Below are 115,343 nucleotides of genomic sequence, written 5' to 3' on the forward strand. Positions count from 1 at the left end.
TTTCTGATTTTGACATAATTTCTACTGTATTAGAAATATTTAGTAATCCTTTTTTTGTTAATTTTTGTACAGACATTTTTTTTTGGAAATCATATACTCCTAAACAAGAATAAGTTAATGCATGTCCATAAGTCGGTAAAACATGATTTGTTCCTGATGCATAATCTCCAGCAGATTCAGGAGACCAATTACCTAAAAAAATTGATCCAGCATTGATAATCTTAGGTAAAATTTGACGATAATTTTTACATTGAATTATAAGATGTTCAGGAGCATATTTATTTATTATTTTAATACATTCTTTTATATTTTTAACTATTATAATATAACTTTTACTAAGAGATTTTATTGCTATTTTTTTTTTAGGTAACTTTTCTAATTTTTTATAAAGTTTGTTTTGAACTAATTTTGCTATTTTTTCTTCAGTAGTAAGTAAAAATACTTGTGAATCAATTCCGTGTTCTGCTTGTGATAATAAATCAGCTATAATAAAATTATAATTTGCTGATTTATCTGCTAAAATCATTAATTCTGATGGACCGGCAGGCATATCTATAGAAACATTTTTATAAAAAATTTCATTTTGATTAGTAATTTGTCTTTTGGCCTCCGTAACAAAAAAATTTCCTGGACCAAAAATTTTGTTTACTTTATTAATAGATTCAGTACCAAAAGCCATTGCAGCTATAGCATGAGCTCCCCCTATTTGAAAAATATTTTTTATATTGCATAAATATGCAGAAAATAGAATTTCATTAGATATAGGAGGAGGAGAACATAATATAATATTTGGACATAATGCTAATTTTGCAGGAATTCCTAACATTAATACAGTAGAAAAAAGTGATGATGTACCTCCAGGGATATATAATCCTACTTTAGATATAGGACGATAAATTTGATGACAAAATACACCAGGTATAATTTTAATTATTTTTTTTTTTAGTAATTGAGATTTATGAAATTTATGTATATTATTATATGCTTGTTGTATAGCATTTTTAATATTTTTTTTTAAAAAAAGTTTTGAATTATTTATTTTTTCTTTATTTATTTTTAATTCATTAGTTTGAATTTTATCAAATAATAAATTATATTTTTTTAAAGCATTATCACCTTTTTTTTTAACTTGATTTAAAATTTCTGTTACATTATGTTTAATTTTTTTATTAATTGAAAATATTGGTCTAGATAATATTTGTTTTTTTTGAATTTTATCAGAATTATTCCAGTATATAATATTATTTATAATAGTCATTTTTATTCCATAATTTTTTCAATAGGTAAAACTAAGATCGAACTTACTCCTAATAATTTTAATTTTTCCATTGTTTCCCAGAATAATGTTTCACTACTTACCATATGCATTGCTACTTTTTGATTATTATCAATTAATGGTAAAATAGTAGGATTTTCAGCACCTGGTAGTAATGAAATTACCTCTTTTAATTTTTTATTAGGAACATGTAACATTATATATTTTGATTCTCTAGCTTTTATAACTCCTTTAATTCTAGTTAATAATTTATTTATTAATTTTTGTTTAATTTCCTTAATTTTACCACAACGTTGTATTAAACATGCTTGAGAATTATAAATAACTTTTACTTCTTTTATACCATTTGCTTCTAAAGTAGCTCCAGTAGATACTAAATCACAAATAGCATCTGATAAACCAACTCTTGGTGCTAATTCAACAGATCCATTTAACATACAAGATTTAAATAAGATATTATGTTTATCAAGATATTTTTTTAAAATATTAGGATAAGATGTTGCAATACAAGAATTTTGTAGAGATTGTAACCCTGTATAATTTTTATTAATAGGTATTGCTATTGATAATCTACATATCCCAAAATCTAATTTACGTAAAATTAAATAATTAGCATTTTCACCTTTTGATAAACGAGTTAAAACTTCTTCTTCTAAAACATTTTTTCCAATAATTCCCAAATCAACAACTTTTTCCATAATTAATCCTGGAATATCATCATCACGTACTCTTAAAATATCAATTGGCATATTTTCTGTAAAAGCTATTAAACTTTGTTGCTGAAAATTAATTTTAAGACCACATTTTTTTAATAATTTACTAGATTCTTTACTTAAACGACCAGATTTTTGCATAGCTATTCGTAAACGATTATTATTTAGCATGCTTTATATCCTTTTTTTTTAGAAAAATTTGAAATTTTTATAAAAAATTTTACTTAAAATTAATTTTAATGATTTTAAATAAAATTTTAATATTATTTCAACTAAAATAAATTATTATTAAAATAATAAATATTTTTTATTTCAAAATTATTTAAGTATAAAATAATTTTGATATTTTTTATATATTAAAATAATTATTTTTTTTTATTTTCGTATATCCTAAATCATTACTTATAGGATTTTTTGCTGAAATACGAGCTAATTTATCACATTCATTATTCATTTTATGATATGAATGTCCTTTTATCCAATTCCAATTTACATTATGTTTTAATAACACTAAATCTAATCTTTTCCATAAATCAATATTTTTTACTATCTTTTTTTTATTACGTATCCAATTAAATTTTTTCCAATTATATATCCATTTTGTAATACCTTCTTTTAAATATCTACTATCAGTAGATATACAAATATTACAGCTTTCTTTTAAAGATTCAAATGCTATAATAGAAGCCATTAACTCCATTCTATTATTAGTAGTTAAAAAAAAACCTTGAGTTAAAATTTTTTCATATTTATTATATTGTAAAATAGCTGCACAACCTCCTGGGCCAGGATTATATATACAAGAACCATCTGTAAAAATATTTATATTTTTATACATATAACTTTCTTTTTAAGAATTTATTTTATTTATATAACAAATATGAAAAAAATTAATATACGTCAAGTAGTTTTAGATACAGAAACTACAGGAATGAATTTTTCTCCTCCATATTATATAGGTCATCGTATAATAGAAATAGGAATGGTTGAAATTGTTAATCGTAATATTACTAACAATAATTTTCATACATATTTAAATCCTAAACAAAATATAAGTCAAGATGCATTTAATATTCATGGAATTTCTAATGAATTTTTATCTAATAAGCCTATTTTTTTTGATATTGTAGATAATTTTTTAAATTATATAAAAGGAACAGAATTAATTATTCATAATGCACAATTTGATATTAATTTTTTAAATTATGAATTATCATTATTAAAAAGTAATTTACCTAAAATTGAAAATATTTGTAAGATAAAAGATACACTTAAAATAGCCAGAAATTTATTTCCAGGGAAAAGAAACTCACTTAATTCTTTATGTTCTAGATTTCATATAGACAATAGTAAACGTCATTTACATGGAGCATTATTAGATGCAAAACTTTTAGCAAAAATTTTTTTGTTCATGACTGCTAAACAAAATACATTCAAATTAGAACTTTCAAAAAAAATAAATAATAATATTGATATTAAATTACCTTTTTTTTATAAAAAATCAATTGAAAAAAAAAATTTAATTATATATGCTTCTGATGAAGAATTAAAATTACATAAATTACAATTAAAATTAATTAAAAAAAAATGTGGATTTTGTTTATGGTCAAAAAAATAATTTAAAAATAAATAAAAAAATATTGATTATTAATAATATATAAAATATAATATAAAAATATTATGGTGCGATAGTTCAGTTTGGTTAGAATATCGGCTTGTCACGCCGGGGGTCACGGGTTCAAGTCCCGTTCGCACCGTATTTCAATAAAATACTAGTTTAATCATTAATAATCCATAATACACAAGATTTTTTATATAATTCTAAATTATTTTTTAAAATATTAATTAAATCTGAGCAAATTTCTTTTTTATTTCTAAAATCATTAATCCAAAAAAAAACAGTAAAATTAATAGAATTATTAGTAATTTCATCAACAATAACATCTATAATAGAATTTTCTATTATTTTACTATTTACCGACATAGTATCTAATATTATTTTTTTTATTATATTAATATCTTCTTGTACTAAATTACGTGAAACACCTAAAGTAATTTTATTACGATATTCATTTGCTTTAGAAAAATTTATTATGTTTTCTGTAAGAATTTTACCATTTGGTACAGATATAATACTTCCATCAAATGTTTTAAAGAGAGTACAAAAAATTTCAACATTAGTTATTTTACCAGTAACATTACCTATGTTTATATAATCTCCTACTTTAAAAATACGAAAAGTAATAATTAATAATCCTGATGCCAAATTTGCTAATGCACTTTGCCATGCTAAACCCACGACTAGACCTATAGTTCCAAATGCTGCAAAAATAGATGATGTTTTTAATCCAATACTACTTAATGCGCTAACTATTACGAATATTGTTAAACTATATTTTAAAACGTTAGAAAGAAAACCAATTGTTATTGGATCTATATTTCTAATAGTGAAAACATTTTTTATAGTTCTAGTAGTAATTTTTACTCCCCATAATCCAAAAAATAAAATCATACCAGCTAAAAAAAAATGTTCACCTTGATAAAAAATAAAAACTTTATTATGTATAATCCATGATTTTATGAAATCTAATACACTAGTAAATTTATTCATATTTTAATCATCCGTTTTATAAGATAATTTATATTCTTTTTTATAATTAAATTTTTTTATAAAGTATTAATCGCATTTAATTTCTTAAAAATTTTTTCTAATTTATTTTTTATTGAAATTTGAGATGCTCTAATCCAGGATCTTGGATCATAATATTTTTTATTAGGTTTATTAAAACCATCAGGATTACCTAACTGACTAGATAAATATTGTTTATTTTTTTTAAAATATTTTAATATACCTTCCCATGTTGACCATTGAATATCTGTATCAATATTCATTTTTATAACACCATATTTTATAGATTCTTTAATTTCTATTGATGAAGATCCAGAACCACCATGAAATACAAAATTTATAGGATTTTTTGTAAGATTATGTTTTTTACAAATAAAATTTTGTGAATTTCTTAAAATTTTTGGTAATAATTTAACATTACCTTTTTGATATACTCCATGTACATTTCCAAAAGATGCTGCAATAGTAAATTGAGGACTGATTAATTTTAATTTTTCATAAGCATAGTTAACATCATAAGGATCCGTGTATAATAATTTTTTAGTTAATTTACTATTATCAATACCATCTTCTTCTCCACCTGTACATCCTAATTCAATTTCTAATATAATATTCATTTTTGACATTTTTTTTAAATATCTACTACAAATTTTAATATTATCTACAACAGATTCAGTAGATAAATCTATCATATGAGAAGAAAATAAAGGTTTTTTATATTCTAAAAAATATTTTTTATTTTCATTTAATAAATTATCAATCCATGATAATTTATTTTTAGGACAATGATCAGTATGTAAAATTACTGGTATACCATAGTATTTAGCAATTTGATGTACATGTTTTGCACCAGATATGGCTCCAATTAAAGAAGCTAATTCAGGATTAATATTTTGTAATCCTTTTCCTGCAATAAAAGCAGCACCTGCATTAGAAAATTGAATAATAACTGGAGATTTTACTTTAGATGCAGTCTCTAAAACTATATTAATAGAATCAGTACCAATGCAATTAATTGCAGGTAAAGCAAAATTATGTTTTTTTGCTATTTTAAAAATAGTTTGTATATCATTACCAAAAATAACACCAGGTTTTACATAATTTAAAATTTTAGACATATATCTACCTTATTATAAATTTTTATGTATAATTATTATTTTAATTTTTAATTATAATTTTTTAGTAAAATATTTTTTAATTTTGATATAACAGGTAATTTATTACCTTCAATATATTTTAAAAAAGCACCTCCACCAGTAGAAATATAAGAAATTTTATTGAAAACATTAAATAATTCTATGGCAGATATAGTATCTCCTCCACCTACAATTGAAAAAATATTATTATTAGTAATAGCATTAATTATTTCTTCAGTTCCTTTACTAAAATTTTGGAATTCAAAAACTCCAACAGGTCCATTCCATAATACAGTTTTTGCTTTTTTTAATTCATGTTTTATTATATTAATTGTTTTATCTCCTATATCGAGAATTTGTTCATTTCTTAATATTTTGTTTATTTTTTTTATTTTTACTGAAGTATTATTTGAAAATGAAGTACCTACTCTACAATCAACTGGAATAATAATATTTTTATATTTTTTTATTATTTTTTGTGCTAATAAAACACTATTTGGCTCATATAATGAATTACCAATATCATTATTTAATGATAATATAGTATTTGCTATGCCTCCTCCAACTATAACTTTATTTGATAATTTTGCTAATTTTTTTAAAATATTAAATTTTGTAGAAATTTTAGAACCACCAATAATAGAAATTATTGGTTTTTTAGGATTTTTTAAAAATTTTTTTAAATTTTTTATTTCATTAATTAATAACATTCCTGCACAAGATTGTTTAGCAAAATTCATAATTCCATAAGTAGAAGAATGCATACGATGTGATGTAGCAAATGCATCCATAACAAATATATCACATAAAGAAGCATATTTTTGAGATAGTTCTTGATTATTATTTTTTTCACCAATATTAAAACGTACATTTTCTAAAAGAATTATTGTATTTTTTTTAAAATTAATTCCATTTAAATAATTTTTTTCTAAAATTACTTTATAATGTAAAATTTTTTCTAAATAAATAGCGATATTTTTTAAAGAATATAAAGGATTATATTGACCTTCAATTGGTCTACCTAAATGAGAAGCTAAAATAATTTTAGCTCCTTTTTTTAAAGCATATTGAATAGTAGGTAATGATAATTTAATTCTAATATTAGAAATAATATTACCTTTTAAATCAATTGGAACATTAAAATCAGATCTAATTAATAAAGTTTTATTTTTAAGATTGATATCTGAAATATTTAACATAAGTAAATTAAATCCTATATTTTATAAGTAAAAATAATTTATTAAAATTAACTCAAAATTTTTTTTATTTTTGAAATAATATTTTTTGTAGTAAAACCAAATTTATTAAACAATGTGTTAGCAGACGCTGAATATCCAAAACTATCTACTCCAATAATATCACCGTCTAAACCTACATATTTATACCAATAATTTTTTGATCCAGCTTCAATAGCTATTTTACATTTAATATTACTAGGTAATACATGATTTTTATATTTTTTTGTCTGTTTATCAAAAATATCAGTAGATGGCATAGAAACAATTCTAATTTTATACTTTAAAATAGATAATTTTTTATATACTTCTATTGCTAAAGGAACTTCGGAACCAGTAGCTATTAATATAATTTGAGGGTTACTATCTAAACAATCTTTTAATATATATCCACCATATGATATACAGGATATTTTATCTCTATTTCTTTCTTGCGTAGGTAAATTTTGTCTAGATAAAACTAAAATAGTAGGATTATTGATATTTTCTATAGCTTGTTTCCATGCTATAGCTGTTTCAATTTTATCACATGGACGCCAGATACTTATGTTGGGAATTAATCTTAAACTAGATAATTGTTCTATAGGTTGATGTGTAGGACCATCTTCACCAATTCCAATAGAATCATGTGTATAAATCATGATATTTCTAATCTTCATTAAAGCAGCCATTCTTATGGCATTACGACAATAATCTGAAAAAACTAAAAAAGTAGCAGTATAAGTAATAAAACCATTATATAATGCAATTCCATTAGCAATTGCAGTCATACCAAATTCTCTTACTCCATAATAAATATAATTTCCATTTTCAATTTTATTAATTGGTTTGGAATTTTTTAAGATAGTTAAATTACTACTAGATAAATCAGCAGAACCTCCTAATAATTCTGGTAATAACTTAGAATATTGATTTAAAATATATTGAGATGATTCTCTTGTAGAATAATTTGTACATTTTTCATTAATTTTATTAATAAATTTATATGTTTCATTATTCCAGTTATTAGGAAGTAAATTTTTTAATCTTCTTTTTAATTCTATAGTTAAATTAGGAAATATATTAGAATATTCTTTAAAGTTATTTTTCCATTTTAATTCTTTTATACTACCTATATTTTTTGCATTCCATTTATTATAAATTGATATAGGAATTTCAAAAGGTTGATAATTCCAATTTAATTGTTTTCTTGTTAAAATAATTTCTTTTGTTCCTAAAGGAGATCCATGTGCAATATTTTTCCCAGATTTATTAGGTGATCCAAAAGCAATTATTGTATTGCAAATTAATAAAGTTGGTTTATTTTCTTTTAAAGATTTAGTTTTTTTTATAGCTGTATCTATACTCTCAAAATTATGTCCATCTATATTAGAGATAACATTCCATTGATAAGATTCAAATCTTTTTTTAGTGTCATCACTACACCATTCTTTTGTATTACCATCAATAGATATTCCATTATTATCATAAAAAACTATTAATTTTTTAAGTTTTAATGTACCTGCTAAAGAACATACTTCATGAGAAATTCCTTCCATTAAACATCCATCGCCTACAAAAACATAAATATAATGATCAATTATATTATAATTTGGTCTATTAAATTGAGCAGCTAAAGTTTTTTCTGCAATAGCCATACCAACAGCGTTAGCTAATCCTTGACCTAAAGGTCCTGTACTAGTTTCAATACTAGGAGTACATCCAAATTCTGGATGTCCAGGAGTTTTAGAATATAATTTTCTAAAATTTTTTAAATCTGATATTGTTATATCATAACCAGTTAAATGTAATAAACTATAAATTAACATAGAACAATGTCCATTTGATAATATAAATCTATCACGATTTATCCATTTAGGATTATTAGGATTATGATTTAAATGATTACGCCAAAGTACTTCTGCTATATCTGCCATACCCATAGGCGCACCAGGATGTCCAGAATTAGAGTTTTGTATAGCATCTATACTTAAAAATCTAATTGCATTAGCAAGATCTCTTCTAGAAGGCATTATTACTCCTGAATTTTTATTTAAAAATTATTTTATGAAAATATTATTTATATAAAGGAATATATACTTAAAATGTTTTAAAATCTATTTATTATAAATTTATAATTTTTATATATATTTTTATTAAAAAAATATATACTAATAATATATAAATGTTTATTTTTATAATAATTATATAATGAGAGTTTTAATGACAGAATATTTATTTACTTCAGAATCAGTATCAGAAGGACATCCAGATAAAATAGCAGACCAAATTTCTGATGCTATATTAGATAATATAATAAAACAAGATATAACTTCACGTGTAGCATGTGAAACATATATTAAAAATAATATGGTATTAATTGGTGGTGAAATTACAACTAAAGCTAAAATAAATATAGAAATTATTACTAGAAATACTATAAAAGAAATAGGATACACTAATCCTAAAAAAGGTTTTGATGCAAATACATGTACAATATTAAATATTATAAGTAAACAATCAAAAGATATAAAAAAAGGAATAATTTCTAATTCAGATAAATATAATCAAGGAGCAGGAGATCAAGGTTTTGTATTTGGTTATGCAACAAATGAAACAGATGTTTTGATGCCAGCTCCTATTACATATGCACATAAATTAGTACATCAACAAGCGAAAATTAGAAAAAAAAAAATTATATCATGGTTAGAGCCAGATGCAAAAAGTCAAGTTACTTTTAAATATAAAAATCATAAAATTATTTATATAGATTCTGTAGTATTATCTACACAACTTTCTAAAGAAATACCATACAAAAAATTACAAGAAGCTATCATGGAAGAAATTATTAAACCAGTATTACCTAAAATATGGATTAATAAAAAAACTAAATTTTTTGTTAATCCATCTGGACGTTTTATTATAGGAGGTCCAGTTAGTGATTGTGGTTTAACAGGAAGGAAAATTATTGTAGATACTTATGGTGGTATGGCTAGACATGGTGGTGGAGCTTTTTCAGGTAAAGATCCTTCTAAAGTAGATAGATCTGCTGCTTATGCAGCTCGTTATATAGCAAAAAATATAGTTGCTTCATCTTTAGCATCACGTTGTGAAATACAAATTGCATATATTATTGGAATTTCTAATCCAATTTCAATAATGGTAAATACATTTGGTACTGGTAAAGTATCTAATAATAAATTAGTATCTTTTATAAAAGAAATATTTGATTTAAGACCATTTAATTTAATAAAAATGTTAGATCTTTTAAAACCAATATATAAAAAAACTGCTTCTTATGGACATTTTGGAAGAAATATTTTTTCATGGGAACAACTTAATAAAGTAGATGATTTTAAAAATATTTCTGGTATTTAATTAATAAAAATAAAGTAATCAAAATATTTTTATAACTTTTAAAAAATATATTTTTATTTTATATAATTTATTTTATTACATTATTTTTAAATTTTTTGTAATCCAACAACTTTTTCATTAGATTTTGTATTTATTACAATTACACCTTTAGTATTACGTCCAATGATACAAATTTCAGATATATTAATACGAATTAATGTCCCCATATTTGTTATTAAAATAATTTGATCTTTATTTATTACTTGTAATGATCCTATCATTTTCCCATTTTTTGAATTAATTTTCATTGAAATAATTCCTTTTGTTGCTCTTGATTTTACTGGAAATTTTTTATTATTAGTACATTTACCGTATCCATTTTCTGTGATAGTAAAAATATTATTTTCAAATTTACTTTGAATAACTATTAATGAAACTACACTATCTTTTTTTTTATTAGATATTTTAATTCCTTTTACACCCATTGTATTTCTTCCCATAGTTCTAACTTGAGATTCATCAAATTTAACTACTTTACCTAAATTAGTAAATAACATGATTTTATTATGTTTACTAATTAAAGATACTCCTACTAAACTATCATTTTTTCTTAACTTAATTGCAATAATTCCATTACGTCTTGGATTACTAAATTTAGTTAAATTAGTTTTTTTTACATTTCCTTGTAAAGTAACCATAAATAAATTCATATTTTCTGTATAGTTATTAACTATAAGAAAATTAGTAATAATTTCATTGTTTTTTAAAGGTATAATATTTATAATGGGTCTTCCTTTAGAATATCTACTTGCTTCTGGAATATTATATACTTTTAACCAATATAAACGTCCTTTATTAGAAAAACATAAAATGTTATCACGAGTATATGCTACTAATATTTTAGAAATAACGTCATTTTCTTTTAATTTAATTGCTAATTTACCTTTTCCTCCTCTATGTTGTATATTATATTCAGTAATTTTTTGATATTTTATATATCCTTGATAAGATAATGTAATAATTACTTTTTCATCGTTAATTAAATCTTTTGTTTTAATTATAGAATTATTATCTAAAATAATTTTTGTCTTTCTTTTATCTCCAAATTCTTTTTTTATTAAAATTAATTCATTATATATTACTTCCATTAAATTTTTATAATTTTCAATTATTTTAATTAATTTTGAAATTTTATTTATCAAATATTGGTATTCTATACATAGTTTTTTATGTTCTAAATTAGTTAATTTATTTAATTTTAATTCTAAAATAGATTTAATCTGTGTATAACTAAAACGATAATTATTATTAAATTTTATTAAGTTAGAATTTGTTAGATAAATATTTAAAATTTCTTTTTTTTCTAAATTAAATATCTTTAATTTATTTGGAATTTTCCAAGATTGTAAATATATTTCATTTTTTACATTTTCTAAAATTTTAGAAGAACGTATAATTTTAATAATTTTTTCTATATTTAATAATGCAACTATTAAACCTTCTAATATATGTGCTTTATTTCGAGCTTTTTTTATTTCATAAAAAGTTCTTTTTGTAACAATTTCACGACGATGTGAAATAAATGCTTTAATAATATTTTTTAAAGACATTACTGTAGGTTCTCCTTTATATAAGGAGACCATTTTTATACTAAAAGAAATTTGTAAAGATGTTAATGAATATAAATTATTCAAAATTACATTTGTTGATACATCTTTTTTTATTTTAATTATAATTCTTATTCCATCCTTATCTGATTCATCTCTTAAAGTTTTAATTCCTTTAATTTTTTTTTCTTTTATTAAATTAGCTATTTTTGCTATTAATTTTGCTTTATTTACTTGATAAGGAAGTTCATAAATAATAATTGTTTTATAATTACTTTTTTTATTTTTAATAATTTTATTTCTTCCACGAATAAAAATTTTTCCTTTACCTGTTTCATAAGCATTTTCAATACCACTAATACCACATATAATACCAGCTGTAGGAAAATCTGGACCAGGAATATAATTCATTAATTCTTTAATAGTAATAGTATTATTTTTAATATATGCTAAACAAGCATTAATAACCTCAGTAATATTATGAGGAGGAATATTAGTTGTCATACCGACAGCTATACCTGAAGAACCATTAATTAGTAAATTAGGTATTTTTGTAGGCATTATTTCAGGAATCTTTTCTGTACCATCATAATTAGGTAAAAAATTAACCGTATTTTTTTCCAAATCATTTATAATTTCTTGAGCTATTTTCGTCATTTTAATTTCAGTATAACGCATAGCAGCAGCAGAATCTCCATCAATAGATCCAAAATTTCCTTGTCCTTTTATTAAAGTATATCTTAATGAAAATGATTGAGCTAATCTAACAATTGTATCATAAACAGCATTATCTCCATGAGGATGATATTTTCCTATAACATCACCTACTATTCTTGCTGATTTTTTATAAGGTTTGTCCCATGTATTTCTTAAAATATACATAGCGTATAATATACGTCTATGTACTGGTTTTAATCCATCTCTTACATCTGGTAAAGCTCTTCCTACAATAACAGACATTGCATAATCTAAGTAAGAATTTTTTAATTCTTCTTCAATATTAATTGATTTTATTTCTTTAACAAAAGAATTCATGTAAATAAATATCCTTTAAAACTTAATTACATAAGTTATATATTCATTATTTTATTTATAAATAATTATATTATTTTATATATTGCATATATTAACATGTAATACATTTATTTATTTTTAAATATTTTTTAAAATTTAAAAAATATTATAATTTTCTAATTGTTTAATTTTTTTTTTCGCTTGACTAATAACTTCTTCGGGAATTCCAGCTAAGGATGCTACAAATAAACCATAATTTTTATTAATTGATCCATTTTTTACTTTATATAAAAAAACAATAGAATTATTTAATTCTATTGCATCAAAATATACATTTTTTATATATTTTATTTTAGTTGCTAAATTAGTTAGTTCAATATAATTAGTTGCAAATAATGTAAGTGATTTAATTTTTTTTGCTATATTTTCAGCACAAGCCCATGCAATTGATAATCCATCACATGTAGAAGTTCCACGACCTATTTCATCCATCAATACTAAACTTTTATTAGTTGCATTTCTTAAAATATTTGCTGTTTCTATCATTTCTACCATAAAAGTAGATAAACCAGAAGAAATATCATCTGTTGAGCCTATTCTAGTAAATATTCTATCTATTGGTCCTATAATAGCTTTATCAGCAGGTACATAACTACCTATATATGTCATAATAATAATTAATGCAATTTGACGCATATAAGTACTTTTACCTCCCATATTAGGACCCGTTATTATTAACATATTATTATTAATTGTTAATAATACATCATTTGATATAAAAGATGATTTTACAATATTTTCTACAACAGGATGTCTGGAATTAGTTAAAGATATTCCTATTTTATCATTAATAATAGGACAAGTATAATTTAAAGTTAACGATCTTTCAGCTAAATTACATAATACGTCTAACTCTGATAAAAATAATGCTATTTTTTGTAATTTTTTTAAATAAGGATTAATATAATCAAATAATTCATAATATAAGAATTTTTCTAAATTAAATAATTTTTCTTTAGAATATATAATATTTTTTTGATATTTTTTTAATTCAGGAATAATATATCTATTAAAATTTTTTAAAGTTTGAATTTGAATATATTTATTTGGTAAATTTATATTACAATTTTTACTAATTTGTATATAGTATCCATGAATTGTATTAAATCCTATTTTTAATTTATCTATTTTTAATAAAATACGTTCTTTTTGCTCTAAAAGAAATAAATATTTTATTGCATCTTTTGAAAATATTCTTAATTTATCTAAAGATAAATTATATCCTGTAGCAATAACATTTCCCTCTCTTAATAATAAAGAAGGTTTTTTCTTTATTGATTTTTCTAATAAATTTCTTAATTTAATAAATAATCCTAAATTTAAAATTTTATATTTTATTTCACAATTTTTGATTTTTTTTAAAATTCTATGAAAATAAGGTAAATAATTTAATGTTTGTCTTAAAGACACTAAATCATTTGGTTTAGCTGTACGTAATGCTAATCTAGCAATAATTCTTTCTATATCGCCTATTTTTAATAATATTTTTTTAAAATTTAAAAAATATTTTTGTAATATAGAAATATTTTTTTGTCTATCTAAAATAATATTTACATTACGTATAGGATTATTTAACCATCTTTTTAATAATCTACTACCCATTGTTGTAGTAGTATAATCTAATATTTTAATTAAAGTATTATTTTTATTTCCTGAAATACTATGAATAATTTCTAAATTCTTCCGAGTATTTTCATCCATAATAATTTCATCATTATGATTTTCTAATAAAATATTATTAATATGAGGTAAACATACTTTTTGTGTATCTTTTACATATTGTATTAAACAACCTGCAGCTCTAATAGCTATAAATGATTTTTCAATACCAAAACTTTTTAAATTTTTTGTACCAAATTGCATATTTAATTGTTGCAAAGCTGTATCAATATCAAATTCCCATAATGGTCTACGTCTAATACAATTTCTTTTTTCTATTAATTGTATATCCTGAAAATTTTCAGGATATAATAATTCAGTAGGATTAGTTCTTTGTAATTCTCCAGCAATTATATTATAATCTTTATTTTCCATAATTTTGAAATCACCAGAACTAATATTTAATGTAGCATAACCAAAACCAAATTTTTTATCTTGATAAATAGCTGCTAATAAATTATCAACATAATTATTTAGTAAAATATCATCACTAATTGTTCCTGGAGTAATAATACGTACTATTTTTCTTTTTAAAATTTTTTTTTTATATAATGTATTTTTCTCTTTTATTTGTTCACAAATAGCAACTGATTCTCCTAATTTTACTAATTTCAATAAATAATTTTCTACACTATTAACAGGAATTCCTGCCATAGGAATAGATTTACCATTTAATTTACCCCTTTTTGTTAAAACAATATTTAATAATTTTGATGCTTTTTTCGCATCATCATAAAACATTTCATAAAAATCTCCCAACCTATAAAATAACAAGATATTTGGATATTGTTTTTTTAATTTAAAATATTGTTCCATCATAGATATAGACATATTTGTATATAATTTTTTTAAGATTTTAATCTATATAATTTTTTTATTAAAACATTATTCTTCATCATTATTATTATTGTTATTACCAATAATACGTAATATTACAAAAAATAAATTAATAAAATCTAAATATAACATAAGTGCTCCAATAATAGCATATCTTCTTAAATTATCTTTATCATTTATATTTATACTAATTTTTTTTGCAATATTTTTTAATTTTTGAGTATCATAAGCTACAAGTAATGTGAATAAAATTACACTAATATAATTTATTACAGATGAAAAAAAATTGTTTTGTAACCATAAATTTATAAATGATGCTATAATTATACCGAAAATACCCATTATAACAATATTACCTAAATTATTTAAATTTTTTTTGGTAAAATATCCCCAAATACACATAGATAAAAAAGTAAATGATGTAGTAATAAATGCTGTAAAAATAGTATTTTGATTATATATAGAAAAAATTCCTGCAGTTGTTAAACCAGTTAGTGAAGAATAAAACATAAATAATGTAGTTAATATTCTTCCAGATAATCTATTTAAAAGATTAGAAATTGTAAAAACTAATATAAATTGTAAAAAACATAAACTTAATAAAATAAATTTATTATTTAATAAATAATTTACAACTTGAATTGTATTAGCTACATACCAAGAAACGAATGCAGTTAATAATAAACCACAAGACATCCATCCATATACTTGTCTAATATATTTTTGTATATAATATTTTTCTTTTTTTAATGTAGTACTTTTAAAATTTGGATATTCTATCATAAAATTATACCTTTTTAAAAAATTTAACCAAATTTTTAAATATCTTATATTTTAATATTACTACGAATTATTTTAAATTAAAATAAATAAAATAGTATTTTATTATATTATAATATATAAAATATATAATAATTAAAATATACATTCATATAATGAATCATATACCAGTTTTATTAAAAGAATCTATTAATAGTTTAAATATTAAAAGTAATGGAATATACATAGATGCAACCTATGGTTGTGGAGGACATACTAAATTAATTTTATCTAAATTAGGTATTAATGGGCGTATATACGCTGTAGATTGTGATATAACAACAATATTAAAATATAAAATTTTAGATAAAAGAATTATTTATATTCATAATAATTTTTCTAATTTAAAATTTATTCTAAATAATAAAATAGGTAAAATAGATGGAATCTTATTTGATTTAGGAATATCTTCATTTCAATTAAATAATCCTAAAAGAGGATTTTCTTATATGTTTAATGGTCCATTAGATATGCGTATAAATCAAAATCAAAATATTAATGCTTATAATTTATTGCAAAAAATTAGTGAAAGAAAATTATCTGAAATACTTAAATTATATGGTGAAGAAAAATTTCATAAAAAAATAGCATTTAATATAAAAAAATATTTGTTAAATAATAAATTAAATAATACAAAAGATTTATCACATTCAATATGTTCTGTTTTTAAGAAAAAAAATAAATTTAAACATCCAGCTAGAAGATCTTTTCAAGCTATAAGAATTTTTTTAAATAAAGAAATAGAAGAACTTCAAAAAGCTTTAAATATTTCATTAGATTTATTAAAAAAAAATGGAATAATATCTGTTATTAGTTTTCATTCATTAGAAGATAGAATTGTTAAAAATTTTATGAAAAAAAATAGTTTACACAATAAAAATATTTTTAAAAAAATTCCATTAACTGAAATAGAAATAAATAATTTATATTATAAAAATAATAATTTAAAATTAAAAATTATTGATAGAATATTTCCTAATAAAATAGAAATTTTAAAAAATTTAAGATCAAGAAGTGCAATATTACGTGTTGCAAAAAAAATATAAAAAATAATAACTTTTATTTTTTATAAATATTTTAAAAGTTAATTTTATATATAATATAATAAGGATATTAGAATTGATTAATTATAAAGTAAGTTTACAAAAATTATTAAATAATTATATAAGTCATGATATAATAAAAAATATTTTAATAAATAAAATTATTTTAGATAGTAGAAAAATTAAAGGAAAAAATTGTCTTTTTATAGCCATAAAAGGACATAAAGAAGATGGTAGAAATTTTATAGAACATGCTATTAAAAAAGGTGCTGCTGCAGTATTATCATATTCAGATGATATTACATATTATTATAAAATTTTTTTTAAAAAAAAAATTCCTATAATTTATTTACCTAATTTACATAAATATATTTCATATTTTGCAGGTATTTTATATAAAAATCCAAGTAAAAAAATACCAGTTATAGGAATAACAGGAACTAATGGAAAAACAAGTGTAACAAATTTTTTAATGCAGTGGTTACATTTTTTAAAAAAAAAACCAGCTATATTAAGCACTATAGGAAATGGTTTTTATAAAAAATTAATAAAAACAAATAATACCACTGATTCTGCTGTAGAAATACAATCTACATTAAAAAATTTTATAGATAAAAAAGCTGATATTGTTATCATGGAAGTTTCTTCACATGGTATAAATCAATTTAGAGTAGCAGATATAGTATTTAATATTGGAATTTTTACAAATTTAAGTAGAGATCATTTAGATTATCATTATAACATGAAAAATTATGAATTATCTAAATGGAATTTTTTTTCAAAACATAAAGTTAAAAAACAAATTATAAATATTGACGATAATATAGGATATAAATGGTTTAAAAAAATACCTAATGCTATAGCTGTTACTACAAAACAAGAAATTATATATAAATCAAATTTATTTTTTCAAGTAAAAAAAATAATTTTTTTGAAAAACAAAACAATTATTTTATTTAAATCTAGCTGGGGTAATGGAAAAATAAAAATAAATCTTATAGGTTATTTTAATGTTTTAAATATTATCTTAAGTATGACAACATTATTAAGTTTAAAATATCCTTTAAAAAAATTAATAAAAACAGTATCAAAAATATATCCAGTTAAAGGACGTATGCAAAAAATAATTTTTCAAAAAAAATCTATTCCTAACATTATTATTGACTATGCTCATACTCCTGATTCATTAAAAAATATACTATTAACTATAAAATTATTTTGTAAAGGGAAAATATGGTGTATTTTTGGATGCGGAGGAGAAAGAGATATTGGAAAACGTCCTATAATGGGAAATATAGCAGAAAAATATGCAAATTATGTAATTTTAACAAATGATAATTCTAGAACAGAAAATGTAGTAAAAATTATTAACGATATTAAAAAAGGATGTAAAATATTAAAAAATGTTTATGTTATTTTAGATAGAACTCAAGCAATTAGTTATGCAATATTTAATTCTCATAAAAAAGATACTATTTTAGTTGCAGGTAAGGGTCATGAAAATTACCAAATTATTGGTAATAAAATTTTAAATTATTCAGATTATAATGCTATTAAAAAAATACTAAAAAAATATTAAAAACGTAAAATGACTAAATTCATTAATTTAAAATTATTATCTAAAATAGTAAATGGAGTATTAATAGGTAATAATATTAAAATATTAAATTTTTCAATAAATAGTAAAATAATTAAAAAAAATTGTATGTTTATTGCAATTTGTGGAAAAAAATTTGATGGACATAATTTTATTAAAAATGCCATTAATAATGGAGCATTAGCTTTATTGGTAAATAAATATATAAATATTAATATTCCTCAAATAATTGTATCAGATACTATTTTAGGATTAGGAAAAATAGGTTTATGGAAAAGAATGCAGTTTAAACATAAAATAATAGGAATTACTGGTTCTTCGGGGAAAACATCAGTTAAAGAAATGACAGTATCTATTTTAAAAATAAAAAATAAAATTATTTATACACAAGGAAATATGAATAATAATATAGGAGTTCCTTTAACACTATTAAAGTTAACAAATAAATATAAATATGCTGTAATTGAAATAGGTGGTAGTCATACTAATGATATTTCATATAATAGTAATTTAGTTAAACCTAATATAGCATTAATTAATAATATCTCAGCTTCTCATTTAGAAGGATTTCATTCATTAAATAATATTATTAAAAGTAAAAGCAAAATTTTTCATTTTTTGTCAATAAAAGGAACTATAATTATTAATTATGATGATTATAATCAAAAAAAATTTTTAAAAAAAATACTTAATAATCATAAAAATATTTATACTTTTTCTATAAAGAATAACAAAACTGATTTTTATGCTGAAAATATAAAAATACTACAAAATAAAATTAATTTTGAATTGAATACACCTATTGGTAAAATATTAATTACCCTATTACTTATAGGGGGAGGAATTCATAATATTAGTAATGCACTAGCATCTGCTGCATTATCTTTTTCACTAGGTGTTTCATTAAATGAAATAGCTAAGGGTTTAAAAAATTTTAGACCTATTATAGGAAGAATGTATCCAATTATTCTTAGTAAGAATCAATTAATTATTGATGATACATATAATGCTAATCCTAATTCTGTTTTTACAGCTATTAATATACTTAAAAATATGCCTAATAAAAAAATTTTAGTTATTGGAGATATGTTAGAATTAGGATCATATACTTTATTTTATCATTATAAAATTAGAGATTTAATTTTAAAATCTAATATAGATTATATATTTAGTATTGGTAGATATAGTAAATATATTACTGAAAAAAATATGAGAGCAATACATTTTGAAAAAAAAAAAATGTTAATGGATAAATTAATTTTAATAATAAAAAATTTTAAAAATTATACTATTTTATTCAAAGGGTCACGTAATAATAAAATGGAAATTTTAATTAATAATTTACTGAAAAAATTAAAATGTTAATAATAATATTTAAATATTTAAAATATTTAAATTATTTTTTTATAAGTTTAAAATTTCGTTCTATAATGACACTATTGACATCATTTTTTATAACTTTTTATTTAATTCCATTTTTTATTTGTTTTTTTAATAAAAATAAAATTTCTCAAACTATTAGAATTAATGGCCCTATAACTCATTTTAAAAAAAATAATACTCCTACAATGGGAGGAGTAATTTTATTATTATCTATTTTTTTATCTGTAATTTTTTGGTCTAATTTATCAAACAAATATATTTTTTATATAATTATTAGTACAATATTTTATTCTTTTATAGGATTTATAGATGATTATTACAAAATAATTTTTAATAATACAAAAGGTTTAACTCCATATAAAAAAATTTTTCTTCAATCAATTATTATAATTATAATTATATTTATTTATTATAATAATTCTGAAAAGTTATACTTTAAACAATTAATTATACCATTTTTTAATAAGATAATTAAATTTCATTTAAATAATATCATATATTTTATAATTATATATTTAATTATTATAGGAATTAGTAATTCTGTAAATTTAACTGATGGATTAGATGGATTAGTAATTATGCCTATAATATTTATTTCTTTAGGATTAGCTATATTAAGTTATTTTTCAGGGGATATATATTATTCTAAATGTTTTAATATTCTTTATATAAAAAATACAAAAGAACTAATTATTATATGTTTCTCAATCATTGGATCAGGATTAGGTTTTTTATGGTTTAACACATATCCAGCTAAAATTTTTATGGGAGATGTAGGATCTTTATCTTTAGGATTTATTATATCTATAATTTCTATTATTATAAAACAAGAATTTTTATTTCTTATAATGTGTGGTATATTTATACTAGAATCTGTTTCTGTAATAATTCAAGTTATAAAATTTAAATATAATAAAAAAAGATTTTTTTTAATGGCTCCTTTACATCATCATTATGAATTAAAAGGATTAAAAGAACCTTGTATTATTGTTAGATTTTGGATTATATCATTAATATTAGTCTTATTTACTTTAATTATAATTTAATTAATAAATACTGTAAAATGAATAAAAAAATAGTTATTATTGGATTAGGTATAACGGGTATTTCATGTGTAAATTTTTTTTTAAAAAAAGGATTAATACCATCTATTATAGATGAAAATTTTAATTTAAATTTTATAAAAAAAATACCATCATATGTACCAATACATTTAGGTTCTTTAAACAAAGAATGGATATTAAATGCTAATTTAATTATTTTAAGTCCTGGTATTTCGATATTTCATCCCTTATTATTAAAAGCAAAAAAAAAAGGTATTGAAATAATAGGAGATATAGAATTATTTTCTCGCTATAATAAAATACCTGTAATAGCTATTACAGGTACTAATGGTAAAAGTACTGTCGTTAATATGCTTAGTCAAATTATGAAAAAAAATAATTTTAATATTAGTATTGGAGGAAATATAGGTTATCCTGTTTTAGATTTATTATCTATTAAAAGAGATTTTTATATTTTAGAAATATCTAGTTTTCAATTAGAAACAATAAAAAAATTTAATGTATATATAGCTTTAATTTTAAATATTTCACAAGATCATATGGACAGATATCCTTTAGGAATTAAACAATATCGTGATTTTAAATTAAAAATTTATAATAATGCTTCTTTTTGTATATATAATATAGAAAATAAATTATGTTATCCTAAATTTTTTCATAAAGAAAAAAAATATATAACTTTTGGTAAAGTTAATGGTCAATATAAATTATTTTTTGATAAAAATATGATATATTTAAAAATAAATAATAAAAAAATTTTAAATTTTAGTAAAACAAAATTAATAGGAATTCATAATTATTTAAATTTTTTAGCTGTTTTAGCTATTACAGATATATTAAAAATTCCTAGAAAAATATCTTTAAAAAAAATAAATAATTATAAAAATATGGATCATATTCTACAAATTATACATAAAGAAAATGGAATTACTTGGATTAATGATTCTAAATCTACTAATATTAATAGTACTATAGTCGCTTTAAAATATTTATATAAAAAAAAAAAAATTTGGTTATTATTAGGAGGATATGACAAAAATTGCGAATTACATTTATTAAAACAATATTTAAAAAATAAAAATAATATTATTATTTATTGCTTTGGAATATCTAGTAAAAAAATATTATCTTTATTTACTAAATCAATAAGAGTAAAAACAATGTGTGAAGCTATAAAAAAAATAATAAAATTAGTAAAATATGGAGATACAGTATTATTATCTCCTGCTTGTTCTAGCATTGATCAATTTAAAAATTTTAAACATCGTGGTAAAGAATTTATTCAATTAGTTAAAAAAATATATCAAAAATAACATTTCTTAATATATTATATTATTTGTATATTTTAGTATATATTAAACAAATATTTTAAAATATAAAAATGAAAAAAAAAATTATTATAGTAGCCGGAGGAACAAGAGGACATATTAATCCTGCTCTAAATATAGCATATAAATTAATTAGAAAAGGATGGAAAGTTCGTTGGTTAGGATCGTTATCAAGAATGGAATCTAAAATTATTCCTAAAAAAAAAATAAATATTTGTTTAATTGAATTTTTTAAATTTGAAAATAAAAACATTTTTTCAATAATTAAAACTATAATTAAATTAATTATATCTACTTATAAATCAATTATAATTTATAAAAAATATAAACCTAATTTAATATTAACTATGGGTAATTATATTTCTGGACCTAGTGGTTTAGCCGCATGGTTATGTCAAATTCCTTTAGCAATACATGAACAAAATAATGTACTAGGAATAACTAATAAAATTTTATCTAAAATAGCAACTATAAAAATGCAAGCATATCCTAATACATTTAAAAATGGAATATTAGTAGGTAATCCTATTAGTAAAAAAATTATTAAATTATCTTTATATAAAAGATCTATTATAAAAATTCATAAACCAATTCATTTATTAATTACTGGTGGTAGTCAAGGATCAAATATAATAAATAAAATAGGTGTAAAATTATCGAAAATTTTAAAAAATAAAGTATTAATTTTTCACCAAGTAGGTAACGGAAATTTTAAAAAAATTTATAATAAATATAAAAAAAATAAAATGAATAATTTTATATTAAGAGAATATATAAAAAATATACATAAAGCATATAAATGGGCAGATATAATTATATGTAGATCAGGAGCTATGACTGTTAGTGAAATTACTGCAGTAGGATTACCAGCTATTTTTATTCCTTTTCAACATAAAGATAAACAACAGTATTATAATGCTATAAATTTAAAAAAGATAGGAGCTGCTAAAATTTATGAACAAAATAATTTAAATATAAATAGTATTATAAATACTATATTATCTTTAAATAAAAAAAAAATAATAAATATGTCTAAAAAATCTTATAAATTATCAATTATTAATTCTACAGAATTAATTTATAAAGAATTAAATAATATAAAAATTAATTAATTTAATATTTATAAAAATATGAAATATAATATATATAAAAAAAAAAATATATATCAAATACCAAAAATGACAAATATTCGCCATATATATTTTATTGGTATTGGTGGTTCTGGTATGAGTGGTATTGCTAAAATATTAGCAAAACAAGGATATAAAGTTAGTGGTTCAGATTTATTAAATAATTTCAATATACAAAATTTAATTTCATTAAATATAAAAATATATTTTAATCATAATGAAAAAAATATTATAAATAAAAATATAGATTTAATTGTAGTGTCTAATGCTATTAAAAATAATAATCTAGAATTAATTGTTGCAAAAAAATTAAATATTATTGTAATTAATAGAATACAAATGTTAGCAGAATTAATGAGATTTTCTTATGGTATTACAGTAACAGGAACACATGGTAAAACAACTACTACTGCAATAATATATAAAATATATAAATTAGCTGGTTTAAATCCAACATTTATAAATGGTGGAATTTTAAAAAATTCTAAAGAATATTCTTATTTAGGTTCAAGTAAATATTTTATTACTGAAGTAGATGAAAGTAATAAATTTTTTTCAAATTTAAGACCAATTATTAATGTAATTACTAATATTGAAAATGAACATTTAGAATATTACAATAATAATATTAAAATTTTAAAAAAAACATTTTTAAAATTTTTAAAAAAAATTCCATTTTATGGATGTATAGTTATTTGTATAGATAATAAAAATAATTATAATTTAATAAAAGAAAATAGAAATTTTTTAAAATCAAAAATTATTACTTATGGTTTTCATAAGAGTGCTGATATTAGATTAATAAATTTCACTCAAAATATTTATGGAAGTAAGTTTTATATATTAGACAAAAAAAAATTATTAAATTTAAAAATAAATTTGAAAATTTTTGGTTATCATAACGCATTAAATGCAACAGCTGCTTTTATAGTATCATCTTATATTGGATTAAAATATTCAATTATTTTAAAAACATTAAAAGAATTTGAAGGTATAAAAAGAAGATTTGATATTTTGGGCATTTTACCCTATTATAATAAAATAAATACAAAAAAAAATACAATAATTATTGATGATTATGGACATCATCCAACTGAAATAAATGTTACTATTAAAACTATACGTAATATTTGGCCAAATAGAAAATTAATAATGGTTTTTCAACCTCATCGTTTTTCAAGAACTTTAAATCTTTTAGATAAATTTGTTAAAATTTTATCTAAAGTTGATATATTATTTTTATTAGAAATTTATTCTGCAGGAGAAAATCTTATTAAAAATATTAATAGTAAAAATTTATGTAAAAAAATTAAAAAATTAAGATTAATTTCTCCTATTTTAATTAGATCAAATAATTATAATAATATTATAAATATTATATTTAAAAAATTAAAAGGAAATGAAATATTAATTTTTCAAGGTGCTGGAGATATTAATAATATTTCATCTTTTTTCATTAAAAAAAATTTAAAAAATAAAAATTAAATAATAAAATCATGTCTGAAAAAATAGCTGTTTTATTTGGAGGAAATTCACAGGAAAGGGAAATTTCATTAAAATCAGGTAAAAATATTTTAAATGCTTTACTAAAAGTAGGTATAAACGCAATTGGAATAGATCCAATAAAATTTCCATTATTATATTTAAAAAAATATGGATTTACTAAAGTTTTTATATCTTTACATGGTAAAGGTGGAGAAGATGGTACTTTACAAGGAATATTAGAATATTTAAATATTCCTTATACTGGCAGTGGGATATTATCTTCTGCAATAACTATGAATAAATTTATTACAAAAACTATATGGAAAGCACATGGATTACCAGTATATCCTCATTTTTTATTAACAAAAAAAAATTTTATTAAATCAAATTATTTAAAAATAAAAAATAAAATTTTAAAATTAACTTTACCCATTTTTATAAAACCTAATTGTAATGGATCTAGTTTAGGTATTTTTAAAGTTAATCATATAGATGATATTTTTAATACAATAGAAAAATCATTTATATATAGTAATAATCTTTTAATTGAAAAATATATAAGAGGAACAGAATATACAGTAGGAATTTTAAATAAAAAAATTTTACCACCTATAAAAATAGAATATGTAAATTCTTTTTACAATTATCAAGCAAAATATTATGCAAATAATACAAAATATTTTTGTCCAAGTGGATTAAGTAAAAAAAAAGAAAAAGAATTATCTAATATAGTATTATATGCATGGAATGTTGTCAAATGTACTGGATGGGGTAGAATTGACGTTATTTTAGATAATAATAATAATTTTCAATTATTAGAAATAAATACCATTCCTGGAATGACATCACAAAGTCTATATCCGATAGCTGCTAAAACAGCAGGATTATCTTTTTATGATTTAGTTATTAAAATTTTAAATTTAACTTAATAAAAAAATTTTTATATTAAATACTATATTTTTGTTAATTGAATAAATTTTTTTATTATAATACGTAATTTTATAGAACTCTTTTTAGATAAATTTAATAGTAGTTTAGCACTATATTTACTTAAAATTTTTTTTTTAAAGTTAAATTTATGATTATAATTATTAATTAATGTTGTTTTAAAAAAAACAGGATTAATTTTAAAATCAATTTTTTTCAGAGAAGGAATAATATTTTTTTTTAAAAAAAATATAAGATTATCCCTTTCAGATAAAAATTTAATAATATAATTAGAATTATATAATTCTAAAATTAAAATATTATTTTTAATATTTTTAATATTATAATAATTATGTAATTCAATAGGTAAATATTTTTTGATAAATCTATTAATTTTTATTAAAATAATTGTATGTATGTATATTTTGTATAAAATTTTTGTATGAGGTGAAGAATATTTTTTTTGAAAAATTTTATTAATCAATAATAATTTATTATTACGCATGAAATTTATCCTTTAAAAAATTTTAAAATGAATATTTATTATACCTTTAATTTAAATAATTATTTAATAATGTTTTTTATATTAAAATTATATTTTATTAAGAAAAGAGTATTTATATGTTAAAAAAAATTTTTACTAAAATTTTTGGTAGTAATAATGACCGTATTTTAAAACGTATTCAAAAAACAGTTAATATTATAAATGATATGGAAAAAAAATTTGAAAAATTAACTAATTCTGAGTTACAAAATAAAACTTTATATTTAAAAAAAAAATTACAAAATAATCATTCCTTAGAAAATATTTTACCAGAATCTTTTGCAACAGTTAGAGAAGCCAGCAAAAGAGTATTTAATATGCGTCATTTTGACGTTCAATTAATTGGTGGGATTGTATTAAATAATAATTGTGTAGCGGAAATGAGAACTGGAGAAGGTAAAACATTAACATCTACATTACCAGCATATCTTAATGCTCTTAGTGGTAAAGGTGTTCATATAGTTACTGTTAATGATTATTTAGCTCAAAGAGATGCTATAAATAATAAAATATTATTTGAATTTTTAGGTTTAACTGTCGGGATTAATATATCTAATATGTCATTAGATGAAAAAAAAATTGCTTATAAAGCAGATATTACCTACGGAACTAATAATGAATATGGATTTGATTTTTTAAGAGATAATATGGTTTTAAATTATAATGAAAAAGTACAACGTACTTTAAATTATGCTATTATAGATGAAGTTGATTCAATACTTATTGATGAGGCTCGTACTCCTTTAATTATTTCAGGTACAACAGAAGATAATTCAGAATTATATATTCAAATTAATAATATTATACCTAAATTAATATATCAATCAGAAGAAGATTCTGAATTTTTTAAAGGTCAAGGACATTTTTTTATAGATGAAAAATCACGTCAAGCATATTTAACAGAAAGAGGTTTAATTTATTTAGAAAAAATATTAATAAAAAAAAATATTATAAATAAGGGAGAATCTTTATATTCTAATTCTAATATTATTGTTTTACATCATGTTATTTCTGCATTAAGAGCACATAAACTGTTTAAAAAAAATATAGATTATATATTAAAAAATAATAAAATTATAATAGTAGATGAACATACTGGAAGATTAATGAAGGGAAGAAGATGGTCTGAAGGATTACATCAAGCAATAGAAGCAAAAGAAAATGTAAAAATTAATAACGAAAATCAAACTTTAGCATCTATTACATTTCAAAATTATTTTAGATTGTATAAAAAATTATCAGGTATGACTGGTACTGCTAGTACTGAATCTTTTGAATTTAAAGAAATTTATGAATTAGATACAGTAGTTATTCCTACTAATAAACCTATGATTAGAAAAGACTTATCAGATTTAGTTTATTTAACTAAAGAAGAAAAAATAAAAGCAATAATTGAAGATATAAAAAATAAAAATTTTAGAGGACAACCAGTATTAGTTGGTACTATTTCTATAAAAAAATCTGAAATAATTTCTCAAAAATTAAAAGATATAGGTATAAAACATAATGTTTTAAATGCAAAATTTCATGCTAGAGAAGCAGAAATTATATCAAAAGCAGGGAAAAAAAATGCAGTAACAATTGCAACTAATATGGCAGGTAGAGGAACAGATATTGTTTTAGGAGGTAATCTATTATTACATAATACTCAGTATAAATTAGAAACAATCAAAAATTTAAAATTACAGTGGCAAAAAAAACATAATGAAATAATTAAATTAGGAGGATTATATGTTATAGGAACAGAAAGACATGAATCAAGGAGAATTGATAATCAGTTAAGAGGACGTGCTGGTAGACAAGGAGACATAGGATCTTCAAGATTTTATTTATCAATGGAAGATTCTTTAATGCGTATTTTTGCATCTAAAAATATATCTAATTTAATGAGTAAATTAGGTATGAAAAAAAATGATTTTATTGAACATCCTTGGATAACTAAATCAATTTCAACTGCACAAAAAAAAGTAGAACATTACAATTTTGAAATAAGAAAACAATTATTAGAATATGATAACATAATAAATGATCAACGTTTAGCTATATATTTACAAAGAAATATATTATTAAAATCATCAAATATTAATCAAATAATTAATAATTTTAGAATTGATTTTTTATCAAAAATTATAAATAATTATATAAAGTCTAATAATTTTATAAAAGAAAAATGGGATTTAAAAAAATTAAAAAAATATTTTATAAATGTCTTTAATTATAAATTACCAATTAAGAATTGGTTACATGAAAAAAAAAAAAACAGTAAAAAAATATTAGATAAAAATTTTATTTTAAAAAAAATAATTAATTTTATAGAAATAAAATATTTAAAAAAAATAAACATAATAGAAAAAAAATATATAAATAATTTTGAAAAAAATATTACATTGCAAATTTTAGATAATTTATGGAAAGAACATCTTTCAGCTATAGAATATTTAAAACAAGGTATTCATTTAAGAGGATATGCACAAAAAGATCCTAAACAAGAATTTAAGCATGAATCTTTTCATATGTTTAATGTAATGTTAGATTCTTTAAAAGAAGAAGTTATTATTACCTTAAGTAAGGTTGAAATTAATACAATTAAAAATTCTGATGAAATTACTTTATTAAGTAAAAATAATAAAGAGAAAAATATTTATAATTTTAAAATTATAAAAAAAATACCTGATTCTTCTGTAAATAAAACAAATAAATACTTAAATAATATTAACCTTTTTAAAAAAAAAATAGGTAGAAATGAAAAATGTCCTTGTTTTTCAGGGAAAAAATATAAATTTTGTCATGGATTAATTTTAAAATAAAAATAATAGAGGGTATAAAAAATAAATTTATTTTTTATACCCTCTATTATTTTTAAAATTGTATTTTATGAAAAAAATTTTTAATATTATCTAAAAATTTTTTTAATTTAGGATAATTTCGATAATCAGAAAATTCATTAAAACTTTTTTCTAATTTATATAAAATTTTTTTTTGTGTATTATTTAAATTAATTGGAATTTCTATTTTTATTTTACAAAATAAATCACCAAAATTATTGTTTTTAATGGATTTAATTCCTTTGTTTCGTATTCTAAATATTTTACCTGTTTGAGTACTTTGAGGAATTTTTAATTTTACATAACCATTTAAGGTAGGAATATCTATATTTCCACCTAAAATAGCTGTAATGAAATTAATAGGTAGTTCACAATATAAATTATTTTCTTTACGAGTAAAAAGGTGATGTTTTTTAATCTTAATTTCTATATATAAATCTCCAGATGAAAATTTATTGTAACCTATTTCTCCTTCTCCACTTAATCTAATTTGATCTCCTGAATTAATTCCACTAGGAATTTTTACTGATAAAGTTTTATAAACTTCAATTTTTTTTTTACCTTTACAATAAAAACAAGGATTTTTTATAAAATTTCCTTGACCATGACATTTAGGACAAGTTTGTTGAACAGTAAAAAATCCTTGACTCATATGAATTTGTCCTAAACCATTACATGTATAACATTTTTGTAACGTACCTTGAGATCCTGTTCCATTACAATAATTACAATTTTTTAAAATAGGAATTTTAATTTCTTTAGTTATTCCTTTTACCGCATCTTCTAAAGAAAGTTCAATTAAATATTTTAAATCAGATCCTCTTTTAGAACTTTGTTTATTTTTTGTATTCCCACCAAAAATATCACCAAAAACATCTCCAAAAATATCACTAAAATCAGTTGTTGTATTATTTATATTTTCATGATCAAAAGCAGAATGACCATATGCATCATATGCAGCTCGTTTTTTAGCATTACTTAAAATTTCATAAGCTTGTTTAATTTCTTTAAACTTATCTTCAGCATTTTTATTTCCGGGATTACGATCTGGATGAAACTTCATAGCCAAACGTTTATATGCTTTCTTAATCTCACGATCTTCAGCATTTTTAGTAACACCTAAAATATCATAATAATCTTTTTTTGCCATAATAAATAACTATCCTAATCTAACCCCACAATTACTTAATACCGATTATTATCTTCTATAAACGGTATTAACATATTTTTATAATTCTATAAAAAAAATAATTATATATAATAAAAATTATTTTTTTTTATCTTTAATTTCTTCAAATTCAGCATCTACAACTTCATTATCTTGATTATTATTTTTCATATTATTATTTTTTTTTTGTATATCATTATTATTATTATCTTTATTATCATTTTGATTAAAAGTCATAATACGACTAGATAATTCTATTAATTTTTGTATTTTTTCTTTTATATCGTTTTTATTTTCTGTTTTAAGAGATTTATTTAAATCATTAATTGCATTATTAATTAATATTTTATCTTCTGATTTAATTTGATCACCAACTTCTTTAATCCTTTTTTCTGTATTATGTATAAGTTGATCTCCTTCATTACGTATTTTAACTAATTCTTCAAAAAGACGATCAGATTCACTATTTGCTTCTGCATCTTTTATCATATTTTCAACTTCTTGTTTATTTAAACCTGATGATGCTTGTATAGTAATTTTTTGTTCTTTTCCGCTTTTTTTATCTTTTGCAGAAACATGTAAAATTCCATCAGCATCTATATCAAATGTGACTTCTATTTGAGGAATACCTCTTGGAGCAGGATTAATACCATCTAAATTAAATTGACCTAAAGATTTATTGTCATTTGCTCTTTTACGTTCTCCTTGTAAAATATGTATAGTAACAGAAGATTGATTATCTTCAGCTGTTGAAAACACTTGACTATGTTTAGTAGGAATAGTAGTATTTTTATCAATCAATGATGTCATTATTCCACCAATTGTTTCAATTCCTAAAGATAATGGAGTTACATCTAGCAATAACACATCTTTTACATCTCCAGCTAATACTCCTCCTTGTACTGCAGCTCCTATTGCTACAGCTTCATCAGGATTAACATCTTTTCTTGGTTCCTTATTAAAAAAAGATGCTACTTTATTTTGAACCATAGGCATACGAGTTTGTCCACCTACTAAAATTACATCATTAATATTATTAACAGTCAAGTTTGCATCTTTTAAAGCCATTTTTAATGGTTTAATTGATTGATCTATTAAATCTTCTACTAAAGATTCTAATTTTGCTCTTGTTAACTTAATATTTAAATGTTTTGGACCCGTAGAATCTGCTGTAATATAAGGCAAATTAACATCAGTTTGTTGTGCTGAAGATAATTCAATTTTTGCTTTTTCCGCAGATTCTTTTAATCTTTGCATTGCTAATGGATCATTTTTTAAATCTATTCCTTGATCTTTTTTAAATTCTGTTACTAAATAATTAATTATACGACTATCAAAATCTTCTCCTCCTAAATGAGTATCTCCATTAGTTGATAATACTTCAAATGTTTTTTCTCCATCAACATTATCTATTTCAATAATAGAAATATCAAATGTTCCTCCTCCTAAATCATAAACAGCTATAGTACGATTATTACCTTGTTCTTTATCTAATCCATATGCTAACGCAGCAGCTGTAGGTTCATTTATAATTCTTTTTACTTCTAAACCTGCAATACGACCTGCATCTTTTGTTGCTTGACGTTGTGCATCATTAAAATATGCAGGTACTGTAATAACAGCTTCATTTACTTTAAATCCTAAAAAATCTTCAGCTGTTTTTTTCATTTTTTTTAAAACTTCAGCTGAAATTTGTGGTGGAGCCATTTTTTTCCCGTTAATATCTATCCATGCATCACCATTATTTGCTCTTACAATTTTATAAGGCATAATTTTTATATCACGTTGTACCTCTTCATCATTAAAACGTCTTCCTATTAATCTTTTAATTGCAAAAAGAGTATTTTTAGGATTAGTAATAGCTTGTCTTTTTGCTGGTTGTCCTACCAAAATTTCACCATCTTGAGTATATGCAATAACAGAAGGTGTAGTTCTATCTCCTTCTGAATTTTCTAAAACACGTGCTTTAGATCCATCTATAATTGCTACACAAGAATTAGTTGTTCCTAAATCAATACCAATTATCTTACTCATTTAAATAACTCCTATAAATTTATAATTATTTTTATAATAAAAAATTTTGGTATACAAATAATTATAATATATGTAATTTATATATTCTAAAACATAATCCTTGATGAAGAGGAAATGGGGACACATCTGTACTCATCAAGGGGGTAAATACAAATTTTTTTAAAAATTTGTAATTTTCTTACTAATTATGAACTAATTTAGTTATTAATATTAATTTTTTTTAAAATAAAGTATTTATATAATATTATTTTTTAAAATAATATTATATATTATTCTATCTAATATTTTATTATAATATTTTTAATACATAAAATAATTTTTATTTATAATATAAATTATTTTTATTTCCATATATTATTTTGGAGAAAATAAATGAAATATATAGCAGAAAAAACAATTTTTTTTAAAAAAAAATTATTAGATTGCATAGTAATACCTATATTTGAAAAATATAAATTTTCTAAAATTACAAAAGAAATTAATATTATATCTAATAACTATATATTAGATACATTAAAAAAAAACAATATAAAAGGAAAAATTAATCAAAATATTATTTTATATCAAATTCCTAATTTTCCATTTAAAAAAATAGTTCTTATTGGGTATGGTATTAAAAATAATATTAATAGAACACAAAATAAATTAATTATTAATAATGTAATTAATTTATTAAAAAAATATAAAATTAAAGAGATTATTTGGTGTCTTACAGACGTAAAAATAAATAACTGTAATTTGTATTGGAACATAAGAGATACAATTAATATTATAGAAAATAATATTTATATATTTAATAAATTTAAAAATAATTTATTGTATTTTTCATCAAAAATAATATTTAATATTAATAATAATTCTAGTAGCTGTTATTATACTGCTATAGAACACTCAAAAGCAATTAATTTAGGTATAAAAAAAGCTAAAAATATAGCTAATCTTCCTCCAAATATATGTACTCCTGAATATTTATCTATTAAATCATTAAAATTAGCAAAAAAATATAAAAACATTTTTGTAAAGATTATTGATAAAAATATTATGAAAAAAATAGGTATGAATACCTATCTTACTGTAAGTAAAGGTTCAAAAAATAAACCTTTTATTTCTATTTTAGAGTATCAAAATAATGATAAATCAAAACCCATAATACTTTTAGGTAAAGGAGTTACTTTTGATTCTGGAGGTATATCTTTAAAACCTAGTAAAAATATGGAGGAAATGAAATATGATATGTGTGGTGCAGCAGCTGTCTATGGAACTATATATGCAATAGCTGAACTTAAATTACCTTTAAACATTATTGCTATTATAGCTGGATGTGAAAATATGCCTGATGGTAATGCATATAGACCTGGTGATATTATAAAAACAATGTCTGGAATTACTGTAGAAATTACAAATACAGATGCGGAAGGACGTTTAATTTTATGTGATATATTAACTTATATAAAAAAATATAATCCTAAATATGTTATTGATATTGCTACTTTAACAGGAGCTTGTGTTATAGCATTAGGTAATAATATAAGTGGTTTAATGACTAATAATAAAAAATTATCTGAAAATATTATGAAATCTTCATTAGAAACAGATGATCGTGTTTGGGAATTACCTATAGATGATAAAAGTTATTATGATCAATTAAAATCTAATTTTGCTGATTTAGTTAATAGTAGTAATAATATAGCTGGAGGAGCGATTACTGCAGCTTGTTTTTTATCTAAATTTACTAAAGAATATAAATGGGCTCACATAGATATTGCAGGAACAGCATGGTATTATTTAAATCAAAAAGCAATTTCTTCAGGTAGACCTATTAATATGTTATGTCAATTTCTAATTAATGAAACATTAAATAACAAATAATCAATTTAATATACATTATATTTATATAGGATATTTTTTATCATGGATAAAATATATAATCCAAATTTTTTTGAAAAAAAAATTTACAATTATTGGGAAAATAATAAATATTTAAAAAAAAGATTAATAAAAAATTCTAAAAAATATTTTTCTATTATGGTTCCACCTCCAAATATTACTGGATATTTACATATGGGTCATGCATTACAATGTACAATTATTGATATTTTAATACGTTATAATCGTATGTTAGGAAAAAATATATTATGTCAAGTAGGAATAGATCATGCAGGTATTGCAACCCAAAATTTAATAGAAAAAAAAATTTTCAAAGAAACAGGAAAAATAAAAAATGATTATAGTAAAAATTTTTTTTTAGAAAATATTTGGAAGTGGAAAAAAAAATACAGTAATATTATTTATAATCAAATGAAACGATTAGGTTTGTCTGCAGATTGGGAAAAAACAAGATTTACAATGGATAGTAAATTTATTAAATCTGTAAGAGATATTTTTATTTTACTTTATGATGATGGATTAATATATAAAAAAAAAAAATTAATACATTGGGATTTTAAATTAAAAACTGTAATTTCTGATTTAGAAGTAGAGCATAAAAAAATAAAAACAAATATTTGGTATATAAAATATTTATTATCAAATAATATAAAAACTATAAATAATAAAAATTATTTAACTGTAGCTACAACACGTCCTGAAACATTATTAGCTGATACTGCAATTGCAATTAATCCATTAGACAAGAGATATAATAATTTAATTGGAAAATTTGTAATCATTCCAATAATTAAACGTAAAATTCCTATTATAGCAGATGATTATGCTAAAATAGAAAAAGGAACAGGATGTGTAAAAATTAGTCCAGCTCATGATTTTAATGATTATAAAATTGCAATAAAACATAATTTACCTTTAATTAATATTTTTGATTTAAATGGTAATATTTTAAATAAATACCAAATTTATAACAAACAAGAAACAAATATTTTATTTAATGAAAATATACCTAAAAAATTACAAAAAATTAATTTTATGAAAGCAAGAAATATTATTATAAAAAAAATAAAAGAAAAAGGATTACTAGATTCATATAAAAAAAAATTTACACTTATCCCATTTAATATTCGTAGTAATACTATAATTATTCCTATGTTAACAAATCAATGGTATCTAAATACAAAAATTTTATCAAAAAATGCAATAAATGCTGTAAAAAAAAAACAAATAAAATTTTTTCCAAAAAAATATAAAAATATGTTTTATTCTTGGATGAATAATATTCAAGATTGGTGTATCTCTAGACAATTATGGTGGGGACATCAAATACCAGCTTGGTATGATCATAATAATAATATTTATGTGGGTAAAAATTTAAAAGAAATAAAAAAAAAATATAATTTAGATAAAAATATATCTTTAGTACAAGATTCTGATGTTTTAGATACATGGTTTTCTTCTAGTTTATGGACTTTTATTACATTAAATTGGCCTAATAATAAAACAGATTTTTTTTTATTTCATCCTACTAGTGTTATTGTAAGTGGTTTTGATATTATTTTTTTTTGGATATCTAGAATGATAATGATGACAATGTATTGTGTTAAAAATAAAAATAATATTCCACAAATTCCTTTTAAACATATCTTGATGACAGGATTAATAAGAGATAATAAAGGTAATAAGATGTCTAAATCTAAAGGAAATATTATTAATCCTATAGATTTTATTGAAGGAACTTTATCAAAAAATATATTAAATAATCAAAATAATAAAAATATAGAAAAAAAAATATCAAATAAGATTTATGGAGCAGATGCATTAAGATTTACATTAGCTTCTTTATCATCTACTGGTCGTAATATATGTTGGGATATAAATAGATTAGAAGGATATCGTAATTTTTGTAATAAAATTTGGAACGCTGGTATTTTTATACTAAAAAATATAAAATATGAATTTATTAAAAATAAAGAAAATTTATCTTTAGTAGATAAATGGATTTGGTCTGAATATCATTTAATTATTAAATCTTATACAAAATCATTAAATGAATATAGATTCGATCATTCAACTAATATTATATATAATTTTATATGGAATAAATTTTGTAATTGGTATTTAGAATATAGTAAATTTATTTTTCAAGAAAAAAATCAATTAAAATATTCAGGAACACATTATACATTATTTAATATTTTTAAATCATTTCTAAAATTATCACATCCTATAATTCCATTTATTACTGAAATTATATGGCAAAAAATAAATAAAAATAATAAAACTGAATATAATAATAGTATTATGATACAAACTTTTCCTAAATTTAATCAATTTAAAATAGATCTAAAATCTATAAAAATTTTTAATGTTTTTATTAAAATAATTACTATTATTCGTGAATCTAAAATAGAAATGAATATAGATAATAAAAAGAAAATAAATTTATACATAAAAAATATTAATTATAAATTAGATATTTTTATTAAAAAAAATATAAATATTTTAAAAAAATTTGTTAATATTAAAAAAATTTTTTTTCTAGAAAATAATGTTAATTTTCCAGAAAAAACATTAATAAATAAAATAAATAAAATTGAATTTGCAATATCTTTAAATATAAAAATCATTAATAAAAAATTTTTATTAAATAAAATTAATATTAAATTACAAAATAATCAAAAAATGATAAATATTTTAAATAAAAATATTAAAAATAAAAATTTTTTATCTAAAGCACCGAAAAAAATTATACAAAAAAAATTAGAAAAAATAAAAAATTATAAAATTTTAAAAAAAGAATTATTAAAAAAAATTTTATTAATTAAAAGTTTATAATATTTATTATTAATTAAAATTATTTATAAATAAGGATTTATATTATGAATCAATTTTACAGTAAACATTTTTTAAAATTAACAGATTTTTCAAAAGAAGAAATTCTTGAATTAATTAAAATTGCTGAAAAATTAAAATATGATAAAAAAACTTTTAAAGAAAAAAAGAAATTAATAAATAAAAATATTATCTTAATTTTTGAAAAAAATTCAACAAGAACAAGATGTTCGTTTGAAATAGCTTGTTTTGATCAAGGAGCAAATGTTACTTATTTAAATATTAAAGATAGTCATATAGGATATAAAGAATCATTAAAAGATTCTGCAAGAATTTTAAGTAATATGTATGATGGATTACAATATAGAGGAAAATATCAAAAAAATTTAGAGATTATTGCTAAATATTCTAAAATTCCAGTATGGAATGGTTTAACAAATGAATTTCATCCTACTCAAATATTAGCAGATTTACTAACTATAAAAGAACATATAAAAAATAAAAACATAGATCAAATAAAATTATCTTATATAGGTGATATTAATAATAATATTTCTTTTAGTTTAATAGAAGCATCAATTATTATTGGTTTTGAATTATATTTAATTTCTCCGCAGAAAATTAAAGCAAGTAATAATCCATATATAAATAACCTTATAAAAAAATTAAAAAACAAAAATAATATTCACATAACAGATAATATTAATGTAGGTATAAAAAATACTGATTTTATTTATACTGATATTTGGTTATCTATGGGAGAAAAAACATCTTTAAAATTATGGGAAAAAAAAATTAATAAATTTCTTAATTATCAAGTAAATAAATCATTATTAGTAAAAAGTAAAAATCCTAATATTAAAATTATGCATTGTTTACCTTCTTTACATTTATATAATCACTATAAAAAACTTTTTAATAAAAAAATTATATCTAAATATAAATTATTTAATGGATTAGAAATTACAGATGAAGTTTTTGAATCTAACAATAGTATTATTTTTCAACAAGCAGAAAATAAAATTCACACCATTAAAGCTATAATAATAGCTTCTTTATTAAAAGAAAAATATTAAAATTATTAAAATATTTTATTAAGATAAATAAAAAAAAATTTTGGATATAAATTATTTATTATGAAAAAATTTTTTTACAAAAAAACATTAATTTTTTTAGGACCATATTCACAAAGAATTTTATTTAAAATATTATTTTTATTTCTGATTAAATTTCTATTAATCTAGTTAATAAATAAATAATATTAGATTTTAATAAACAAACTTTTTAAATTTCAAGAAATATAGAATATATATTTAAAAAAATTAAATTTTTTATTAATAATATAATTAAAAATACAATATTTTTACAAAATTTTAATAATTACGATAAAATAAATATTTTTTATAAAAAATATTTTTTAGAAAATACTATAAGTCATCCAATAAGAACATGGTTATAAGTATTTAAATTATCTAAAAATGTTCAAATAAAAATGGAAGCTATAGTTATAAAAATATAGAAATATAACTTTAAATTATAAGGTTTAAAATAATGTTTTTATTTTTTAGATTAATATGTATTATTTTTATATTAATATTACTACCAATAACAAAAAAATATTTAAATAATCATAAATTTCATCAAGAAATTATTTATTTTTATAATTGGACAGAATATGTTCCAGATAATATTTTAGAAAAATTTACGAAAGAAACTGGTATTAAAGTTATTTATTCTACATATGATTCTAATGAAAGTATGTATACAAAGTTAAAAACTTATAAAAAACAATCATATGATTTAATTGTTCCTTCTACATATTTTGTAGCTAAAATGAAAAATGAAGGTATGATACAAAAAATAGAAAAAAAAAAAATACCTAATTTTTCTAATTTAGATCCAAAATTTTTAAATAAACCTTTTGATTTAAATAATGAATATTCAATACCATATATATGGGGAGCAACAGCTATAGGAGTTAATACAAGCAAAATAAATCCTAAATATATAAATAGTTGGGCTGATTTATGGAATAAAAAATATTATAAATCTATTTCTTTAATAGATGATGCAAAAGAAGTATTTCAAATTGCCTTATTAAAATTAGGTTATCCAGGTAATACTAAAAATTTAAAATATATTCAAAAATCTTTTATAGAATTAAAAAAATTAATGCCAAATATTATTTCATTTAATTCTGATAATCCTGGTTATCCATTTATAGATGGTTCTGTAAATATAGGTATGATATGGAATGGTTCTGCTTATTCTGTTAAAAAATTAGGTATTCCCTTAAAATTTATTTGGCCTAAAGAAGGAGGAATTTTTTGGATGGATAGTTTTGTTATACCTATTAATGCAAAAAATATCGAAGGTGCTTTAAAATTAATTAATTTTTTATTAAGACCAGATATTGCAGCTCAAATAGCTATAAAAACTGGATATTCAACTCCTAATTTAAAAGCTCAAAAATTATTACCTATAGACATGCTTAATAATAATATGTTATATCCAAATAATGAAATAATTAAAAAAGGTATATGGCAAAATGATGTAGGTATAAATATAAGTAAAAAATATGAAATATATTTTCAACAATTAAAAAATTTATAATATTAAATAAATTTAAAAATTAATTTATTTATATATATTTATTACACAATTTTTTGTATAAAATATAATATAAATTAAAAATTTAAATATATTTTTATACAAAAATTTTATTGACATATAAATATTAAATATAATATAATAATTAATTAATCCTCTGTAGTTCAGTTGGTAGAACGGCGGACTGTTAATCCGTATGTCACTGGTTCGAATCCAGTCAGGGGAGTAATAATATTAATAAAATTTTTTTTATATCATAAAATATATTTTTGTATTTAAATTATTTTAAATTATTTTTATATATAGGATATATTATATGGTAATAAATTTACATCATCTTCTTAAGAAAGAAATTATATATGAATTATTATCAATCCAGGATATAGTACGTTGGATAACTAGTTGTTTTAATATGTCTAATTTATGGTATGGTCATGGTAATGATAATCCATGGGATGAGGCATTAAATTTAGTTTTATCTGTATTAAGCTTACCTCCATATTTATGGGATAAAGTTTATAATGCTAAATTATCTTTTAAAGAACGTAAATTAATTTATAAATTAGTATTAAAACGTATTAAAAAAAAAATTCCTGTAGTATATTTAACAAAAAAAACTTGGTTTTGTGGACATGAATTATATATTGATAATAGAGTATTAATACCTAGATCTCCAATTTCTGAATTAATTAATAATAAATTTAAATATATTATTCCTTCTTATAAAAAACCTAGATATATATTAGATTTATGTACTGGAAGTGGTTGTATTGCAATTGCTTGTGCATATTTATTTCCTAATTCACACATAGATGCTGTAGATATTTCTTTAGATGCAATTAATGTAACAGAATATAATATTCAATTACATGGATTAGAAAATAGAATAACTCCTATTTGTAGTAACTTATTTGAAAAATTAAAAAAATTAAATTATGATTTAATCATTACTAATCCTCCATATGTAGACAAAAAAGATATAAATTTTTTACCAAAAGAATATTCATATGAACCTAAAATTAGTTTAGTTTCAGATAATAATGGTACAGAAATTATTGAAAAAATAATATCTCAAGCATTTTCCTATCTTAAAAAAGATGGTATCTTAATTTGTGAAGTAGGTGATAAAATGATAAATATAATAGAAAAATATCCAGAAAAATGTTTCCAATGGTTAAATATAAAAAATGGTGGTATAGGTATATTTAAAATGCAAAATATTTAATATGTACATATTTTATATAATTTTAAAAATTATGGAGTATTTTATTATGGCAGGAAATAGTATTGGAAAATTATTTAAAGTTACAACTTTTGGTGAATCCCATGGTAAAACTTTAGGATGTATAATAGATGGAGTTCCTCCTAAAATACCTTTAAAACCAAATGATTTACAAAAAGATTTAGATAGACGTAAACCAGGATCATCTAAATATACTTCTCCAAGAAAAGAAATGGATAAAATAGAAATTTTGTCAGGAGTATTTAATGGTTTAACAACAGGTACTAGTATTGGTCTACAAATTAATAATATGGATGTTAGATCTAAAGATTATAATAATATAAAAAATATTTTTCGTCCTGGACATGCTGATTATACTTACGAAAAAAAATATGGAATCAGAGATTATAGAGGTGGTGGTCGTTCATCAGCTAGAGAAACAACTATGCGTGTTGCTGCAGGAGCTATCGCTAAAAAATATTTATTAATGAAATTTAATTTAAAAATTCAAGGATATTTATCTCAAATAGGTAATATAATCTGTAATTTTGATAATTGGGATGAAGTAAATAAAAATCCTTTTTTCTGTCCTAATCAATATCAAATAAAATCTTTACAAAATTTAATAAATAATTTAAAAAAAAATGGTGATTCTATAGGAGCAAAAATTACTATAATTGCACAAAATGTACCGATAGGATTAGGAGAACCAGTATTCGACAAATTAGATGCAGAAATAGCTCATGCTATAATGAGTATCAATGCTGTTAAAGGAATAGAAATAGGTGATGGTTTTAATTCTATTAATAAATTAGGAAGTAAATATAGAGATGAAATAAGATTAAATGGATTTCAAAGTAATAATTCAGGAGGAATATTAGGAGGAATTAGTACAGGTCAAAATATTATTATACATTTTGTAGTAAAACCTACTTCTAGTATTTCTATACCAGGAAAAACAATTAATTTATTAGGTAAAGAAACAGTTTGTGTTACACAAGGACGTCATGATCCTTGTGTAGGAATTAGAGCTGTTCCTATAGGAGAAGCAATGGTTGCTATAATTTTAATGGATCATTTTTTACGTTATCGTGCTCAATGTATTGATAATATATTAAAATAAAAATTAATATAATTCATTAATATTATTAGATAAATAATTTATAATTCCTTTAGAAGTAGGGTTTATACTTTTTTTACCTTTTTCCCATTGTGCAGGACAAACATCACCATATTTTTCATTATGTTCTACAGCATCAATCATTCTAATAACTTCATTTATATTTCTACCAAATGGTAAATCATTTATTAATTGATGTCTTATTATCCCTTTTTTATCTATTAAAAATAGAGCTCTTAATGCTATACTTAATTCAGGATGTTCAATTCCATAAGATTTTTGTATATTTTTTTTAATATCAGATATCATTATAAATTTAATATTTCCAATACCACCTTGATTAATTGGAGTATTTCTCCAAGCATAATGTACAAATTGGGAATCACATGATATACCTAATATCTTCACATTTCTTTTTTTAAAATGATTATAATATTTATTAAATGTTATAATTTCTGTAGGACAAACAAATGTGAAATCTAAAGGCCAAAAAAATATAATAGTTATTGTATTTTTTGAATATTTATATAAATTAAAATTATCAATTATTGAACCATCAGGAAGTACAGCAGGTGCATAAAAATCAGGAGCTTTTTTAGTAACTAATATCATATTTTCCTCTTAATTAAATTATAATTTAACATGATCATATATTATTTAATATATAAATTTTTTTATTTATATAATTTTATTATAATAAATAAAAAATAAAGTAATTTTAATTATTAATTTTTTTTAAAATACAAATTAAAAAACAAAGTATTTCATGAATTTTAAAAAATAATTATTTTAATAATAAGTTATATTAATAGTATTATATTTTTAAAATTTTATAATGATAAAAATAAATATTAAGAATATTATTCTTATTTAATTAAGAAATAAGTATATAATATACTATATAATTTATCTTTTTTTATATTATTTATAATAATATTTAATTATGATTATCTATTACAATTTTTTTAATTTTTTAATAAAAATTAATTCTTTTATATATATTATATAATTTATATTAATATCGTATATTAATACGAAAAAATAATCTAAAAAATATTTTAATAAATAAAAAACTTTATTTAAAATAAATATTTATTTTTTATGAAAATATCATTAATAAATAATATTATTTTTAATTTTTGTATATATTTAAAATATAAAAATTTTTTATACTAATTTTATTTTAGTAGTTATTAATTATTTTTACATTTTTAATTTTTTAAATTCTAAATTTTAAATTTTACATATAAAAAATATTTAATTTAAATTAAAAATATATTTTAATTATATTTAATAAAATTAATTATTTTAAAAAACATATTTTTATAAAATTATTTATATTTAAATATATAAAATAAGAATAAAAAAAGATATAAATTAATATTTAATTATTTATATTTTTTATACTGTAAACAGAAAAATTTTTATTTTTAGATAAAATATCAAATTTAAATAAAAATTTATTAAAAATTTTTGAACATAATACAAAATTATTAATTACAAATAATAATTTTCCATTATATTTTGTTTTATTTTTAAATTTATTTATCATTTGATAAATAAATTTTAACGAATAATATAAATCATCATGAATAGGAGGATTAGATATAATAAAATCAAATTTTTGATTTACTTTAGAATAAACATTACTTGGAAATACATTATTATTTTCTAAAAAATTTGTATTTAATGTTTTTTTAGTTGAAATAATTGCTTTTATATCAATATCAGTTGAATATAACAAAAATTTTTTTCTATGTTTTCTTATATTATTACTTAATATTGTAGAAATAACTCCAGAACCACATCCTAAATCTAATACTTTTCCTTTAATATTTAAATTATTAAAAATAGTAGAAATTAAAAACTTACTACCACTATCAAATTTATTACCTCCAAACACACCAGGTAAATTATATATTTTAAAATTTTCATAGTAATAATAATTCCAATAATCATTTATATTAAATGATATTTTTTTTTTAAGAATTGCATAAAATATAATATGTTTTCTTATATTAATAATTTTTTCAAAATAAATCATCTCTAATTCTTTAATATTTTTAATATTTTTTATACCACTCTTATTTGCTCCTATAACATAAATTTCACTTTTAAAAGTAAATAATGATAATATATTTTTTAATATAAAAATAGATTCTTTTTTATTTTTTAACCAAAAAAATATAAGAACATTAAAATTATATTTTTTATATATATTTTCATTCATTATTCCGTAATAAATATTACGATTTACTATTTTTTTTAACCATATATAATAATCATATCTATGAGTATTTATAAAACTTACCAGAGTATCTAAATAAATTGGCATCTTATCTCTCATATTTCCTGCAAAAAGTACTTTATGATTGATAAATTTATTTTTAAATAAACGTAAAAAATATTGATTTATTGGTAATAATATATTCATTTTAAAATTTTACAAATTTCACTAAAAAATTTTTTTTTTTCCCATGAAAAAATTGTTAATTTTTTACCCCAACAACAACCAGTATCTAATCCTATAATATTATTAGGTGTATATTTTCCTCCTTGTAAATCAGACCAATGACCAAAAAATATTGTATATTTTTTATATAAAATATTAGGTATCGAAAACCAAGGTTTTAACACTGTGGAAGAAATATTATCAGGAGCTTTTTTAGTAAACATTTCTAAAGTTCCATTTGGATAACAATATCTCATTTTTGTTAGTGAATTAACAATAAAATTAAAACGTTCAAATCCTATTAAAGTATTTTGTTTCCAATCATTAACTTGGTAATCTTCATTACTTATGTAATCAATAAATATTTTATTATTTTTACCAGAAATAATATTTTCTGCTTCATAAGAAAAAGATAATATTTCTTTTATATTATTCCATTGTGGTGTAATACCAGCATGAGACATTAAGATTTTTTTATTTTTATCATATTGTACTAATGGTTGGTATTTTAGCCAAGTATTTATAATAAATATTATTTTTTTATTTTCTAATAATTGTAAAATTTTTGGATCATTAACATTATTATAATAACCTAATACTAATGATATTAAATATAAATCATGATTTCCTAAAACTAATTTTACAGAATTTTTAATAGAATATAAATAACATAATACTTTTATAGAATCTGGTCCTCTTGCAATAAGATCTCCTGTAATCCATAGTTGATCTTTTTTATAATTAAAATTAATTTTTTTTAATAAGGAGATGAGTTCATTATAATAACCGTGAATATCTCCAATAAGATAAGTAGTCATTTTTATATATGTCAATGAATATAAGTTTTAATTGCTAGACGAAAAATTGGAATATCTACATGATAAACATTATTTTTTTCATCTATCATGATATAGTGTCCCTGCATTATTCCAATAGGAGTTTCTAAAATTGCTCCACTGGTATAATGAAAATTATTTCCTGGTCTAATATATGGTTTTTTCCCTATTACTCCTTCACCATATATTTGAGTTTTTTGACCATTACCATTAGTAATGGTCCAATAACGACTAATTAATTGTAATATTTTTTTACCTATATTATGTATGGTAATTGTATAAACAAAAACATAACGATTAATCGTAGGTATTGATTGTGATTCTATATAAATACTATGTGATCTTATATAAACTTGAGATAATAATGATTTCATAAGTTTATAACCTTTTATTTTTTAATTCTAACCAACGAGCTAATTTACAATATTCTGATATTGAAACATTTTCAGCACGAATTTTATGATCAATACCTAAAAAATCTAATTCTTCTATAGAAAACAAATTTAATAAACTATTATGTAACATTTTTCTTCTCATACTAAAAGTTTGTTTAATAATTTTCTTCAAAAAAAAAATATTATTTAAATTGTAAGGATTATTATTATACGGTCTCATATAAATCATATTAGAAATTACTTTAGGTTTAGGAAAAAAAGAATTTGGTTTAATTTCTATTAAAGATTTTATTTTAAAAAATAATTGCATTATTATACTTAAACGACCATAATTTTTATCTCCAGGTTGAGCAGTCAAACAATCTACTACTTCTTTTTGCATTATAAAATTCATATCTTTAATATTATTTAAATATTTCAATAAATAAAATATTATTGCAGTAGAAATATTATACGGTAAACTTCCAAATATACGTATTCTTTTTTTTAATTTTTTTATTAAATTAAAAAAATTAAAGTTTAAAACATCACTTAATATAAAATTTACATTTGAATTTATTAAAATTTTATTTTTTTTTAAAATATTAATTAAATTTTTATCAATTTCAATAACTGAAAGATTTTTATTATAATTAACTATAGGAAGAGTTAAAGAACCTAACCCTGGCCCTATTTCTACCATATTATGGTAATATTTAGGGTTTATTAAAAAAATTATCTTTTTAATAATATTTTTATTAATTAATATATGTTGTCCATAATTCTTCTTAAGAAAAATTTTCATAATATTACTTTTTATATATAAAAAAATTATCTATTTTAAAAAAATTTATATATTTTATATATATCTTTTATTTTATAAAAATAAAATTTTATTATATCATTACATTAAATTTTTAATATATATTGTTTTAGCATATTCATAAATAAAAAAATTAGATTCTTTTTCCAAATTTTGTTTAAAAATAATATCATAAGCTTGTTTTTGAAAAAAATCTTTTGTTTTTAAATTATTTTTTTCTTTTAATAATTGAATTATATAATATCCATTAGGTTCTTTAATTAATAAACTAAATTGGTTTATTTTTAATTTTTTTATAATTTTTTGAAATTTTATAGAAAAAGAATTAAATGTTACCCAACTGATATAATCTTTAAATTTAATTGTTTTTTTATTACTTAAAAATAATTGCATTGCTTTTTTAAAAGTAATTTTTTTTTTTAAAAGATTAAAATAAATATAATTTATTTTTTTTTGGGTATTTTTTTTATTAAAATTATGTTTATCTATATACATTATATGTAATAAAACTTTTTTATTATCTATGTTATTTATTAATATAATATTATTTATTCTTAAAAGAAAAATCTTAGAATATAAATATATTGGACCTATAATATCTCCTTTTTTTGATTTATCTAAATAATTAATTAAAATTGATGGTAATTCATCTTCTGTTCCTTTTAAGGTTGTTTTTTGTATTTTTGAATTTTCAATAAATATATTACTATTAATATTTTTTATATGATTATTTAATTTATTATTTTTTAATATATTTAATAATTTAGAAATTAATGATAATTTATAATTAAAATTATTTTTTAATAATGATTTTGATCTATTAACTGTTAAATAAAATAAAGTAATATTATATTTTTTATGATATTGATATTTTAAATATAACTGATTGGTTAAAGAATCAATTTCTTCATCAAAAATATTGATATTATTTTTTATTAATATACTTTTAAAAATATAAATTAAGAGATTTTTTCTCATAATATTATAATATAATTCATAATTAATGTTATTTTTTATTAATCTTTTTTTTAAAAAATTTTCATTAACATTATTTTGTTTATACATTTCTGAAATAAGATCATTTAATTTTTTTTTAGAAACATAAAAATTACTATTTTTTATAATTTGTAAAAAAAGATTATTTTTTATTAAATCTTCAAGATTATTAAAATCTAATATTGAATTTAATAATTCATTTTCATTATTATGAAAATAATTAGATATATTTAAAATATCATTAATTTCTTCTTTAAGAATTATTTTATCATTTATAATAAATCCAATACCATTAATATTTTCTATTGGCATAGATATACATTCAGAAATATTAAATATACAATATATTATTGTTATAATAAATATTATTTTTCTAATTACCATTTTTTATCCTAGAAAAAATTATATTTTATATAATATATAATAATTTGATTTTTAATTTATTCAATATTTATTACTTCCAATAATATTAATTTTTAGATATTTATAAATTAATAATTTAATTATAATAAATTATAGTTCTAATATATTTATTGAGGGTTATATGTTTTTTTTACTACAATTATTATTATTTTTAATAAGTTTTATAATTAATTATAATATTAGTTATAGTTTTATGAATATAATAATAATTATATTAATTAGTTTTTTAATTAATAAAATATATCAATTTTATTATAAAAATAATTATAGTATAAATAATATAAAAAAATCATTTATTCAAATTACTTTTGAAGTAATGGGATATATAAGTAAATCAAAAGGTTTTGTTAGTAACAATGATATAATGATAGCAACAAAATTAATAAAAAAAATGAAATTAAATAGTAAATATATTATTTTTGCTCATGAATCATTTACAAATGGAAAAAACAAAAATTATCCTTTAATTTATAAATTAAATAATTTAAATTATTTAATTTATAAAGATACAAATTTAATAAATAAATTTTTAGAAATTCAACTTGAATTATCTTTTATTAATAAATCTTTAAATCCAAAAACTAGAAAAATATTATTTATTATTTTTCAAGAATTAAAAATATCTTTATATCAAGTTTTGATAATAATTAATAAATTAAAATATAAAAATAAAAATATTAATGAAAAAGATTTATTTTCTTATAAAAACGATTATAAATTTAAAAAACAAACAGAAAATAATAATTTTAATTATGATAATTATCAAAATATAAATTATAATGAATTTAATTTAAATCAAGCATATAAGTTATTAGGAGTTAAACCTGAAGATAATCTTTTAACTATTAAAAGAGCATATCATAAATTAATTAGCAAATATCATCCAGATAAATTAATTTCTAAAGGTTATACATCTAAACAATTAGAAATTGCTAAAATTAAAACTCAAAATATACATAAAGCATATAATATGATTAAAAAAAATATTATATAATAATTTATATTTTTTCAATAATAACTATTGCACAAGTATAATTAATTTCATCTGATATAGAGATATGAATATAATAGTTATTAGTTATGTTTTTTATTATTTTTAATGCTTTACTATAAAATTTTAATCTTGGTTTACCTGTTTTATAATGTAAAAGTTCTATTTGATTAAAAAATATTCCATTAGTAAAACCAGTATTAAGAGCTTTTACTGCTGCTTCTTTAACAGAAAAATATTTTGCTAAAATTTTTATTTTTTTATCTTTATTTTTATTTTTTTTGTAGATAGATAATTCATATCTAGTTAATATTTTATATACAAAACGTTTTTTAAAATGTTGAAATATATTTTTAATTCTATTAATTTCTACTAAGTCTATACCAATACCAATAATTTTCATATAATTATTCTTTATTTTAATTAATTTTTTATAAATTATTTAATTTGTACCCATATTTGTAAATTTATTTTTCTTTTAAAAAATTTCTTTATATTTTGTTCTGATTTATGTTTAATTAATTTTAATTTAGTTGCTTTTTTACCTATTATTATTTTTTTTTGATTTAAATTATTTACTAAAAATAATACTTGTATTTTATTTTTTATTATTTTTATTTTTTGAGGATAATTTATTTTAATAAATATTAAATAAGGTAATTCTTTATGAATATATTTTATAATATTCTCTCTAATTATTTCTTTAATAATAAATTCTTCTGTTTGATTTGTAATATAATTTTTAGGATAATGATGTTTTTTTTTAGGTAAATTTTTACAAATAAAATTATTAATAATATTAGTATGTAATTTATATTTTGCTGAAACTATAAACAAAAAAAATATTTTTATTTTTTTTTTAATAAAATTAATATATGGTAACAAAATATTTTTATTTTTAATTTTATCAATTTTATTAATAACTACTATTATTGGAATATTAGTTTTATTTAAAATTTTTAAAAATTTTTCTTCTATATCATTCCATCTATTTCTATCTAAAATAAATAAAATAAAATTAAATTCATTATTTTTTAATAAATTTAAAACTTTATTATTGTAAAATATATTTCCTGGAGTATCAATATATTTTATTTGATAAGAATTATTATTATATAATCCAACTATATTATAATTAGTAGTATTGATTTTATGAGAAATAATAGAAATTTTTTTACCTATTAATGTATTTATTAAAGTAGATTTCCCTACATTAGATTTACCTAAAATTAAAATTTGTCCATAATATAAAGATTTTATGTCCACATAAATTACCTTTTGTTAAAATAAATTAATTATTAAAGACCTAATTTTTTTAAAGCTTGTTCTGCAGCAGATTGTTCTGCTTTACGACGACTTGACCCTTTTCCTGTAATAATTGTAGAGATTCCACTAATTTTACATTGTATTATAAATTTTTGATTATGTACTTCACCATTAATTTGTAAAATAAAATAATGAGGTAAAGGAAGATGTGATCTTTGTAAATATTCTTGTAATCTAGTTTTAGGATCTTTCTGATTATTACCTGGTAATATTTTTTCTAATCTAAATTGATACCAAATTAATATTATTTTTTCTACTATTTTTATATTACTATCTAAACAAATACTACCTATTAAAGCTTCCATAGTATCTGCAAGAATTGATTCTCTATTATATCCTCCATTTTTAAATTCTCCAGGACCTAAAAATAAATATTCACCTAATTTAAATCCTCTTGCAATACTAGCTAAAGTATTTCCTCTAACTAAAGTAGCACGCATACGACTCATATTACCTTCATTTACATCAGGAAATTTATTATATAAAGCTTTAGCAATGATATAACTTAAGATAGAATCACCTAAAAATTCTAATCTTTCATTATGTTTACTACTAGCACTTCTATGTGTTAGAGCTTGATATAATAAATCTTGATGATTAAAAATATAACCTAATTTTTGTTGTAATTGACTAATCATAATAAAATTCATATAATTGTATTTTTAATCTAAAATGTATTATATAAAATAAGTAATATTTTTAAAAATTAATTAATTTTATGTATTCGATTGAATCTGATTTTTATAAATGGTATATTTATATTTTTTTTAATACTAAACCAAATAAAAATAGCTTTTCCTAATAAATATTTTTTATTAACAAAACCCCAATATCTACTATCATAACTATTATCACGATTATCTCCCATAACAAAATAACATTCATCAGGTACTAACCAAGTATATTTTGAAAAATTTTTTTGTTTGTATATTTCTAATTCATTTTGAATTTCTGGTAAAAATAAAATTTTATTTGATGATTTATTTATATTTTCTGTATATTGAAAAAATCTTAATTGACCAAAAAAATGATGTTTTATTGAATTTTTATTAAAATCATAATTTTTTTTTTTGTTATTATTAATTAAAATTTGGAAAAAATTACTTTTTTGAAGATTATTATATTTAATAATATTTTTTTTTATATGTTTTTTAGAATATATAATAACTTGTTTATTTTTTTTATCATAAAAAACAAAATCTCCTGGTAATCCAATAATTCTTTTAATATAATTTATTTTAATATTTTTAGGAAATTTAAAAACAACAATATCTCCCCTTTTAGGAAATTTATTTTTAATAAAATATTGATTACTTAAAGGATTTTTAATACCATAAATAAATTTATTAACTAAAATAAAATCACCTGATAATAAAGTAGGCATCATAGAATCAGAAAGTATATAAAAAGGTTCATATATAAATATACGTATTGTAAAAAAGAATAATATTATAAAAATTAAAAATTTTATTTGTTTGAACCAAGTTTTTTTTTTCATATATGTATTTGTAATATTTTTATAGAAATAAAAATTATTTAATATTCCCATTTTTTTAAATAAATATATAAAACCTAACAATAAAATACTTAAAAAAAATATTTTTTTTTTATTCATATTGTTTTTTTTGATATAAATTATTTTGTTATTTTTAATATAGCTAAAAAAACTGAAGATGGTAATAAAACATTTCCGAAATTTTTCATACGTTTTTTACCTTCTTTTTGTTTTTGAATTAATTTTTTTTTTCTACTAATATCTCCACCATAACACTTTGCAATAACATTTTTACGTAATTGTTTAATATTAGTACTAGAAATAATTTTTTTCCCTATTGCTGCTTGAATAACAATATCAAATTGTTGTCTAGGAATTAATGTTTTAAGTTTTTCTACTAATAAACGACTATAAGAGTAAATTTTATTTTTATAAATAATTGTTGTTAATGCATCAACACGTTTTTTATTAATTAATATATCAACACAAACTAAATCAGATTTTTTAAACCTAATAAAATTATAATCTAAAGATGCATATCCTTTTGTAACAGATTTTAATTGATCAAAAAAATTTATAATAACTTCAATCATAGGAATTTCATAGATCAAAATTACATTATTATTATGATATATTATATCTATCTGTATTCCATTTTTTAAAACACATAATTTAATGATTTTACCTATATATTTTATAGGAGATAAAATTTTACATTTTAAAATAGGTTCTCTTATTTCTGTTATTAAATAAGATAAAGGAAATTTTGATGGATTATCTATATATAAAATTTGTTTATTTATTGTTTTTATTTGATATTTAACTGTAGGCATAGTCATTATAATATCTATGTTATATTCTTTTAATAAACGTTGTTGTATAATTTCCATATGTAGTAAACCTAAAAAACCACATCTAAATCCAAAACCTAATATATCAGAATTTTCTGGTTCAAAAAATAAAGAAGAGTCATTTAAACTTAATTTTTTTAATGCATTACTAAATATTTGATATTCATCAGATATAACTGGAAATAAACCAGCAAAAACCTTAGGAATACTTTTTTGAAAACCAGCTAATGGTAAAGTAGCGGGTTTTATATATGATGTTATTGTAGCTCCAACAGGAACTTCATTTATATCTTTTATTCCTAATACTATCCAACCAACTTCACCACATTTTAAATTCTGTAATTCTACTTTTTTAGGTGTAAAAACACCAATTTTTTCTACAAAATATCTTTTTTTTGTATTAATAATTATTATTTTCATTCCTTTTAAAATTTGCCCATTTTTAATGCAAATTAATCCTACTACTCCTAAATAATTATCAAACCATGAATCTATAATTAAAGCTTGTAATACTGTATTAATATTTCCTTTAGGAGGTGGAATAATTTTTACTAATTTTTCTATTATTTTTTTAACTCCTAATCCAGTTTTAGCTGAACATTTTAAAATATTTTGAGATTTAATACCTATAATTTCTTGTATTTCCTTTTTTGTTCTTTCAATATTAGCAGTTAATAAATCGATTTTATTAATTACTGGTAAAACTTTTAATCCCATTTTAATAGCAGTATTACAATTTGATAAAGTTTGTGCTTCTATACCTTGTGATGCATCTATTAACAAAAGAGCTCCTTCACATGCAGATAAAGATCTAGACACTTCATAAGAAAAATCTACATGTCCTGGTGTATCAATAAAATTTAATTTATATAAATTATTGTTATCATCTTTATAATTTAAAGAAACACTTTGTGCTTTTATTGTAATACCTCTTTCTTTTTCTAAAATCATACTATCTAAAACTTGAGATGTCATTTCTCTTTTAGATAAACCACCACATATTTCTATTAATCTATCTGCAAATGTTGATTTACCATGATCAATATGAGCAATAATTGAAAAATTACGAATATTTTTCATAAAATTAAATTTTTATAAATCCTATGTATAAAATAATTTTATATAAATATATATAATGTATATTATTTATTTATATTTTAATACCTCTTTGAGAAAGTAAAGCATTACTATCTAATTTTCTACCTCTAAATTTTTCAAATAAAATAATAGGGTCTTGAGAACTACCTAAAGATAAAAGATTATCAAAAAATTTTTTTCCTATCATAGAATTAAATAATCCATTTTTCTTAAAATAAGAAAAAGAATCAGCAGCTAATTGTTCTGACCATAAATAACTATAGTATCCAGCTGCATATTCTCCACCAAAAATATGATTAAATAAATTTGTATATTTATTCCATTTAGGAATAGTTGTAATTGTTATTAAATTTTTTCTAATTTTTTCTATTAAATCTAATATTTGATCACTACTTTTATTCGGATTAAATTCATTATGAATTCTTATATCAAATAAACTTAATTCAATTTGACGCATAAGAGATAGAGCAGCATTATATTTTTTAGATAAAATTAATTTATTCATCATATTTATAGGTAAATTATTATCATTTTTATTATAATTAGAAATAATTTTTAATGATTTTGATTCCCAACACCAATATTCCATAAATTGACTAGGATATTCTACAATATCCAAAGGAATTCCATTAATCCCTGATATATTTGATATTTTTATTTTTGAGATAATATGATGTAAAGCATGTCCAAATTCATGAAATAAGGTAATAATTTCATTATGATTTAATAAATAAATTTTATTTGTTGTAGAAGTAAAATTACAATTCACATAAGCTACTGGACATTGTAAAGTTCCATTATTTTTTAAAATTTTAGTTTGACATATATCCATCCAAGCACCACTTCTTTTTTCAGAACGAACATATAAATCAAAATATATACTACCGTATAATTTATTATCAGAATTAAAAACATCAAAAAAAATCACATCTTTATTCCAAACTGGAATTTTTCTTTGTTTAAAAATTAAACCATATATTTTGTTTACAATTTTAAACATACCGTTTATAACAGAAGAAATTGGAAAATAATTACGTATATCATTATCATTAATACCGTATAAATAAAATTTATATTTTTCTGAAAAAAAAGCTACATCCCATGGATTAATATTAATTATATTATATTTTTTTTTAATAAATTGTTTTAAATTATATGCTTCTTTTTTTGCTTGTCTTTTAGATAATTTAATTAATTTATATAAAAATAATAGAACATCATTAACTTTTTTTGCTGATTTAGTTATTAAAGATTGTTCAGAGTAAGAATTATATCCTAATAAATTTGATAATTGTAATCTTAAAGATAATTCTTTCATTATAATAGGTTCATTATCTAATTTATTAGAATTAATAGAAGAAGTTCTTGTATTATATTTATAATATATTTTTTTTCTTAAATTTTTATTTTTTGAATATGTAATTATTGATAAATAAATAGGCATATCTAAAGTAATTAAATACCCTATTTTATTTTTTGTAATAGCATTTTTTGACATTATATTTATTATATGATTGGGTATTCCAGCTAATTTTTTTTTATCTGTTATATTTTGTTCCCATTCTAATGTACTATCAAATATATTATTATTGAAATTATTTTGTAATTTTACTAAATTTGTTATTATTAAATAATAATCATTTTTTTTTTCTTGATTTAATAAAATTCCTGATAATTTATAATCACGTATTATGTCGTCAATAGATTTTATTTTTAGTTTATTAAAATTTAAATTATTTTGATTACTTTTTATTTGTAAATAAGCATTATATAATTGTTCATTTTGTTGAATCCATATATGATAATTAGTTATCATTTTTATAATAATTTCATAAATTTTTCTTGTTTTTTTATTATTACAAACATAATTTAAATGATTTATTGGTGAAAAAATACGATATAATTTTTCATGTAATTCTAATAATGGTTGACAAAAATTTTCCCAATTATAATTATTTTTATTTTTATTTAAAATATTCTTAATTTTTTTTTTACAAAAACTAATTGTAATTTTTATTGCAGGAATCATACAATCATTAGTTATTTTATCAAAAGGAGGTAATAAAAAATTAGATAATAAGGGATTATTCATAATTAATTCCTAATTTGGATGTATTAATAATAATATTAAAATATTTTAAATTTATATATTAAAAATATTTAATATAAAATTATAAAAAATTATTTTGTCTAATAATTTCAAATAAAAAAATTCCAGTAGCTACAGAAACATTTAATGAATTTATATTATTATTCATGGGTATTGAACATAATATATCACAATTTTTTTTTACAATTGGTCTGATTCCTTTATTTTCTGATCCTATTATTAAACATATGGGATAAGATAATTTAAAATTATAAATTATTTTATTTTTTTGATTATTATCTGCACCAACAATATGTATTTTATGTTTTTTTAAAAATTTAATAGTATTAATAATATTTTTTACAAAAATAATAGGTATATGTTCTGATGTTCCACAAGATACTTTTTTAACAGTAGCATTTACTTTGACTGAATAATGTTTAGGTAAAATAATCATATTAACTTTAGCAGCAACTGCACTTCGAATACATGCACCAAAATTATGAGGATCTGTAATTCTATCTAAAATAAGAATTAATATTTTTCTTGATATATTAATTATTTTAATAATATTCATTTCATTAAAAAATTTTATTTTATTTATTAAACCCATAATTCCTTGATGTACACCATTACTAGTTTTTTTATCTAACCATTTTTTATTTACTTTATATACTTTAATATTATATTTATTAATGTAAAAAAATAATTCTTTAATTTTATTAGTTTTTTTTTTACTATTTAAAATAAATATTTTTTTTAATGATTTAGGATCTTTTTTTAAGATATTAATAATAGAATATATACCAAATATAATATCTTCCATATTATTTAATAATAATAGTTTATAATTAATAAATATATCATAAAATATGACATATTTTTTAATTTAATTTTTTATTAACAAATTTTTGAATATAATCATAAGCTTTATTTATATAATTACTATCAAATAAATATATATTTTTCCAGTGACGTAACCAAGTTAATTGTTTTTTTGCTAGATGACGTGTTGTAATTACTGTTTGTTGTATCATTTCCTTATAATTAATTTTATTTAAAATATATAAAAACATTTGTTTATATCCAATACAACGAATAGAAGGAAAATTAATCTGTAAATATTTATTATCAATAAGATAACGTACTTCTTCTTCAAATCCTAATTTTAACATTTGAAAAATTCTATTTTCTATTTTATTATATAAAATTTCACGGTCATAATAAGTTAAACCGAATTGATATATTTTATAAGGAATTTTTTCCCCAGGAATTTTTATTAATTCACTTAAAGTTTTTCCTGTTAAAAAAAATATTTCTAAAGCTCTTAAATTTCTTTGATTATCATTATAATGAATTTTTTTTGCAGAAAAAATATCAATTTTTTTTAACATATCATGATATGAATTATATATTTTTTTATTTATTTGTTTTTTAATCATATTGCGTATATGATTATTTGAAGATGGTAAAGGGGACATAGTATTTATTAGTTTGTAATAATAAAACATACTACCTCCAACTAAAAATGGTATTTTACCTTTTTTAGTAATTTTATCCATAATACTTAAAACATCATTATAAAATTCCATAACAGAATAAGATTGATTAGGTTCTTTAATATCAATTAACCAATGTTTTTCATAAAATAGATCAGTTTTTTTAGGTTTATCTGTTCCTATATTCATTTTTTTATAAATTAAAGAAGAATCTACACTAATTAATTCAATAGGTAAAACTTTAGCTAAACGGGTAGCTAAATAAGTTTTTTTAGATGCTGTTGTTCCCATTAAAAAAATAGCAATTGGTAATTTTTTATTTTTATTATACATTAATATAATTTATATATTTATTAAACAAAATAATTCTTTGATTGAAAAATTATTTCTTTCTAATTTTAATAATTCTAATTCCATTAATAAGTCTATTATATTATAATAATTCCATATTTTAGGGAAGTTTATTATATAATTAATTATCCATTTTATAATTTGTTTTAAAGAAATATTTTTTATATTAAAAAAAGATTTTAATAAATCAGAAAAAAATTTATTTGCATTAAAAATAAAAAATGATGAAAATATAGGTAAATATGTTATATATAAAATATATTTATTATTTAATGAAAAAATAAATCCTAATTTTCTTATAAATTTATTTATTTGATAAAAAACAAAATATTCTTTTTTATTTAATTTTATTTTAACATTAATTTTCATATATTTTATAATATTTTTATTTTTTAAATATAATTTAAATTTTATATTTAATAATAAAAATATTAATTTCTTTATTTTAATAGAATATAAAACATTATTTTTTTCAAAAATAATATGAGTATTTTTTAAAATTATTAAAAATTTACCAAAATTTTTAAAATTAAATATTGGAATATTATCTAAATATACTAATTTTTTTTTTTCTATATTAGAAAATAATAATTTAGTTTTTTTTGGAAAATTTTTTTTAATAAAAAAATTTTCCAAATTATCTACTTTTAATTCATTATCATTATTATTTAAATTATTATTTATAGAATAAATTATATTATTTTTATATATTTTTTTTATTAAACCATTACATAATTTTTGTAAAATACTTTTATATATAAAAGTATATAATGATTGTATATTATAAAAACATATATCAGTTTTTTTGGGATGAATATTTATATCAATTAGCTTAGGTTCTATTTCTAAATAAATTAAATAAGAAAATTTATAATCTTTATTAAATTTATTTAGTATTATTTTTTTTATAATAAGATGTATAAATTTATTATGTATAATACGATTATTAACATAAAAATATTTAAAATTACTAGAAATTTTTTTTTGATGAAATATATTTAATAATCCATATAATTTTATTTTTTTATAGTTTGTATTAATTTCTAATGAATTTTTGACAAAATTATTACCATAAATACTATTTACTCTATTTATATAAGAAATATTATTTGTTATTTGTTTAAAATCATAAATAATTTTATTATTATATTTAAATTTTATTCCTAATTTTAATTTAATTAAAACAATTTTTTTAATTATATTTTTAATATATATAAATTCTATTCTTTCATTAGAAATATATTTTCTTCTTGCAGGAAAATTATAAAAAAGATCAGATAAAATAATAGTAGTACCTACAGGATGAGAAATTGGTTTTAAATAAATAATTTTTTTACTAAATCCTTCCGTATATAATTGCCATGCTATTTTTTGTTTTAAAGTTTTAGATGTTATAGTCATTCTAGATATATCTTTTATACTAGTTAAAGCTTCTCCTCTAAAACCAAAACTTTTAAATGAATCTAAATCATTAAGACTATAAATTTTATTTGTAGCATATTTTTTTATACATAAAGTTAGATCATTTTTATTCATGCCTATACCATTATCATTTATATAAATAAATTTTATACCTCCTTTTTCTACAAAAATATTTATTTGTGATGCTTGAGCATCAATACTATTTTCAATTAATTCTTTAATTACAGTAGCTGGTCTATCAATTACTTCTCCAGCAGCTATTCTTTTAATAACATTTTTTGGTAATATTTTAATTTTAATAGACATTAATAATTAATGAAAAATTAATTTATAAATATAATATATAAATTTGATAATGTGTAATTTATAATTACATAAGCGGGAAACGAGATTCGAACTCGCGACCCCAACCATGGCAAGGTTGTACTCTACCAATCTGAGCTATTCCCGCAAAATAATTAAATATAATATTTTTTAATATTATTAAATTACAGTTTTAATTGTCAATAAATATTTTAAATATTATTTATTTAGAAAAAATAATTTTTATAAAATTTTAATTCTTCTATTGATTGATATATATCAGAAAATGCATTGTGTTGATATTTTTTTTTTTTAAGTTTAATATAAATTTCTGGATTCCATCTTTTAACAAGTTCTTTTAATGAACTTATATCAATATTACGATAATGAAAATATTTTTCTAATTTAGGCATATAATTATATAAAAAAATTCTATCTTTATATATACTATTACCACATAAAGGAGAACTTTGTGGTTTAATCCATAATTTTAAAAAATTCAAAGTACATAATTCTGCTTTTTTTTCATTAAATTTACTATTTTTAATTTTATTAATAAGTCCATTTTTTTGATGTATATTTTTATTCCATTTATCCATTAAATTTAAAACAATATTATTTTGATATATTGGTATTATAGGTCCTATAGCTATAATTTCTAATTTTAAATTAGTAATAATAGTAGCAATTTCAATTATATGATCTTTATTTGGATCAAGACCTGTCATTTCTAAATCTAACCATATTAAATTATTATTTACTTGCATAAAAAATATCCTTATATTAAATATTATGTAAAATTATAAATTTTAAGAATTTAAAAAATAATACTTTATCTATAATAAAATTATATTAAAATGATTATTAATAAAATAAGAAAAAAAATATATTTATACATTCAATATTTATTACCTAAATTATTAATTACAAATGTTTGTGGTTATATATCAAAAAAAAAACTTAGTATAATTACTACTTATTTAATATTTTTATTTATTAAAATATATAAAATAGATATGAAGGAAACAAAATATCCTAATATTTTTCACTATAAAACTTTTAATAAATTTTTTATAAGAAAACTAAATATGAATAATAGACCTATTGATAAAAATAAATGTCATGTAGTTCAAAATACAGATGGTATTATTAATCAAATAGGTATTATAAAAGATAATCAAATTTTTCAATTTAAAGGTTGTAAATACTCATTATTTAATCTTATAGGAAGAGATAAAAATATAAATAAAATTTTTTCAAATGGATATTTTTTAAATGTTTATTTAGCTCCAAATAATTATCATCGAGTACATATGTCTTATGATGGAATTTTATTAAAAATGATATATATTCCTGGAAAACTTTTTTCTGTTAATAATATAGTTTCTGAAAATTTATGTAATTTATTTTTATTAAATGAAAGAGTAGTTTTTATATTTAAAACATCATTTGGATTAATGATAAAAATTTTAGTTGGAGCACATATTGTAGGAAGTATAAATACTTCATGGTATGGATCAATAATACCACCAAGAAAAAATAAAATTAAAATTTGGAATTGGCCATATATTAATAATATTTATAAAAAAGATTTTATTTATTTAAAAAAAGGAGAAGAAATAGGTTATTTTAATTTAGGTTCAACTGTAATTACTTTATTTCCACCTAAAATAATTAGATTTAATTCAAATTTAAAAAAAGGATCAAAAATAAAAGTTGGAGAATTATTAGCTTTTATTATATAGTAATATATATAATAAAAAATTTTATTAAGATATATTTATAGGAAAATTTATAACTTTATGAATAGATGTTTTTTTTAATAAACACATAATAAATCTATCTAATCCAATAGCCATTCCTGAACAATTAGGCATACCATGTTTTATAGCTCTTAATAAATAATAATCTATTTTTTTATAAGGTAATCCTATTATTTTACGTTTTTTATTATCTTCATTAAATCTTTTTTTTTGTTCATAACTATTTCTAAGTTCATGAAATCCATTACCTAATTCAACACCTTTAAAAAAAATTTCAAATCTATTAGCTAGAACACAATTATTTTTATTAATGGTTTCAGTAGTTTTTTGTGATGCTGGAAAATTATATATTAATATAGGTGATTTAAATCCTAGTTTAGGTACAATATATAAATCAAATAATATTTGTAAATAATCATCAATAACGTTACTTTTTTTTAAATTAATAAAACCTAATTCTTTAGCAAGAATAAATAATTTTTTCTTATTAATTAAAAAGGGATTTATTTTAAAATATTTTAAAAAAATTTCTTTGTAAGAAGATTTTTTTAATTTATTAAAACCAAATTTAATAAAGAAATTATTAACTTCATCTATTAACTGTTTTAAGTTATAATTAATATGATACCATTCTAGCATAGTAAATTCAGGATTATGATATTTACCTAATTCTTCATTACGAAAACTATGACATATTTGATATATTGATTTATTCATTTTTAATGAAAGTATTCTTTTCATATGATATTCAGGACTTGTAATTAAAAATAATTCTTTTTGTTGTTTATAATGAATAAAATTTGTTTTAAATTGTTTTAAATAAATATTAGTATTTTCAAATTGAGTTAACATAGGAGTATCTACTTCAATAAATCCTTTTTTATCAAAAAAATTTCTTATTTTTTTTATTATTAAAGAACGTTTTATTAAAGTATATATATTTGTATTAGGTAATCCATTAAAATTTTTCATATAATTATTACTTTTAATATTATTTATTATTTAATACGAGAAATATATTTTTTTTTTCTTATATCAATTTTTATAATATCTCCAATTTTGATAAAATTTGGTACTCTTATTATTTCACCATTACTTATTATAGCTAATTTATTATTATTATTAATTGTATCTCCTTTTTTTGAGATTAAATTTGTATCAATTATTTTAAAATTAATAAAATTTGGTAATGTTAAAAATATAGGTAATTGGTTCCAAAATGTTATATTATAACTATATTGAGATATTAACCATTTTTTTTTATTTTTAATAATTCTTTTATCAATCATAATTTGTTCAAAATTATTTTTAAACATAAAATAAAAAAAATTTTCTTTTTCATTATATAAATAAATTAATTTTTTTTCTAAAATATCTGCAGTATTTAAATTATCGGTAGATTTAAATGTTTTATCAATTAATTTTTCATTTATTAAATTTCTCATTTTTACTCTAACAAAAGATTGTCCTTTACCGGGTTTTACAAATTCACTTGCTTCTATAATATAAGGTTGATTAAAAAGTATAAATTTCATACCAATTCTAAAATTATTACTATAATAATTAATCATTAATATTCTACCTTTTCTGAAAAAATTTTTTTGATTTATAATAATATTATTTTAAAAATATAAAATAATTTTATGAATAAATTATGGTTAAAACAATTAAAAAATAATATTAATAATAATATTGATCTTATAAAAATAACAAAAATAAAAAAAAAAAATAGTAAACAATTTTTATGTAAAAAAAAAAATGTATTTTTTAAAATAAAAATACCTAAAATTTTTATAAAAAAAATAGAAAAAAAAAATTATAAAGATCCTATTTTATTACAATTTATCTTTAATAAAAATGAGTTAATTTTTAATAAAAAATATAATAGTAATCCATTAAATGAAAATTTAATTATTCCGGGAATGATACATAAATATTATAATAGAGTATTAATATTAGTCACAGGAATTTGTGCAGTACATTGTAGATATTGTTTTCGTAAAAAAAGTAAAGAAATTTATGCTATAAAAAAATGTGATTGGATTAAAATAATTAATTACATAAAAAAACATAAAGAAATAAATGAAGTAATTTTTTCAGGAGGAGATCCATTAATTATAAATGATTATAAAATTAATTTATTAATAAAAGATATTCAACAAATATCTCATATTAAAACATTAAGAATACATACTAGAATAATTTCTGTTATTCCTGAAAGAATTACTACTAATTTAATAAAAATTTTTAATAAATATAAATTAAATATAATAATTGTTACACATATTAATCATCCAAATGAAATTAGTGAAAATTTATTTAATAAAATTAATCTTCTTAAAAAAATAGGTATTACGATTTTAAATCAGAGTGTTTTATTAAAAAATATTAATGATGATTATAAAACTTTAATTAAATTAAGTAATAATTTATTTAATATTGGAATATTACCATATTATTTACATTTATTAGATAAAGTAGAAGGTAGTCAACATTTTAATGTTTCAGAAAGTAAAGCTAAAAAAATTATGATAAAAATGTTACCATTTCTATCTGGTTTTTTAGTTCCTAGATTAATAAAAGATATTTATGGTAAAAAAAGTAAAAATTTTATTATCTAAAAAATATAAAAGCTGTGCCCTTAATAAATGCACAGCTATATATTAGCAGATTTATAAATTTATAATATTTAATATTAAAAATTTAATAAATAAAAATTATTATTTATTAAATAAATTACATCATACCACCCATACCACCACCCATACCACCTGGAGGTGTATTAGATATTTCTGATTTTTCATCTTTTGGTAAATCTGTAACCATACATTCTGTAGTAATCATAAGTCCTGCTACAGATGCAGAATACTGTAACGCTGATCTAGTAACTTTAGTTGGATCTAAAATTCCAAATTTAATCATATCTCCATATTCTTCATTTGCAGCATTATATCCATAATTACCATGACCATCTTTAACATTATTTGCTACTACTGATGGTTCTTCTCCTGCATTAGAAACTATTTGACGTAAAGGAGCTTCCATAGCTCTTAATGCTACTTTTATTCCCATATTTTGATCTTCATTTTGACCAGTTAAATTCATTAGTTTTGCTGCTACACGTACTAAAGCAACTCCTCCTCCAGCTACTACACCTTCTTCTACAGCAGCTCTTGTAGCATGTAATGCATCTTCTACTCTAGCTTTTTTTTCTTTCATTTCTACTTCAGTAGCTGCACCAACTTTTAATACTGCAACTCCTCCTGCTAATTTAGCTACTCTTTCTTGAAGTTTTTCACGATCATAATCAGAAGTTGCTTCATCTATTTGTTGTCTTATCTGGTTTACTCTTCCTGATATATTTTCTTGTTTTCCCATACCATCTATAATTGTTGTTGTATCTTTATTAATAACAATACGTTTTGCTTGTCCAAGATCATCTAATGTTACTTTTTCTAATTCTAAACCAATTTCTTCTGAAATAACATTACCACCTGTAAGTATAGCAATATCTTGTAACATAGCTTTACGACGATCTCCAAACCCAGGTGCTTTAACTGCAGCAACTTTTACTACTCCACGCATAGTATTAACAACTAAAGTTGCTAATGCTTCACCATCAACATCTTCAGCTATAATTAATAAAGATTTACTAGATTTTGCAACTATTTCTAGAATAGGTAAAATTTCTCTAATATTTGAAAGTTTTTTGTCTACTAAAAGTATATATGGATTATCAAGTTCTACAGTACCTGAATCTGATTTATTAATAAAATAAGGCGATAGATACCCTCTATCAAATTGCATACCTTCTACAACATCTAATTCATCTTGTAACCCAGTTCCTTCTTCTACTGTAATAACTCCTTCTTTTCCAACTCTTTTCATAGCTTGAGCAATTAAATTACCTACAGTTTCATCTGCATTTGCAGAAATAGTTCCTACTTGAGCTATAGATTTGGAATTAGAACAAGGTACTGAAATAATTTTTAATTCTTCAACAGCAGCTATAACAGCTTTATCTATTCCTCTTTTTAAATCCATAGGATTCATACCAGCAGCAACTGCTTTTAAACCTTCACTAACAATAGATTGCGCTAATACACTTGCTGTAGTTGTCCCATCACCTGCTACATCATTAGCTTTAGAAGCAACTTCCTTAACCATTTGTGCTCCCATATTTTCAAATTTATCTTCTAATTCTATTTCTCTAGCAACTGTTACTCCATCTTTAGTTATAGCTGGAGCACCAAATGATTTATCTAAAACTACATTTCTACCTTTAGGTCCAAGGGTAATTTTGACTGCATCTGCTAGTACGTTTACACCTCGTAACATTTTTACACGTGCGTCATTACCAAATTTTACGTCTTTAGCTGCCATTTTCAATATCCCTTAAATTAATTTTATATTAAAATTAAATATATTTTTTATATTTGTTTATTTCATGATAAATTTTATTATTTAACAATGGCTAAAATATCACTTTCAGACATTATTAAAATTTCTTCATTATCAATTTTTTCTGTTTTTACACTATAACCATCATTAAATATAATAATATCACCTTTTCTTACATCTAATGGTTTTACTGTTCCATTATCTAAAATACGTCCTTTTCCTACTGCTAATACTTCTCCTCGAGTAGATTTTCCTGCAGCAGAACCTGTTAAAACAATTCCACCAGCAGATTTAGATTCAACTTCTTTTCTTCTTACAATAACACGATCATGTAATGGACGAATATTCATTTAATGATTCTCCTTTTAAGAAGTTTATTCAATATTTTTTAAATTAATCATAGTTTATTTCAATTAATGTGATCTGAAAGATAAGGACATATTTTATATGTTTCAAGGTCTTTTTAAAAAATTTTTATTTTTTAATAAAAAATTAAATATTATTTATATTAAATATTTAAAATAGTTATTTAGTAAAATAACTATTAAAAATATAAATTATTTATAAAAAAATAATTTTTTTATAAATAAATATATATAATTTAATTATTATTATGTTTTAATATAAAAAATATTGACGTTTTAATATAAATATTGGCATAATATAAACTAATTTTATATGGTTTGTATTTTTGCCCGGATAGCTCAGTTGGTAGAGCAGTGGACTGAAAATCCCCGTGTCGGTGGTTCAATTCCACCTTCGGGCATTTTTTTGTAAAAAATTAAAAATTATGTTTTTATAATTTATTAATTTATAACAAGATACAAACATGAAAAATTTTTCATGTTTGTATTATATCGATTATCTGTTTAAATAATCTTTAAAATAATTTTAAAAAATTTAATTTACTTTAATTAATATATTTTATATTTTTGTTAAAAAAATATAAAAAATTTTTTTATAACAAAATTTATTTTTTACAATTAATAAATATATAAATAATTTTTAAATTATTGTCAGATATAAAATTTTTATTAAAATAAAATTTGTAAATTTTATGATATTTAACAAATTTTATTTCTACATAACGATCTAAAACTAAACATTTTTTTAAAAGTTTATAATTTTTTATATTAATACATTTTTTATTAATTGGTAAACTACCTAAACCTTTTACAGTAATTTTTTTATAAAAAGCATTTTTCTTTGTTTTAAAAATTAAATATTCAATTACTTTTTTAGCTCTTTTTTTAGATAAAGATACATTATAATTTTTTTTACCTAAATAATCAGAATGTCCTAAAATTAATAATTCAGTATTTGAAAATTTTTTATGATTTTTTTTATTATTATTAATAATTTTATCTAATGTTTTTTTTGTTTCTTTACGAAGATTAAAATCATCAAAATTAAAAAATACTTTAGATACTAAATTTTTATTATCATAATTATGATTTTTTTTATTTCTTATATTATCTATAAAATTTTTTATTGATGGTAAATTATATTGATGTGTATTAACAAATTTATAAAGTATACTTATACTAAGAATAGAATTATTTGTTTTTTGACCTAAATCATTAATATTTTTATTTCCAATATCTTTTATCCATTGATATTCTAATCTAGATGACCAATTTTTATTTATTTTATATTCTCCACCTAAAGCAAATAATGGAGAAACACTATAATATGATTGATTAATTTTTGTATTATTACTATTATTTTGTTTATTAATTGTTTTAGCAAAGAAACCACCAAAACGACTATATAAGTATAATTTTTTAAAAATAGGAATTTTAATTTTAGTACTTAACTGTAATCCTTTAGATTCAAAAAAATTATTAATATTTTGATTCTGAATATTTTTTCTAATTATCCCTAACCAATCAAATCCCATTTCAAAACTTAAAAAATTATTTTCCTGATATCCAAAAAAAAATCCAGGACTAATATTATTAAAATGAGTATAAGTTTGATTATCTATATCTTTACCCAATAATTTAATATTATTATATTGTGACCATCCTATTTTAGGACCAAAATACCAATAATTATTATTAGACTCAGCATTTGTAATATTACAAATATTAGTTATAATCATGATTACAAAAAAAATAGTTATTTTTTTCATTTTTATTTAAACCTTTTATTATTAATAAATAATAATATTTAAATTTTACATTTTTTATAAATCTTAAATAAGATTTATATAATTTTCAGAATTAAAATATAATTATAATTAAAAAAATATGTTATTAATATAACATTTTTAAAAAATAATTTTTTATAATTATTTAAATTTTTTTTTAATAAAAAAAATACTTTTTTTATCTTTATTTAATCTAATTAAAGAATTTTCTAAGATATTATTTTTTAAAATAACTTGTATCCAAATTAAATTTTCTTTTATTTTTAATGATTTTAAAATTCTACTACCTTTTATAATTTCCCATTCATTTGTAATATTATTTTTTAATTCCAATAAATCTTTATATAAAGGTATAAATTTTGTTTCTCCTTCTAATAAAAATAAGATTTTATTTTTTTTATTTCGAAATTTAAAACTATTAATTATTTCTTGTCCTAAATAACAACCTTTACTAAAACTAATAGCATTAAATTTTTCCATATTAATTTGTTGTGGTAAAAATAAATTACAATTATTAATATTATCAATAATAGGATATCCTATTTCCATATTAAATTTAATCCAATAATTAAAATTAGATAAATTAATTTTATTTTTAATAAAAAATTTTTTTATTAAAAAATTAGAATTTTTTTTTGATAAAATTATAAAATATTGATTATATTTATTACAAAATTTTAAAATAACATATTCTTTTATAAAAAATAATGTTTTTTTTTTTAAAAAAAAATCATTATTTTTAAATATGTTCGACATAATATTTTCTAAGTTTTTTCCTGATAATCCAAAAAATTTTTTTTTAAAATTTAAAATAATCTTAATATTATATATTAATAAATATTTTTTAATATCTTCTAAATATTTTTTAATTATATTTTTTTTTATAATACATTGATAAATATTATCAAAATTTTTAAATATATACATATTTATTAATACTTTTCCTTTAGAATTACAATGAAGAGCATTAAAAAATTTTTCATTATTATCTAATTTATTTATATCAATAGTTAATTGATTTTGTAAAAAAATTTTACTATTAGAACCTATAATGGTTATTAACTGTAGATCATTTAAATTAATTAATTTAAATGATTTACAAGAATTGTTTTTTTTATTTAAATTAAAAAATTTATTTAAATTTAACATTTTTTTATAAAAAATTTTATTTTATATATATTAATTATTATATATAATAATTATTATGAAAATAATTGTTTATGTCTTTCTTGTAAAGAAAATATTTTATCTTTTAAATTATTTTTTACTATGTTTATTGAGTTTATTGTAGCAATAGCTCCATTAATAGTAGTATTATAATAAATATTATTTTGTAAAGCTAAAATACGGATTAATTTAGAATTTTTAATAGATTGTTTTGTTTCTGCAGTATTAATAATATAAGTGTACCTTTTATTTTTTATAAAATTAACTATATTTGGAGTTTTTTCTTTTGGTTTTCTAACAGTTTTAACTAATAATTGAAATTTTTTTAAAAATTTTGCTGTTCCACATGTAGCTTCAATTTTAAAACCATATTGTATTAATTTTTTAACTAATGGAATAATAAATTTTTTATCTTTATTTTTAATTGATATTAATACAATACCATTTTTATTAATAGAGATTTTAGTTCCTAAAATTGCCTTATAAAATGCTTCAGAAAAAGAATTACCAATACCCATAACTTCTCCTGTAGATCTCATTTCAGGTCCTAAAATAGGATCCATATTATTAAATTTATTAAAAGGTAATACAACTTCTTTTACAGAAAAATATGGTGGAATAATTTCTTTTATAAGATTTAAATTGAATAAAGATTTACCAACCATTATTAATGCTCCTATTTTTGCTAATGGAATATTTATTGCTTTAGAAATAAAAGGAATAGTTCTAGATGCTCTAGGATTAACTTCTATTAAATAAATTTTTTTTTTTTTTACAGCAAACTGAATATTTAGTAAACCACATACATTAATTTTTATAGCTATTTTTTTAGTTTGATCACGAATTTCATTTAAAATTTCTTTACTTAAAGTTCGTGTTGGTAAAGAGCAAGCAGAATCTCCAGAATGTATTCCTGCTTGTTCAATATGCTCCATAATACCTCCTATAAAAACATGTTTTTTATCACAAATAGCATCTACATCTACTTCTATTGCATTATCTAAAAACTTTTCTAATAAAATTATATTATTTTTTTTATTTTTTCTTAAAAAATAATTTTTTAATTCTTCTTTATTATATATTATTTCCATGAATTTTCCTCCCAAAACATAAGAAGGCCTAACTATAATAGGATAACCAATAATTTTTACTTTTTCTAAAGCATTATTTAAATTTTTAACTGCATAATTTATAGATTGTTTTAATTTTAAAGAATTAATAATATTTTGAAATTTTTCTCTATTTTCAGCAATATCAATATTAGATGGACTTGTACCTATGATAGGTACTCCTTCATTTTCTAATGATTGAGCTAAATTTAATGGAGTTTGGCCTCCATATTGTACTATAACTCCTTTAGGTTTTTCTATTCTTACAATTTCTAAAACATTTTCTAATGTAATAGGTTCAAAATATAAACGATTAGAAATATCATAATCAGTAGACACAGTTTCTGGATTACAATTAATAATAATAGTTTCAAAATCATTTTTTCTTAATATCATTGATGCATGAACACAGCAATAATCAAATTCAATTCCTTGACCTATTCTATTAGGTCCACTTCCTAAAATAATAATTTTATTTTTATTATTACTAGGATTAGCTTCACATTCTGTTTCATATGTTGAATATATATATGCAGTATTAGTTTTAAATTCAGCAGAACATGTGTCTACTCTTTTATATACTGGATGAATATTATATTTATATCTTAAAATTCTTATTGTTTTTTCAGATACATTAACAAGATCAGATAATCTTCCATCAGAAAATCCTTTTTTTTTTAACTGATATAAATATTTTTTATTATATAAACAATTTATACCTAAAGATTTTATTTTATTTTCAATATCAACTAAATTTTTTATTTGATATAAAAACCACATATCTATATGTGAATAATGATATATTTTTTCAATAGATATTTTTATTCTAAAAGCATCTGCAATAAATCTTATTCTATCTGGTCCTGGATTAGTTAATTCTTGTATAATTAATTGTATATTCTTTTTACTTTTCACTAAATGTATTTTAGGTGTAAAACCATTAATACCTGTTTCTAAACTACATAATGCTTTTTGTATTGATTCTTGAAAAGATCTACCTATAGACATAATTTCTCCTATTGATTTCATTTGTGTTGTTAATTTATTGTCTATACAATGAAATTTTTCAAAATTAAATCTAGGTATTTTAGTGACTATATAATCAATAGATGGTTCAAAAGCTGCAGTAATATTATTACTTGTTATATCATTGACTAATTCATCTAGTGTATATCCAATAGATAATTTTGCAGATATTTTAGCAATAGGAAATCCTGTTGCTTTAGAAGCTAATGCAGAAGAACGTGAAACACGAGGATTCATTTCAATAACTATTAATTTTCCTGTAGTTGGATTTACAGCAAATTGAACATTTGCACCACCAGATTGAATACCTATATTTTCTAATATAGATATAGATGCATTTCTCATTATTTGATATTCTTTATCAGATAAAGTTTGTGCAGGTGCAACAGTAATTGAATCTCCAGTATGAATTCCCATGGGATCTACATTTTCAATAGAGCAAATAATAATACAATTACTATTTTTATCTCTTATAAGTTCCATTTCATATTCTTTCCATCCAATTAAAGATTCATCAATAATTAATTCATGATTAAAAGATAAATTTAATCCATTTTTACAAATTTTTTTAAATTCTTTAAAATTATATGCAATTCCGCCACCACTTCCTCCCATAGTAAATGATGGACGAATAATACATGGAAAACTAATTTTTTTAATACAATTTATTGCTTCATTCATATTATGAATAGTATAAGATAAAGGAATATTTAAACCTAAATTTTTTATAATATTTAAAAAAATAGAACGATTCTCTGCTTTATTTATACTATCTATTGTAATTCCAATTATTTCAACATTATTTTTTTCTAAAATATTATTTTTATTTAAACTTAAAACACAATTTAAAGCAGTTTGTCCTCCCATAGTAGGTAAAATAGCATCAGGTTTTTCTTTTTCTATAATTTTAGCAATTATTTTCCAATCCATAGGTTCTATATAAGTAGTATTAGCAACATCAGGATCTGTCATAATAGTAGCAGGATTAGAATTTACCAAAATTACATTATATCCTTCTTCTTTAAGAGCTTTACATGCTTGAGTACCAGAATAATCAAATTCACAAGCTTGTCCTATAATAATAGGACCTGATCCTAAAATCATAATATTTTGTATATCAGTACGTTTTGGCATTTTTATAATCTCTTATGTTTTATCATACGATATTTTTTAATTAATTTTATAAAATAATCAAATAAAATAGATGCGTCATGTGGACCCGGACTTGCTTCAGGATGTCCTTGAAAACTAAAAGCAGATTTTTTAAGACAATGAATTCCTTGTATAGTATTATCAAATAATGATATATGTGTAATTTTTAAATTTTTAGAAATACTTTTTTTATCAATAGTAAATTGATGATTTTGAGTAGTAATAAATACTTTATTATTTTTTAAATCTTTTACAGGATGATTACTTCCGTGATGTCCTACATTCATTTTTTTTATTTTAGCTCCATTAGCAAGAGCTAATATTTGATGTCCAAAACAAATGCCAAAAATTGGAATATTTGTTTTTAATATTTTTTTTATATTATCGATAATATAAAAACAAGGTGTAGGATCTCCTGGACCATTAGATAAAAAAATACCATCTGGGTCTAAAGAAATTATTTTTTTATAACTAGTAAAAGCAGAAACAACAGTAACTTTACATTTTTTATCTATAAATATTCTTAAAATATTTTTTTTAATACCAAAATCAAATGCTAAAATATGAATAGAATTTTTATTTAATTTTGCTAATTTATAATTTCTACTTCCTTGTATCCAAGAATAATTTGCTTTAGTTGTAATTTTTTTTATTAAATCTAAACCTTTTAATCCATTAAATTTATTAATTTTTTTTATAATATCTTTAAAGTTAATTTTTTTTTTAGTAGATATAAGTGCTATTTTTTTAATTTTTTTATTACGTATTAATCTTGTTAAATAACGTGTATCTATCCCTTCAATAGCAACAACATTATTTTTTTTTAAAAATGGTTTTAATTCTCCTGTACTACGATAATTACTTGCTATTTTTGATAGATGATTGATAATAAGTCCTTTTAAATAAATTTTTGATGATTCATTATCTTCTAAATTAATACCTGTATTCCCAATATGTGGATATGTTAAAATAACAATTTGTTCATAATATGAAGGATCAGTTATTATTTCTTGATATCCAGTCATTGAAGTATTAAATATTATTTCTCCTATAACTATGCCATTAATACCTATAGATTTACCAAAAAGTTTAGTTCCATCTTCCATAACTAATATTGCTTGATTATTCAAATTATTCTCCATAATTTATAACTATTTATAATAAATATAAATTTTAAATAAAAATTTATTATATTATTTTTACATAAAAATTTTATTTATTATAAATTATAAAATTTACATTATAATTTTTATGATTTAATAAAATTATTTATAAATGAAATATATAAAAATACAAATATAATTAGTATTAGTTAACCAATTATTTAAAAAAAATTTATAAAAACACAAAAATATTCTTTACTTAAGTAAAAAATAATATAAAATTATATAATTTTTTATTATAATAAATTTTATTAAAATAAATAATATTTTTTTAAATTACTCTCTTTTAAAAAGAGAGTATATTTTTATTTAATTAAAGTTTTCATATGAGTCATATAACTTCTTAAAACATAACCTATTTTTTCAATAGGATGATTCCTAATATCATAATTTATATCACGTAAATAAACATTATTTATAGATTTATTATTATTTTTAGTAATACCTAAATCTTCCCTAGTAATATTTTCCATAAATTTTTGTAATAAAAAAATTGCTTTATTTGTAAATAAATAATTACCATATTCAGCTGTATCTGATATAACTTTATTCATTTCATATAATTTTTTTCTTGCGATAGTATTAGCAATCAAAGGTAATTCATGTAATGATTCATAATAAGCTGAAGCTGGAGATATTCCTGATTCTATCATTAATTCATATGATAATTCAATACTACTTTTAATAATAGAAGTCATAAAAATACCTTTATTAAAATAATCTTTTTCTTTTACACAATTACTTTTTTTTATTTTAACTTTTTCAAAATTATTATTTTGATATATTTCTCTCCATTTAATTAAATTTTTATTATTATTATTCCAATCTTTTATTAGATCTTGTGAAAATTTACCTGAAATTATATTATCAACATGTAATTTAAATAAAGGTTTTAATATTTTTTTTAAAACTATAGATAATTCATAAGAACGTATTTTACTAAAATTATCTAATCTATCCATCATTAAACTAATTCCACCTTGTTTTAAAGCTTCTGTAATATATTCCCATCCAAATTGAATAAATTGTGAAGCATATGATGAATCAATATTAAATTTTAATAACTTATCAAATAATAAAATAGATGCTGTTTGCAACATTCCACATAAGACTGTTTGTTCACCTATTAAATCAGATTTTACTTCAGCAATAAAAGATGATTCTAATACACCAGCTTTATGACTACCAATAGATACTGCCCAAGCTTTAGCTATTTTAAAACTAGAATTAAAATTATTAGCATTTTGATGAATAGCAATTAAAGATGGAACACCAAAACCTCTTTTAAACTCTTCCCTTACTTCTGTTCCAGGACATTTTGGCGCTACCATAATTACTGAAATATTTTGAGAAATAATTTCACCTTCTTCTACAATATTAAAACCATGAGAATATCCTATTGTAGCTTTTTCTTTTATTAAATGTTTAATTTCTTTTAAAACATTATGATGATTTTTATCAGGAGTTAAATTAATTATTAAATCTGCTGTAGGTATTAATTCTTTATATGTACCAATTATAAAATTATTTACATAAGCTCTTTGCCAAGATTTATTTTTATTTTTTATAGATTCAATTTTTAATGCATAAGATATATTTAATCCAGAATCTCTCATATTTAATCCTTGATTTAATCCTTGAGATCCACATCCTATAATAACAATTTTTTTATTTTTTAAATTATTAATACTATTAATAAATTCATTTGGCTGCATTAATCTACATTTTTGTAAATTTTTTAATTTTCTACGAAAATTTAAAGTGTTAAAATAATTTTTCATTTAAATAATCCTATTTAATATATAAATTAATATTTAATTAGTTTAATAAATATTTTTTAAAAAAATATTTATTAAATATGAATAAATATTATTTTAACATTTGTTTAAAAAAATTTATATATAACCTATATTAGAGATATTATATTTTTATTTATTTTATATAAAAAATTAATTATTTAATTTTAAAATATTTAAATTTTTATTTATTCATAAATACTTAATTTATTTTTATCTCTAGCTGCTCCTTTATCGGCACTAGTTACTAAATAAGCATATGCTTTTAATGCAAAAGAAATTTTTCTTTTTCTTTTTAACATAGGAGTATAAGCTAAATTTTTTCTTTTTTCTTCTTTCTTTCTTCTATCTTTTAATACATTACTTGATACATCTAATGTTATAGATCTATCTGGTATATTAATTTTAATAATATCTCCATTTTGTATTAATGAAATTAAACCTTTATCTGCAGCTTCTGGAGAAATATGTCCTATAGATAAACCAGAAGTACCGCCTGAAAATCTTCCGTCAGTAATTAAAGCACAATTTTTATCTAATTTCATTGATTTTAAATAAGAAGTAGGATATAACATTTCTTGCATTCCTGGTCCTCCTTTTGGTCCTTCATATCTTATTACAACTATATCACCTGAAAAAATTTTTTTATTTAAAATTGCATATATTGCTGATTCTTGACTTTCATATACTTTTGCTTTTCCTGTAAAAATCATTAATTTTTTATATACACTAGCAGTTTTCACAACACACCCATCTTTAGCAAGATTACCATATAAAATAGCTAATCCTCCATCTTTGCTAAAAGCATATTTATATGAACGTATACATCCTTTTTTTCTATCATTATCTAAATCATCCCATATTTTATTTTGTGAAAAAGGTTTTATAGTTTTACTATTACCAGGAGCGGAACAAAAAAATTTTTTTATTTTTAAACTTTTATTAATTATAATATCATATTTTTTTATTGTATCTTCTATACTTAATCCTAAAATATTTTTAACATTTTTATGTATTAAGTTTATTCTATTTAATTCTCCTAAAATTCCCATAACTCCACCAGCTCTATGAAAATCTTCCATATAAAATTTATTTGTACTAGGAGAAATTTTACATAACCATGGTATTTTTTTTGATAATTTATCTATTGTTTTAAGATTAAAAGTTATATTAGTTTCTTGAGCTAGTGCCAACATATGTAAAATTGTATTTGTAGAACCACCCATAGCAATGTCTAACATAATTGCATTCTCAAATGATTTTTGATTTGCAATATTTCTTGGTAAAAAATCTACATTATTATCTTCATAATATTTTTTTGTAATTTCTACTATTTTATGTGCTGATTTTATACATAATTTTTTACGATTTTTATGTGTAGCTAATAAAGAACCATTTCCTGGTAATGATAAACCTAAAACTTCTACTATACAATTCATTGAATTAGCTGTAAACATTCCGGAACAAGAACCACATGTTGGACATGCATTAAGTTCTATATTTTTAATATGATTATCTAATTTATTTAGATCAGCTGATTGAATCATTGCATCAACTAAATTAATTTTAGTAATTTTTTTTTTGTTTTTAATATTTATAATTTTACCAGCTTCCATCGGTCCACCTGATATAAATACACTAGGTATATTTAAACGTAAGCTAGCCATTAACATTCCTGGGGTAATTTTATCACAATTAGATATACAAATTATTGAATCTACACAATGAGCATTTATAACATATTCTATTGAATCAGCAATAAGTTCTCTAGAAGGTAGAGAATATAACATACCATTATGTCCCATAGCTATACCATCATCAATTGCTATTGTATTAAATTCTTTTGGTATTGCTCCTTTTTTTTTTATTTCTTTAGAAATTATTTTACTTAATTCTTTTAAATGTATATGTCCAGGAACAAATTCTGAAAAAGAATTAACTATAGCAATAATAGGTTTATTAAAATCTTTATTATTCATGCCTGTTGCTCTCCAAAGAGAACGAGCTCCAGCCATATTACGACCTTTTGTTGTTGTAAACGAACGATAAATAGGCATATTTTCACTTCTTTTTTTTTAAAAATAAATAACTATAAATTAATATGATCTAACCAATTCCATTTATCTTGTATTTTTCCTGTGAATAAATATAAAAATTCTTTTTGTATTTTTTTTGTAATTTTCCTTCTTTTACCATTATTTATTAATATACCATCTATACTACAAACAGGAATAATTTCAGCTGCTGTTCCAGTTAAAAATATTTCGTCAACTAAGTATAAAAACTCTCTTAATATAAGAGATTCTTTTATTTTTAAATTAATATTTTTAGTTATTTTTAGAACAGAATCTCTTGTAATTCCTGGTAGAACAGATGAAGTTAATGGAGGAGTAAATAAAATTTTATTTTTAATAATAAATATATTTTCTCCAGATCCTTCAGAAACAAATCCTAAACTATCTAATGCTATTCCTTCATCATATCCATTTCTTCTAGCTTCACTACTTATTAATAAAGAAGATAAGTAATTACCACCTGCTTTTGCTAAGCTAGGTATCGTATTAGGTTTTATTTTATTCCAGGTAGATATCATTGTTCTAATTCCGTTATTTTTTGCATTATTACCAAGATAATTTTCCCATAAAAATGCACTAATGATTATATCTGCATAATAATTTTTAGGAGGGTTAATTCCTAAACCTACCACTCCTATAAATATTAAAATTCTAATATAGGCTTCTTTTAATTTATTAATATTAATTATTATATGAACAGCATTAATTACTTCTTTTATAGTAAATTTTAATGGAAAACGATAAATTTTAGTAGAATTATATAAACGATTAATATGATTTTCATGACGAAAAATAACAGAACCTTTATATGATTTATAACATCTAATACCTTCAAAAACAGATGTACCATAATGTAATGCATGAGTCATAACACTAATTTTAGCATCTTCCCATTTTATAATATCTCCATTTAACCAAATAAAATTTGTTTTTTTTATTGACATCATTATATTTCCTTATTTTAAATAATTATAATATTATTATAATTATTTATGATATTATAGTTATATCTAGTACATCTATTAGTTTAGCAATTTGTTTTACTAAAATTTCTATGGATTTAAAACTTTTTATTATTAATTTAAAAATAATATTTTGTAATTTATTTAAAACATTAATATTTACAGTTTTAATTAAAAAACCTCTATGACGAATAATTCTCATTATTCTTTCACTTATTTCAGGACTAATATTAGTTTTAATATATAATTTATATTTATTCATTTAAATTTTCTCCATCATATTATCATTACTATACCCAGGAGGAACCAATGGCCACACATTATCTTTCTCATTAATTGAAACATGTAATATATAAGGTTTTTTTATAGAAAAAATTTTTTTTAAACTTTTTTTGATTTCATAGTTATAACAAATACTATGTCCTGATATACCAAACGATTCAGCTAATTTTATAAAATTAGGATTATCAAATAATATAGTTTCACTATATCTTTTATTAAAAAAAATTTGCTGCCATTGTTTAACCATACCTAATCTCTTATTATCTAATAATATAATTTTAATAGGTAGATTTTTTCTTTTGATTGTACTTAATTCTTGAATATTCATCATAAAAGAACCATCTCCAGAAATACATATAACAGTATAATTAGGTTTAGCAATTTGAGCTCCGATAGCAGCTGGTAATCCAAAACCCATTGTTCCTAAACCACTTGAAGTGATAAAATTTCTAGGATTTGAAAAATTTATATGTTGTGCAACCCACATTTGATGTTGTCCTACATCAGTAGTAATGATAGTTTTTGTATTTTTACAATCTGATAATTTTTTTAATAAAAAAGGAGCATAAATTTTATTGTGATTAATAAATTTATTATATAAATAAGAATATTTTTTTTTTATCTTTTTTATATAAAATTGCCATTTTAAAATATTATTTGGTATTTCTAATAATGGAATTAAATAATTTAAATCACCTAATAATTCTACATCTGTTTGACAAATTTTATTAATTTCTGCTGGATCTATATCCATATGTATAATATTTGCTAAAGGAGCAAATTTTTTTATATTTCCTGTAACTCTATCATCAAACCTCGCCCCAATAGCTACTAATAAATCACATTTTTGAACAGTATAATTAGCTGCTTTATTCCCATGCATACCTAACATTCCTAAATAATAAGGATTATTATTATTTATAGTTCCTAATCCTTTTAAAGTAACTACTGTAGGTATTTCAGATTTTTGTACAAATTTTCTTAATGTATTAACAGCATTACCGATATTTACACCTCCTCCTATATATAATACAGGCATAATAGAGTTTTTTAAAAAATAATTAGCTTTTGAAATTTTTTTGACTGAAATTTTTTGTTGTTTAATAAAAAAAAATTTTTTATTTTTAAATTTTATTTGTTTAGGTACATCATAAAATAACTGGATATCTTTAGGTATATCTATTAATACAGGTCCAGGTCTTCCTGATAATGCTATAAAAAAAGCTTTTTCTATTATAGATGATATTTCTGTAGGTGAGGTTATTAAAAAACTATGTTTTGTACATGATAAAGACATTCCTATAATATCTATTTCTTGAAAAGCATCTGTACCAATTAAGGGTAAAGATACTTGTCCTGTAATTGCAACAATAGGAATAGAATCTACCATTGCATCTGTAATTCCTGTTATTAAATTAGTTGCTCCAGGACCTGATGTAGCTATACAAACTCCTATTTTTCCTGTAGCACGAGCATATCCTATTGCTGCCATTGCTGCTGCTTGTTCGTGTCTACATAATATATGTTCTATTTTATTATTATATAATGCATCATAAAGAGGCATTATTGCCCCACCAGGATATCCAAATACTATTTTTACATTTTGTTTTTTTAATGCTTGAATTATACACTGTGCCCCATTCATATTTTAAACCTCTTTAATTTAGTAATATAATATGCATAATTCAATTTTATTATGTTTTAATTTATTTAAATTCTTAAGATTAGAAGATATGATTTTGTATTTGATATGTTATTAAATTTTTCTAGAATAATAGAAATTATTAAATAATATATATTATATGTTTATATATAATTATTTATTATATTAACATATAATATATATTTTATAAAAAATTATATAATTAAAAAAATAATAATTATTACTCAGGGGTGGAGGGATTTGAACCCCCAACCATTGGTTTTGGAGACCAATATTCTACCTAATTAAACTACACCCCTTAAATTATTTATATTATTTAAATAAAAAATATTTAAAATAATACATTTTTAATAAAATTTTTCTAAAATAAATTTATTAAAATTAAAAATTTATATATAATATAAAGTAATAATTTCTTAAATAATAACATAAATTTTTTATAAAAAATATGAAAAAATAATAAATTAAAATTTATATTTTTATTTTATAAAAAATAAAAATTATTATTAAAATTTTTAAAAATTATAAAAATATAATTATTAATTTATTTTATAAAAATTCTATTCTAGTATAGAAATATAATATTTTAATAAAATTTAAGGATTAAATATGACAGAATGGATTATAGGTAATATTAAAGATATAAAATATTGGACAAAAAATTTATTTAGTATTATTTTAAATGCCGAAGTTAATAATTTTATTGCTGGACAATTTACAAAATTAGCTTTAAGAATCAACGGTGAAAAAATACAAAGAATATATTCATATATAAATTCTCCAAAAGATAAAAATTATGAATTTTATATTTCTAATATTAAAGACGGTAAATTTACTCCATATTTATATAAATTAAAAATTAATGATAAAATTATGATATCTAAAAATGCTTCAGGTATTTTTACTTTAAATAATATTAAAGTTTGTGAAAATTTATGGATGTTATCAACAGGTACTGGTATTGGTCCTTATCTTTCAATATTACAAGATGGTATTTGTTTTAAAAAATTTAAAAAAATAATTTTAGTACATACTATTAGATATATAAATGATTTTAATTATTTATATATAATTAAGAAAATTAAGAAAAAATATAAAAATAAATTTATATTACAAATTATTTTAACTAGAAATAGTTATATAAATAATTCTATTTTATATGGTTATATTCCTAATTTAATTCAAAGTGGAGATTTAGAAAAAAAAATTGGTATAAAAATTCATAAAAATAATAGTCACATAATGTTATGTGGTAATCCAAATATGATAAAAGAAACAAGAAAAATATTAGAAGTAAATAAAAATTTATCTAGAAATTTTATTAATAAAAGTGGAAATATTACATCAGAACAATACTGGTAAATTATAAGGAAAAATATGAAAAAATTTTTGATTATTGCAAACTGGAAATTACATGGAAATTTTAATTTTATAAAAAAAAATATAAATATAATGAAAGAAAAAATCAGTAATTCATTATATTTTTGTAAAGTAGCAATAGCTCCACCATATGTATATATAAATTATATATTTAATTATATAAAAAATACATCAATAGACCTAGTAGCTCAAAATGTAGATATTCATAAAACTGGTTCTTTTACTGGTGAAATATCTATAGATATGTTAAAAGATGTAGGTGTAAAATATGTAATAATTGGTCATTCAGAAAGAAGAATAAATCATTATGAAAATAATAATTTTATAGCTAAAAAATTTGTCTTAACAAAAAAAAATGGATTAATTCCGATTTTATGTCTTGGAGAAACAAAAGAAGAAAAAAATGAAAATAAAACAGAAAAAATTTTTATTAATCAAATTAATGCTATATTAAAAATATGTGATGTTAAAATATTTTATAATACTATTATAGCTTATGAACCTATTTGGGCTATTGGTTCTGGTAAGATTGCAGATATATTTGAAATACAAAAAACTATTAATTTTATTAAAAAATATATTTCATCTATAAATCAAAAAATATCCGATAATATCATCTTTCAATATGGTGGTTCTATTGATAAGAATAATATTCATAATTTATTTAAAATAAAAAATATTAATGGTTTATTAGTAGGAAAAGCTTCTTTAACAATAGAAAATTTTATATTTTTAGTTAAAAAAGCTGAAAAAGAAATAAATTTATTGAGGTCTCAACATAGGAAATAAAATTACATCTCTTATAGATTGAGAATTAGTAAATAACATAACTAATCTATCAATTCCTAATCCTAAACCTGCAGTAGGAGGTAAACCATATTCTAATGCTTCTATATAATCTTGATCATAAAAATTTTTATAAATATTATTTTTTTTAGTGTTATTAATTTCTTTTAAATTATCTTGTTGTTTAAATCTTTTTTTTTGTTCTTCAGGATCATTTAATTCAGAAAAACCATTTGCTATTTCCATTCCACAAATAAAAAATTCAAATCTATCAGTAATTAAAGGATTTAAATCATTACTTCTTGATAAAGGAGATATTTCAACAGGATATTCTGTAATAAAAGTTGGTTCTATAATTTTATTAGTAATTTTTACGTCAAAAATTTCGGAAATAATTTTACCTTTACTCCATTTTTTACTTATTTTAACGTTTAATGAATTACTAATTTTTATTAAAATATTAATATCTTCTAAATTATCTAAAGAAAAATTTGGATAAAAAAAGACAATAGATTCTTTCATTGTTAATATATTAAATTTATTATTTAAATCAAAAACAATACCATTGTATTGTAATAAAGAATTATTAAATATTGATTTATATATTTTTTTAAATAAATTTTCAAATAAAATCATTAAATCTTTATAATTAAAATATGCTACATACATTTCCATCATTGTAAATTCAGGATTATGTTGAGTAGAAATACCTTCATTACGAAAATTTCTATTAATTTCAAAAATTTTATTAAAACCTCCAATAACAAGACGTTTTAAATATAATTCAGGTGCTACACGTAAATACATATTTATGTTATATGTATTATGATGTGTTATAAAAGGTTTTGCTAAAGCTCCTCCAGGTATATTATGCATCATAGGAGTTTCAACTTCAATAAAATTCATTTCATTCATTAAATTACGAATATTTAATATAATTTTAGATCTTATTTTAAATACATTACGTGTTTTTTCGTTTACAATTAAATCTAAATATCTTTTTCTGTATCTTATTTCTTTATTTTGTAACCCATGATATTTACTAGGTAATGGTCTAATTGCTTTTGTTAATAAATAAATTTTTGTACAAAAAATTGATAAAACATTAGTTTTAGTTTTAAAAATATTACCAATTATACCTATAATATCTCCAATATTATATTCTTTTAAAAATTTTTTATATTTCTCAACAGATATACTATTTTGAGATATATAAACTTGTATTTTTCCTGTATAATCTTGAATATTAATAAAAGAAGCTTTACCCATAATTCTTAAATTTACTATACGTCCTGCAATACGAAATAATTTTTTATCTTTTAAAGAAAAATTTTTATTATTGAATTCTTGATATATATTATTACATGTAACATTAATTTTAAAATTATTAGGAAAAGCAATATTTTTTTTTCTTAATTTTATTAATTTTTTATGTCGAAACTTTACTTCATTATTATTAATACTTTTATTTAAAAAATATTTATTTTCAGACATAATAAAAATCCTATATTTATAAACCTAATTTTAAACTAGCTTGAATAAATTTATCTATATTACCATTAAGTACAAAATTTACATCATTAATTTCTATACCAGTTCTCATATCTTTTATTCTTGAATCATCTAATATATAAGAACGTATTTGATATCCCCAACTAATATTAAATTTTTGTTGTTCAATTTTTTTTTGTTTTTTTTTTTTAATTTTATTTGTTAATTCATATAATTTAAATTTAATTTGTTTCATTGCTTGATTTTTATTTTGATGTTGTGATCTATTACTTTGACATTGTGTAACTATTCCTGTAGGAATATGTGTAATACGTACTGCTGATTCTGTACGATTAATATGTTGTCCTCCAGCTCCAGAAGCTCTATAAACATCGATACGTAAATCTTCTGTATTAAGAGATATACTATCATTTTTTTTAATATCCGGATAAATAAAAGTTGAAACAAAAGAAGTATGTCTTCTTCCGGAAGAACTAAAAGGACTTTTTCTAACTAAACGATGAATTCCACTTTCAGTACGTAACCATCCAAAAGCATAATTTCCAACAATATGTATTGTTGCTGACTTTATTCCTATAATTTCTCCTGGTGTTTCATTAATTATTGTAGTTTTAAATTTTTTTTGTATAGCCCATTTTAAATACATTTTCATAATTATTTTTGCCCAATCTTGAGATTCTATACCTCCTGATCCAGATTGGATATCTATAAAACAATTTTTGTTATCATTTTTTTTAATAAAAATTTTTTGTAATTCTAAATTATTTATTTTATTGTGTAATTCAGCTAATATTTTTATAGATTCTTTTAATATTATTTTATCATTAGTATCAATAGCTAAATTTATCAATTCATTAATATCAATAATTTCTTGATTAATTGTATCTAAAGAAAATAACAAATTTTCTATATTTGATTTTTTTTTATTTAAATTAAGAATATAATTAATATTATTCCAAATATTAGGATTTTGTAGTTTATTATTTATTTTTAATAATTTTTTTTTATATTTTATATAATTAAAGAAACCCCCTAATAAAAATATTTTTTTTTTTTATTTTTTTTAAATTATTTTTTATTAAATAAATTTCTAACATTTTATTTCCCTAACTTATAAATAAATAAACAAGAAATATTAAATTTAAATTTATAAATAAAATTATTTATTTAAAAAATTATAGTTATTAAAGTTTTTTGATATGAAAGATTTAAAATAAAAATTTATTTATTACACTGGCCCTTGTTGGATTTGGACCAACGACCTAACGATTATGAGTCGTTTGCTCTAACCACTGAGCTAAAGGGCCATACTATAACTATAGTATTAAATATTTTTAAATTTATTTCAATTAAATTTATTATTTTTTTTAATTAATTAAATATAATTTATGATTTCCCCTTAAAATATATAAAAGAATTAATGATGGTTTTTTATTTAAAATTTTTTGAACATCATTTATATTTTTAATAGGTTTTTGATTAATCTGTATTATTATATCACCTTTTCTCAAACCTATTATTGATGCTGGAGAATTTTTTAAAACTTTATTTACTTGTACACTAGTTTTTTGAATATTTTTAAAAATATAAATTTTATTTTTTAATTTAATATTATTTAAATATACTCCTTCAATACCATAGTAAATAATATTTTCAGAATCATTATCATCATTATAATTTTTAATTTTAACATGAACTATTTTAAAAGTTCCTTTTCTTATAATTCCTAATTTAACAACAGTACCTCTAATAAAAGAACTTATTTTTGCTTTTAATAAAGCATAACTATCAATAGTTTTTCCATTTAATGAAATAATAATATCACCTACTTGTAACTCATTATCTTTAGATATTTTTATAATTTCACGAACAAAAACTCCTTTATTTATATTATAAATTTGTAAAATTTTTGTTAATTCTGGTTCTAAATCAACTGCATTAATTCCTAATGAACCTCTTTTAATTTTACCAAATCTAATAAATTGATTAACTAAATTCATGACAGTATTACTAGGTATAGCAAAACCAATTCCAATATTACCTTCATGAGGAGCAAATATGGCTGTATTAATTCCAATTAAATCTCCATTTAAATTAACTAAAGCTCCTCCAGAACTTCCACGATTAATTGCAGCATCAGTTTGGATAAAATTTTCAAAACTTTCAATATTAAGTCCAGTACGTCCTAATCCTGATATAATTCCTGATGTAACAGTTTCTCCTAATGCATATGGATTACCTATTGCTATTGTATAATCTCCTATTTTTAAATTATCAGAATTTGCTATTCTAAGACTTTTAAGATTATTTGTTTTTCCTACAATTTTTATTAAAGCTATATCTGTTTTTGGATCTTTCCCTATTATTTTTGCTTCATAAGTTTTTCCATTATTTAATTCAACTGAAATATAATTAGCATTATTGATTACATGATTATTAGTAATAATTAAACCTTTTTTAGCATTTATAATGACTCCTGAACCAATTGAATGAAACTTTTGTTCAAGAACATTATTATTGTTTCCACAAATAGGAGTATTTTCATATGGAGAACCTTCTTTACAAAGTAAAAAATGTTCTCTTAAATATTGTTCTACTTGTGAAGGTAATTTGTATTCATATACAAATGTACTACCTTGAACGTCAATATTAACAACTGAAGGAATTACTTTTGCTAATATGGGAGCTAAACTAGGTAATGAATAGTTATTATTTAATTTTTTTGTAAAATTAGGTAGTAATTTAGCATTTATATCTTTAGGTACTATTATACATATACTAATAAAAAAAAATAAACAAAAAATAATTTTGATTTTTTTCATTATATAATCTCATAATAAAATTTATTATAAAATAACTTATATTTTATATAAATAAAATATAAATTTGAGTAGATAATAAAAAATTACTTTTAATTAATAATTTTAAATTTTTTTAATTAAAAAATTGTAATTTATAAAATTTTATTATTAATAAATAATATACAAAATTTTTTACAAACTACTATACTTAATATAATATAAACTTTATTTTATATAAAGTAATATATATGCTTAATAAATTAAAAAATATTGCAGCAAAAACTGCAGTAACATTTATTAAAAATAATAGTATTATTGGTATTGGTTCTGGAACTACAATATCTTATTTTATAGATATTTTATCTACTGTTAAAAAAAATATTAAAGGAGTAGTATCTGCTTCTAAAAGTTCTACAGAAAAATTAAAAAAATATAATTTTAATATTTATGAAATTAATAAAATAAATAAAATTGGAATATATTTTGATGGTGCTGATGAAATAAATAATAAAATGCAAATGATAAAAGGAGGTGGAGCTGCATTAACTAATGAAAAAATTATATCCAGTTTTTCTGATTTATTTATTTGTATTATAGATCAATCAAAATATGTTAAAAATTTAGGTAAATTACATCCTTTACCTATAGAAATAATACCTTCAGCAAAAAATTTTATTACTAAAAAATTATTATATATAGGAGCTACAGTTAAACTTCGTACTAATGTAATTACAGAACATGGTAATTTAATTTTAGATGTATATAAATTAAATATTTATGATGCTGTTCAAACAGAAAAATATATAAATAATATTCCTGGAGTAGTTACTGTTGGTTTATTTACACAAAGGTGTGCTGATATAATTATAGTGGGAAACTATAATTATAAAGTATCCATATATTATAAATAAAATTTAAATTAAATATAAATTATATGAAAATAAAATTTACAAAAATGCATGCATTAAGTAATGATTTCATCATCATAAATAATATTAAAAAAAAATTTTTTTTAAATGATCAAATTATAAAAAGATTATCTGATAGATACACAGGTATAGGTTTTGACCAATTATTATTAATAAAATTATCATCAAATAAAAATATTGATTTTCATTATCAAATTTTTAATTGTGATGGTAGTGAAGTAGAACAATGTGGTAATGGAGTACGTTGTATTGCTCAATATTTAAGAATAAAAAAATTAATTTGTAAAAAAAATATATGTTTAAGTACAAAAAATCGTATAATATACTTAAATATTTTAAATGAAAAAGAAGTTTTAGTAAATATGGGTATTCCTTTATTTAATCCACAAAATATTCCTTTTTTAACTAAAAAAATTAAAAAAAATTATAAAATTTATTTTCAAAATAAATTTATTAATTTTAATGTTGTTTCATTAGGAAATCCACATTGTGTTATTCAAGTAAAAAAATTAGAAAATACTCCGGTATCTTTAATAGGTTCATTTATATCAAAAAATAAAATATTCCCAGAAAAAATTAACGTTATATTTATGGAATATATAGATGTAACTAATATTAAATTAAGAATTTTTGAGAGAGGAGTAGGAGAAACTAATGCTTGCGGATCTGGTGCATGTGCGGCTGTAGCTATTGGAATTAAAAAAAAAATTTTATCTCAAGAAGTAAAAGTAAATTTAATTGGAGGTATTATAAAAATATTCTGGAAAGGTAATAATGAAAATTTATTTATGCAAGGAGATGCTAACTATATTTATGATGGTGAAATAATATTATAATAATTTTTTTATTTTAACAAATATAATTATTAATTAAGATTTCATAATAAATGAAAAATATAAATTTATTAAAAAATTTAAATGATAAACAAAAAGAAGTAGTTTCTGAAAGTAGAAAAAATTTATTAATATTAGCTGGAGCAGGAAGTGGTAAAACTCTTGTATTAATAAGAAGAATTGCATGGTTAATTCATAAAGAAAATTGTTCTCCTAAATCAATTTTAGCTGTAACTTTTACAAATAAAGCAGCATTAGAATTAAAAAAAAGAATTAAAATATTATTAAATAATAATCAAAAAAATAATATTTGGATAGGTACATTTCACAGTTTTGCTTATTATTTATTAAGAATTCATTATTTAGAAGCTGGATTACCTAAAAATTTTCAAATTATAGATAGTTATGATCAAAAAAATTTAATTAAAAGAATTTTGAAAAAAATGTCTTTAAAAGACAAAATTTATTCTATAAAAAATATAATTAGTTATATAAATAATTTAAAAAATAATTTATATAATAAAAATATAATTTATAAAAATAATTTATATAATATTAATTTATCTAAAATATATGATGAATATCAAAATTTTTGTAAAATAACAGAAGTTATTGATTTTAATGAATTAATTTTATGTTTGTATAAATTATTTCTAAATAATCCTAATATATTAAAAATATATCAAAAAAGATTTAAAAATATTTTAATAGATGAATTTCAAGATACAAATGATATACAGTATAAATTTATATCTTTGTTATATAATAAACATTACGATACTAAAATAGTTCTTGTTGGTGATGATGATCAATCAATTTATGGATGGAGAGGAGCAAAAATAGAAAATATTAATCATTTTTTAAAAGATTTTGATAATGTTAAAATAATTTTGTTAGAACAAAATTATCGGTCTACTTCTAATATCTTAAATGCAGCAAATAAATTAATTTCATATAATGAAATTAGACAGAAAAAAAAATTATGGACTAATTCAGATAATGGAAAATTAATTTCAATATATTATGCATTAAACGAATTTGATGAAGCAGAATATATTGCTAAATATATAAAAAAATATTTTTTTAAAAAAAATATAAAATTAAATAATTGTGCAATTCTTTATAGAAATAATGTTCAGTCTCGTGTTTTAGAAGAAACTATGTTAAAATTTTCTATTCCTTATCAAATTTATGGAGGAATACATTTTTTTCAACGTAATGAAATAAAAAATACATTAGCTTATTTAAGATTAATATCTAATTTTAATGATGATAATTCTTTTGAAAAAATTATTAATATTCCAAAAAGAGGAATTGGATGTAATACATTAAAAATTATAAAATTTGTATCTGAAAAATTTTTTTTAACATTATGGCAATCTAGTATTTATATCTTAAAAAATAAAAAATATCTAAATAAAATTAACTTAAATTCATTAAAAAAATTTATTAATTTAATTAAAAAATTAAAAAAAAATATAATTGGAAAATCATTATCAATTATTATTGAAGAAACTATAAAAAATTCTGGATTATGGCATATGTACAATCAAAATTGTTTATTTGAAAATAATTTTAATAAAATAAATAATTTAAAAGAATTTATTAATGCTGCAAATCATTTTATGAATATTTCATTTAACGATAATAAAAAAAATAATTTGATAGATTTTTTATCTAAAATTTTATTATTAACTGATGATATTAATGTAAAAAAAAAAAATAATAATTGTGATTATAATTTTGTACAAATGATGACAATACATGCTTCTAAAGGATTAGAATTTTCTAAAGTATTTATAATTGGAATGGAAGAAGGAATTTTCCCTAATAAAATATCTTTTAATGAAAAAAATATAAATGAAGAAAGACGTTTGGCATATGTAGGAATTACTAGAGCTAAAAAAAAATTAACATTAATTTATACAAAAAAACGTTACTTATACGGTAAAGAAATAAATTCAATACCATCAAGATTTCTTAATGAATTACCAGAAAATTGTATTAAAAAAATTAATTATTTAAAAGATAAAAATATATATCTTAAAAATGATGTTCTAAAAAAGAAAAAATATTTTATAGGACAAAATATTTATCATAAAATTTTTGGTAAAGGAATTATTCTAAATATAGAAACATTAAAAGATAATAAAAAATTACAAATTAAATTTAGTAATAAAAAAATAAGATGGATAATGTCTAATTACATACAAACTTATGTTATAAAATAGTATTATTTATTAAGATTAAATTTTAAAAAATAATTCTATAAAAATTTTATTAAAAATAATATTTTAAATTATTAGGAGTTGTAATGTTAAATATTTTTAAAATATATAATAATCATTTAATAAATTTAGAATTAAATGATTCTAATGATTTTTTAGAAGCAATTTGGGTTGATTTAATTAAGCCTGAAAAAAATGAAAGAGAAAAAATATACCATTTGCTTGGACAAAATTTAGTTACTCGTCCAGAACTAGAAGATATAGAAGCATCTGCAAGATTTTTTGAAAATAAAGAAGGTTTACATATACATTCTTTCTTTTTTTATAAAGATCAAGATAATCATGCATGTACTACTACTGTAGCATTTACAATTAAAAATAATAGATTATATACTTTAAGAGAAAGAGAATTACCGACTTTTCGCTTATATATAATACGTACTAATAATAATACAATGATATATGGTAATCCTTATGAATTATTATTAGATCTCTTAGAAACTAAAATTGAACAATTAGCTGATGAAATAGAAAATATATATAGTGATTTAGAATATTTAAGTTGTATTATTATGAAAGGCCATCAAAATAAAAAATTTGATAACGCACTTTCTACTTTAGCTGAATTAGAAGATATTGGTTGGAAAGTAAGATTATGTTTAATGGATACACAAAGAGCAGTAAATTTTTTAATGAGAAAAACTAGATTACCTAGTAATCAAATAGAACAAGCAAGAGAAATTTCTAGAGATATTGAATCATTATTACCACATAATGAATCATTATTTCAAAAAGTTAATTTTTTAATGCAAGCTGCTATGGGATTTATTAATATAGAACAAAATAGAATAATCAAAATTTTTTCATTAGTTTCTGTAATATTTTTACCTCCTACTTTAGTAGCATCTAATTATGGTATGAATTTTACTTTTTTACCAGAATTAAAATGGAAATATGGTTATTTATATGCAATCATCATAATGATTATATCAGCTTTAGCTCCTTATTTTTATTTTAAAAGAAAAAAATGGCTATAAATAAATGAATAACTAATTACTAATTTTATAGTATAAACATAAATTAAATTAATTTAACAAATTGTTATTTTTTATATTTTTTATAAAATTTTTAAATTATAAGAATTTTATTAAAATTTCTTAAAATTAATGTTTATATTTATAGTATTAAAATATAAAAAATTATATATAAATAAATATTTTTAAATTTATAAAAAATTATTTATTATAATTTTTTATTAAAATTTTATTAATTATATTAAAACTTATATTTTTGATAAAAAATTAACTTTTTATTTTAATTATTGTTCTTTATAACTTTAACTTTAATAAGTATAATTATTCTAATTTTTATTATTAAAATAAAAATTTAATTTATGAATTTTTTTATAAAAAATTTTTACAAATTATAATATTTTTATATTTATATAAATAAATTATTTTATATTTAGTAATAAATATTATTTTCTTTTTTAATAAGAGATTAAAATGAATAATTATCAAAAAAATATTTTAAACGATAATTTTTTTTATATCGAAAAATTATATCAAAAATTTTTAATAGATCCCAATTCGATTGATAAAAATTGGATAAAAATATTTCAATTATTTAAAAAACAAAATAAAGTATTAAATGCAAATAATTTATCAAAAAAAAATGATTATTATAAAAATTTATTATTAATTGAAAAAATTAATAAATTATTAAATAATTTTAGAATTTTTGGACATTATTATGCAAATATTAATCCCTTATTTTTAAATCAAAAAAAAATAAATAATCATTTAAAATTAAAATATTATCAAATTAGTCAAAAAGATTCTCAAAAAAAAATTACATTAAATAATATTTTTCAAAATCAAAAAATTATAGATATATATAAGTTTTTTCAAAAAACTTATTGTCAATATATTGGCATAGAATATGAATATTTACCAAAAAATGAAAAATTTTGGATAAAAAATAATATTGAAATAATTAAAGATAATTTAAATATTCAAGAAAAAAAAATATTTTTAGAAGAATTAATTGCAACAGAAGTATTTGAACAAAATATAGGAAAAAAATTTCCAGGTGCAAAAAGATTTTCATTAGAAGGATGTGATGTTTTAATTCCTTTAATAAAGGAAATAATACGTTATTCAAGTAAATCAAATGATAAATTAACAGAAATAATATTTAGTATGGCACATAGAGGAAGATTAAATTTTTTAGTTAATATAATGGGTAAAAAAATTCAAAATATAATTAATGAATTTTCAAATATTTCTTTTGAAAAAAAAGATAAAAATGATGATGTTAAATATCATTTAGGATATTCTTCTATAATTAAAATTAATAAAAAAAAAATTAAACTTGAATTAGCATTTAATCCTTCTCATTTAGAAATTATTAATTGTGTTACCATGGGTATGGTAAGATTTAAAAATGACTCATCAATAATAAATAATCAATATAATAATAACATATTATCCATTAATATACATGGAGATGCAGCTATTAGTGGTCAAGGAATAGTACAAGAAATTTTAAATTTATCAAAAACTAGAGGATATAATATTAATGGTGTCATTCATATTATTATTAATAATCAAATAGGATTCACTACTTCAAATATAAATGATATGAGATCAAGTTATTATTGTACTGATATAGCTAAAATGATTCAATGTCCTGTTTTTCATGTAAATTCTGATAAAATAGAAGATGTAATTTTTATTACAAGAATAGCTATTAATTATAGAAATGTTTTTCATAAAGATGTTTTTATAGATTTAGTTTCATATCGTAGATATGGTCATAATGAAATAGATGATCCATATATTACTCAACCATTAATGTATAATTTAATTAAAAATCACTTAACAGTACAAAATTTATATTTTAATAAATTATTATCTCAAAATATTATTAATAATGAAGAAAAAGATTATTTATATAATAAATATCAAGATTTATTTAATGAAGGTAATTTTTTTATTAAAACAAATATTTTTACCCCTAAAAAATCTACAAAAATAATATATAAAAATTTTAAAATAGATAAATTAAAAAAATTACTTTTACAAATTAGTACTTTTCCTAAAAAATTTAATATCCATCCTAGAGTAAAAAAAATTTATTTAGATAGAATTAGTATGAGTAAAGGAGAAAAAAAGGTTGATTGGGGAGCAGCTGAAAATTTAGCATATGCAAATATCCTTACTCAAGGAGTATCTTGTCGTTTATCAGGAGAAGATATAAAAAGAGGAACATTTTCTCATAGACATATAGTTATATATGATCAAGAAAAAGATTTTTCTTATACACCTTTAAAAAATCTCTCTAAAAATCAAGGAAATTTTCATATTTATAATTCAGTTTTGTCAGAAGAATCAGTTTTAGGTTTTGAATATGGTTATTCAATTAATAATTCAAATATTATAATATGGGAAGCCCAATTCGGAGATTTTGCTAATGGAGCACAAATTATTATAGATCAATTTATTAGTTCTGGAGAAAAAAAATGGGGTTATAAAAGTAGTTTAATAATTTTTCTTCCTCATGGATATGAAGGACAAGGACCTGAACATTCTTCATCAAGAATAGAAAGATATTTACAATTATGTGCAGAAAATAATATTAAAATTTGTGTTCCTTCTAATGCATCTCAAATATATAATTTGTTATGTCAACAAGCATTTTCTTATAAAAAAAAACCACTTATTGTAATTTCTCCAAAATCACTTTTAAGACATCCTTTAGCATGTTCTTTAATAAAAAATTTTAATACTCCTTTTCAACTAATAATAGATGAAATAGATAAAAAAATTAATATTAAAAAAATTAAAAGAATTATTTTTTGTACTGGGAAAATATATTATGATTTATTGGAATATAGAAATTCTATAAAAAATAAAAATATTATTTTAATAAGAATTGAACAATTATATCCATTTCCAATTAAAAATTTAAAAAAAATTATTTCTAAATATATTCAAATAAAAAATTATTTTTGGTGTCAAGAAGAACCAATGAATCAAGGAGCATGGATGTATATTCAAAATTATTTTAAAAATAAGTTAAATTATAATATTAATTATATAGGTAGAAAAAATTCTTCATCTCCTTCAACAGGATATTTTTATATTCATAAACATCAACAAAAAAAAATAATATATTCTGTTTTTAATTTTAATACAGAATAAAATATAAATTTTATTTATAGGATAAAAAATGGATAATTTTAACATTACTGTTCCTGAATTACCTGAATCAGTAAATAACGCAATTATAATTCAATGGTATAAAAAACCAGGAGAAACAATTAAAATTGATGATATTTTATTAGAATTAGAAACAGATAAAGTAGTATTAGAAATACCTGCGACTATTAATGGTATTTTAAAAAAAATTTTAGTAAAAGCTGGAGAAAAAGTACAATCACAACAAATTATTGGAATTTTACAAAAAAAAAATATTTTAAAAGAACAAAATAATAATAAAAAAAATAAAATAAGTAATTTACTTTTTAAGAGTAATTCATATAATAATAAAATAAAATTATCTAATAAATTTAATAATTTAAGTCCTTCTATACGTAAAAAAATAAAAACAAATAATATTTCATTAAATAAAATAAATGATTTAGATGATAAATTAATTCTAAATAACAAAAAAATAAATAATAATAAATTAAATCAAAAAATATCTTTAAATAAAAATAATTTTAAAAAAATAAAGATGAGTCCAATAAGAAAATATATTTCACAAAAATTAATGGATTCTAAAAATAACACTGTAATGTTAACTACTTTTAATGAAGTTAATATGAAAAAAATAATTAATATTAAAAATGATTATAATCATTTAGTTAATGAAGTTTATAATATTAAATTAGGATTTACTTCTTTTCATGTAAAAGCTGTTACACAAGCATTACAATTTTTTAAAAAAATTAATGCATTTATTGAAGGAGAAAATATAATTTATAATAATTTTTATAATATTAATATTGCTATTTCAACAAAAAGAGGTTTAATTACACCGATTATATATAATACTGATAAATTATCATTAATAGATATTGAAAAAAAAATTAAAAGTTTAGTTATACAAAGTCATAAAAATCAATTATCTATAAAAGATTTATCAAGTGGTACATTTACCATTACTAATGGTGGAGTTTTTGGATCTTTAATGTCAACTCCAATTATTAATCCTCCACAAAGTGCTATATTAGGAATACATGCTATTAAAGATAGACCTATTGTTATAAATAATAAAATTTGTATTATGCCTATGATGTATTTAGCATTATCTTATGATCATCGTTTAATTGATGGAAAAGATGCTATAGGTTTTCTTATGCTAATTAAAAGATTATTAGAAGATCCTATTCGTTTATTTTTACAAATTTAAATTAATTTTTTATTTATTTAAATATATTTTTTTATAAAAAATATATTTATTAAATAAAATTAAATGATTATTTATAGTTTATAAAAATTTTTATATAAAAATTATAATTTTATATAAATAAAAAATTATATAAGGATAAATATGTTTAATGTTATTGATCTATCAAGATTACAATTTGCATTAACAGCAATGTATCATTTTATATTTGTTCCATTAACACTAGGTCTTTCTTTTTTATTAGCAATAATGGAAACAATATATATTTTTTCAAAAAATCGAATATATAAAGATATGACTCAATTTTGGGGAAAATTATTTGGTATAAATTTTGCTTTAGGTATAGTTACAGGGTTAACTATGGAATTTCAGTTTGGAACTAATTGGTCATATTATTCGCATTATGTAGGAGATATTTTTGGTGCTCCATTAGCTATAGAAGGTTTAGTAGCTTTTTTTCTAGAATCTACTTTTGTTGGTTTATTTTTTTTAGGATGGGAACGTTTAAATAAAATACAACATTTAATTGTTACATGGATGGTTGCTATAGGATCTAATCTTTCTGCACTTTGGATTTTAATTGCTAATGGATGGATGCAAAATCCTATTGCCTCTTCCTTTAATTATCAAAATATGAGAATGGAAATGGATAATTTTTGGAATTTAATTTTTAATCCAATAGCACAAGTAAAATTTGCTCATACTATAACTGCTGGATATACAACAGGATGTATATTTATTATTGGTATTAGTGCATATTATCTTTTAAAAAAAAGAGATATTGAATTTGCAAAAAAATCTGTAATTATTGCTTCTAGTTTTGGTTTAGCTTCAATTTTTTCAGTAATAATATTAGGAGATGAATCAGGATATCAAATAGGAAATACACAAAAAACTAAATTAGCAGCTATTGAAGCTGAATGGGAAACACAAAAACCACCAGCTTATTTTAATATTATTAGTTTTCCTAATCAAAAAAAACAATTAAATAAATTTTCTATAAAAATTCCATATGTTTTAGGAATAATTGCTACAAGATCACTTACAAAACCCATATTAGGTTTAAAGGATTTAATTAAAAATAATGAATTAAAAATTAAAAATGGATTAAAAGCTCTAATAGCTCTTGAGAAAATAAAAAATGGAAATTTAACAATAAAAAATATAAAAATTTTTAATAAATATAAAAAATATTTAGGATATGGATTTTTATTTAAACAATATTATCAAAATATTTATAATATAAATAATAATCAAATTCATAAAATAGCTAAAAGATCTATTCCATTAGTCAGTCCTTTATTTTTTTCTTTTCGTATTATGGTTTTATCTAGTATTATTTTATTAATTACAATTATATTAGTTTTTATTTTTTCTGTTATAAAAAATAATTTTGAAAAAAAAAAATATTTACTAAAAATATGTTTATATATAATACCATTACCTTGGATAGCATCTGAATCCGGTTGGTTTGTAGCTGAATATGGGAGACAACCATGGGCTATTAAAGAAATTTTACCTACTTTTATGGCAGGATCTTCTTTAGATTTTGTTGAAGTATTGTTTTCTATAATAATGATTTTTATTTTTTATACTATTTTATTAATAATAGAATTATATCTAATGTTTAAAATTGCTAATATAGGTCCTAGTATTTTAAATACTGGAAAATATTTTTTCGAAAAAAATATTAAATAAAATTTATTAATAAAAAAATTAGGTTATATTAATGTTAAATTATGAATTTTTATGTATAATTTGGTCTATAATAATTGGTATATTACTTATAGGATTTATAATTACTGATGGATTAGATATGGGAGTAGGTATTTTATTATTCATAATAGGGAAAGATGATATAGATCGCAGAATAATGATAAATACAATAGCACCCCATTGGGATGGGAACCAAGTATGGTTAATTACAGCTGCAGGAGCTATATTTGCAGCATGGCCTATTGTGTACGCTACTATGTTTTCTTATTTTTATATAGCGATGATCTTATTATTGCTTGCTTTATTTCTTAGACCAGTAGGTTTCGAATATCGTTCTAAAATAAAAAATAAAAAATGGAAAAAAATTTGTGATTTTTGTATTTCTATTGGAAGTTTTTTCCCTCCTATAATTATAGGTATAACATTAGGTAATTTATTACAAGGTATTCCTTTTTATATAGATAAATATTATAATATTTACTCTCAGAGAGATTTTTATAAATTATTTAATTTATTTAGTATTATTATAAGCATAACAATTATATTAATGATAATAAACCAAGCTTCATCTTATTTACAAATAAGAATTAAAGATTATAATCTTAATCATAAATTAAATATAATTATAAAATTATCTTCAATATTATTAGTATTATTTTTTATTTTATCTTTTATAAGTACTTTATTTTTTATAAAAGGTTATAAAGTAGATAATTTTTATATTAGAAGTAATAATATTATTTATGAATCTAAAGCGTGGATGTCTAATTTTAATGATCATATATATTTATATATAATACCATTATTTAGTGTAGTATTATCATTACTAACAATTTTATTCTCTATATTTAAAAAATTTATAATGGTTTTTGTTAGTTCTATATTAACTACAATTAGTATTGTGTTAACTGTTGGTATAATAATGTTTCCTTTTATTATTCCTTCTAGTATAAAACCATATCAAAGTCTTACTATTTGGAATGCAACATCTAGTCAATTAACATTAAATATAATGTTATATATAGTAATTATTTTTATGCCTATTGTTTTAATATATACTTTTTGGTGTTATAAAAAAATGTTTTTTCGTCTTAACAGAAAAAAAATTAAAAAAAAATCTGATTTTTATTATTAAAAATTATAAATTTTATATAGGTTACATAAATGTGGTATTTAATATGGATTATAGGATTATTATTTTCATGTATTTTTACTATTTTAATTTCTTTGAAGAAGGAAAATAAAAAAATATAAAAAATATTAATTTTTTATTAAATAAACTTTAAAAAATTATTTAATATATATTAATAATATTTTATATTAAACAATATTTTATATATATTAAAAAATATAAATATGATAATTTATATTATTAATATATTATGATATAATTAGTTATTATTTTTATTTATTTAAAAAATAAAATTATTATAATACAATAATAAAATTATTCTATATTAATTTTAAATATAAAAATAAATGCTTATTAAAATTATTTAATTAAAAATATATTTTCTATATCTAAATATAAAATTATCATGTACTTTAATTTAATAATAAAGAATGAACCATTTAAATCAATATAATGCTGATTCTATAGAAGTTTTAGAAGGTTTAGATCCTGTTAGAAGAAGACCAGGTATGTATACTGATCTTACAAGACCTAATCATTTAGCTCAAGAAGTAATAGATAATAGTGTAGATGAAGCATTAGCTGGATATGCAAAAACTATTTTAGTTACCTTATACAATGATCAATCACTAGAAGTTATTGATGACGGTAGGGGTATGCCTATTGATATACATACTCGAAAAGGAATTTCTGCAATTGAACTTATATTATGTCGTTTACATGCAGGAGGTAAATTTTCTAATAAAAATTATAGTTTTTCTGGAGGATTACATGGTGTAGGTATTTCTGTTGTTAACGCTTTATCAAAAAGAATGGAAGTAAGTATATTTCGTAAAAATAAAATTTATACTATAATCTTTGAAAATGGATATAAAATACAAAATTTAAAAATTTTAAAAAATAAAAGTAACCAGAATACTGGTACAAAAATTAGATTTTGGCCTAATAAATATTTTTTTGAACATCATTCTTTTTTAGTTTCTAATTTAATAAATTTATTAAAAGCTAAAGCAGTTTTATGTTCTGGATTAAAAGTTTATTTTAAAAATGAAAATACTAAAGAAAATTATTATTGGAATTATAAAAATGGTTTATCTGAATATTTAATGAGTTCAGTAAAAGGTTTTACTACCATACCAGATACTCCTTTTATAGGAAAATATTCAAGTGATATTAAATATCTTCATTGGGCCGTATTCTGGGTACCAGAAAATAATTATGTTTTTACTGAAAGTTATGTAAATTTAATTCCAACAACACATGGTGGTACTCATGTAAATGGATTACGTTTAGGATTACTTGATGCAATACGTAATTTTTGTAATTTCCATAATATGTTACCCAGAAATATTAAAATATTAGGAGAGGATATTTGGGATCATTGTTCTTATGTATTATCTATAAAAATTCAAGATCCACAATTTACTGGACAAACAAAAGAACGTTTAGCTTCTAGACAATGTACTGTATTTACTGCAAATATAGTAAGAGATTCTTTTATTTTATGGTTAAATCAAAATATTAAAATAGCACATGTCTTAATAAATATATTTATTTTAAATGCTCAAAAACGTATTAGAGCATCTAAAAAATTTAAAAAAAAAAAAAATTATAATGTAAATTCAATATTACCTGGGAAATTATCTGATTGTATTATACATAATTCAAAAAAAACTGAACTTTTTTTAGTTGAAGGAGATTCTGCTGGCGGATCAGCCAAACAAGCAAGAGATAAAAATTATCAAGCTGTTATGCCTTTAAAAGGGAAAATTTTAAATACATGGGAAATAAATTCAGAAGAAATTTTATCTTCACAAGAAATACATGATATTTCTTTAGCAATAGGTATTTATCCAAATAATGAAGACTTAAAAAAATTAAGATACAATAAAATTTGTATTCTTGCAGATGCTGATTCAGACGGATTACATATTGCTACTTTATTATGTGCTTTGTTTATTAAGCATTTTTTACCTTTGGTAAAAAAAGGACATATTTATGTAGCTATGCCTCCTTTATATCGTATAGATTTAGGAAAACAAATTTTTTATGCTTTAGATGAAAATGAAAAAATAAATATTTTAAAAAAATATTATTATAAAAATAATAAAAAACAAATTAATGTACAAAGATTTAAAGGTTTAGGAGAAATGAATCCTACTCAATTAAGAGAAACTACTTTTAATCCTATTAGTCGTCGTTTAATACAATTAATTATAAATAATAATACAACAGAAATAAGTAAAACATTTTCAATTATGGATATGTTACTAGCAAAAAAAAGATCAGAAGATCGTCGTAAATGGTTACAAGAAAAAGGTGATATTACTACAATAATAAATATTTAATAAATCTAAACAAAAAATATTAATTAATAAAATTATATATTTTTTGTATAGATATTTTAGTAAATAAAATATTTTTTTATAAAATTTTAAAATATATATTATTTAATTTTTATTAAAATAAGGAATAATGACCATGTCAGATAGTTATATATCAGATCATGACGTGGATCCAATTGAAACAAGTGATTGGATACAATCCATAGATTCTGTTATAAAAGAAGAAGGAATTGAAAGAGCAAAATTTTTATTAGAAAAAACAATAAAACATATAAATAATAATGGTATTATTTTAAATTTAAATAATAATAATAATTATATTAATTCTATTTCTAAAAAAGAAGAACCTGTATATCCTGGGAATTTAATTTTAGAAAAAAGAATAAGATCATTTATAAGATGGAATGCGATAATGATTGTTTTAAGAGCTTCTAAAAAAAATTTAGATTTAGGAGGTCATATTTCTTCTTATCAATCATCTTCATATATTTATGAAGTTTGTTTTAATCATTTTTTTAAAGGTTATAATGAAAAAAATAATGGAGATATAATTTATTTTCAAGGTCATATTACACCTGGAATTTATGCTAGATCTTTTTTAGAAGGTCGCATAAATATTGAATATTTAGATAATTTTCGTCAAGAAGTTTTTCATAAAGGTTTATCATCATATCCACATCCGAAACTTATGCCTAATTTTTGGCAATTTCCTACTGTATCTATGGGATTAGGACCTATATCTGCTATATATCAAGCTAAATTTCTTAAATATTTAGAAAATAGAAAATTACAAAAAACATCAAATAGAAAAGTTTTTGCATTTTTAGGAGATGGAGAAATGGATGAACCAGAATCTAAAGGAGTAATTAATATAGCTTCAAGAGAAAATTTAGATAATTTAATTTTTGTAATAAATTGTAATTTACAAAGATTAGATGGACCTGTTTATGGTAATGGAAAAATTATTAATGAATTAGAAAATATTTTTCAAGGATCAGGATGGAAAGTTATTAAAGTTATTTGGGGAAAAAGTTGGGAAAATTTATTTTTTAAAGATAAAACTGGAAAATTAATAGAATTAATGAATCAAACTTTAGATGGAGATTTTCAAAATTTTAATTCTAAAGACGGTAATTATATTAGAAAAAATTTTTTTGGTAAATATAAAGAAACATTTAATCTTGTTAAAAACTTAACTGATAATGAAATAGAAAAATTAAACTATGGTGGTCATGATTCAGAAAAGATATATGCAGCTTTTCAAAAAGCTTATAAAACTAAAAATAAACCTACAGTAATACTATTTCAGACTATAAAAGGTTATGGTTTAGGAAAAACAGCTGAAAGTAAAAATATAGCACATCAAATTAAAAAAATTAATTTAAATGAAATTAAATATATAAGAGATAATTTAAATATACCTATAAATGATAAAGAATTATGTAATTTACCTTATGTTTCTTTTAATAAGAATTCTTTAGAATATCATTATTTACATAATCAAAGAAAAATTTTAGGTGGATATGTTCCTTCCAGAAGAATAAATTTTACTAAAAAATTAATACTACCTATTCTTTCAGATTTTCAAACATTATTAAAAAATCAATATAATATATCTACAACTATTTCATTTATACGAATATTAAATATTTTACTTAGAAATAAAAATATTTCTAATAGAATAGTACCAATAATTGCTGATGAAGGACGTACATTTGGTATGGAAGGATTATTTAGAAAAATAGGAATATATAATTCAAATGGATTAAAATATATTCCACAAGATAAAGAAATATTTTCATATTATAAAGAAGATATTAAAGGACAAATCTTGCAAGAAGGTATTAATGAGTCAGGAGCTTTTGCTTCATGGTTAGCTGCTTCAACTTCTTATTCGACTAATAATTTTCCTATGATTTCATTTTATATTTATTATTCTATTTTTGGTTTTCAAAGAATTGGAGATTTCTGTTGGGCTGCTGGAGATCAACAAGCAAGAGGTTTTTTAATTGGAGCAACTTCAGGACGTACTACTTTAAATGGAGAAGGATTACAACATGAAGATGGTCATAGTCATATTCAATCTTTAACAATTCCAAATTGTATTTCATATGATCCAACATATGCATATGAATTAGCTGTTATTATAAATAATGGTATACAACGAATGTATGGCAAAAAACAAGAAAATATATATTATTATATAACAACTATGAATGAAAATTATAATATGCCAGCTATGAAATCAAAATTTGAATATGGTATTTGTAAAGGTATATATAAAATATTTTCTATTAAAAATAATAAAAATAAAATTAAAATTCAATTATTGGGGTCAGGATCTATACTTAACAGTATGATAAAAGCAGGAGAGATATTATATCAAGAATATAATATTAATTCAGATATTTTTAGTGTTACTTCTTTTACAGAAATTAATAGAGAAGGACAAGATTGTGATCATTGGAATTTATTACATCCTTTTGAACAACGTCGTATCCCATATATAACAAGTATAATGAAAAATTATCCAACAGTAGCAGCTACAGATTATATAAAGCTTTTTGCTGAACAAATTCGTAAATATATACCAACAAACAATTATTTTGTTTTAGGAACAGATGGTTTTGGTCGTTCTGATAGTAGAAAAAATTTACGTGATTTTTTTGAAATTAATGAATTATATGTAGTTCTTGCTATATTAAATATATTATTAGATTTAAATTTAATTAGTTTAAAAAAAATTATACATTTTATTAAGAAAAATAAAATTAATATAAATAAAAATAATCCTAGAATTTCATAAAAAAGGAATAATATGAATATAAAAATAATATTTCCTGATACAGGAATAGAGGAGATGAAAATTACTGATATTTTAGTAAAAGAAGGAGAAAAAATCACTAAAGAACAATCCATTATTATGGTAGAAAGTGATAAAACATCTATGGAAATTCCTTCTAATCACAGTGGTATTGTAAAAAAAATTTTGGTATCTATAGGTGAAAAAATTTGTAAAGGAAATATAATATTAGAAATATTAAATGAACAACAAGAAAAAAACGATTTTATAAATAAAAATAAAAAAGAATTACAAAAAGATAAAATATTATTTACTGAATTACGTGTTCCTAATATTGGAATACAAGTAATGAAAGTTACTAAAATATTAGTAAAAAAAAATGATTCAATTATGGAAAATCAATCATTATTAATAATTAAAAATAAAAAAAATATTTTTGAAATAGCTTCTTTATATTCAGGTATTATTAAAAAAGTTAATATTAATATACATGATATTATAAAAAGTAATGATGTATTTATGTATATAAATTACTTAAAAAAAGATAATAAAAATTTAGAAATAAAAACATTTATAAAAAATAATAATTTTATAAAAAGTAATATAAATAGTATTTTTGATAAAAAATTATATATTCATACTTCACCAATTGTAAGAAAAATAGCAAGAAAATTAGAAATTAATTTAAATAATATAGAAGCTAGTGGTTTAAAAAATAGAATTACTAAAAAAGATATATTAAAATATATTGAAAATAAAAATAAAAATAAAGTTAAAGATAAAGATATTATAAATAATATTTCTAATAATTTTTTAATAAATTATAAAAAATTTGGATCATATGAAAAAATAAACCTTAGTAATATACAAAAAATATCTGGTAAAAATTTAACAAATAATTGGAAAAATATTCCTCATGTTACACAACATATTGAAGCTGATATTACAGAATTAGAAAAATTTAGAATTAAAAAAAATATTGAATTTTTAAAAAATAAAAATAATATTAAATTAACATTATTAAGTTTTATAATTAAAACATGCGCATGTGCTTTAAAAAAATATCCAAATTTTAATTCTTCTTTATCGGATAATAATGAAATATTAATATTAAAAAAATATTTTAATATAGGAATAGCAATTAATACAAATAAAGGATTATTTGTACCTGTCATATTTGATGTTTTAAATAAAAATATTAATAAAATATCTGAAATAATACTTAATTTGGCTGATAAAGCAAAAAATTATAAACTTAATCCTAATGATGTAAAAGGAGGTTGTTTTACTATATCTAATTTAGGTCAATTTAAAGGTAATTTTTTTACACCTATAATTAATGCTCCAGAAGTAGCTATTTTAGGTATATCACAAGCAAAAATAAAACCTATATGGGATATATGTAGTCAACAATTTTTGCCCAAACTTATTTTACCATTATCCTTATCTTATGATCATCGTGTTATAAATGGAGTTGAAGGAATTAATTTTTTAAATTATATTTGTAGTTTATTATCTGATATTAGAAATATATTAATATAGTTTTTTAAAAAATTATAAATATAAAATTTATTAAAATATAATTAATAGTAGAGATTATTATGAATAATACAATAAAAACTCAAGTTGTTGTTATTGGTGGAGGACCTGCTGGATATTCTGCAGCTTTTCGTTGTAGTGATTTAGGATTAAAAACAGTAATAGTAGAAAATTATCCAAAATTAGGAGGAGTATGTCTAAATGTAGGATGTATTCCTTCTAAAACATTACTGCATATTGCAAAAATAATTAAAGAAAATAAAAATTTTTTTCAAAAAGGTATATTTAAAAACAATATTGAAATAAATATTGAAAATATTAATATATGGAAAAACAATATTATTAATAAACTAACTAATGGATTAAATTTTCTTGCAAAAACTAGAGATATTAATATTATTAATGGGATGGGATTTTTTACAACAAGAAATTGTTTAAATGTTGTAAATATTGATAACAATTATCAAATTTTATTTGAAAATGCAATAATAGCAACCGGATCTAAACCTATTAAATTACCATTTATACCTTATAATGATAGCAGAATATGGAATTCTACAGATGCTTTATTATTAAAAAAAATACCTAAAAAAATATTAATTATAGGGAGTGGAATTATTGGTTTAGAAATGGCAACTATTTATGAGTCTTTTGGTTCAGAAATTGATATAATAGAAATTTCAAATACATTATTATCCGAAATAGATGATGATATTGTAAATGTTTATCAAAAATGTATAAAAAATAAATTTAATTTAATATTAAATACTCAAATACTATCTATTGATAATAATAACAAAGAATTATTACAAGTACATATGACTAGTGATAATAATAAATCTATTTATTCTAAAAATTATAATATAATTATTGTTGCAATAGGAAGAAAACCAAATTCTACTTATATAAATAAAAAATTTAATAAAATAATAATTAATAATAATCATTTTATTGATGTAAATGATCAAATGAGAACTAATATTTCTAATATATATGCTATAGGGGATGTTATTGGATGTCCTATGTTAGCACATAAAGGAATACATGAAGGACATTTAGCAGCAGAAGTTATTGCTGGGAAAAATCATTATTTTATTCCTAAAGTTATTCCATCAATTGCTTATACTAATCCAGAAATAGGTTGGGTAGGAATAACAGAAAAAAATGCTATAAAGAATAATATAAATTATAAAACATCATCTTTTTCTTGGAAAAATTTAGGAAGAGCTATTTCTTCTAATGAAGAAAATGGTTTAACTAAATTAATTGTAGAAAAAAACTCTAATCGTGTTATAGGTGGAAGTGTTATAGGATATAATGCAGGAGAATTATTAGGAGAAATAAGTTTGGCCATTGAAATGGGGTGTGATATAGAAGATATTGCATTAACAATACATGCTCATCCTACTTTTTATGAATCTGTTGGTATAGCAGCAGAAGTATATTTAGGATCAGTAACAGATATTATTAATAAATAAAATATTTAAAAATTATTGTTAAATTAAAATAAAGTAAAATTACTTTACTTTATTTATAAATTAAACATTTTTATTTTTTCTATAAATAAAAAATATTTTATATTAAAATTTATAAAATTAAAATTTCTTTAATTATTTTATAATATATTTTATATAATATATTTAAATCGTTAATACATACACATTCATTAATTTTATGAATAGTAGAATTAATTAAACCTAATTCCACTATTTGAGTTCCAGTTTTAATAATAAATCTTCCATCAGAAGTTCCTCCATTATTAATTACTTTTGTATTAATATTATTTATTAAATTAATATTTTTTTTTACTATTTTTAATAGATTTTTATTTTTTTTTAAGGGATTATAAATACTTAAAAAAGGTAATCCTGATAAATTCCATTCTATCTTATAAAAAATAATATATTTTTTTATAATACTATCTAATTTTTTTAATATATCTTTATAAGAAATTTTATTATTAAATCTAAAATTTATATATAAAATAATATTTCCTGGTATAACATTAATATTTTTTATATCAGAACTAATTCTTGTTATTTGCATACTAGTTTCTGGAAATAAAAAATTTTTTTTACTCCATTTAGTTAATATTAATTTTTGTAATACAGGTATTATCATATGTATAGGATTTTTAGCTAAATTATGATACGCAACATGTCCTTGAACACCTATAATTTTTAATTTAACATTTAAAGATCCTCTTCTTCCATTTTTAATGTTATCACCTATAACTTTATTACTTGTAGGTTCTCCTATTATACAATAATCTAATTTTTCTTTTTTTTTTATTAATTTATTAATAACTTGAATAGTACCATTTTTTGCATTACTTTCTTCATCAGAAGTTATAAGAAAAGCTAAACGACCATTATAAATGGGATATTTTGTAATAAATTTCTCAACCGCAATAATCATTGCGGCTAATGATCCTTTCATATCACAAGTTCCTCTTCCATATAATATATTATTTTTTATAATAGCCTTAAAAGGATCAAATTTCCATTCTTTAATATTACCTGGAGATACAACATCTGTGTGACCAGCAAAAACTAAGGTATTGTTATTATTATTATTTCCATTATGAAATGCCCAAAAATTCTTTGTATTTTTAATATTAATTAATTTAATATGAAAATTTAATTTTTTTAAAATTTTTATTAATATATTTTGACATCCTGCATCAAAAGGACTAATAGAGCGACACTTAACAAGTTTCTTAGTTAAATTAACTATTTTTTCTAACATAATAAGTATTTTTTATTAAAAAATATTTTTTTATAAAAATTATTTAAAAATAATTATTTATTTAAATTTAAAATGGTTTATTTTGTAAAGCTAATGATAATACTTCTTCAATATTTTTTACTGGAAAAATTTTTAAATCCATAATAATATTTTTTGGTATATCTTCTAAATTTCTTTTGTTTGGTTCTGGAATTAAAACAATATTAATACCACCTCTATGAGCAGCTAATAATTTTTCTTTTAATCCCCCAATTGCAAGAACTTGTCCTCTTAAAGTAATTTCTCCAGTCATAGCTACATTTGCTTTTACAGGATTATTAGTTAAACTTGATACAAGAGCTGTACACATAGATATTCCAGCACTAGGACCATCTTTTGGTGTAGCTCCTTCCGGAACATGTACATGAATATCTATATTTTTATAAAATTTAGTATTAATATTTAATTTTTTTGTTCTTGCTTTTACTACAGTTAAGGCAGTTTGTATTGATTCTTGCATAACTTCACCTAAAGATCCTGTATAAGTTAATTTTCCTTTACCAGGGATACATACTGTTTCAATTGTTAATAATTCTCCTCCAACTTCTGTCCATGCTAATCCAGTAACTTGTCCTATAAGATTTTCATTTTCTGCTTTTCCATAATCAAATTTTTGTACACCTAAATAATTTTTTAAATTAGAATTATCTATTCTAATTGATTTAATATTTTTTTCTGTTAAAATTATTTTTACAGTTTTTCTACATAAAGTAGATAATGTTCTTTCTAATCCTCTAACACCAGATTCCCTAGTATAATATCTTATTATATCTATAATTGCTTTATCATTTATTAATAATTCTTTTTCTTTTAAAGCATTATTTTTAAATTGTTTAGGTAATAAATATTTTTGTGCTATGCTTAATTTTTCATCTTCTGTATAACCAGATATTTTAATAACTTCCATTCTATCTAAAAGAGGTAATGGTATATTAATAGAAGAATTTGAAGTTGCTACAAACATAACATTAGATAGATCATAATCTATTTCAAGATAATGATCATTAAAAGAAATATTTTGTTCAGGATCTAGAACTTCTAATAATGCTGCTGCTGGATCTCCTCTCATATCATATGAAATTTTATCTATTTCATCTAATAATAATAATGGATTTTTTACTCCAGATTTAACTATCTTTTGTATAATTTTACCAGGCATAGAACCTATATATGTACGACGATGTCCTCTTATCTCTCCTTCATCTCTTATTCCTCCTAATGCTATTTTAATAAATTTTCTTCCTGTTGCTCTTGCTATAGATTTTCCTAATGATGTTTTTCCAACCCCAGGAGGTCCTACTAAACATAGAATTGGTCCTCTAATTTTATTAGATCTATTTTGAACTGCTAAATATTCTAAAATATGTTCTTTAACAGATTCTAAACCAAAATGATCTTGATCTAATATTTTTTTAGCTTTACATAAATTTTTTTTTAATCTACTTTTTATATTCCATGGAATTTGTACCATCCATTCTATATATCCTCTTACAACTGTTGCTTCTGCTGACATAGGAGACATCATTTTTAATTTTCTTAATTCAGCGTAAGTTTTTTCTTCCGCTTCTTTTGGCATTTTTGCTAATTTTATTTTTTTTTTTAATATTTTATTTTCATCAAAATGATCATCTGTTTCTCCTAATTCTTTTTGTATAGCTTTTATTTGTTCATTTAGATAATATTCCTTTTGACTTTTTTCCATTTGTTTCTTAACTCTATTACGAATTTTTTTTTCTACTTGTAGTAATTCAATTTCTGATTCCATTATAGCCATTAAATATTCTAATCTTTCATTAATATTTGACATTTCTAATATTAATTGTTTATTAGATAATTTTAAAGTCATATGTGCAGCTATAGTATCTGCTAATTTAGCTGCGTTATTAATATTATTTAAAGAGTTTAAAACTTCTGGAGGAATTTTTTTATTTAGTTTAGTATAATTTTCAAATTGATTAATAGCTGTTCTTATTAAGATTTCTTGTTCTTTAATTTCAAGAATAGGAGAAGATAAATACTCTATTTCAGCTGTAAAATAATTACCATTATCCGATAAAATTGTTATTTTTGCTCTATATAAACCTTCCACTAATATTTTTACTGTTCCATCAGGTAATTTTAACATTTGTAAAATGGAAGTAATTGTTCCAACACTAAATAAATCGTTAATATTAGGATTATCATTAGATGCATCTTTTTGTGCAACTAACATGATTTTTTTATCATTATTCATCGCTGCTTCTAAACAACGAATAGATTTTTTTCTACCAATAAATAAAGGAATTACCATATGAGGATACACTACTACATCACGTAATGGTAATACAGGAATCACAATACGTTCTGAAATTTCAGAATTCATAAATTTTTCTCTTTATTATAATTATATTTTAAAATATATTTTTATATATAAAATTAAGATTAATTATATTTTTTAAAAAAATAAAATTAAATTTTTAACTATTATTTTTATATTCTATAATAGGTTCAGAAATATTATTAATAACTTGACTATTAATGATAATTTTACTTATATTTTTTTTTGATGGTGTATCATACATTATATTTAATAATGCTTTTTCTAAAATAGATCTTAATCCTCTAGCTCCGGTATTTAATAATAATGCTTTTTCAGCTATTGATTCAATAGCATCATTATTAAATTTTAATTTAATATTTTCGTATTCAAATAAAGTTTGATATTGTTTAATAAGAGAATTTTTAGGTTCTAATAAAATTTTTATTAATTTTTTTTTATCTAATTCATTTAATGAAACTATAACAGGTAAACGTCCTATAAATTCAGGTATTAATCCGAATTTTATTAAATCTTCAGGTAAAATTTTTTTAAAAATTTTATACTTATTTGAAAATTTATTTAAACCTTTTGTATTTTTAATATGAAATCCTATTTTACTAGAATTATTTAAGCGATTTAAAATAATTTTTTCTAGTCCATAAAAAGATCCAGCACAAATAAATAATATATCTTTAGTATTTATTTTAATAAATTCTTGTTGTGGATGTTTACGTCCACCTTGTGGTGGTATAGAAGCGATTGTACCTTCAATTAATTTTAATAAAGCTTGTTGGACACCTTCACCAGAAACATCTCTTGTTATAGAAACATTTTCTGATTTACGCGCAATTTTATCAATTTCATCAATATATACAATACCATTTTCTGTTTTTTTTATATCATAATTAGCATTTTGTAGTAATTTTTGAATAACATTTTCTACATCTTCTCCTACATATCCAGCTTCTGTTAAAGTAGTTGCATCTGCAATTGCAAAAGGTACATCAAGAAAATGTGCTAATGTTTCAGCTAGTAATGTTTTTCCACTTCCAGTAGGTCCTAGTAAAAGAATATTACTTTTTCCTATAATATTATTTTTTTTATTATAATTCTTTAATTTTTTATAATGATTATATACTGATACTGAAAGTATTTTTTTAGCTTGTGATTGACTAATAACATAATTATTTAAATAGTTAAAAATTTTGTGTGGTGTAAGTAAATTTAAATAATCATTTTTATTAAAATTTTTATATTGTGTTTGTTCCTCTTTTTGTAAAATATTATTACATAAAATAATACATTCATTACAAATATGAATTTCATTATTACTTGATATTAATTTATTAATTTTATCTTGTTTTTTTTTACAAAAAGAACAATATAATATTTTATTTAAATTCTCCTTTTTTTTTATCATTAAAAACCTCATTAAAAAATAAATAAATAATAAATTTTATAATTATAATCTTATAAAATTAAGTATTAATATTATTTTTATTAGAAATAATATTATCTATTAATCCATATTCTATTGCTTCTTTAGCTGTTAAAAATTTATCTCTATTAGTATCTTTTTCAATAATTTTAATAGATTTTCCTGTATGTAATGAAAAAAGTTTATTTAGACAATTTTTTATTCTTAAAATTTCTTGAGTTTGAATTTCTATGTCAGTTACTTGACCTTGATAACTTCCTATTGGTTGGTGTATCATTATTCTAGCATTAGGTAAACAAAATCTTTTATTTTTATTTCCAGCTGATAATAAAAAAGCTGCCATTGAACAAGCTTGCCCTATACAAAGTGTACTAATATCTGATTTAACAAATTGCATAGTATCATAAATAGACATACCTGATGTAATAACACCTCCAGGACTATTTATATAAATAAATATATCCTTATTAGAATTTTCTGATTCTAAAAATAATATTTGTGCAATGATTAAATTTGCCATACTATCTTCAATAGTACCAGTTAAAAAAATAATACGTTCTTTTAATAATCTAGAAAAAATATCATATGATCTCTCTCCTCTAGAAGTTTGTTCGATTACAATCGGAATTGTATTTATTTGATGATCTTTAAAAAATTTATTATTTTTTTTATACAAAATTATATCCTTTTTAAAAAATTATCTAATATATAAATTTTAAATATTTATATATTTTTATTATTTTTCCATTCATTTAATGTATAAGTATATAATGATAATGAATGAATATTTTTTAATATATCTTTTATGATATGATATATTAATCTGTGTCTATCAATTAATTTTTTTTTAATAAAAAAATCACTAACAATAATAATTTCTAAATGAGTAATTAAATCGGTTACATCATTATTATTAGAATTATTATTAATTTTTAAATATATAGGGTTTAATTTACATTTAATTTTATTTTTTATTTTTTCTATAATCATTTTAATATGTCCAAAATTTTAATTTTATAAAAAAAAATATATTTTTTATATATTTATAGTTAAATAATTTTTTTATTAAAAAATAATTATAATTTATTAATTATTGATTTTAGAAATTACTAATTTTATAATATCAGCATTACCTGCTAATATGTTAGTAGAATTTTTATAATTACAGTTACCTAAAAAATCAGTTATTAATCCTCCTGATTCTTTAATAATTAATTCTCCAGCAAGTAAATAATTAAAATCTTCTACATCATTATTTAAATAACAATCAATTTTATTTGCAGCTAAATATGCTAAATCTAAGGAAATAGAACCACTTATTCTAAGTGAAATTAAATTTTCAATAAATAATTTAATTAAATTAACATTTTTTTTTTTTTTTAAAAAAATATAATTAGTATTTAAAGCAAATAATAAATTTTTTTTTTGAAAATATTTATCACAACGTAATTTATAACCATTTAGTTGAGCATTTTGTCCTCTTATTGCTGTAAACAAATCATTTCTTAATGGATCATATATTAAAGAAATTTCAGTTTTTTCTTTTATACAAATAGCAATAGATATTGAAAAATGAGGTAATTTTTTTAAAAAATTCATAATTCCATCTAAAGGATTTATAATCCATACAGTTTTATCATATTTGAAAATAAAAAAATTTTTTTTATATAGAAAAGTAATATTTTTTGCATATGTATTATAAATTACTTTAGTAATCATATTATTTAAATATTTATTAATTTTTTTAATAAATAAATTATTATTATATTCATTATAATTTAAATTTATATTTTGTATTTCATAATTTTTAATAATTATATTACCAATATTACGTATTATACGTATAGCAATATTAAGCATTGGACGCATATATTATTTCTCATTAATCTTCATATATCAGAAAATAAAGTAATTTAATAATAGATTTAATTATATTTTATAATAAATAATTAATATTTAAAATATTTTTTTATAAAAATATATTATTAATATATTGTTTTTTTTTTAAAACAATATATTATTTAAAAGAGGTACTTTAACAATTTTAATTATTTTTAATTATGTTACAAATTACAGAATCAGCTCAAAAATATTTTTTAAATTTATTATCTAACAAAGATATTAATACATGTATTAGAATTTTAGTTTTAAAAAAAAATAACCTTTTTAAGGGTAATATTTCTTTTTGTAATATGAAAAAGATTAAAAATGATGATATTAAATTAAAATTTAAAAAATTTTCTATATTTATAGAAATAAATAGTTTTAAATTTTTAGAAAATGTTAAAATTGATTTTATAAAAAAAAAATTAGAATTTGTTATTCTAAAAAAAAAATATAAAAAAAATAATTTAAAAATAAAAAATCTAAAAAAAAACATTCAAATTTTTATAAAAAATATTATTAATCCTAAATTATTATTACATGGTGGTTTTATTATTTTAAAAGAAATAACTATAAATAATATTTTATTATTAGAATTTCATGGTGGTTGTCAAGGTTGTGCTATGAGTCAATATACTCTTAAAAATAAAATAGAAAAAGAATTATTAAATAATTTTCCTAGTATTAAAGGAGTATATGATATAACTTTACATAAAAAACATAAGTTTTCTTATTATTAAAAAAAGTAATATATTTTTATTTAAATATTTTTTTATTTTGGTAAAAAATTTAGTTTTTAATAATTTTAATATAGTTTTATATATAAATATTTAATGAAGGAATAAAGGAATATGCCAGTTTTAGTTATAAAAAAATTACCTGCTATTAATTTTTTAAAAAAAGAAAATATATTTTTATTACAAAAAATTTCAAATAAAAAATATTCAAATAAA

At 19.6% G+C, this 115,343-nt stretch carries 88 protein-coding genes, 6 tRNA genes and 1 pseudogene (2 of these 95 only partly in view); 41 read left to right on the plus strand and 54 right to left on the minus strand.

Features of this window, described 5'->3' with window-relative positions; translation table 11 throughout:
* The 3 genes from hisD to rnhA all read right to left on the minus strand — a co-directional run.
* Positions 1 to 1,258: the 5' portion of a histidinol dehydrogenase gene (gene hisD, locus GJT89_RS02270; RefSeq protein ID WP_211080459.1), read on the minus strand. Its footprint begins 1,148 nt before the window's first position; 1,258 of the gene's 2,406 nt are visible here — the first part of the coding sequence; it begins with the start codon at positions 1,256 to 1,258; its stop codon lies beyond the left edge, outside the window.
* 2 nt (positions 1,259 to 1,260) lie between these two features.
* Positions 1,261 to 2,160, minus strand: a complete 900-nt coding sequence (hisG, locus tag GJT89_RS00605; protein ID WP_168894623.1) for an ATP phosphoribosyltransferase — start codon at positions 2,158 to 2,160, stop codon at positions 1,261 to 1,263.
* A 178-nt stretch (positions 2,161 to 2,338) separates the two neighbouring features.
* Entirely contained in the window at positions 2,339 to 2,827 is a 489-nt protein-coding gene (gene rnhA / locus GJT89_RS00610) for a ribonuclease HI (protein ID WP_168894624.1), read from the minus strand.
* 42 nt (positions 2,828 to 2,869) lie between these two features.
* Here rnhA and dnaQ point away from each other — a divergent pair, with 42 nt between their 5' ends.
* Both dnaQ and GJT89_RS00620 read left to right on the plus strand, forming a co-directional pair.
* Positions 2,870 to 3,607 (plus strand): DNA polymerase III subunit epsilon, encoded by a 738-nt coding sequence (dnaQ, locus tag GJT89_RS00615; protein WP_168894625.1) that lies wholly within the window; start codon positions 2,870 to 2,872, stop codon positions 3,605 to 3,607.
* 64 nt (positions 3,608 to 3,671) lie between these two features.
* A tRNA-Asp gene (locus GJT89_RS00620) sits at positions 3,672 to 3,746 on the plus strand.
* 20 nt (positions 3,747 to 3,766) lie between these two features.
* On the opposite strand, the gene GJT89_RS00625 is transcribed toward GJT89_RS00620, so the two are convergent.
* From GJT89_RS00625 to tkt, 4 genes are read right to left on the minus strand one after another with little or no spacing between them, the layout of a single operon-like run.
* Positions 3,767 to 4,600 carry a mechanosensitive ion channel domain-containing protein gene (locus GJT89_RS00625; protein ID WP_168894626.1) on the minus strand — a complete coding sequence of 278 codons (834 nt, stop codon included), beginning with the start codon at positions 4,598 to 4,600 and terminating at the stop codon, positions 3,767 to 3,769.
* 56 nt (positions 4,601 to 4,656) lie between these two features.
* Positions 4,657 to 5,736, minus strand: a complete 1,080-nt coding sequence (gene fbaA / locus GJT89_RS00630; protein WP_168894627.1) for a class II fructose-bisphosphate aldolase — start codon at positions 5,734 to 5,736, stop codon at positions 4,657 to 4,659.
* A 47-nt stretch (positions 5,737 to 5,783) separates the two neighbouring features.
* Positions 5,784 to 6,953: a phosphoglycerate kinase gene (locus GJT89_RS00635; protein ID WP_168894628.1), complete on the minus strand. Its 1,170-nt coding sequence runs from the start codon at positions 6,951 to 6,953 to the stop codon at positions 5,784 to 5,786.
* Between the two features lie 47 nt (positions 6,954 to 7,000).
* Positions 7,001 to 9,001 (minus strand): transketolase, encoded by a 2,001-nt coding sequence (tkt, locus tag GJT89_RS00640; RefSeq protein WP_168894629.1) that lies wholly within the window; start codon positions 8,999 to 9,001, stop codon positions 7,001 to 7,003.
* Positions 9,002 to 9,191: 190 nt separating this feature from the next.
* Here tkt and metK point away from each other — a divergent pair, with 190 nt between their 5' ends.
* Positions 9,192 to 10,346 (plus strand): methionine adenosyltransferase, encoded by a 1,155-nt coding sequence (gene metK / locus GJT89_RS00645; protein WP_168894630.1) that lies wholly within the window; start codon positions 9,192 to 9,194, stop codon positions 10,344 to 10,346.
* 86 nt (positions 10,347 to 10,432) lie between these two features.
* On the opposite strand, the gene gyrA is transcribed toward metK, so the two are convergent.
* The 3 genes and pseudogenes from gyrA to GJT89_RS00660 form a co-directional block, all read right to left on the minus strand.
* Positions 10,433 to 12,967, minus strand: a complete 2,535-nt coding sequence (gyrA, locus tag GJT89_RS00650; RefSeq protein ID WP_168894631.1) for a DNA topoisomerase (ATP-hydrolyzing) subunit A — start codon at positions 12,965 to 12,967, stop codon at positions 10,433 to 10,435.
* A gap of 162 nt (positions 12,968 to 13,129) precedes the next feature.
* Positions 13,130 to 15,496: pseudogene (mutS, locus tag GJT89_RS00655) on the minus strand (DNA mismatch repair protein MutS); the annotation flags it as partial.
* Positions 15,497 to 15,550: 54 nt separating this feature from the next.
* Positions 15,551 to 16,285, minus strand: coding sequence for a Bax inhibitor-1/YccA family protein (locus tag GJT89_RS00660; RefSeq protein WP_168894633.1), 735 nt, complete (start codon positions 16,283 to 16,285; stop codon positions 15,551 to 15,553).
* Positions 16,286 to 16,437: 152 nt separating this feature from the next.
* Here GJT89_RS00660 and rsmH point away from each other — a divergent pair, with 152 nt between their 5' ends.
* The 8 genes from rsmH (at position 16,438) to GJT89_RS00700 (ending at position 26,280) form a co-directional block, all read left to right on the plus strand.
* Positions 16,438 to 17,367, plus strand: a complete 930-nt coding sequence (gene rsmH / locus GJT89_RS00665; RefSeq protein ID WP_168894634.1) for a 16S rRNA (cytosine(1402)-N(4))-methyltransferase RsmH — start codon at positions 16,438 to 16,440, stop codon at positions 17,365 to 17,367.
* A 73-nt stretch (positions 17,368 to 17,440) separates the two neighbouring features.
* A complete protein-coding gene (murE, locus tag GJT89_RS00670; protein ID WP_168894635.1) occupies positions 17,441 to 18,943 on the plus strand; it encodes a UDP-N-acetylmuramoyl-L-alanyl-D-glutamate--2,6-diaminopimelate ligase in 1,503 nt (500 codons plus the stop codon).
* A 9-nt stretch (positions 18,944 to 18,952) separates the two neighbouring features.
* Positions 18,953 to 20,326, plus strand: a complete 1,374-nt coding sequence (locus GJT89_RS00675; protein WP_168894636.1) for a UDP-N-acetylmuramoyl-tripeptide--D-alanyl-D-alanine ligase — start codon at positions 18,953 to 18,955, stop codon at positions 20,324 to 20,326.
* Positions 20,320 to 21,390, plus strand: coding sequence for a phospho-N-acetylmuramoyl-pentapeptide-transferase (gene mraY / locus GJT89_RS00680; RefSeq protein WP_168894637.1), 1,071 nt, complete (start codon positions 20,320 to 20,322; stop codon positions 21,388 to 21,390). The genes GJT89_RS00675 and mraY overlap by 7 nt, the downstream gene beginning before the upstream one ends.
* Positions 21,391 to 21,407: 17 nt before the next feature.
* Complete coding sequence (gene murD, locus GJT89_RS00685; protein ID WP_168894638.1) at positions 21,408 to 22,721, plus strand: UDP-N-acetylmuramoyl-L-alanine--D-glutamate ligase; 1,314 nt, start codon at positions 21,408 to 21,410, stop codon at positions 22,719 to 22,721.
* Between the two features lie 68 nt (positions 22,722 to 22,789).
* Positions 22,790 to 23,848 (plus strand): undecaprenyldiphospho-muramoylpentapeptide beta-N-acetylglucosaminyltransferase, encoded by a 1,059-nt coding sequence (gene murG, locus GJT89_RS00690; RefSeq protein ID WP_168894639.1) that lies wholly within the window; start codon positions 22,790 to 22,792, stop codon positions 23,846 to 23,848.
* Positions 23,849 to 23,914: 66 nt separating this feature from the next.
* Positions 23,915 to 25,351, plus strand: coding sequence for a UDP-N-acetylmuramate--L-alanine ligase (gene murC / locus GJT89_RS00695; RefSeq protein ID WP_246223071.1), 1,437 nt, complete (start codon positions 23,915 to 23,917; stop codon positions 25,349 to 25,351).
* An 11-nt stretch (positions 25,352 to 25,362) separates the two neighbouring features.
* Positions 25,363 to 26,280 carry a D-alanine--D-alanine ligase gene (locus GJT89_RS00700; RefSeq protein WP_168894641.1) on the plus strand — a complete coding sequence of 306 codons (918 nt, stop codon included), beginning with the start codon at positions 25,363 to 25,365 and terminating at the stop codon, positions 26,278 to 26,280.
* Between the two features lie 23 nt (positions 26,281 to 26,303).
* Here GJT89_RS00700 and GJT89_RS00705 read toward each other — a convergent pair whose 3' ends face one another.
* Positions 26,304 to 26,783, minus strand: a complete 480-nt coding sequence (locus GJT89_RS00705; RefSeq protein ID WP_168894642.1) for a hypothetical protein — start codon at positions 26,781 to 26,783, stop codon at positions 26,304 to 26,306.
* 116 nt (positions 26,784 to 26,899) lie between these two features.
* Between GJT89_RS00705 and secA the strand changes: the two genes are divergently transcribed.
* The gene (secA, locus tag GJT89_RS00710) at positions 26,900 to 29,629 is read left to right on the plus strand and encodes a preprotein translocase subunit SecA (RefSeq protein ID WP_168894643.1); all 2,730 of its coding nucleotides are present in this window, start codon (positions 26,900 to 26,902) and stop codon (positions 29,627 to 29,629) included.
* 52 nt (positions 29,630 to 29,681) lie between these two features.
* Here the strand turns inward: secA and dnaJ are convergent, their stop codons facing one another.
* On the minus strand, positions 29,682 to 30,797 hold the full coding sequence (gene dnaJ / locus GJT89_RS00715; protein WP_168894644.1) for a molecular chaperone DnaJ: 1,116 nt from the start codon (positions 30,795 to 30,797) through the stop codon (positions 29,682 to 29,684).
* Positions 30,798 to 30,914: 117 nt separating this feature from the next.
* Positions 30,915 to 32,849 (minus strand): molecular chaperone DnaK, encoded by a 1,935-nt coding sequence (dnaK, locus tag GJT89_RS00720; protein ID WP_168894645.1) that lies wholly within the window; start codon positions 32,847 to 32,849, stop codon positions 30,915 to 30,917.
* 372 nt (positions 32,850 to 33,221) lie between these two features.
* Here dnaK and GJT89_RS00725 point away from each other — a divergent pair, with 372 nt between their 5' ends.
* The 8 genes from GJT89_RS00725 (at position 33,222) to aroC (ending at position 42,526) form a co-directional block, all read left to right on the plus strand.
* Positions 33,222 to 34,718, plus strand: a complete 1,497-nt coding sequence (locus GJT89_RS00725; RefSeq protein WP_168894646.1) for a leucyl aminopeptidase — start codon at positions 33,222 to 33,224, stop codon at positions 34,716 to 34,718.
* 42 nt (positions 34,719 to 34,760) lie between these two features.
* Positions 34,761 to 37,574, plus strand: coding sequence for a valine--tRNA ligase (locus GJT89_RS00730; protein ID WP_168894647.1), 2,814 nt, complete (start codon positions 34,761 to 34,763; stop codon positions 37,572 to 37,574).
* 44 nt (positions 37,575 to 37,618) lie between these two features.
* Positions 37,619 to 38,647 (plus strand): ornithine carbamoyltransferase, encoded by a 1,029-nt coding sequence (gene argF / locus GJT89_RS00735; protein WP_168894648.1) that lies wholly within the window; start codon positions 37,619 to 37,621, stop codon positions 38,645 to 38,647.
* A gap of 224 nt (positions 38,648 to 38,871) precedes the next feature.
* Positions 38,872 to 39,030 (plus strand): RidA family protein, encoded by a 159-nt coding sequence (locus GJT89_RS02275; RefSeq protein ID WP_425484086.1) that lies wholly within the window; start codon positions 38,872 to 38,874, stop codon positions 39,028 to 39,030.
* 92 nt (positions 39,031 to 39,122) lie between these two features.
* Positions 39,123 to 40,184: an extracellular solute-binding protein gene (locus GJT89_RS00745; protein ID WP_168894649.1), complete on the plus strand. Its 1,062-nt coding sequence runs from the start codon at positions 39,123 to 39,125 to the stop codon at positions 40,182 to 40,184.
* Positions 40,185 to 40,334: 150 nt separating this feature from the next.
* A tRNA-Asn gene (locus GJT89_RS00750) sits at positions 40,335 to 40,407 on the plus strand.
* 90 nt (positions 40,408 to 40,497) lie between these two features.
* On the plus strand, positions 40,498 to 41,406 hold the full coding sequence (gene prmB / locus GJT89_RS00755) for a 50S ribosomal protein L3 N(5)-glutamine methyltransferase (protein WP_168894650.1): 909 nt from the start codon (positions 40,498 to 40,500) through the stop codon (positions 41,404 to 41,406).
* A gap of 46 nt (positions 41,407 to 41,452) precedes the next feature.
* Positions 41,453 to 42,526 (plus strand): chorismate synthase, encoded by a 1,074-nt coding sequence (gene aroC, locus GJT89_RS00760; RefSeq protein ID WP_168894651.1) that lies wholly within the window; start codon positions 41,453 to 41,455, stop codon positions 42,524 to 42,526.
* Between the two features lie 3 nt (positions 42,527 to 42,529).
* Here aroC and GJT89_RS00765 read toward each other — a convergent pair whose 3' ends face one another.
* From GJT89_RS00765 to GJT89_RS00790, 6 genes are all read right to left on the minus strand, one after another.
* The gene (locus tag GJT89_RS00765) at positions 42,530 to 43,135 is read right to left on the minus strand and encodes a redoxin domain-containing protein (RefSeq protein ID WP_168894652.1); all 606 of its coding nucleotides are present in this window, start codon (positions 43,133 to 43,135) and stop codon (positions 42,530 to 42,532) included.
* A 772-nt stretch (positions 43,136 to 43,907) separates the two neighbouring features.
* Positions 43,908 to 44,957, minus strand: a complete 1,050-nt coding sequence (locus tag GJT89_RS00770) for a methyltransferase (RefSeq protein WP_168894653.1) — start codon at positions 44,955 to 44,957, stop codon at positions 43,908 to 43,910.
* Positions 44,954 to 45,793: a symmetrical bis(5'-nucleosyl)-tetraphosphatase gene (locus GJT89_RS00775; protein WP_168894654.1), complete on the minus strand. Its 840-nt coding sequence runs from the start codon at positions 45,791 to 45,793 to the stop codon at positions 44,954 to 44,956. The genes GJT89_RS00770 and GJT89_RS00775 overlap by 4 nt, the downstream gene beginning before the upstream one ends.
* A gap of 11 nt (positions 45,794 to 45,804) precedes the next feature.
* A complete protein-coding gene (gene apaG, locus GJT89_RS00780) occupies positions 45,805 to 46,185 on the minus strand; it encodes a Co2+/Mg2+ efflux protein ApaG (protein ID WP_168894655.1) in 381 nt (126 codons plus the stop codon).
* A 4-nt stretch (positions 46,186 to 46,189) separates the two neighbouring features.
* Entirely contained in the window at positions 46,190 to 46,990 is an 801-nt protein-coding gene (rsmA, locus tag GJT89_RS00785) for a 16S rRNA (adenine(1518)-N(6)/adenine(1519)-N(6))-dimethyltransferase RsmA (RefSeq protein ID WP_168894656.1), read from the minus strand.
* Positions 46,991 to 47,089: 99 nt separating this feature from the next.
* Positions 47,090 to 48,388, minus strand: coding sequence for a peptidylprolyl isomerase (locus tag GJT89_RS00790; RefSeq protein WP_168894657.1), 1,299 nt, complete (start codon positions 48,386 to 48,388; stop codon positions 47,090 to 47,092).
* 160 nt (positions 48,389 to 48,548) lie between these two features.
* On the opposite strand from GJT89_RS00790, the gene djlA reads away from it, so the two are divergent.
* Positions 48,549 to 49,421 (plus strand): co-chaperone DjlA, encoded by an 873-nt coding sequence (gene djlA, locus GJT89_RS00795; protein WP_168894658.1) that lies wholly within the window; start codon positions 48,549 to 48,551, stop codon positions 49,419 to 49,421.
* Between the two features lie 4 nt (positions 49,422 to 49,425).
* Here djlA and acpS read toward each other — a convergent pair whose 3' ends face one another.
* The 11 genes from acpS to orn form a co-directional block, all read right to left on the minus strand.
* Entirely contained in the window at positions 49,426 to 49,821 is a 396-nt protein-coding gene (gene acpS, locus GJT89_RS00800) for a holo-ACP synthase (RefSeq protein ID WP_168894659.1), read from the minus strand.
* Positions 49,822 to 49,856: 35 nt separating this feature from the next.
* Entirely contained in the window at positions 49,857 to 50,684 is an 828-nt protein-coding gene (gene era, locus GJT89_RS00805; protein WP_168894660.1) for a GTPase Era, read from the minus strand.
* Between the two features lie 32 nt (positions 50,685 to 50,716).
* On the minus strand, positions 50,717 to 51,394 hold the full coding sequence (rnc, locus tag GJT89_RS00810) for a ribonuclease III (protein ID WP_168894661.1): 678 nt from the start codon (positions 51,392 to 51,394) through the stop codon (positions 50,717 to 50,719).
* Between the two features lie 56 nt (positions 51,395 to 51,450).
* Positions 51,451 to 52,359 carry a signal peptidase I gene (gene lepB / locus GJT89_RS00815; RefSeq protein WP_168894662.1) on the minus strand — a complete coding sequence of 303 codons (909 nt, stop codon included), beginning with the start codon at positions 52,357 to 52,359 and terminating at the stop codon, positions 51,451 to 51,453.
* 20 nt (positions 52,360 to 52,379) lie between these two features.
* Entirely contained in the window at positions 52,380 to 54,170 is a 1,791-nt protein-coding gene (gene lepA, locus GJT89_RS00820) for a translation elongation factor 4 (RefSeq protein ID WP_168894663.1), read from the minus strand.
* Between the two features lie 70 nt (positions 54,171 to 54,240).
* Positions 54,241 to 56,280: a M3 family metallopeptidase gene (locus GJT89_RS00825; protein ID WP_168894664.1), complete on the minus strand. Its 2,040-nt coding sequence runs from the start codon at positions 56,278 to 56,280 to the stop codon at positions 54,241 to 54,243.
* A 79-nt stretch (positions 56,281 to 56,359) separates the two neighbouring features.
* Complete coding sequence (gene rlmB, locus GJT89_RS00830) at positions 56,360 to 57,103, minus strand: 23S rRNA (guanosine(2251)-2'-O)-methyltransferase RlmB (RefSeq protein ID WP_168894665.1); 744 nt, start codon at positions 57,101 to 57,103, stop codon at positions 56,360 to 56,362.
* A gap of 58 nt (positions 57,104 to 57,161) precedes the next feature.
* Entirely contained in the window at positions 57,162 to 58,109 is a 948-nt protein-coding gene (gene miaA / locus GJT89_RS00835) for a tRNA (adenosine(37)-N6)-dimethylallyltransferase MiaA (RefSeq protein ID WP_168894666.1), read from the minus strand.
* A gap of 9 nt (positions 58,110 to 58,118) precedes the next feature.
* Positions 58,119 to 59,855, minus strand: coding sequence for a DNA mismatch repair endonuclease MutL (gene mutL, locus GJT89_RS00840; protein ID WP_168894667.1), 1,737 nt, complete (start codon positions 59,853 to 59,855; stop codon positions 58,119 to 58,121).
* Positions 59,856 to 59,926: 71 nt separating this feature from the next.
* Positions 59,927 to 60,000 (minus strand) — tRNA-Gly (locus GJT89_RS00845).
* Positions 60,001 to 60,079: 79 nt separating this feature from the next.
* The gene (gene orn, locus GJT89_RS00850) at positions 60,080 to 60,619 is read right to left on the minus strand and encodes an oligoribonuclease (RefSeq protein ID WP_168894668.1); all 540 of its coding nucleotides are present in this window, start codon (positions 60,617 to 60,619) and stop codon (positions 60,080 to 60,082) included.
* 90 nt (positions 60,620 to 60,709) lie between these two features.
* Between orn and asd the strand changes: the two genes are divergently transcribed.
* A complete protein-coding gene (gene asd / locus GJT89_RS00855) occupies positions 60,710 to 61,597 on the plus strand; it encodes an archaetidylserine decarboxylase (RefSeq protein WP_168894669.1) in 888 nt (295 codons plus the stop codon).
* A gap of 24 nt (positions 61,598 to 61,621) precedes the next feature.
* On the opposite strand, the gene epmA is transcribed toward asd, so the two are convergent.
* On the minus strand, positions 61,622 to 62,587 hold the full coding sequence (gene epmA, locus GJT89_RS00860) for an elongation factor P--(R)-beta-lysine ligase (protein ID WP_168894670.1): 966 nt from the start codon (positions 62,585 to 62,587) through the stop codon (positions 61,622 to 61,624).
* 26 nt (positions 62,588 to 62,613) lie between these two features.
* Positions 62,614 to 63,186 carry an elongation factor P gene (locus tag GJT89_RS00865; protein WP_168894671.1) on the minus strand — a complete coding sequence of 191 codons (573 nt, stop codon included), beginning with the start codon at positions 63,184 to 63,186 and terminating at the stop codon, positions 62,614 to 62,616.
* Between the two features lie 72 nt (positions 63,187 to 63,258).
* Here GJT89_RS00865 and GJT89_RS00870 point away from each other — a divergent pair, with 72 nt between their 5' ends.
* Complete coding sequence (locus GJT89_RS00870) at positions 63,259 to 64,236, plus strand: KamA family radical SAM protein (RefSeq protein ID WP_168894672.1); 978 nt, start codon at positions 63,259 to 63,261, stop codon at positions 64,234 to 64,236.
* Between the two features lie 115 nt (positions 64,237 to 64,351).
* Here GJT89_RS00870 and groL read toward each other — a convergent pair whose 3' ends face one another.
* Both groL and GJT89_RS00880 read right to left on the minus strand, forming a co-directional pair.
* Positions 64,352 to 65,998: a chaperonin GroEL gene (groL, locus tag GJT89_RS00875; protein WP_168894911.1), complete on the minus strand. Its 1,647-nt coding sequence runs from the start codon at positions 65,996 to 65,998 to the stop codon at positions 64,352 to 64,354.
* Between the two features lie 77 nt (positions 65,999 to 66,075).
* On the minus strand, positions 66,076 to 66,366 hold the full coding sequence (locus tag GJT89_RS00880; RefSeq protein WP_168894673.1) for a co-chaperone GroES: 291 nt from the start codon (positions 66,364 to 66,366) through the stop codon (positions 66,076 to 66,078).
* Between the two features lie 343 nt (positions 66,367 to 66,709).
* Here GJT89_RS00880 and GJT89_RS00885 point away from each other — a divergent pair.
* Positions 66,710 to 66,782, plus strand: a tRNA-Phe gene (locus tag GJT89_RS00885).
* A gap of 204 nt (positions 66,783 to 66,986) precedes the next feature.
* On the opposite strand, the gene GJT89_RS00890 is transcribed toward GJT89_RS00885, so the two are convergent.
* The 10 genes from GJT89_RS00890 to GJT89_RS00935 form a co-directional block, all read right to left on the minus strand.
* Positions 66,987 to 68,150, minus strand: coding sequence for an OmpA family protein (locus GJT89_RS00890; protein ID WP_168894674.1), 1,164 nt, complete (start codon positions 68,148 to 68,150; stop codon positions 66,987 to 66,989).
* A gap of 159 nt (positions 68,151 to 68,309) precedes the next feature.
* On the minus strand, positions 68,310 to 69,317 hold the full coding sequence (gene ygfZ / locus GJT89_RS00895; protein ID WP_168894675.1) for a CAF17-like 4Fe-4S cluster assembly/insertion protein YgfZ: 1,008 nt from the start codon (positions 69,315 to 69,317) through the stop codon (positions 68,310 to 68,312).
* 53 nt (positions 69,318 to 69,370) lie between these two features.
* Positions 69,371 to 72,604, minus strand: a complete 3,234-nt coding sequence (carB, locus tag GJT89_RS00900) for a carbamoyl-phosphate synthase large subunit (protein WP_168894676.1) — start codon at positions 72,602 to 72,604, stop codon at positions 69,371 to 69,373.
* Between the two features lie 2 nt (positions 72,605 to 72,606).
* Positions 72,607 to 73,764 carry a glutamine-hydrolyzing carbamoyl-phosphate synthase small subunit gene (carA, locus tag GJT89_RS00905; protein ID WP_168894677.1) on the minus strand — a complete coding sequence of 386 codons (1,158 nt, stop codon included), beginning with the start codon at positions 73,762 to 73,764 and terminating at the stop codon, positions 72,607 to 72,609.
* A 326-nt stretch (positions 73,765 to 74,090) separates the two neighbouring features.
* Complete coding sequence (gene ilvC, locus GJT89_RS00910) at positions 74,091 to 75,566, minus strand: ketol-acid reductoisomerase (RefSeq protein ID WP_168894678.1); 1,476 nt, start codon at positions 75,564 to 75,566, stop codon at positions 74,091 to 74,093.
* 203 nt (positions 75,567 to 75,769) lie between these two features.
* A complete protein-coding gene (ilvD, locus tag GJT89_RS00915) occupies positions 75,770 to 77,638 on the minus strand; it encodes a dihydroxy-acid dehydratase (RefSeq protein WP_168894679.1) in 1,869 nt (622 codons plus the stop codon).
* Between the two features lie 32 nt (positions 77,639 to 77,670).
* Positions 77,671 to 78,600, minus strand: a complete 930-nt coding sequence (locus tag GJT89_RS00920; protein WP_168894680.1) for a branched-chain amino acid transaminase — start codon at positions 78,598 to 78,600, stop codon at positions 77,671 to 77,673.
* 46 nt (positions 78,601 to 78,646) lie between these two features.
* Positions 78,647 to 78,880, minus strand: a complete 234-nt coding sequence (ilvM, locus tag GJT89_RS00925; protein WP_168894681.1) for an acetolactate synthase 2 small subunit — start codon at positions 78,878 to 78,880, stop codon at positions 78,647 to 78,649.
* Positions 78,881 to 80,545: an acetolactate synthase 2 catalytic subunit gene (ilvG, locus tag GJT89_RS00930; protein WP_168894682.1), complete on the minus strand. Its 1,665-nt coding sequence runs from the start codon at positions 80,543 to 80,545 to the stop codon at positions 78,881 to 78,883. It lies immediately after the preceding gene.
* A 243-nt stretch (positions 80,546 to 80,788) separates the two neighbouring features.
* A tRNA-Trp gene (locus tag GJT89_RS00935) sits at positions 80,789 to 80,862 on the minus strand.
* Between the two features lie 310 nt (positions 80,863 to 81,172).
* Here GJT89_RS00935 and GJT89_RS00940 point away from each other — a divergent pair.
* Both GJT89_RS00940 and tpiA read left to right on the plus strand, forming a co-directional pair.
* Positions 81,173 to 81,925, plus strand: coding sequence for an FAD-binding oxidoreductase (locus tag GJT89_RS00940; protein WP_168894683.1), 753 nt, complete (start codon positions 81,173 to 81,175; stop codon positions 81,923 to 81,925).
* 15 nt (positions 81,926 to 81,940) lie between these two features.
* The gene (tpiA, locus tag GJT89_RS00945) at positions 81,941 to 82,732 is read left to right on the plus strand and encodes a triose-phosphate isomerase (RefSeq protein ID WP_168894684.1); all 792 of its coding nucleotides are present in this window, start codon (positions 81,941 to 81,943) and stop codon (positions 82,730 to 82,732) included.
* On the opposite strand, the gene lysS is transcribed toward tpiA, so the two are convergent.
* The 4 genes from lysS to GJT89_RS00965 all read right to left on the minus strand — a co-directional run bounded on the left by lysS (position 82,706) and on the right by GJT89_RS00965 (position 87,063).
* Positions 82,706 to 84,223, minus strand: a complete 1,518-nt coding sequence (gene lysS, locus GJT89_RS00950) for a lysine--tRNA ligase (protein ID WP_168894685.1) — start codon at positions 84,221 to 84,223, stop codon at positions 82,706 to 82,708. The genes tpiA and lysS overlap by 27 nt on opposite strands.
* Before the next feature lie 16 nt (positions 84,224 to 84,239).
* Positions 84,240 to 85,338, minus strand: a protein-coding gene (gene prfB / locus GJT89_RS00955) for a peptide chain release factor 2 (RefSeq protein WP_168894686.1) whose coding sequence is annotated in 2 segments (ribosomal slippage) — positions 84,240 to 85,295 and positions 85,297 to 85,338 — 1,098 coding nt in all. Because the reading frame shifts where the segments join, the coding sequence is not laid out codon by codon here.
* Positions 85,339 to 85,475: 137 nt separating this feature from the next.
* A tRNA-Ile gene (locus tag GJT89_RS00960) sits at positions 85,476 to 85,548 on the minus strand.
* Between the two features lie 60 nt (positions 85,549 to 85,608).
* Positions 85,609 to 87,063: a Do family serine endopeptidase gene (locus GJT89_RS00965; protein ID WP_168894687.1), complete on the minus strand. Its 1,455-nt coding sequence runs from the start codon at positions 87,061 to 87,063 to the stop codon at positions 85,609 to 85,611.
* 227 nt (positions 87,064 to 87,290) lie between these two features.
* Here GJT89_RS00965 and rpiA point away from each other — a divergent pair, with 227 nt between their 5' ends.
* From rpiA to lpdA, 13 genes are all read left to right on the plus strand, one after another.
* Entirely contained in the window at positions 87,291 to 87,953 is a 663-nt protein-coding gene (gene rpiA, locus GJT89_RS00970; RefSeq protein WP_168894688.1) for a ribose-5-phosphate isomerase RpiA, read from the plus strand.
* A gap of 23 nt (positions 87,954 to 87,976) precedes the next feature.
* Complete coding sequence (gene dapF / locus GJT89_RS00975) at positions 87,977 to 88,807, plus strand: diaminopimelate epimerase (RefSeq protein ID WP_168894689.1); 831 nt, start codon at positions 87,977 to 87,979, stop codon at positions 88,805 to 88,807.
* A gap of 50 nt (positions 88,808 to 88,857) precedes the next feature.
* A complete protein-coding gene (locus GJT89_RS00980) occupies positions 88,858 to 91,035 on the plus strand; it encodes a UvrD-helicase domain-containing protein (RefSeq protein ID WP_168894690.1) in 2,178 nt (725 codons plus the stop codon).
* A gap of 83 nt (positions 91,036 to 91,118) precedes the next feature.
* Complete coding sequence (corA, locus tag GJT89_RS00985; protein WP_168894691.1) at positions 91,119 to 92,069, plus strand: magnesium/cobalt transporter CorA; 951 nt, start codon at positions 91,119 to 91,121, stop codon at positions 92,067 to 92,069.
* Positions 92,070 to 92,537: 468 nt separating this feature from the next.
* Positions 92,538 to 95,237: a 2-oxoglutarate dehydrogenase E1 component gene (locus tag GJT89_RS00990; RefSeq protein ID WP_168894692.1), complete on the plus strand. Its 2,700-nt coding sequence runs from the start codon at positions 92,538 to 92,540 to the stop codon at positions 95,235 to 95,237.
* 28 nt (positions 95,238 to 95,265) lie between these two features.
* Positions 95,266 to 96,450 carry a dihydrolipoyllysine-residue succinyltransferase gene (gene sucB / locus GJT89_RS00995; protein ID WP_168894693.1) on the plus strand — a complete coding sequence of 395 codons (1,185 nt, stop codon included), beginning with the start codon at positions 95,266 to 95,268 and terminating at the stop codon, positions 96,448 to 96,450.
* Between the two features lie 141 nt (positions 96,451 to 96,591).
* Positions 96,592 to 98,145: a cytochrome ubiquinol oxidase subunit I gene (locus tag GJT89_RS01000; RefSeq protein ID WP_168894694.1), complete on the plus strand. Its 1,554-nt coding sequence runs from the start codon at positions 96,592 to 96,594 to the stop codon at positions 98,143 to 98,145.
* Positions 98,146 to 98,176: 31 nt separating this feature from the next.
* A complete protein-coding gene (gene cydB / locus GJT89_RS01005; RefSeq protein ID WP_168894695.1) occupies positions 98,177 to 99,298 on the plus strand; it encodes a cytochrome d ubiquinol oxidase subunit II in 1,122 nt (373 codons plus the stop codon).
* Between the two features lie 29 nt (positions 99,299 to 99,327).
* The gene (locus tag GJT89_RS02280) at positions 99,328 to 99,417 is read left to right on the plus strand and encodes a cytochrome bd oxidase small subunit, CydX/CbdX family (protein WP_168894696.1); all 90 of its coding nucleotides are present in this window, start codon (positions 99,328 to 99,330) and stop codon (positions 99,415 to 99,417) included.
* 309 nt (positions 99,418 to 99,726) lie between these two features.
* Positions 99,727 to 101,643: a DNA topoisomerase IV subunit B gene (parE, locus tag GJT89_RS01015; RefSeq protein ID WP_168894697.1), complete on the plus strand. Its 1,917-nt coding sequence runs from the start codon at positions 99,727 to 99,729 to the stop codon at positions 101,641 to 101,643.
* 133 nt (positions 101,644 to 101,776) lie between these two features.
* Positions 101,777 to 104,446: a pyruvate dehydrogenase (acetyl-transferring), homodimeric type gene (gene aceE, locus GJT89_RS01020; RefSeq protein ID WP_168894698.1), complete on the plus strand. Its 2,670-nt coding sequence runs from the start codon at positions 101,777 to 101,779 to the stop codon at positions 104,444 to 104,446.
* A gap of 12 nt (positions 104,447 to 104,458) precedes the next feature.
* Positions 104,459 to 105,985, plus strand: coding sequence for a 2-oxo acid dehydrogenase subunit E2 (locus GJT89_RS01025; protein ID WP_168894699.1), 1,527 nt, complete (start codon positions 104,459 to 104,461; stop codon positions 105,983 to 105,985).
* Positions 105,986 to 106,044: 59 nt separating this feature from the next.
* A complete protein-coding gene (gene lpdA / locus GJT89_RS01030; RefSeq protein WP_168894700.1) occupies positions 106,045 to 107,460 on the plus strand; it encodes a dihydrolipoyl dehydrogenase in 1,416 nt (471 codons plus the stop codon).
* A 109-nt stretch (positions 107,461 to 107,569) separates the two neighbouring features.
* Here the strand turns inward: lpdA and dapE are convergent, their stop codons facing one another.
* The 6 genes from dapE to GJT89_RS01060 form a co-directional block, all read right to left on the minus strand.
* Positions 107,570 to 108,730: a succinyl-diaminopimelate desuccinylase gene (dapE, locus tag GJT89_RS01035; RefSeq protein WP_168894701.1), complete on the minus strand. Its 1,161-nt coding sequence runs from the start codon at positions 108,728 to 108,730 to the stop codon at positions 107,570 to 107,572.
* A 67-nt stretch (positions 108,731 to 108,797) separates the two neighbouring features.
* The gene (gene lon, locus GJT89_RS01040; protein WP_168894702.1) at positions 108,798 to 111,131 is read right to left on the minus strand and encodes an endopeptidase La; all 2,334 of its coding nucleotides are present in this window, start codon (positions 111,129 to 111,131) and stop codon (positions 108,798 to 108,800) included.
* 94 nt (positions 111,132 to 111,225) lie between these two features.
* Positions 111,226 to 112,488, minus strand: a complete 1,263-nt coding sequence (gene clpX, locus GJT89_RS01045; RefSeq protein ID WP_425484085.1) for an ATP-dependent Clp protease ATP-binding subunit ClpX — start codon at positions 112,486 to 112,488, stop codon at positions 111,226 to 111,228.
* Between the two features lie 58 nt (positions 112,489 to 112,546).
* Positions 112,547 to 113,143, minus strand: coding sequence for an ATP-dependent Clp endopeptidase proteolytic subunit ClpP (gene clpP, locus GJT89_RS01050; protein WP_168894912.1), 597 nt, complete (start codon positions 113,141 to 113,143; stop codon positions 112,547 to 112,549).
* A gap of 86 nt (positions 113,144 to 113,229) precedes the next feature.
* A complete protein-coding gene (locus GJT89_RS01055) occupies positions 113,230 to 113,496 on the minus strand; it encodes a BolA family protein (protein WP_168894704.1) in 267 nt (88 codons plus the stop codon).
* 96 nt (positions 113,497 to 113,592) lie between these two features.
* Positions 113,593 to 114,375: an inositol monophosphatase family protein gene (locus GJT89_RS01060; protein ID WP_168894705.1), complete on the minus strand. Its 783-nt coding sequence runs from the start codon at positions 114,373 to 114,375 to the stop codon at positions 113,593 to 113,595.
* Positions 114,376 to 114,566: 191 nt separating this feature from the next.
* Between GJT89_RS01060 and GJT89_RS01065 the strand changes: the two genes are divergently transcribed.
* Together GJT89_RS01065 and GJT89_RS01070 are read left to right on the plus strand one after the other, a co-directional pair.
* Positions 114,567 to 115,130 (plus strand): NifU family protein, encoded by a 564-nt coding sequence (locus GJT89_RS01065; RefSeq protein ID WP_168894706.1) that lies wholly within the window; start codon positions 114,567 to 114,569, stop codon positions 115,128 to 115,130.
* Positions 115,131 to 115,241: 111 nt separating this feature from the next.
* A protein-coding gene (locus tag GJT89_RS01070; protein WP_168894707.1) for a homoserine O-succinyltransferase crosses the window boundary here: on the plus strand, positions 115,242 to 115,343 show its start. 807 nt of this gene lie beyond the right edge of the window; only the first 102 of its 909 coding nucleotides appear in the window; it begins with the start codon at positions 115,242 to 115,244; the stop codon falls past the right edge of the window.

The organism is Enterobacteriaceae endosymbiont of Donacia versicolorea, from assembly GCF_012570965.1.
Classification (GTDB): Bacteria; Pseudomonadota; Gammaproteobacteria; order Enterobacterales; family Enterobacteriaceae.

Bases quoted from the DNA above. Each gene is read 5' to 3' on its own strand.
- hisG (WP_168894623.1), bottom strand. From the start codon at position 2,160: ATGCTAAATAATAATCGTTTACGAATAGCTATGCAAAAATCTGGTCGT.
- rnhA (WP_168894624.1), bottom strand. From the start codon at position 2,827: ATGTATAAAAATATAAATATTTTTACAGATGGTTCTTGTATATATAAT.
- dnaQ (WP_168894625.1), top strand. From the start codon at position 2,870: ATGAAAAAAATTAATATACGTCAAGTAGTTTTAGATACAGAAACTACA.
- GJT89_RS00625 (WP_168894626.1), bottom strand. From the start codon at position 4,600: ATGAATAAATTTACTAGTGTATTAGATTTCATAAAATCATGGATTATA.
- fbaA (WP_168894627.1), bottom strand. From the start codon at position 5,736: ATGTCTAAAATTTTAAATTATGTAAAACCTGGTGTTATTTTTGGTAAT.
- GJT89_RS00635 (WP_168894628.1), bottom strand. From the start codon at position 6,953: ATGTTAAATATTTCAGATATCAATCTTAAAAATAAAACTTTATTAATT.
- tkt (WP_168894629.1), bottom strand. From the start codon at position 9,001: ATGCCTTCTAGAAGAGATCTTGCTAATGCAATTAGATTTTTAAGTATA.
- metK (WP_168894630.1), top strand. From the start codon at position 9,192: ATGACAGAATATTTATTTACTTCAGAATCAGTATCAGAAGGACATCCA.
- gyrA (WP_168894631.1), bottom strand. From the start codon at position 12,967: ATGAATTCTTTTGTTAAAGAAATAAAATCAATTAATATTGAAGAAGAA.
- GJT89_RS00660 (WP_168894633.1), bottom strand. From the start codon at position 16,285: ATGATAGAATATCCAAATTTTAAAAGTACTACATTAAAAAAAGAAAAA.
- rsmH (WP_168894634.1), top strand. From the start codon at position 16,438: ATGAATCATATACCAGTTTTATTAAAAGAATCTATTAATAGTTTAAAT.
- GJT89_RS00675 (WP_168894636.1), top strand. From the start codon at position 18,953: ATGACTAAATTCATTAATTTAAAATTATTATCTAAAATAGTAAATGGA.
- mraY (WP_168894637.1), top strand. From the start codon at position 20,320: ATGTTAATAATAATATTTAAATATTTAAAATATTTAAATTATTTTTTT.
- murD (WP_168894638.1), top strand. From the start codon at position 21,408: ATGAATAAAAAAATAGTTATTATTGGATTAGGTATAACGGGTATTTCA.
- murG (WP_168894639.1), top strand. From the start codon at position 22,790: ATGAAAAAAAAAATTATTATAGTAGCCGGAGGAACAAGAGGACATATT.
- murC (WP_246223071.1), top strand. From the start codon at position 23,915: ATGACAAATATTCGCCATATATATTTTATTGGTATTGGTGGTTCTGGT.
- GJT89_RS00700 (WP_168894641.1), top strand. From the start codon at position 25,363: ATGTCTGAAAAAATAGCTGTTTTATTTGGAGGAAATTCACAGGAAAGG.
- GJT89_RS00705 (WP_168894642.1), bottom strand. From the start codon at position 26,783: ATGCGTAATAATAAATTATTATTGATTAATAAAATTTTTCAAAAAAAA.
- secA (WP_168894643.1), top strand. From the start codon at position 26,900: ATGTTAAAAAAAATTTTTACTAAAATTTTTGGTAGTAATAATGACCGT.
- dnaJ (WP_168894644.1), bottom strand. From the start codon at position 30,797: ATGGCAAAAAAAGATTATTATGATATTTTAGGTGTTACTAAAAATGCT.
- dnaK (WP_168894645.1), bottom strand. From the start codon at position 32,849: ATGAGTAAGATAATTGGTATTGATTTAGGAACAACTAATTCTTGTGTA.
- GJT89_RS00725 (WP_168894646.1), top strand. From the start codon at position 33,222: ATGAAATATATAGCAGAAAAAACAATTTTTTTTAAAAAAAAATTATTA.
- GJT89_RS00730 (WP_168894647.1), top strand. From the start codon at position 34,761: ATGGATAAAATATATAATCCAAATTTTTTTGAAAAAAAAATTTACAAT.
- argF (WP_168894648.1), top strand. From the start codon at position 37,619: ATGAATCAATTTTACAGTAAACATTTTTTAAAATTAACAGATTTTTCA.
- GJT89_RS00745 (WP_168894649.1), top strand. From the start codon at position 39,123: ATGTTTTTATTTTTTAGATTAATATGTATTATTTTTATATTAATATTA.
- prmB (WP_168894650.1), top strand. From the start codon at position 40,498: ATGGTAATAAATTTACATCATCTTCTTAAGAAAGAAATTATATATGAA.
- aroC (WP_168894651.1), top strand. From the start codon at position 41,453: ATGGCAGGAAATAGTATTGGAAAATTATTTAAAGTTACAACTTTTGGT.
- GJT89_RS00765 (WP_168894652.1), bottom strand. From the start codon at position 43,135: ATGATATTAGTTACTAAAAAAGCTCCTGATTTTTATGCACCTGCTGTA.
- GJT89_RS00770 (WP_168894653.1), bottom strand. From the start codon at position 44,957: ATGAATATATTATTACCAATAAATCAATATTTTTTACGTTTATTTAAA.
- GJT89_RS00775 (WP_168894654.1), bottom strand. From the start codon at position 45,793: ATGACTACTTATCTTATTGGAGATATTCACGGTTATTATAATGAACTC.
- apaG (WP_168894655.1), bottom strand. From the start codon at position 46,185: ATGAAATCATTATTATCTCAAGTTTATATAAGATCACATAGTATTTAT.
- rsmA (WP_168894656.1), bottom strand. From the start codon at position 46,990: ATGAAAATTTTTCTTAAGAAGAATTATGGACAACATATATTAATTAAT.
- GJT89_RS00790 (WP_168894657.1), bottom strand. From the start codon at position 48,388: ATGGTAATTAGAAAAATAATATTTATTATAACAATAATATATTGTATA.
- djlA (WP_168894658.1), top strand. From the start codon at position 48,549: ATGTTTTTTTTACTACAATTATTATTATTTTTAATAAGTTTTATAATT.
- acpS (WP_168894659.1), bottom strand. From the start codon at position 49,821: ATGAAAATTATTGGTATTGGTATAGACTTAGTAGAAATTAATAGAATT.
- rnc (WP_168894661.1), bottom strand. From the start codon at position 51,394: ATGAATTTTATTATGATTAGTCAATTACAACAAAAATTAGGTTATATT.
- lepB (WP_168894662.1), bottom strand. From the start codon at position 52,359: ATGAATAAAAAAAAAATATTTTTTTTAAGTATTTTATTGTTAGGTTTT.
- lepA (WP_168894663.1), bottom strand. From the start codon at position 54,170: ATGAAAAATATTCGTAATTTTTCAATTATTGCTCATATTGATCATGGT.
- GJT89_RS00825 (WP_168894664.1), bottom strand. From the start codon at position 56,280: ATGAATAATCCCTTATTATCTAATTTTTTATTACCTCCTTTTGATAAA.
- rlmB (WP_168894665.1), bottom strand. From the start codon at position 57,103: ATGGAAGATATTATATTTGGTATATATTCTATTATTAATATCTTAAAA.
- miaA (WP_168894666.1), bottom strand. From the start codon at position 58,109: ATGTATAATAAAAATAAAAAATTACCAATTGCTATTTTTTTAATGGGA.
- mutL (WP_168894667.1), bottom strand. From the start codon at position 59,855: ATGTCTATTAAAATTAAAATATTACCAAAAAATGTTATTAAAAGAATA.
- orn (WP_168894668.1), bottom strand. From the start codon at position 60,619: ATGCAAGTAAATAATAATTTAATATGGTTAGATTTAGAAATGACAGGT.
- asd (WP_168894669.1), top strand. From the start codon at position 60,710: ATGATTATTAATAAAATAAGAAAAAAAATATATTTATACATTCAATAT.
- epmA (WP_168894670.1), bottom strand. From the start codon at position 62,587: ATGAAAAATTTTAATGGATTACCTAATACAAATATATATACTTTAATA.
- GJT89_RS00865 (WP_168894671.1), bottom strand. From the start codon at position 63,186: ATGATTAATTATTATAGTAATAATTTTAGAATTGGTATGAAATTTATA.
- GJT89_RS00870 (WP_168894672.1), top strand. From the start codon at position 63,259: ATGAATAAATTATGGTTAAAACAATTAAAAAATAATATTAATAATAAT.
- groL (WP_168894911.1), bottom strand. From the start codon at position 65,998: ATGGCAGCTAAAGACGTAAAATTTGGTAATGACGCACGTGTAAAAATG.
- GJT89_RS00880 (WP_168894673.1), bottom strand. From the start codon at position 66,366: ATGAATATTCGTCCATTACATGATCGTGTTATTGTAAGAAGAAAAGAA.
- GJT89_RS00890 (WP_168894674.1), bottom strand. From the start codon at position 68,150: ATGAAAAAAATAACTATTTTTTTTGTAATCATGATTATAACTAATATT.
- ygfZ (WP_168894675.1), bottom strand. From the start codon at position 69,317: ATGTTAAATTTAAATAAATTTTTTAATTTAAATAAAAAAAACAATTCT.
- carB (WP_168894676.1), bottom strand. From the start codon at position 72,604: ATGCCAAAACGTACTGATATACAAAATATTATGATTTTAGGATCAGGT.
- carA (WP_168894677.1), bottom strand. From the start codon at position 73,764: ATGGAGAATAATTTGAATAATCAAGCAATATTAGTTATGGAAGATGGA.
- ilvC (WP_168894678.1), bottom strand. From the start codon at position 75,566: ATGAAAAATTATTTTAACACTTTAAATTTTCGTAGAAAATTAAAAAAT.
- ilvD (WP_168894679.1), bottom strand. From the start codon at position 77,638: ATGCCTATTTATCGTTCGTTTACAACAACAAAAGGTCGTAATATGGCT.
- GJT89_RS00920 (WP_168894680.1), bottom strand. From the start codon at position 78,600: ATGTCAATAAAAAAAACAAATTTTATTTGGTTAAATGGAGATATTATA.
- ilvM (WP_168894681.1), bottom strand. From the start codon at position 78,880: ATGAATAAATATAAATTATATATTAAAACTAATATTAGTCCTGAAATA.
- ilvG (WP_168894682.1), bottom strand. From the start codon at position 80,545: ATGAATGGGGCACAGTGTATAATTCAAGCATTAAAAAAACAAAATGTA.
- GJT89_RS00940 (WP_168894683.1), top strand. From the start codon at position 81,173: ATGACAGAATGGATTATAGGTAATATTAAAGATATAAAATATTGGACA.
- tpiA (WP_168894684.1), top strand. From the start codon at position 81,941: ATGAAAAAATTTTTGATTATTGCAAACTGGAAATTACATGGAAATTTT.
- lysS (WP_168894685.1), bottom strand. From the start codon at position 84,223: ATGTCTGAAAATAAATATTTTTTAAATAAAAGTATTAATAATAATGAA.
- GJT89_RS00965 (WP_168894687.1), bottom strand. From the start codon at position 87,063: ATGAAAAAAATCAAAATTATTTTTTGTTTATTTTTTTTTATTAGTATA.
- rpiA (WP_168894688.1), top strand. From the start codon at position 87,291: ATGCTTAATAAATTAAAAAATATTGCAGCAAAAACTGCAGTAACATTT.
- dapF (WP_168894689.1), top strand. From the start codon at position 87,977: ATGAAAATAAAATTTACAAAAATGCATGCATTAAGTAATGATTTCATC.
- GJT89_RS00980 (WP_168894690.1), top strand. From the start codon at position 88,858: ATGAAAAATATAAATTTATTAAAAAATTTAAATGATAAACAAAAAGAA.
- corA (WP_168894691.1), top strand. From the start codon at position 91,119: ATGTTAAATATTTTTAAAATATATAATAATCATTTAATAAATTTAGAA.
- GJT89_RS00990 (WP_168894692.1), top strand. From the start codon at position 92,538: ATGAATAATTATCAAAAAAATATTTTAAACGATAATTTTTTTTATATC.
- sucB (WP_168894693.1), top strand. From the start codon at position 95,266: ATGGATAATTTTAACATTACTGTTCCTGAATTACCTGAATCAGTAAAT.
- GJT89_RS01000 (WP_168894694.1), top strand. From the start codon at position 96,592: ATGTTTAATGTTATTGATCTATCAAGATTACAATTTGCATTAACAGCA.
- cydB (WP_168894695.1), top strand. From the start codon at position 98,177: ATGTTAAATTATGAATTTTTATGTATAATTTGGTCTATAATAATTGGT.
- GJT89_RS02280 (WP_168894696.1), top strand. From the start codon at position 99,328: ATGTGGTATTTAATATGGATTATAGGATTATTATTTTCATGTATTTTT.
- parE (WP_168894697.1), top strand. From the start codon at position 99,727: ATGAACCATTTAAATCAATATAATGCTGATTCTATAGAAGTTTTAGAA.
- aceE (WP_168894698.1), top strand. From the start codon at position 101,777: ATGTCAGATAGTTATATATCAGATCATGACGTGGATCCAATTGAAACA.
- GJT89_RS01025 (WP_168894699.1), top strand. From the start codon at position 104,459: ATGAATATAAAAATAATATTTCCTGATACAGGAATAGAGGAGATGAAA.
- lpdA (WP_168894700.1), top strand. From the start codon at position 106,045: ATGAATAATACAATAAAAACTCAAGTTGTTGTTATTGGTGGAGGACCT.
- dapE (WP_168894701.1), bottom strand. From the start codon at position 108,730: ATGTTAGAAAAAATAGTTAATTTAACTAAGAAACTTGTTAAGTGTCGC.
- lon (WP_168894702.1), bottom strand. From the start codon at position 111,131: ATGAATTCTGAAATTTCAGAACGTATTGTGATTCCTGTATTACCATTA.
- clpX (WP_425484085.1), bottom strand. From the start codon at position 112,488: ATGATAAAAAAAAAGGAGAATTTAAATAAAATATTATATTGTTCTTTT.
- GJT89_RS01055 (WP_168894704.1), bottom strand. From the start codon at position 113,496: ATGATTATAGAAAAAATAAAAAATAAAATTAAATGTAAATTAAACCCT.
- GJT89_RS01060 (WP_168894705.1), bottom strand. From the start codon at position 114,375: ATGCGTCCAATGCTTAATATTGCTATACGTATAATACGTAATATTGGT.
- GJT89_RS01065 (WP_168894706.1), top strand. From the start codon at position 114,567: ATGTTACAAATTACAGAATCAGCTCAAAAATATTTTTTAAATTTATTA.